Origin of the sequence: Streptococcus cristatus (assembly GCF_003943465.1) — a bacterium.
Taxonomy (GTDB): Bacteria; Bacillota; Bacilli; order Lactobacillales; family Streptococcaceae; genus Streptococcus; species Streptococcus cristatus_C.
Genome location: NZ_RJPR01000003.1, coordinates 1 through 115343 on the forward strand (window position 1 = coordinate 1; position 115343 = coordinate 115343).

The window sequence follows — 115343 nt, forward strand, 5'->3', positions numbered from 1 at the left end:
TAGTTCTAGTTCAGTGGTAGAACACCACCTTGCCAAGGTGGGGGTCGCGGGTTCGAATCCCGTCGTTCGCTTTGAGGCCGGGGTGGCGGAACTGGCAGACGCACAGGACTTAAAATCCTGCGATTGGTAACGATCGTACCGGTTCGATTCCGGTCCTCGGCATAGCGGATATGCGACAGGGCACCCTTAGCTCAACTGGATAGAGTACCTGACTACGAATCAGGCGGTTAGAGGTTCGACTCCTCTAGGGTGCATGAAGGGAGACGAGGTCATATGACTCCGTTTTTACTTATGATCGGGAAGTAGCTCAGCTTGGTAGAGTACTTGGTTTGGGACCAAGGTGTCGCAGGTTCGAATCCTGTCTTCCCGATATGCTAATTCATAGAAGACAACGGCTGTATGCTGTTGTTTTTTATATTTTATGGATTCTGGTTTTTTGCTTTTCCATAATGTCTCTATAATTTATAAGTTTTCGTAAATTAGACAGTATCCATATAGGATGTGGTCTTTTTACTTTTTGATTAAAGTATTTGGCTTACTTCATATTTTTTGCTATTTATGCGTGCCTATTGCTTTGATTGAATTTTCACCTGATTTTTTGTATACTAATATGTGGATAATCATTTATTGATGGGAGATTTTTATATGTTAAAGCAAGATTGGCTCGAATATTTTGAAGCTGTGAATGGTCGTTCAGCAACGGATGCAGAAATTGCTCAAGCTTTGCTGGCTGGTGAATTTGTGGAACCTGAGCTGACAAGTACGAATCAAGTTGGAAGTGAAACTGGCTCAATCATATCAGACTCTGTTCCAGCACAAGGAGGAGCTTCAAACGGTGAATATTATGCTCAGCCGCAAAATAGTTTTCAGGAACAGAATGGGCAAGGATCGTTCTCTCAGCCAACTGGGCAGCAATATCAAGAGCTTCCTCAGCAACAGCCTAACCAAAATCATTTTGCTAATCAAACACAATCGTTTGCTCAGCAGGACTATCCTTATCAACAGCCAAATGGTGGGCAACCTAACCAGTTTGTTAGTCAGCCTCAATCTTCTGGTTCGCAAGGCTTTAATCAGCAAGCTTATCAAAATAATCCGCAAGGCCAGTTCAATACGCAGAATTTCCAGCAAGGTCCACAGGCCTACTATAGTCAGCAACAGCCGGCGCAACCAAGTGAATTTTCTAAAACAATGAAAGGTTTCTGGGCCTGGCTTGTTTCTGCTTGGAAGTCGCCAACTTCAGAAGTTGAAAGTAGCAAATTAAATGGCTATCTTTCTCTAGGATTGACTGTTTTCTTTGCAGCTATCGTGGTGAATTATAACTTTTATAATATTATTTCTTCGGTGAGTTTTGGCTTTTATAGTGGTCCGACTTTTGACTTTAGACTTTTCTTAGTCTCACTGATAGCGGCTGCTCTCGTTCTTTTCTCCATTATTTTAGGAGGCTTTGCTGTAAAACGCATGGTCTATAAGGATGGAAGCTTTAGCTTTAATAAGGCATTTGACTGGTATGGCAGACTCTATGCGATTATCTTACCTTTTGTGGCTCTTTCTGCTTTATTTAGCTTACTTGGGATTATGTCTGTTTCCCTCTTCCTAGCATGGATTGGCTTAGTGTTAATTGGGGTCGGTGCAACCTTTGCTTTGATTTATTCAAAATCTAGCACGTCAATGGATCCTTTTTATAAATATTTACTGGCAATTATTGTCAATGGTGTGATTACATTTATCTTTACTTTCATCGCTTTCTCATTACTGATGAGTCTTATGATGATGTAAAGTTCTGGGAGGTGATTTATGGCAACGAAAGAAAAATGGGTTGAGCTTTTTGAGCAAGTCATTGGTAGAAAGCCAAGCGCAGATGAGTTTTTAGAAGGAAAACGTTTTGACTTTGATCCCAGAAAGATTATTTCTATTGCGGCTCCAGCAGGACAAAGTAACGATGGGCCAGCTGAAGAGAAGCAAAGCTCGGTGACTCATGAACAAAATTTGGGGCAAGAGGAGCCAGCTGTAGAGTTTCTCAAAGAAGAATCTGTTGAGGCTTATCCTAAAGAAGAAAAGCAAGAGATTTCAGAATCGGATCAATACCAAGAGCAACGGGAGAATTGGCTGCAAGCTTTCGAGACGAATATTGGTAGAAAGCCGACTAAAGAGGAATTTTTAGAAGCACGAAATCAAGGTTTTCTTAATCTACCTATTCGCTCTGAATTACTGGAATCGGAATTACCACAGAAAGCAATAAAAAAAGCAGAAAAAAGAATGTCGAAGAAGAAAGTCATGCTGATTGCTTTTCCTCTTATTCTACTTTCTGTTTTAGTGGCAGCCTTTCTTTATTTGAGCTCGGTGACAGGTGTGAAAGTTGTTACGGATGATTTTGCAAAAGCGGTTACTAAAAAGGATTATGATGGAATCGCAAACCTACTTTCTTCTAACTCAGATAAGTGGACACGTGCAGACGCGAGGGCTTTGGTCGAGCACTTAGAGAGTCAAGAAATCAATATTGAGACCGAGTTGGACAACATTGCTAAGTCAAAGGGAAAATCAGCCTATATTGATGACAATCAGAATAAACTTTTAGGTGTAACTGAAAAAAGCAAGAAATTTGGGATTTTTCAGGAATATCAAATAGTGGCCTATCCAGTAGAGGTGAAGGTTAACACGAACTTAGAAAATGCGAGCATCAAAGCTGGCGATAAAAAAAGCATTCTGTTAAATAAGAATGCTGAAACGAATATTGGCAAATATCATTTTATCAAGCAGGAATTTACCCTGAAAGGTAAGACGGAAGTTGGAGAGATTGAGAGTAAGATTCAGCTTGATTTAGCCACTGCTAAGAATAATGAAATTAAATTGGATCTTAAGTCTGAAAAGAAACGATTGAAAGTTACTATGCCAGCAGAAGCTTCAAATGCAACAGACCTTAAAATTGTTGTAAATGGCAAGGAAATTGGTAGTAGCTTGGAAACAGATATTCAAGTTGTACCGCATCAAGAACTGGAAGTTTATGCTAAGTTTATTGTTGCTGGTAACACTTTTGTAACCAACAAGGAGAGCATTGTTGTCAAAGGAGACACGCTTGATGTTGCTTTATCTTTACCTAAAGAAGTGACAGATAAGATCAAAGAAAAGGACGAAGAAGCTAAAAAGGTAGAAGCTAACAAGGCAAAAATCACCAATTTCCTTAGTGAATATCGCACGGCTGTTTTCAGATCGGTCTCTAATCGTTCTAATTATTATGCTCAATATTATGACACTTCTAGTCCAGCATACAAAGAGATGGTTGAGTGGACTACAGGTGGTGGTGTCAAGAAGGCGAAAATTGATTATTACGATCCAGGAGCTTTGGATATCCGTGAAGTGAGAGAGGAGAACGGCTCCTATATTGTGACGACTTATGAAGACTATACAGTTCACTATATTGATAGTACTCCAAATAGTGTCAATAGAAAAAATAAAACTTACTATTTGAAGCCGACCGGAAATTCCTTTGCAATCTACAATATTGAAGTTTCAGAAAGTTAGTGGAATACAATGAAATATAATAAACTTATTTTTCTAGCAATGGCAGTCTTGCTTTTAAGTGCTTGCTCAGCAGCCAAAGACAAGACTGTAAGTAATACAAACAAGCAGGCAAGTAGCTCAAATGTATCTGTTGAAAAAAAAGAGGCTGAAAAAGATCGGTCATCTAGCCAAGATACAAGGAGTGAATCGGATGGTACGGAGTCTAAGAAGGAGCAGAAACAGGACGTAACTGTTGATAAAAATGTTTCTTACAACGGAAGCTACTATAGCGTTCAAGGTAAATATGACGAAATAGTCATCGCCAATAAACACTATCCATTATCAGCTGACTACAATCCAGGTGAGAATCCGACTGCTAAAGCAGAACTACTTAAGTTAATCGCAGATATGCAGTCCAAAGGTTATCCTATCAGCAACCAATATAGTGGCTTTCGTAGTTATCAAACTCAGGTCGGCCTTTATCAAAGTTATGTGAATCGAGATGGACTAGCTGCGGCTGATCGCTATTCGGCAAGACCAGGCTATAGCGAGCACCAAACTGGTTTAGCATTTGATCTGATTGATAGTAGCGGCAATCTGGTTGAAGAAGCTGGAGCTAGTCAGTGGCTCTTGGACAATGCCTATAAATATGGTTTTGTAGTACGCTATCCTGTTGGCAAGGAGGGGTCTACTGGCTATGTGCCTGAAAGTTGGCATCTACGCTATGTAGGAAAAGAGGCCAAGGAAATTTCCGAATCTGGTCTCACACTGGAAGAGTATTATCATTTTACAGGTGGTAATTATGTCCAGTAAAATCTAATTGCAGACTCAGCATCTACCTTATTCTCAAAAGTTAGAAGCTACATATCTCACTTTAAAAGTGGAGTTGAGCTGCTGGATGATTAGAAAAATGCATAGTAAAACCAGTCCTCGTTTTTTGGGGACTGGTTTTTTGTTTTGTTGACACTAAGACCTAACTCATAAGATGAGCAGAGCTCGAGTTGACTTTTTCCTATTCTTTTATAATTTCAATCTTTTCGATTTTAATATCTGTTTTGGGTTTATCTTTATCGCCAGTTTCTGTGGCAGCAATTTTATCTACTACGTCCATGCCTTCAATGACTTGACCAAAGACGGTATAACCGCCGTCAAGGCTTGGATTTCCGCCGTTTTTGTAAGCTTCAATGATTTTAGCAGGGAAAGTATCGGTCGGTAATTGTTTGGATAAGTCTTTCTTGCTTTGGTTGATGAAAAATTGACTGCCGTTGGTGTCTTTTCCAGCATTGGCCATGGCTAGTGCGCCGCGCAAGTTGTAGAGGTAAGGAGAATATTCATTCTTGAAGCCATTTCCTGAGTCAATAGACTCATTCTTGCCTTTCCAAATGGATTCGCCACCTGTGCCATCTCCTTTAGGATCGCCGGTCTGAATCATGAAGTCATTGATAACGCGGTGGAAAATCACCCCGTTATAATAGCCTTCCTTTGCATGTGTCAGAAAATTTTCGACAGCTAAAGGAGCGTATTTAGGAAACAGCTTGAGGCGAATGTCTCCTTGTGTTGTGATAATCTTGACTTCAGCCTCATCTTCGGCAACTTCTGTAGATAGTTGTGGGAAGTTGGCATTTTCATTGGTCATGGCATCCTTGTATTGTTCACGGAGTTTTTGAACTTCAGCTGCCTCAGAGCTGGTATCGGTAGCAGAAGACTGCTTAGGAGCGCTGGAGGACTTGGTAGTAGAATCTTCTTTAGTGGAGCAGCCTGTCAGAGCAAGTGCAGATAAAAGACTAAAAAGAATGATTTTTTTCATAAATAACCTTTCTATGCATAAGTTTATGAACTATTGCTATTTTACTATAAGTGCTTTAGTTTTTCAAACTTTCCTGCGTCAGAAATTCCAAGAGCAGGGATTTGAGGCTTTCTGGACGCAAATTGTGGTTGTAAAGTTCTTGCAAGCTGACCCATTCGGGCTGGTAAATGTTTTGGGGACCACTGCGCTCGAGCTCCTCGCCCTGCATGAGTGGAGTCTCATCCGTACTTAGACTGGTGTAAAAATAATACTCCTCTTCTCCCTGATTGTTAAAGGAAAAAGCTGTGTGCAGCTGGTCAGCAGAAAAGTTAAGATTGACTTCTTCTTTCATTTCCCGTAAGGCGGTTTCTAAAGGTCCTTCTCCAAGTTTGATAGTCCCACCGGGAATTACCAAATACTCTTGTCCATTCTTCCAGCGGTGAATCAGCAAAATCTTGTCTAAGAAAGGATTGTAGACAATCACACCTGCTCGCATACTCTTCTCCTTTCTGCTGTTTTCTTCTAAATAGTCTAGCAAAAATAGATAAAGATTACCAATCTGAGCTATAGAAACACTTTCTTGAAATTTCCGCTTTCTATAAAAATATATATGCTAGAATGAATGTTATACTTCAGAAATGGAGCACTTGTGCCTATAAATTTTAAGGAAGCTATCTTGTTCATCTGGTTTTATAACGGTCTTTCTAATAGATGTTCTTTTAGTAGGCCCCTTGGTAAAAGAACTGGTCTTTCGTTTTTTGAAAGATCATCATAAGCGCTGACAAAATATTAGGGCGCATCCTTGTAAATGGAACGTTATTTGNGAGCTTGGGGAGCAAATTTTGTAATGGCTGTTTCCCTTAACATTCTCTTGGTTGGTTCGTTCTCGAGTTTTATACTAGGGTATGTCCAGAAACTTTTCTCGAGTGAAGAAAGGATCGGAAATTTTGAGGACGATGATGAACCTTCGAAAATTATTTTAGGGAAAATTATGGTAGAATAAGATAAGAATCGTTCGTTTAATCTAACAAAAACTTGTAATGTAGTTGAAGGGAGTTTGATTATGGCAAGACGTTTAACAAAAAGTGCTGATGATAAAATCATTGCAGGAGTTTGCTCCGGGCTAGCTCGGTATTTTAATATAGATCCGGTCATTATCCGTGTTATCTGGGGAGTTTCCTTTTTTGCTTATGGGATTGGACTTCTTCCCTACCTCATTTTCTGGGTGATTTTGCCAGAAGAATAAGGCAGAAACTAGTTGCAAAAGGCAGCTAGTTTTCTGTTTAGAAGATCTTAAAATATGGTATAATGAAATTTATGGCAAATAAGAAAAATACAAAAAACAGTCGAACTACGAGACGGCCGACAAAAGCGGAATTAGAAAGACAAAAAGCGATTCGACGGATGATAGTCACCTTTGTTTTGGCTATCGCTTTATTGTTTGCTGCTTTGAAGCTGGGGGCTTTTGGAGTCACCATTTATAACTTAATTCGGGTTCTGGTAGGGAGTCTGGCTTATGTGGCGATTCTAGCTGCCTTGTTTTATCTCTTTTTCTTTAAGTGGCTGCACAAACATGAGGGGAAGATTTCGGGCTTTATCAGCTTTTTCTTAGGACTCAGCTTAATTTTTCAAGCCTATTTTGTTCATGTTTTGCATTTGAAAGGGCAGGTTTTATCCACAACGCTTACGCGAGTCTTGACAGATTTGTTGGCCTTTAAAGTGTCCTCATTTGCTGGTGGTGGGCTGATTGGGGCGGCTCTTTATGCTCCGATTTCTTTTCTTTTTTCAAATATCGGCTCCTATTTCATTGGCCTGCTCCTGATTTTGCTGGGGGCCCTGCTCATGAGTCCATGGTCGCTTTATGATCTTGCTGAGAAATTTAGCGTGACTTTCCAAAACTGGAGAGAAAAAGAGGAGGAAAAACGTCAGCTTCGTTTCCTTGAGCGGGAGGAGAAAGCCGCACAGGCAGCTATGCAAGCCATTGAGGTAGAGCAGGCAGAAACTGAAGTGGATCCTCAAACGGGAGAGATTTTAGATGATGAGGATTTGTCTTACTCGCCTATGGACTTTGATGAGGCGGACTATGCTGAAGAGGGGGAGTATGATCCCCATGAGCCCCTGGACTTTGGCCGAGAAGAGGAAATAGAAGAAGCAGAGGCGGACGTAGAGGTAGATTTTACGACCAAAGAAAGTCTAGACTATAAATTACCGACCATCAATCTCTTTGCGCCTGACAAGCCCAAAAATCAGTCCAAGGAAAAGAGGATTGTCCGAGAGAATATCAAGATTTTGGAAGAAACCTTTGCTAGCTTTGGAATTAAGGTTACTGTCGAGCGGGCTGAAATTGGACCTTCTGTTACCAAGTACGAGGTCAAGCCAGCTGTCGGCGTTCGGGTCAATCGGATTTCCAATCTGGCTGATGACCTGGCTTTAGCCTTAGCTGCTAAGGATGTTCGGATTGAGGCGCCGATTCCTGGAAAATCCCTGGTCGGGATTGAGGTACCTAACTCTGAAATTGCGACCGTGACTTTCCGAGAACTCTGGGAACAGTCGAAAACGGATGCCAGCAAGCTCCTAGAAATCCCACTTGGGAAGGCTGTCAACGGCTCTGTCCGTTCTTTTGACTTGGCTAAGATGCCTCACCTCTTGGTGGCGGGCTCTACTGGTTCTGGTAAATCTGTGGCCGTCAACGGCATTATCGCCAGCATTCTCATGAAAGCCAGACCGGATGAAGTCAAGTTTATGATGGTGGATCCTAAGATGGTGGAGCTGTCTGTTTATAATGACATTCCCCACTTGCTTATCCCAGTCGTAACAAATCCTCGCAAGGCCAGCCGCGCCCTGCAGAAGGTTGTAGACGAAATGGAAAATCGCTATGAACTCTTTTCCAAGGTCGGTGCTCGTAACATTGCTGGCTATAATGCCAAGGTAGCCGAGTACAATGCTCAATCTGAGTACAAGCAGGTGCCCCTGCCTTTAATCGTCGTCATCGTGGACGAGCTGGCTGACCTCATGATGGTGGCCAGCAAGGAAGTGGAAGACGCTATTATACGTCTGGGACAAAAAGCGCGTGCGGCTGGGATTCACATGATTCTGGCTACCCAGCGGCCATCTGTAGATGTTATCTCGGGTCTGATTAAGGCCAATGTACCCTCTCGGATTGCCTTTGCTGTGTCCAGCGGGACAGACAGCCGGACTATTCTAGATGAAAATGGAGCGGAAAAGCTATTGGGGCGTGGTGATATGCTCTTTAAGCCGATTGATGAAAACCACCCAGTCCGTTTGCAGGGCTCCTTCATCTCAGATGAGGACGTGGAGCGCATCGTAGCTTTTGTCAAGAATCAAGCAGAAGCTGATTATGACGATAGTTTTGATCCAGGCGAAGTATCTGAAAGTGATTTGGATACTGGCGGGGGCGATGATGAAGGCGATCCTCTCTTTGAGGAAGCCAAGGCCTTGGTCATTGAGACACAGAAAGCTAGCGCTTCGATGATCCAGCGGCGACTCTCGGTCGGCTTTAATCGGGCCACTCGTCTCATGGAAGAATTGGAAGCAGCAGGCGTTATCGGACCAGCCGAAGGAACGAAGCCGAGAAAAGTGTTGCAGACAAGTTAAACATTTTCCCGAGCAGTTGGTTAACAAGAATAATATCCTGTAAAAGCAAATCTGCCAGCAGTTAGCCGGCAGATTTTCTCTACTGAAGAATGAAAGGAAAAAGTTATGAAACTAGATAGCATTCACCATATTGCGATTATTGGCCATGATTATGACAAGACTAAGGATTTTTATGTGGAAAAGCTGGGCTTTGACATGCTGGATGAGCACCATCGACCCGACAAGCAGGACATTCTCTTTAATGTCCGCAAAGGAAATCTGACGCTGGAAATTTTCATCAAGGAAGAAGCTCCCAAGCGGCCAGCCCTTCCTGCACCAGAGCATACTGGGTTGCGGCATCTGGCTTTCCGAGTGACAAATGTCGAAGAAATGCTAGTGGAGTTTGACCGATTGGAGATTCCCCATACCGAGCTGCGCTATGACGACTTTGACGGCCGTAAGATGGCTTTCTTCTTTGATCCGGATGGCCTACCTCTAGAGATTCATGAATAAAACTAGGAGAATCGGAGGGCTTTGTTTCTCAACAGAAGAATGACTCATAAGATTTGCATATGAAAACCCATCGGCTTTGCCCGATGGGTTGTGTTTTACATTTATAAAAAGAGAGCGATGACCATGGCTAGGTACATAAAGAAGATCAAGATAAAACCAGCCCGCCAGAAAAATTTAAAGAACTTGGGATAGTAGAAACTCCGTTTTTTCCTAAGAAAATAAGTTGTGATGGCGATAGCTAGGCCAGACAATACTAATAATAGGTGGGGTAAAAGACTGTGGTAGAAGGCCTTGTCTGAAATGATATACAACTCTATAGCAAAAAAAGGGAAAGCCAAATCTGCAAAATTCAAGCCAAATTTTCTTAGCCTGAAGACCTTCACCGCGATAATCGATAAGATGAGTGTTAAAAAGATAAATAATACAGAAGCAATTTTTAATAATACCATGTAACCATTTTACCATAAAAATGAGAAAATATAAGAATTTTTCTTGCATTTTGAAAAGATTAGTGTATAATAGAAAAGTATGCAAAAAGCATACTTGTGGGAGGTAAAAATCTCTAATTACCGCCAAAACCACAAAGGAGGATTTAAAAATGGCTAAAAAAGTCGAAAAACTTGTAAAATTGCAAATCCCTGCTGGTAAAGCTACTCCAGCTCCACCGGTTGGACCTGCTCTTGGTCAAGCTGGTATCAACATCATGGGATTCACAAAAGAGTTCAACGCTCGTACAGCTGACCAAGCTGGTATGATCATTCCAGTTGTTATCTCAGTATACGAAGACAAATCATTTACTTTCGTGACTAAGACACCACCAGCTGCTGTTCTTTTGAAAAAAGCTGCAGGTGTTGAAAAAGGATCAGGTACACCTAACAAAACGAAAGTTGCTACAGTTACTCGTGCACAAGTACAAGAAATTGCAGAAACTAAGATGCCAGATTTGAACGCAGCAAACATTGAGTCTGCAATGCGTATGATCGAAGGTACTGCTCGTTCTATGGGATTCACTGTTGTTGACTAATCAATAACACCCCCAATATAACCCGCAAGACTTCATCATTTCGAGGAGTGACGTGGGAGATGAAAATCGATTGAACCACTTACAAGGAGAATAGAAAATGGCTAAAAAAAGCAAACAACTTCGTGCTGCTCTTGAGAAAATCGACAGCACAAAAGCATACAGTGTAGAAGAAGCTGTAGCACTTGCAAAAGAAACTAACTTTGCAAAATTTGACGCAACTGTAGAAGTTGCTTACAACTTGAACATCGACGTTAAAAAAGCTGACCAACAAATCCGTGGCGCAATGGTATTGCCAAACGGTACTGGTAAAACTTCACGCGTTCTTGTTTTTGCACGTGGTGCAAAAGCTGAAGAGGCAAAAGCTGCTGGTGCAGACTTTGTTGGTGAAGATGACCTTGTTGCGAAAATCAACGACGGTTGGTTGGACTTCGATGTAGTTATCGCTACACCTGACATGATGGCTCTTGTTGGACGTCTTGGACGTGTCCTTGGACCACGTAACTTGATGCCAAACCCTAAAACTGGTACTGTAACAATGGATGTTGCTAAAGCAGTTGAAGAGTCTAAAGGTGGTAAGATCACTTACCGTGCTGACCGTGCTGGTAACGTTCAAGCAATCATCGGTAAAGTATCATTTGAAGCTGAAAAATTGGTTGAAAACTTCAAAGCTTTCAACGAAACAATCCAAAAAGCAAAACCAGCTACAGCTAAGGGAACTTACGTAACAAACTTGACAATCACAACTACTCAAGGTGTTGGTATCAAGGTTGACGTGAACTCACTTTAAGAATTGAACTTGAGCTACCTATGGGTAGCTCTTTTTTTGGACAAAATATACTGAAGACGGTTACAAAAAATGTAAAAACATGGTATAATTTTATGGAGCAATTTATTTTATATTCAAAGGAGATGAATGATGAAAAAAGATCAGAACCAGCTGACTTGGCTGATGGTGTCCCTGATTGCCTTTAATATGGTTTGGGGTCTGGGAAATGTGGTCAACAACTACTCTCAACAAGGGATTTCAGTCGTTGTTTCTTGGATTCTTATCCTGGCTATTTACTTTATTCCCTATGCCCTCATCGTGGGGCAGCTAGGCTCGACTTTTAAGGAGAGCGGAGGCGGTGTCAGTGACTGGGTGGAGAAAACCTCTACCAAGCGCTTGGCTTATTTTGCGGCTTGGACTTACTGGGTGGTGCATATTCCCTACTTGGCTCAAAAGCCACAGGGAGTTCTGATTCCTTTAGGATGGGCTATCCAAGGAAATGGCGATTTTTTGAGCAGTCTTGATATTCACTGGATTGTTATTCTTAGTTTGCTGATTTTCGGTGCCTTTCTCTACTTATCCACCAAGGGGCTGTCTACACTTAAAGTGATTGGGGGCTTGGCTGGAAGTGCGATGCTGATTATGTCCTTCCTCTTTGTTCTCTTAGCGGTCGGTGCGCCTTTTATCAAGCCGGATATGCAGTTCGCAACGGCTAATATGGACAAGCTTAGTACTTACATTCCTAATTTTGATTTTTCATACTTTACGACTATCTCGCTCTTAGTCTTTGCAGTCGGTGGGGCTGAGAAAATTTCGCCTTACGTTAACCAAACTCGCAATCCAGCCAAGGAATTTCCAAAGGGCATGATTATCATGGCTATCATGGTTGGTGCATCTGCTATTCTAGGCTCTCTAGCCATGGGTATGCTCTTTGACGGTAGCAATATTCCTGAAGATTTGATGCGCAACGGTGCTTATCAAGCCTTCCAAATGCTGGGTAATTACTGGGGTGTAGGTAATGTACTGGTAGTCATCTATGCCCTGACTAATATGGTCGGACAGATTGCGGCCTTGGCCTTCTCAATTGACGCGCCTCTACAAATCTTGCTCAATAATGCCGATGAGGAATTTGTTCCAAGCTGGCTACGCAAGCGGACATCAAAAGGTGTACTGATTAACGGTTATATCCTGACAGGGATTTTGGTAAGCTTCCTGATTGTCCTACCAATCTTTGGAATCAAGGAAATTGACGGTCTGGTTAAATGGATGACCAATCTTAACTCTATTGTTATGCCAATGCGTTATCTTTGGGTATTCGTGGCTTATATGTTGCTCAATAAAGCTTGGAAGAAATACAAGGATGCGGAATATAAACTTACTAAAAATCCAAAATTTGGCTTTATCATCGGAGCTTGGTGCTTCCTTTTCACAGCTTTTGCTTGTATTTTAGGTATGGTTCCCAAAGTAGATTATGCAGTTGATCCAGCTGGTTGGCGCTTCTCTCTGATGACAAATATCTTGACACCGATTGTCTTGATTAGTTTAGGCGTCATCTTGCCTCTATTGGCTAAACGGGAGAAGAGACAGTCACTTAAATAGTAGTGACGATCGCCTCTATCGCTAAATTGATAAAGTTTTCAGTCCTATCTTATGATAGGGCTGTTTTTTAGGAAAAAATCCTTTCACAGGAATTAAAAATGATAAGGCAAGCATTTCTTCTGGGGGACTTTCATAAGAGATGATACTTATATCGACGGTTAAGGTTGGATGATTATTTTGAAGGTTCAGCTCAGCCCTCTATCGCAAAGCTACAATTTTTCTCAAGAAAATATCCTTCTCCTTTTGTGAAATACCTATAATTGTGGTAAAATAAGTGGAATAAATATTATTAAAAACAAAGAGGTATTATCATGTCTAAGATTCTAGTATTTGGTCACCAAAATCCAGACTCAGATGCCATCGGGTCATCTGTAGCCTTTGCTTATCTTGCAAAGACAGCTTACGGTTTGGATACAGAAGCAGTAGCTCTTGGGACTCCAAATGAAGAAACAGCTTTTGTATTGAACTATTTTGGTGTAGAAGCACCCCGCGTGATCACATCTGCTAAAGCGGAAGGTGCAGAGCAAGTTATCTTGACTGACCACAACGAATTCCAACAATCTGTTTCAGATATTGCTGAAGTGGAAGTTTATGGCGTAGTGGACCACCACCGTGTAGCTAACTTTGAAACTGCAAGCCCACTTTACATGCGTTTGGAACCTGTTGGGTCAGCGTCTTCTATCGTCTATCGTATGTTTAAAGAACACGGTGTGGCAGTTCCTAAAGAGCTTGCTGGTTTGATGTTATCTGGTTTGATTTCAGATACACTTCTCTTGAAATCTCCAACGACACACCCAAGTGATAAGGATATTGCTCCTGAGTTGGCTGAGTTAGCAGGTGTGAACTTGGAAGAATACGGTCTCGCTATGCTGAAGGCTGGTACAAACTTGGCAAGCAAGTCTGCAGAAGAATTGATTGACATTGATGCTAAGACTTTTGAATTGAACGGAAACAATGTCCGTGTAGCACAAGTCAACACTGTAGATATTGCTGAAGTTTTAGAACGCCAAGCAGAAATCGAGGCAGCAATGCAAGCGGCTATTGCAGCAAATGGTTATTCTGACTTTGTTTTGATGATTACAGACATCGTAAACTCAAACTCAGAAATCCTTGCAATTGGCGCAAACATGGACAAGGTCGAAGCAGCCTTTAACTTCAAACTTGAAAATAACCATGCCTTCTTGGCTGGTGCCGTTTCGCGTAAGAAACAAGTGGTGCCTCAGTTGACTGAAAGCTTTAACGCTTAATTTCCTGAGTGGCAACTCAAAATAGGAAACACTGGTTTTCCGCACATGTAAAGGAGTTTCGACTCCTTTTTTGATAGACGAGAGAAATGAAGATTCAAGATTTACAAAATGGTGATCTATTGTTTACAGTTGGGAAATCCGAGATGGCAGCAGCGATTCGGACAGCAACGGGCTCCTATAGCCATGTGGGTATCTTTTTTGATGGTGAGATTTACCATGCAACTCAGGAAAAGGGAGTGGCCCATCAGCCCTTGAGCCAGCTTTTGGAGGAAGGGGACATGTATCATGTCTTTGCTTATCCTGAGATAGATGCGGCCAGCGTCTTTAAAGAAGCTAAGTCCCATCTTGGAAAGCCTTATAATGTTAGTTTTTATGCTGAGAGCGAGGGATTTTACTGCTCGGAATATATTGCTCAGATTTTGCCAATTTTTGAGACCATTCCCATGCAGTTTGCTGATGATGAAAATGTGGTTTCTGCGTTTTGGCAGGCTTATTATGAGGACTTGGGCTTAGCAGTACCCGTAGGGCAGCCTGGAACCAATCCCAGTCAGTTGGCTCAATCAGCCAAGCTCATTTTTAAAGGAGAGCTCCATGATTAAAATTATCAATCCGACTCGGCTGACACGACAGCCCTTATTTGAAAAACTAATCAATTATCTGGATCAGCATAATGATGTGATTTTGAGAGAAATCAAACGTGAGTTTGCGGGCTTTCCCAATCTAGATCGCTTCATGGAGGAATGCATCAAGGCGGGCTATATTCGGCGGGAAAATAAGCGCTATTATCAGCAGGTTCCGCTTTTGGAGAATCTTGAAAATCTATCTTTGAATCAGGAAATCTTTATTCGAGATGATAGTCCGATCTATCTGGAATTGTTGAATTTGAGCTTTGAGACTCAGCTTGCTAATCAGACTAATGCGGCTATTCTGCTGGAAAAGACCGATTTTCAGAGAGATAAACTGACCTTGTCCAATTATTTTTATAAAATGCAGCGACAGTATCCGCTGTCTGAGGAGCAGAAGCCCCTTTACGCTATCTTGGGAGATGTGAATCCAGAGTATGCCCTCAAGTATATGACGACTTTCCTCCTCAAGTATGTCCGTAAGGATGAGCTCCTGCAGAAGCGCCGAGATATTTTTGTCGATAGTCTGGTGATTCTAGGTTACATTCGTCAGAATGAGGCTGGCAAGTATGAGTTGAAGGCGAGCTTTGACAAGGAACGCCTAGTGTTCCAATTGGACTGATAGTTTTTAGAATGAGGGAAAAATTAGACAGACCCACCTGTCATTTTGCCATATTCTGTGCTATAGTAGTATATAGAATTTGGGAAAGGAATTAGAATGACAATGTTAAAAAAAATCTATCCCGAGCAACCACTGGAGAACCTTAGGTGGTTCGATATGCTGATTTTAGCAATTATTATGTTTGGCCAATTTATTTATTCCTCAACAATAAATTGGCTTACGATGTCCAGCTCTGTGGGGCAAGCCATCGTGCCTAGGCCAGAGGATGAAAATTTTGCCTTGCTGAGCAATTTGAAATTGCAAGTTTTCCTGCTGGTGTTGGCTCTGCTCTATTTGGGAATTCGTCATTATGATTTCAAACAGCTGAAACTACGCTTGTCTTGGTCTATTCTTTGGGCGCCCTTGATTTTTGCGGTTGTTGGTCTGACTTCTGATGTGATAGCAGCTTTAGTCGGTTCCTATAATTATTTTGACTTAGAAATCTTGCAGCATATCGACTGGACCTTTGTCGAAGTTTGTCGCAAACTAGCTGCGCTGGGACCTGTCGTTATTCTTTATTCTCTCTTCAATGGTGTTTATGAGGAATTCTTTTTCTTAGGCTTGCTCACATCGGTGAAAGAAGAGAGCAAATGGTGGGTTTTAGGCTTTTCAACGCTGGTTCGCTTTTCTGTCCATACCTATCAAGGGCTAGTTTCTGCTTTTCTGATTGGCGTGGTCTTCGGTCTGTTCTATTATTTCTTTTATAAATACAAGGTTAAAAACTTGCTGCCTTTCTTTTTGGCTCATGCCTTTGCGGATATGGTAGGCAGCAGCTTGCTCTATGTCTTAGTGATGTGGAATGGATAATAAAAAGGGCTCGAAAGCCCTTTTTATATGTATTTTTCTGCCAGTGCATAATCACCGGGATAAGGAACCTTTTGGTCATTGATGATTTGGTAGGCATCTGCTCCCTTACCAGCAAGGATGACTGCATCGCCTTTAGCATTGGTTAGGCTGAGGGCTTTTTTGATAGCTTCTTCGCGGTCAGCAATCATATCCACTTCAAAGGAGATGTAGCTAGCAATTTCTTTTGCGATAGCAATCGGATCTTCACGATTTGGATCATCTGCTGTTAAAATGACTTTTATTTCAGGGTGTTGGTTGAGTAGGAGACCAAAGTCCTTGCGTCGACTTTCTCCCTTATTGCCAGTGGCTCCTAGCACAAGTACCGTCTGTCCTTTTTGATGCTCTTGTACGACGGACAGCAACTTAGCCAAACTGTCGCCATTGTGGGCATAGTCCACGAAAACCTTGGCACCGTTTGACTGGGTCAAGACCTCCATGCGTCCCGGAACTCGTGTCTGAGCAATACCAGCTTGAATATCTTCCATAGAAGCTCCGAGTCGTAGGCAGGCTAGACCAGCAGCAATGGCATTTTCTTGATTGAAGCGACCAATCAGCTGGATATCGTAGGAACCAGCCAACTTCCCTTGCGCTTCAAAAGAGAAGGCTTGCGATTGCTGGATGCTATTGGCGGAGTCTGCTCCATAGAAGTCGTGGTCATAGTTGGCCACTTGCTCAGCCACAACTTGAAAGTGATCCATGCCACTATTGACGACAACAGCTCGGCTATTGTCCATCAGGAGTCGTTTGTGGTAGAAGTAGTCTTCAAAAGTTGGATGCTCAATCGGGCCGATATGGTCAGGGCTGATATTGAGGAAGACCCCCACATCAAAAGTTAGGCCGTAGACTCTCTTTTTAAGATAGGCTTGGCTGGAGACTTCCATGATGAGATGGGTTCGACCATTGGCTACAGCTTGAGCCATCATCTCAAAGAGGTCTAAGCTTTCAGGAGTGGTCAGGGTTGATTTAAAGAAAGTTTTGCCGTCCAGAGTGGTATTCATAGTAGAAAGCAAGGCTGGTTTGTGGCTTTGTTTTAAAATATTAAAAGCGAAATAAGCCGATGTGGTCTTGCCCTTGGTACCAGTGAAGGCCAATAGTTTAAGTTTTTGCTCTGGGTGACCGTAAAATTCCATAGCAATGAGGCTCATGGCTTGTTTAATATCATTGACCAGAAGCACTGGAATGCCGACTTCGAGGTCAGTCTCACTCAGGTAAAACTCTAGTCCAGCTGCTACAGCCTTCTCTAAAAATTCCCGCTTGAAATGCTCGCCCTTGACAAAAAAGAGGGTTCTATTATCTGCCTTGCGACTATCATAGCTAATTTTGTCAAAGGTTAAGCCCTGATAGTTGAAGTAGTAGTCTCCATCAGCGATGATTTCACGAAAATTTTGGTCTTTTTTTAAAATATCTAGTATTGTTTCAATTTTTATCATATCTCTATTGTAAACCGAAAGACTATGTTTTACAAGAGGCAAGGAAAAGTTTATAATAAAAGAAGAACAAATAGAAGAGGTTTTCTATGAGCCAAGAAACAACAAGCCAGCAGCAGAAAATGCTAAGAGGGACTGCCTGGCTGACTGCTAGTAATTTTATCAGCCGCCTTCTTGGGGCTGTTTATATCATCCCTTGGTATATCTGGATGGGCCAGCACGGAGCAGAGGCCAATGGTCTTTTTACCATGGGCTACAATATCTATGCTTGGTTCCTTTTGGTTTCCACAGCGGGAGTGCCGGTGGCTGTGGCCAAGCAGGTTGCCAAGTATAATACCATTGACAAGGAGGAACACAGCTTTGCTCTCATCCGAGAGTTCCTCAAGTTCATGCTGGTATTGGGATTGATCTTTGCAGTCATCATGTACTTGATGGCACCGGTTTTTGCCTCAATGTCTGGTGGCGGGGCTGACTTGATTCCAGTCATGCAGAGTTTGTCTTGGGCCGTGCTCATTTTTCCGTCTATGAGTGTCATTCGGGGATTTTTCCAAGGATTTAATAATCTGAAACCGTATGCGATTAGCCAGATTTCGGAGCAGGTTATTCGGGTTATCTGGATGCTACTGACGGCTTATTTCATTATGAAAATCGGTTCAGGTGACTATGTTGAAGCTGTGACCCAGTCTACCTTTGCCGCCTTTGTCGGGATGCTGGCAAGTATGCTCGTCTTACTTTTCTATCTAGCAAAAACGGGTATGCTGCGCTCTATCCTGAGAAAGCCTAAAAAATCTGCGGGAATTAGTGGCCGTTCTCTCCTCTGGGATACGATACGAGAAGCCATTCCCTTCATCATTACAGGCTCAGCTATTCAGCTTTTCCAGATTATTGACCAGGCGACCTTTATCAACATTATGACCCAGATTAGCGATTATACGAAATCAGAGCTCCTAGTGCAATTCGCCTATTTCTCAGCTAATCCGAATAAAATCACCATGATTTTAATTGCGGTGGCAACTTCTATCGGTGGTGTCGGGATTCCTCTCTTGACTGAAAATTATGTCAAGGGTGACTTTCGCTCGGCTGCTCGCCTAGTGCAAGATAATCTTAGTATGTTGCTCTTCTTTATCTTTCCGTCAACAGTGGGAGCAGTTCTGGTGGCTAGTCCGCTCTATACCGTTTTCTATGGTAAGCCAGATAGTCTAGCACTGGGGCTCTTCATCTGCGCTATGTTGCAGACGATCATTCTCAGCACCTATACAGTTCTCGCTCCGATGATTCAAGCTCTGTTCCAAAATAAGAAGGCCATTCTCTACTTCTTTTATGGAGTTCTTGTCAAGCTTAGTCTGCAGGTGCCGATGATCAATCTCTTCCATGCTTATGGTCCCTTGATTTCAACGACTGTCGGCCTTTTACTGCCAATCTTCTTCATGTTTAGAGAAATTCGCAAGGTTGTTGGTTTGAATCCTAAGAATCTCTTGAAGCGCCTGCTGTTGAGTATGATTCTCACAATTGCCATGGTGATCTTGGTTCTGCTTGTCGAGTATCTACTAAGCTTCATCTTCCAGCCAACTAATCGGATGTACAGCTTTATCTATGTCGCTGCCGTTGGAGGAGTCGGAATGCTCGTCTATATCGTACTGTCTCTCAAAGTTCGGCTCATAGACCGTTTTATCGGACAAAAGGCAGATAGTTTACGCCAACGATTAAGAATGAAATAAGAAACGAAGAGTTGTTCAGCGACTCTTTTTTTGGATTGTTACTCTATAGTTTCAGACTATAGCTAGCTCTTGAAAAGAAAAAAGCTCAAGACTTTCTTAAGATGTTACAATAGAAAGGTAGAATATTTTAAAAAAAGAGGAACGGTTAAATGGAGAGAGAACGGAAATTAAATACCTTGTTGGCTCAAGCGGGAGTGAAAACAGATACAACAACGGGTTCCTTAACAACCCCCTTGCATTTTTCAACGACTTATCAGCATCCAGAGTTTGGCCAGTCCACAGGTTATGACTATACTCGAACCAAGAATCCAACGCGGGCTAGCTTGGAAGAGACTCTAGCTGCTATCGAAAGTGCAGATTATGCCCTAGCGACTAGCTCTGGTATGTCGGCTATTGTGCTGGCCTTTAGTGCCTTTCCAGTCGGCAGTAAGGTTTTGGCTGTTCGAGATCTTTATGGTGGCTCTTTCCGCTGGTTTGCTCAGGTCGAAGCGGAAGGACGCTTTGCCTTTACCTATGCCAATACAGAAGAAGAACTACTCAATAATCTGACAGAGGATATAGATATTGTCTATATCGAGACACCGACCAATCCTCTCATGGTAGAGTTTGACATTGCCCGCATTTCCCAAGCGGCTCATGAGCGAGGAGCAGCTGTCATTGTGGACAATACCTTCTACAGTCCGATTTACCAAAGACCGCTGGAGGATGGAGCCGACCTTGTCCTACACTCTGCGACCAAGTATCTGGGCGGGCACAATGATGTCTTGGCTGGAGCTGTCATGACCAATGATACTGCCATCTATGACAAGCTTTTCTATAATCTCAATACAACTGGAGCAGTCCTGTCTCCATTTGACAGCTATCTGCTTTTGCGTGGTCTCAAGACCTTGGCTCTCCGCATGGAGCGCTCTACTCAGAATGCGCAAGAAGTAGTTGCATTTCTGAAGTCATCTCCTGCAGTAAAAGAAGTTCTCTATCCAGGTAAGGGCGGCATGATTTCCTTTAAAGTTGTCGATGAAAGCAAGATTCCTCATCTCTTAAATAGCCTGAAAGTCTTTACCTTTGCAGAAAGTTTAGGTGGAGTAGAGAGTTTGATTACCTATCCGACAACCCAGACTCATGCAGACATTCCTGCTGAAGTGCGTCATTCCTATGGCTTGACTGATGATTTGCTGCGCCTGTCAATTGGGATCGAAGATAGTCGAGATTTGGTAGACGATTTACAAGCAGCCTTGGAGGACTAATATGGGAAGTTATAACTTTGAAACAGCGCCCAATCGGATTGGTCAGCATACTTATAAATGGAAAGAGGCGGAGAAAGACAGTCAAGTCCTGTCAGCCTGGATTGCGGACATGGATTTTGAAGTCTTGCCTGAAATCAAGCAAACAGTGCATGATTACGCTGATCAGTTAGTCTATGGCTATACCTATGCTAGTGAGGAGTTGATCAATACCGTTCTATCTTGGGAGCGGGATGAGCATGGCTATACCTTTGACAAGGAGGCATTGGTCTTTATCGAGGGAGTTGTCCCTGCTATTTCGACGGCTATCCAAGCCTTTACCAAGGAAGGTGATGCCGTTCTAATCAACACTCCTGTATACCCTCCTTTTGCCCGCAGTGTCAAGCTTAATAATCGTCGGTTGATTACTAATTCCTTAATAGAACAGGACGGTCTTTTTCAGATTGACTTTGAACAGCTGGAGCGGGACATCGTAGACAATGAAGTCAAGATTTACGTGCTTTGCAATCCGCACAATCCTGGCGGTCGAGTTTGGGAAGAGGACGTTTTAGAGAAAATTGGCCGTCTCTGCCAAAAGTACGACGTTCTCGTGGTTTCAGATGAGATTCACCAAGACTTGACGCTGTTTGGACATAAACACCAGTCTTTCAATACTGTTTCACCTGACTTTAAGGACTTTAGCCTGATTCTAGCCAGTGCGACTAAAACTTTTAATATTGCTGGAACTAAAAATTCCTATGCTGTGATTGAGAATCCTAGCTTGCGACAAAAGTTTCAAAAGCGCCAACTGGCCAATAATCAGCATGAAATTTCGGGTCTTGGTTTTCTAGCGACAGAAGCTGCCTATCGCTATGGCAAAGCTTGGTTGACTGAGCTCAAGGCTGTCTTAGAAGAAAATATTGATTTTGTTGTCAATTATTTTGCTAAGGAAGCGCCACGTCTGCGGGTCATGAAGCCTCAAGGGACTTATCTGGTTTGGCTGGACTTTTCAGATTATGGACTGACAGATGATCAGCTCTTCCACTTGCTTCGAGAAGAGGCTAAGGTTGTCCTGAATCGGGGAAGTGATTTTGGCCAAGAAGGCAAAGGGCATGCCCGTCTCAATACAGCTGCGCCGAAGACTATGATCAAAGAGATTTGTCGACGGATTGCGGAAGTTTTACCAAAATAAAATAAAAATAGCTCTCTTTATTGACAATCTTTCTAAAGAGGAGTATAGTAATAGTGTCAATCGGTAGGTGAGGCTACCATAAGGATACGGATGACTACCGCAAAGCAGTGGAGACACTACTCGTTGGTCAACAGTCCTGATCGCAAAGGTCAAGACTAAGCTCATTTCATCGCCTTATGGAGTTAAAGCTTGAACGGTGAATGCTTGTTTTATCTGTGTTTAAAACAATGAAGCGAATAACCTGACATGCAAACAACCCTGCTGAGAAATTGGTAGGGTCTTCTTTTTGCTGAAAATATTTCAAGAGTACAAATAGTTGATTGCCTGCCTCTTAAGAAAAAGAAGGAGGAATAGTAATGAAATTATGGTATTCTAGTACCAGTCCTTTTGCGCGTAAAGTCTATGCTATAATTTTACACCATCATTTAGAGGAGCAAGTGGATATTCAGAAAGTTCAGGTGGCTTTCGACAAAAATTCACCGCATAATCAAGATAATCCTTTGGGTAGAATTCCTGCTTTTCAAGCTTCCAATGGAGAATGGTTGTATGGTAGTGATTTAATTTCCCAATATTTAGACGAGCTAGGTCAGGAAACTCCGCTTTTTCCTAATGGAATGGAGAAGTGGCACGTTTTAAACATACTGTCCGTTGCTGAAGGAATTTTGGAAAACACAATGCCGATGGTTGCGGAAAAAATTTTTCATGAAAAAGAGCATTGGTGGAAAGACAGACATCAGCAAATTGAAGAGAGAAATGTCCGGAGTTTGGCCTTATTAGAGAAACTGGCTACTGAGCAGGGACTTTCTTTAAATATTGCAACAATCCAAGTAGTTGCTCTTGTAGATTGGTGGAATTTACGTGAAGAAGTCATTGGATTTTCTTTGAGAGACAATTTTCCCAACTTGCAAGAATGGACCCAGAAGATGAATGCTACTTTTGATGTCTTGCAGGCATCTTGGGATTATTAACTGCTTTTATAAACTAAGAAAGGAGAAGTACGATGCAAATTGACGATCATCCGGAACCGCACATACACAGCCAATCGCTGATTTGTGTCGTTCTGTCCTCATAAAGTGATTGGTCCCTGTGTATGAAATTTATCAATCATACATAAAGGAGAAACCAATGAAAACAGTAAAAGAAAGATTAGTTGCTGCTTTGCAACTTCCTGTAAAAGAAACTTTGGCATTTTACAAGAGTTCCTTTCGGGGCCTGACAGAAGAGCAGGTCGAAGAAAATCGTGACATCTATGGTGAAAATGTCATCACAAAGGGTCAGGAAGACTCTATTTTTAAGAAAATTTACGAATCCATCATTAACCCCTTTACAGTCATCTTATTGGTGATTGCTCTCGTGTCTTTAGTGACTAATGTTTGGCTAGCTAAGCCTGGTGAGGAAGATCCGACGACTTCCATCATTATAGTTGTTCTGGTGCTGATTTCTGGAGGCATTCGTTTTGTTCAGGAATTGCGGAGCGACCGCGCTGCTAGCAATCTGTCTCGGCTGATTGTCAACACGGCTACGGTTATCCGTGAAGGAGCAGAGCAGGAACTGCCGATTGATGAGCTTGTTGTAGGAGATATCATCAAACTTAGTGCCGGAGACATGATTCCCGCAGATGTCTTGCTGCTGGACTCACGTGATTTCTTTGTTCAGCAGTCCGGCCTGACAGGGGAAAGTGATGCAGTAGAAAAGATCTGTTTGACCAAGGCGGATGGGCAAAATCTCGATAGCCTTTTAGAAACAGAATCGCTGGCTTTTATGGGAACCAACGTTATTTCCGGAAGAGCTACGGCTCTGGTGCTGGTGGTTGGTGATGAGACCATGATGGGAGCCATTGAGCAGACGCTTAATACCTATGATGAGCCGACCTCTTTTGAGCGCGAGATGAATAGCATTTCCTGGCTCTTGATTCGTCTGATGCTGGTCATGGTGCCAGTTGTGTTCTTCATCAACGGTCTGACAGACGGCGACTGGTTGGAAGCAGGTGTCTTTGCCCTCAGCGTTGGGGTTGGCCTGACTCCAGAAATGCTGCCCATGATTATCACAGCGAGCTTGGCTAAAGGTTCTATTATTATGGCTCAGGAAAAGGTTGTGATTAAGAAGCTGAACGCTATTCAGGACCTAGGAGCTATCGATATCCTCTGTACAGATAAGACGGGCACACTGACCCAAGACGAGATTGTATTGGAATACCCGCTGGATATTCATGGTGATTTGGACTTGGCAGTGCTCCGTCGGGCTTTTCTCAATTCCTATTATCAAACAGGCCTTAAAAATCTCATGGATCGGGCCATTATCAACCGAACGGAGAAAGAAGCCGAAAAGCATGAGATTGTTCGTGACTTAGACCAAACCTTTAAGAAAATTGATGAGCTGCCCTTTGATTTTGAGCGTCGTCGTATGAGCGTCATCGTCAAGGATGATGAAAATGTCATCAGCATGGTAACCAAGGGGGCCTTGGAAGAAATGCTAGCTATCTCTAGCTATGTAGAGTATAAAAATCGTATTACAGAACTGACTGAGGAGATTCGTCAGGAAATCCTTGCGGAAGTGGCTCAACTTAATGAGCAAGGGCTGCGCGTACTTGGTGTTAGCTACAAGTCAGACCTAGAAGAAGATTATGAGTATGAAGTGAAGGATGAGTCCGATATGATTTTGACGGGCTATCTGGCCTTTCTAGATCCACCTAAGTCATCCGCAGCTCCAGCTATTGAAACTTTGGCTGAATACGGTGTTGCCACTAAGATTTTGACGGGCGATAATGATAAGGTAACCCAAGCAGTCTGTGAAAAGGTTGGGTTAGATGTAGACAATATCTTGCTAGGTGTAGAGGTAGATGCTCTATCTAATGAGGAATTGAGTCAGGCAGTGGAGAACACGACAGTTTTTGCTAAGCTCTCACCTGATCAAAAAGCACGGATTATCCTTCAACTCAAAGCCAATGGCCACAAGGTTGGCTACATGGGTGATGGTATCAATGATGCGCCTTCTATGAAAGTAGCAGATGTGGGTATTTCTGTTGATACAGCTGTGGATATAGCCAAGGAAACGGCAGATGTCATTTTGCTGGACAAGGATCTCATGGTTCTGGAGAAAGGGCTGGTAGAAGGTCGCAAGGTCTATGCCAACATGACCAAGTATATCAAGATGACGGTCAGTTCCAACTTTGGGAATATCTTTTCTCTCCTTTTTGCCAGCATTTTTCTGCCTTTTCTGCCTATGGCACCAGTTCATTTGATTGTCCTCAATCTAGTTTATGATTTGTCTTGTATCGCTCTGCCATTTGATAATGTAGATAGTGAATTTCTTAAGAAGCCTCATATCTGGTCAGCTAGTTCCATTACCCGTTTTATGGCTTGGATTGGACCGATTTCATCCGTTTTTGATGTTTTGACCTATCTGGTGCTCTACTTTATTATCGTTCCTATGATCACAGGAGGCAACTATCAAGCTGGTACTGAACAGGCAGTGACCTTTATCACTCTTTTCCAAACAGGCTGGTTTATTGAGTCTATGTGGACCCAGACCATGGTCATCTACATGTTGCGCTCACCTAAGCTGCCATTTGTGCAAAGTCGTCCCGCTTTGTCTGTCATTGTGACGACCATGGCGGCAGCGCTCTTTGTTACTTCCTTGCCATACAGCCTCTTTGCGTCAGTTCTGAAGACTGCCCCGCTAAATGGGACCTATTTCCTTTTCCTTTTCTTGATCATCGTGCTTTATATGGTTAGCGTAACCCTTGTGAAAGGCCTTTATATCAAGCGTTACAAGGAATGGCTGTAATAGAAGTGCTAGCAGATGTTTAAGAATAATAAAAAAGATTGGAAAACTTTCCAATCTTTTTTATTATTCTTTATCAGGTTGCCATTGCCAGCTTGCTCCAAATTGGGCGAGTAACTCGAAGGAGGCTTCTGGTCCCATAGATCCGACAGGATATTCATGGAGTGGCACTTGATTTTGGCTCCAGAGTTCTTCAATGCGATCGATGAGCTCCCAGCTGGCTTTTACTTCATCCCAATGACTGAAATTAGTTGAGTCGTTATTGAGGACATCAAAAATTAATTTTTCATAAGGGTCTGGAGAGGCTCCTGACGCTGTGGCATCTGTCCGATAATCCAATGAGATCGGAGCTAGATTAAAGAGTTCTCCAACTTCCTTGCCATTGAGGCTGAGTGAAATCCCCTCAGTTGGCTGGATATAGATGGTTAGGACATTTGGTTTGAGAGGCTCACCAAAGATGGAGTCCATTTGCTTGAAGACGATATTGACATGGGTGCCTTTTTTGGTGAGGCGCTTCCCTGTTCGGAAGAAGAAAGGAACGTCACGGAAGCGGTCGCTATCAATGAAGAAAGCACCAGAGGCAAAGGTCTCAGTAGTAGACTCAGGATTGACATTTGGTTCGCTACGGTAAGAAATATATTTTCTACCATTGATTTTGCCAGACTTATACTGGCCGCGAATGAAGAAACGTTTCAAATCTTCTTTGCTTGGCTGAACGAGGCGCTCAAATACCTTGGCCTTTTCTGCTCGGATATCGTCTTTGGTAAAGCTTTTTGGCTTATCCATGGCTAATAAGGAGAGGAGTTGCAAGGTATGGTTTTGCACCATATCACGGAGGGCACCGGATTGATCATAGTAGCCACCGCGTTCTTCAACTCCCAACTTTTCAGCAAAGGTAATCTGTACATTATCAATGTATTGGCGGTTCCAGACATTTTCAAACAGCAGATTAGCAAAGCGGATGGCAAAAATCTTTTGAATCATTTCCTTGCCCAGATAGTGGTCGATACGGAAAATCTGTTCCTCGTCAAAGGTTGCCAGTAGATCTTCGTTAAGTTTGCTGGCAGTTGCCAAATCTGTCCCAAAAGGTTTTTCGACAATCAGGCGTTCAAATCCTTTTCCATCAACGATTTGCTCAGACTTGAGATGCTTAGCAATGGTTCCGAAAAATTGTGGCGCCATAGAAAGGAAGAAGAGTTTATTATTTTCTGCCTGGTATTGATCGTTGAGCTTATTTTGTAGCTTGCGCAATTCGATATAATGCTCGGTATCTTGCACATCATGGCTTTGATAAAAAAAGTGGCTGGCGAACTCTTGAGCTTGCTCGGCACTGTCGGCTAAGTCTGAGATTGACTCGACAACGACCGACTCGAAATATTCCTTGCTCCAAGGTCTGCGGGCAGTTCCGATAACGGCAAAATGTTTCGAAAGATTGCCAGATTTATAAAGTCGAAAGAGGGAAGGATAAAGTTTTCTTTGAGCCAAGTCTCCGCTGGCACCGAAAATTGTAATAATAACTTTTGAAGACATGATACTTATTACCTATCTAAATGTGATTGTCTCTATTTTATCACAATTTTCAGAAAAATTGTATTTGAAAAATCTGGATTTGACCAAAGAAAATATCCCGAGGGAAAGTCGGGATAGAAATTTAGGCTTCTTTCTTCTGATGAATTGCTCGAAACAGAAAATAGTAGAAAATAAAGTTGCCTATTGCGAGAAGGAGCAGGAGGCTGAATACATTGTGGACGCCGCTTGTCGTATCGGGTGCTTGGTTGAGCAGGACGGCCGCAATTGCTGTTCCCAAGGCACCAGCAAAGGTTTGTGCTAGTTGAAAGAGGGCAGTTACATCCGCTGTCTTTTCTCTGCTGACTTGAGAAGCGGATAAAGCCATAGTATTATTGAAGGCCATATTACGCCCTAGAGTAAAGAGGATATAAAAACCTAAGATTAGAGGCAGATTGAGCCAGCTTGTAAAGAAGCTAAAGACAATCATGACCAGAAAGACTAGGGAATTGCCGCCTAGTAGAGACATCTTTGGGCCTTTGCTATCGTACAATTTTCCCAGAAAAGGCGACATAAAAGCTCCGATCATGGTTCCGGGAAGCAGTGAAAATCCAGCTTGAGCGGTGGAGACATTCTTGACCAGTACGAGAAAGTTGGGAATGAGAAAGTTGCTGGATAGGTTGGAGAATTGGAAGATTAAAAAGGGTAGAATTCCAAAGAAAATTGTTGGTTCTTTCAAGATACGGATGTCCAGAAAGGGGTGTTGAACTGTCAGACTCCGCCAGATGAAAAAGGCAAAGGAAAGGAGGAAAATAACTAGATAGAGCCAATTGATACTATCGCCACCTTCTAAACTGGAGATGGTCATTAGAGAAAAGGAAAGAGCCGTTGCGAGCGAGAGAAAGCCCAGCACATCAAAGGGCCGCTTGCTTTTGCTAGCCGAATTTTTCAAGTTAACATAAGCCAGTAAAAAAGAGAAAATGGGAACTGGCATGATAAAGCTGTAAATCATATGCCAGTCGAAGGAGCCAATCATGAATCCTCCGTAGGTCGGTCCGATGGCTGGTGCTATGCTGATGACTAGGCCGCTCAGCCCCATATAAAACCCGATTTTCTGCCGAGGGACCCGCTCCACGATGAGATTAAACATAAGTGGAATGGCAATCCCAGTCGCTCCGCCCTGAAGGATCCGCCCCAGCATAAGGAAAGTAAAGTCTGAGGCAATCATAGAAAGCAGATTTCCAAGGGTAAAGATGGAAAGCGAGGTAAAGAGGATACGGCGTTCCGTCCAGTTGTGGGACAGAGTTGCGCCTAAAGTTATGGTAATAGCGGCAGCCAGTAGATAGCCAGTGGTAATCCATTGTAGTACCCCTAGGCTCAGGCCAAAGACCTGACTCAGGTGGGGAAAGGTCACATTCATACTAGTCTCTGAAAGAATTCCAGCAAAGGTGATTAAGGCTACAGCTAGAATAGAAAGCAAATCTCGTTTCCTTACTTTTTCTTGATTCATAAAAAGAACTCCTTTTCAAATGAGATAGTATTATTGTAGCATGATTTTCCAAGATAAGAGAGAAAAAATTAGAGAGCGAGCTTCATCAAGTCTCTTCTAATTTAGAAAAGTCGGTCAGAGCAACTGAGTAAAGGGTAGAGAATGGCAGATAAAAGAAACACCCATGAAAATGGATTTTCATAGGTGCTTGGCTCTAAAAGACTCGATAAACGTAAGGATTGTCCGGTTTTTCTACCTTATCAAAGCTTTCAACTTCTAGAGTTGGAAGGCTTTGTCCCAGACTTTTATGGTAGTGCATGGTAAGTTTCCCCTTGGCATGAATCCAGGTATTATTCTCGAAATACTGGGTATTTCCAGTCGTCAAGAGGCCATAGACACCCGAGTCAGCAATACAGTGGATGATGCCGAAGCGAAAGAGAAATTGACTCTTCTGGTCGCTGGGGTCATTGTAGACAAAGCCAGTGAACTCCAGCGTCTTGCCCACAAACTCGTCGGGATAATCATAGATGACCTCCATGACCTCCATGTAGTTCTCAGTTGTGACCTGAATGGTATCTTGCTTGACATATTTCTTGACGGCTGCCCGCATTTCTTTTTCGTAAGCCCCTTTGGTAAAGTAGGTGCTGGTGTCCGGCTTTAGGTATTGGCTGGTTGTGCCTTCGTCCTGCTGAACGGCTGCAGAAGTTCCCTCAGCCAGTGGAAAATGAAATCCTTTAGCCGAAACGGTTGTCGAATCCAAGGTAACAGTTGGAAAGAAAATTCCTACAAAAAGCGGAATGATAAGGAGAAGCACGCTGCCTAACTTGGCCCAGCGAGTGCTTAAATGACTGTGAACCTCCATCTTCTTCATCCAGATAATGAGCTGCACGACTGCCAAGACAAAAGACAGAATCATAGACAAGTATGCCAGATAGGAATAGTGGAGATTGATATATTGGTTGAGCTTGCCTGTCAGCTGCAGATACATGGTAATCTCAAAGTAGCCGACTAAGATTAGAAATCGAATCATAGCACTACCCCCACAAGCCAAGAGTAAAGAAAGACGACGATGGTAACTAGGCTGATAAATTGCCAGATAAAGCGTGTCTTAAAGTAGTTTTTCATCATCAGCAGATTCTTGACATCTAGCATAGGCCCAATGACCAAGAAAGCTAAGACTGGCGCTAAGCCGAAGCTAGCGATCAAGGAGCTTCCGATGAAAGCATCAGCTTCGCTGCACAGTGAGAGCAGGAAGGACAGCAGCATGAGTAGGAGAATAGCGACAGCTGGTGTCGAGCTGATAGAGGTCAGGATTCTGGTTGGAACATAGACTTGTACTATGCTGGCAAAGAGACAGCCAAAGACCAGATAGCGGCCTGTATCGAAAAATTCGTCAATGGCCTGTACAAAGACCTGAAATAGCTTTTGTCCTTTGCTGAGGTGAGAAAAATCATGCTCATGAACCGCTTTGCGATTTTCTTTCTGGATATTGCTATCTGCAAAGAAGCCCAGAAAAATCCCTAAAAGAATAGCCACGACCATAGAACCTAGAGCACGAAGCAGAGCCATTCGGAAGGAATTGCCAAAGGCTGAGTAGGTCGCAAAGAGAACGATAGGGTTGATGACTGGAGCCGTTACCAGAAAAGGCACAGCCGTGTAACTGGGAACTTTCTTTTCCAGAAATCGGTTTATAATAGGAACGATTCCGCACTCGCAAGAAGGGAAGACAACACCGATTAAACTTCCAAAGAAAATCCGAGCCCATTTGTTCTTGGGCAGAAAGTGATAAACCCTGTCCGGCGTGACATACACCTCGATAAAGCCAGAAATGATACTTCCAATCAAAACAAATGGCAGGGCTTCAATGATAATGGAGAGAAAGATGGCACCAGCCTGTAAGACGCTGGAAGGAAGATTTGAAAAGAAACTCATGCTTTTTTAGCCTTGTCTTCAGCTTCTTTTTTCTTTTTGCCATCTGGAAATTCGACTTTTTCAAGCTTGGGCAGAGTGGCAAATTCCTCGAACATCTTGTCTAAATCGTCTGTTTTAGTAAATTTAACAGCCATAAAAGCACCTCATTTCTAAAATAATAATTCTATTATACTACCAAACGAAAAAAAATGATATTTTCAGCCATGATTGAGCTGAGGCAGCGGATTCATCCAGCAAGAAAAAGATGGATTAAACTAGTCTTTATAGATTGTTCAGCTTCATATTATGATATAATAGAAGCGTTATGGAAAATACTAATATTGAAAAAATTGCCCAGAAATTGGGCCTTAAAGAAAGCCAAGTATCACAGGTCCTAGATCTGACCGCTGAAGGAAATACGATTCCTTTTATTGCTCGTTACCGTAAGGAAATGACGGGAAATCTGGATGAGGTTGAGATTAAGGCGATCATTGACTTAGATAAGAGCATGACTGCCTTGGCAGAGCGTAAAGCAACGGTCTTAGCTAAGATTGAGGAGCAGGGCAAACTAACGGATGCGCTGCGCTCTGAGATTGAGGCTGCTGAAAAGCTGGCTGATGTGGAAGAACTGTATCTGCCTTATAAGGAGAAGCGTCGTACCAAGGCTACTATTGCGCGTGAAGCAGGTCTCTTTCCTTTGGCCCGCCTCATCCTACAGGATGCGGCTAATCTGCAGGAAGAGGCTGAGAAACTGACTAGTGAAGCCTTTCCGACAGCAGAAGCTGCTCTAGCTGGAGCTGTGGATATTCTGACTGAGGCGATTTCTGAAGACACTAAGCTACGGGCTTGGACCTACCATGAGATGCAGACCAATTCTTCTATCGTATCCAGTCTCAAAGACGGTGATTTGGATGAAAAGCAGGTCTTCCAGATTTATTATGATTTTTCTGAAAAAGTAGCGACTATGCAAGGCTACCGTACCTTGGCTCTTAATCGTGGTGAGAAGCTAGGTGTTCTCAAGGTTGGTTTTGAGCACAATCTCGAGAAGATCCTGCGCTTCTTTGAAGTACGTTTCAAGGTGAAAAATGCCTATATTATCGAAGCTGTCCAGCAAGCAGTCAAAAAGAAAATCATTCCAGCCATGGAGCGCCGTATTCGGACCGAGCTGACTGAGGTGGCTGAGGATGGAGCGATTCAGCTCTTCTCAGATAACCTCCGCCATCTCCTCCTGATTGCTCCTCTCAAAGGTCGCGTAGTACTGGGCTTTGACCCAGCTTTCCGGACAGGGGCTAAGCTGGCTGTTGTGGATGCAACAGGTAAGATGCTGACGACTCATGTTATTTATCCCGTTCCACCAGCAAAGCCAGCTCAGATTGAAGCATCTAAGAAGGAGCTGTCAGAGCTGATTGAGCAGTTTGGCGTGGAAATCATTGCCATAGGAAATGGAACGGCCAGCCGAGAAAGCGAAGCCTTTGTAGCAGAAGTTTTGAAATCCCATCCAGATGTCAGCTATGTTATCGTCAATGAGAGCGGAGCATCTGTCTACTCCGCTAGTGAACTGGCTCGTCATGAGTTTCCAGATTTGACTGTTGAAAAGCGCTCAGCTATTTCCATTGCTCGCCGTCTACAGGATCCTTTGGCAGAGTTGGTTAAGATTGATCCTAAGTCCATCGGAGTTGGTCAGTACCAGCATGATGTTAGCCAAAAAAAGCTGTCTGAAAGTCTGGACTTTGTCGTGGATACTGTGGTCAACCAAGTCGGGGTCAATATCAACACCGCTAGTCCTGCCCTGCTGGCCCATGTAGCTGGTCTTAATAAAACGATTTCAGAAAATATTGTTAAGTACCGGGAAACAGAAGGCTTGATTCGGTCTCGCGAGGCCATCAAGAAAGTGCCGCGTCTGGGTGCAAAAGCCTTTGAACAGGCAGCCGGCTTCCTGCGTATTCCCGAAAGTGATAACTTGCTAGACAATACAGGCGTTCACCCAGAGTCTTATAAGGCGGTGGAGGAGCTCTTTAAGCGTCTGGAAATCAGCAGTTTGGATGAAGCAGCACAAGCCAAATTAAAGGCTGTTCAGGTTGCTAGTTTGGCTGCAGAGCTAGGCTTGGGAGAAGAAACCCTCAAAGATATTATTGCAGATCTGCTCAAGCCTGGCCGTGATTTGCGTGATTCCTTTGACGCGCCAGTGCTACGGCAGGATGTCTTGGATATTAAGGACCTACGCATCGGTCAAAAGCTGGAAGGTGTCGTCCGCAATGTCGTCGATTTCGGAGCTTTTGTGGATATCGGTATCCATGAAGACGGACTTATCCATATTTCTAAGATCAGTAAAAACTTTATTAAGCATCCAAGTCAAGTCCTGTCTGTTGGCGATTTGGTTACTGTCTGGGTGGATAAGCTAGATGTGGAGCGGGAGAAGGTCAATCTCTCTCTGATAGCGCCAAATGAATCTAACTAACTACGTTAAGCAGGTGTCGCTAGAAGATTTTGGCTGGGAATTTCACCACCAAGCTTATTGGAACAAACGTCTCCGGACGACTGGCGGACGCTTCTTTCCCAAAGACGGACATCTAGATTTCAATCCGAAAATTTATGAAATTTTTGGCCTGGAGACCTTCCGAAAAATTGTCCGCCATGAGTTAGCTCATTATCACCTCTATTATCAGGGTAAAGGTTACCGCCATGGAGATAGAGATTTTAAAGACCTCCTTAAGCAAGTTGACGGTCTGCGCTACGCTCCATCATTGTCCGACTCGCAATCCTTTCTCATCTATGAATGTCTGAGCTGCGGAGCACTTATCCGTCGCAGACGAAGAGTCAATCTTCAAAAATACCGTTGCGGTCGTTGTAGAGGAAAACTGTCCTTCCTACAAGAGAAAACGAACAGAGGGTAAGCGAACTAAAAACGAATAGATGCAGAATCAGCCTTCGGGCTGATTTTTTTGTTCTCCCGCTATGATAGAATGAAGGAAAGAATGAGAGTTGAGGTCATCATCATGAAAACTAAGTTTTATAAATTAAGAAGAAACCGAGTGATTTCAGGGGGTTTGTCGGGACTAGCTGATAAATTCAATTTTGATCTTGGCTTGTTACGCTTTTTATTCATCATTTTTACAGTTTCCAATTTTGGCTTAGGCATTTTGATTTATATTTTGCTGGCTGTCGTGATGCCTTATAAGGAAGACGTGGAAGCGGAAATGTATGGAACCGGCCCTCGTAAAATGAAAGATGCCGAGCCAATCAATGACAATGACGGCTGGTTTTGGTAAAATAACAAATATAAAATTCGGGAGTATGCCCGAATTTTTGCTGGATGTAGAAGAAAGATAGAAGTTCCAGGAGATATTTTCCATCAGGCTTCTAACATTCAAATTGATACTTTAAGTGTTCCTATCCCAGATTGTTATTTTGAAGGACGGTATTCGTAGTTATTTTATATAGTTTATGCTACATAGACTTGAGATTTGCCTAGCTTCAGATATCCAAAAAAATAGAAAAGGCTGGTTCAACTGGTCGCTTTAAAGATTAGAAAGAGATTTAAATGAAACAATTTTCTTTACCATTATATATTTTGAAATTTTTCCTCTATTTAATTATTAGTTTGATCCTACATATGTTCCTTGTTTTTACGGCTGCTATATTAGTAGGAGGGTATAAGAGTTTGATTGTTATAATCATTGGTACAGCAGCTTTTCCCTTTGGTCTATGGAATTTCTTCTTTTTCCTTAAGGTCTTATCTCCAGTGCAAAGCTCAAAGCTTTTAGTAGGACTTTTGTCTATCTTATTTCTGCCAGTTCTGACTCTCATATTTTGGGGTTTTATTGGAGGTTTCCAAAGAATTATAAGCTCTCTTCCTAACAGCCTATTTTCTATTTTTGGTATGTTAGTTTCAAATACAATCGTTTACTCTCTGGCTCATTTACTTAATTTTTACAACTATAAGAAGAAAGCTATTTATGAAGGTGAAGTAGATTAAATATTGCAAGTTCTACTTGAAATGACTTATTTATCCAAGGAGGAAATATGACAGAGGTTTGGAATGCCTATGACTTGAATCGAAATCAGCTCCCGCATCTCCTAGTTCGAGGAGAAAACATTCCTGAAGGGCAGTTTCATCTTTGTGTCAATGTCTTGGTTCGTCACCAAGATGGTGATATTCTCTTTATGCGGCGGTCAGCAAATAAAAGTCTCTATCCTGGCTATTATGAGTTCGGAGCGGGAGGTAGTGTGCTGGCAGGAGAGGATAGTCAGACAGCCGCTCTGCGGGAATTGAAAGAAGAAACAGGCTTGCTTCCCGACAGTATCAGACTGTTGGAGCAGGTGTGCTCTGTCGAAGACCAGTGCCACTTTGACTTCTATGAAGCGGTGGTATCTGGGGACAAGAGCCAAGTTCGCTATCAGGCAGGCGAAACCGATGCCCATCTCTGGCTACCTCTAAGTGAAATACAAGCCTTTATCGAGAGCCATCCTTGCTTTCAAAATCAGAAAAAAATTCTCCAAAGATGGATTGGCTAGTTATTTTGACTGGCCTTTTTGTTGGCTGGTAGACATTTTCACAAGACTCTAAGGAAAAATCCTGCTTAATTTCCAATCTTAAAAACTCTTTTAGGGTAAAAATTTGCTATAATAGAGAAAGATAAATTTGAAGGGAGCAGGGAATGTCTGTAAAGGTCAAAGATTTGATTGAAAAAGTCCGTTTACGCATCGTTTACGGCAGTGATGACCTCTTAGAAAAGGAGATTTCGACATCGGATATTTCGCGGCCGGGTCTTGAAATGACCGGCTATTTTGACTACTACACGCCAGAACGGATTCAGCTGATTGGGATGAAGGAGTGGTCTTATCTGATGAAGATGACATCCCACAACCGTCATCAAGTCCTTCTGAAAATGTTTCAACCAGAAACGCCAGTTGTCATTGTGGCGCGTGATCTGGAGATTCCTGAAGAAATGCGGCGAGCAGCCGAAGAAAAGCAAATCGCGATTCTTACCAGCCGCACATCAACCAGCCGTTTATCAGGGGAAATTTCTAGTTTCCTTGACTCACGTTTGGCGGTCAGAACCAGTGTTCATGGCGTATTGATGGACATCTACGGAATGGGCGTGCTGATTCAAGGGGACAGTGGTATTGGTAAAAGTGAAACTGGTCTTGAGTTAGTTAAGCGGGGGCATCGTTTAGTGGCGGATGACCGGGTTGATATCTTTGCCAAGGATGAAATGACTCTCTGGGGAGAGCCTGCTGAGATTCTTCGCCATCTCTTGGAAATTCGCGGTGTCGGCATTATCGATGTGATGAGCCTTTACGGAGCTAGTGCGGTTAAGGATTCTTCACAGGTACAGATTGCCGTCTATCTGGAAAATTATGATACCAATAAGACCTTTGACCGTCTGGGTAATAATGCAGAAGAACTGGAAGTTTCTGGCGTCAGAATTCCTCGGATTCGTATCCCAGTTAAGACAGGACGCAATATCTCTGTAGTGATTGAGGCCGCAGCCATGAACTATCGAGCTAAGGAAATGGGCTTTGATGCCACCAAGATTTTTGAAGAACGACTGACTAATCTGATTAGCCAGAATGAGGTGAAAGATGCTTGATCCAGTAGCTTTTTCAGTCGGTCCCTTTAGTATTCGTTGGTATGCGATTTGCATTGTCACTGGCTTGATTTTAGCCGTCTACTTGGCTATGAAGGAAGCGCCACGCAAGAAGATGATTCCAGATGATATTCTTGACTTCATTCTGATTGCCTTTCCCTTGGCCATCCTTGGAGCGCGACTTTACTATGTGATTTTTGAATGGTCTTATTATGGCAAGCATTCTCTGATTGAGATTTTTCAGATTTGGAATGGTGGTTTAGCCATTTACGGTGGTTTGATCACTGGAGCCCTTGTCCTCTATTTCTTTTCTCAGAGAAGGCTGATCAATCCTATTGATTTCTTGGATATTGCAGCGCCTAGTGTCTTGATCGCTCAGAGCATCGGCCGTTGGGGCAATTTCTTTAACCAAGAAGCCTATGGAGCGGTGGTCAAAAATCTTAATTATCTGCCGTCCTTCATCCGTAACAATATGTACATAGATGGTGCTTATCGCCAGCCAACCTTTTTGTACGAATCCCTTTGGAATTTACTTGGCTTTGGGCTACTGCTAATCTTACGACGCCGGTCTAAATTCTTCCGTCAGGGAGAATTGGCAGCCTTTTACCTGATTTGGTACGGCTTTGGCCGGATGATTATCGAGGGTATGCGGACCGATAGCCTCATGTTCTTGGGTGTGCGTGTATCTCAGTGGCTGTCTGCAGCTCTGATTTTACTAGGCATCGGCATTATGATTTACCAAAGAAAAAAACAAGCCCCCTATTATCAAGAATGAGAGGAGAATATTATGCTTGAAATTGCTTATACTTTAGTTGCTGTCGCTTTGATTGTCTTTCTAATCTACATGACCCTCACCGTCAAAACTCTCGGTGATAAGGCTGCAAAAATGCTGGATGAGACAGAAAATACGATCAAAGTGTTGACTTCTGATGTTAATGTCACCCTACATCAAACCAATGATTTGATTGCCAAAGTCAATGTTTTGACAGATGATATCAACCACAAAGTAGCAACGATTGATCCGCTTTTCAATGCGGTGGCAGACCTATCCGAATCAGTATCTGATTTAAACGATCAGGCGCGTGTTTTAGGAAAAAAGGCAGTCGCAGCAGGAAGTACGACAGCTAAAACAACAGCAGGTCTAACGGCCCTTCGTTTGTTTACAAAATTATTCAAAAAATAAGAAAGTAGGTTTACTATGGGAAAAATTTCATCACTTTTATTAGGTGCTGTGTCTGGTGCAGCTGCAGCGTACTTTCTAACCAGCAAAAAAGGTAAAGAAATCACTGAAAAAGTTCAAGACTTTGTCGTCGACTATCGTGAAGATCCAGATAAGACTCACGAAGCCGTTGTCCAATCAGTAAAGGACTTTTCAGATCAGGCTGTTAAGGCCATCAACCAAACCAAGGAAAAGGTTGAAAATGGCGAAATCACAGCAGAAACAGTATTGGAGTCTGTTAAGGATACGACCAAGTCAGTTGTGGACTATTCACAGGATAAATTCCAAGAAATCAAAGAAAAGTTTGAAAAAGAAGAGGAAATTCTTGAAGAAGAAATTTCTGATATCGTGGTGGAAGAAGGAGAAAAAGCCCCTTCAGAAGAAATTATCATTGATTTAGAAGATAAGTAAATTCAAACTAGATATACGAGATGAGGCTGGGACAAAAGAGTCCAAGCCTCATTTTTTGTTCGAATTGGAGCTTTGCTGTAGTGGTATAGGAAGCAAAAATTACTACTATTTAGTTTCTCCTCGGCCAACTTGATTTTTGGCAAAGAAAGCGTTATCATATAAATAAAAGGGGATGTTGGTATGAAAAATCTAAAAGTACTTGCCTTGCTTGGTTTATGCTGCTGCTTACTAGCCTGTTCTCGGCAGAAAGCTTCAGAGTCCCCTCAGTCTAGAAGTTCTGACTCTTCTTCTAAGGCTTCGAGCACGAGTCAAGCCCGCTCGAAAACAGCTAGCAGTAGTCAATCTAGTGCAAATCAATCTAGCCCTAGTCAGAGTTCGACTTCTGCGGAGTCGGAAAGCTCTAGTCAGACCAGTGAAAAGGTCAGAGAGGAGGAGACACAGCCTTCTAGTAAAGAAACGCCTTCTCCAATCCGAAAACGCCTGGAAGTTCCCATGCAGATCCAGCGAGCTTGGAATACTTGCGCACCGACCTCTGTCAGTATGATTCTAGCTTACAGGGGCGTTCAGGCTAGTCAGGAAGAATTGGCACGAGCGATGGGCACTGATGAGACCTTCGGTACCCATAATGTCAATGCAATCCGTGTCTTAAATCAATATTTATTTGGTTATGCGGAAGTGCCAGCAGGTCAAGCGGGCTATCATCTTGCTACAGTGACTAGTAGCGCCTCGAATTCGGAAGATATGCGTCTTTTTAAAGAGCGCCTGCGCAAGAATATTGATGATGGCTATCCGCTCTACTATACGATTGATAATGCCTCCATCTACCCAGGTCACAAGGGTGAACACAATGTTGTGGGGACAGGCTATGAATTATCAGCAGATGGCAGTGATGTCCTTGCAGTTTATTACATTGATCCGTCCTACACCGTTCAGGATCCAGTCTATGGAGGGCTAAAAAAGGTAACTCCAGAAGAATTATTGGCAGCTATGTGTGTTTGTCAGGAACCAAATTACGCTTGGTAAAGAAAAGAAAAACGAGATCTTTGGATCTCGTTTGATTTAATTCGTAGATAATTAATGTCTCTTTCTTCGAACAGTGCGATATCCTTGAATAATCATAAGACTTAGGACAATAGCAAGTGAGAAAGATAGAAAAGTGCTCATTTTTGCAGACAAAAAAATAAAGCTAAAAAAGACTGTCAAAATACAGAATAAAGCGATATTTATAAAGAAAAATAGCTCACGTAATTGTGATGCTGATTCTGCTTGGGGCAGGTATTCTTGATAGGATATTTCCTTAGTTTGTTCTGTCGAATCATGCAGGGGCGCTGATTCAAACTGTTTAAAATCTCTTACAGCCATTGTCTCTCTCCTAGTAGTACCTTATCATTCTATCATGTTTCTATGATTAGATATATTACAAGATAGTTACAAAACGAATAAAATCGAATTAAGAAATCATAATTCCTAATTTTTTGGTATAATAATGATATGAAAAAGATAATTATTACAGCAACAGCTGAAAGTATAGAACAAGTTCAAGCCTTATTGGAATTAGGAGTAGATCGTATTTATGTCGGTGAGGAAAACTACGGTCTTCGTTTACCACATAACTTCACTTATGACGAATTAAATCGTATCTCACAAATAGTTCATCAGGCAGGAAAAGAAATGACCGTTGCCGTTAATGCTTTGATGCATCAGGACATGATGGACCAGATCAAGCCTTATTTGGATTTTCTTCAGGAGATTGAAGTGGACTATATCACCGTTGGGGATGCAGGTGTATTCTACGTCTTGCAGCGGGATGGTTATAAGTTGAAAACGATTTATGATGCTTCGACCATGGTTACCAGCAGCCGCCAGATTAATTTTTGGGGCAAGAATGCTGGGGTATCAGAAGCTGTTTTGGCGCGGGAAATTCCATCGGCAGAACTCTTTAAAATGCCGGAAATCCTTGAAATTCCAGCAGAAGTCCTAGTTTATGGTGCGAGCGTTATCCACCACTCTAAACGTCCGATTTTGCAAAATTATTATAACTTTACACACATCGATGATGAAAAATCAAGAGAGAGGGATCTCTTTCTTGCGGAACCGAGCGATCCTCAGAGCCATTATTCAATCTTTGAGGACAAGCATGGGACTCACATTTTTGCCAATAATGACTTGGACTTGATGACCAAGTTGACAGAATTGGTTGACCACGGCTTTACTCATTGGAAATTGGAAGGTCTCTATACTCCTGGTCAGAATTTTGTTGAGATTGCTAAGCTCTTTGTTCAGGCAAGAGATCTGATTGAAAAAGGTGAATTTAGCCATGACCAAGCTTTCTTGCTAGATGAGCTGCTTCACAAATTGCATCCGAAGAATCGTTTCCTTGATACAGGATTCTATGATTACGACCCAGACATGGTGAAATAGACAGGATTTTGTTGCCTTTAGCTAAGTGGGCATCACCAAAAAGCTATTTGCTCACCAGAAACGTTTTAAGAAAAGGCACAGATTACTCTGTGCCTTTTTGAGTTTTCAGCTATAAAAGTGGAGTGCTGGTTATGATTTCCAATAATCATAATTGTAGGTAGTTAGGATCATTTGAGTAATTTCTTCAGGCTCTTCCTGAGCTCCGCCAGCTATCCAAAGAGAAATAATCCCCTCGACACTGGATAGGAAGATTTCCAAGGCGTATTTCTGAGGGATCTGAAAGTTCTCCTCCAAAAAACGCTGGGTAGCAGCTTTTTGCTTATCACTCAGAATGATACTGGTTATGAACTCTCGAATGGCCCCGCGAAAGTCAATATAATGGCTTCTGGTCAGGGCATTGATCAGACGTTCATTAGCACTCAGTATATGAAATTTGGCTATCATGAACTGTTTGGAATACTCGCCTTCTTCTTCAAAAAGACTATAACTATAAAGTTGAGAAATGATGTCGCTTTTGAGGCTATCAATCATCTGATATTTATCTTGGTAGTGGAGATAGAAGGTGCCGCGATTAATCCCTGCCCGTTTGCAGAGCTTGCTGATGGAGATAGTATCAAACCTTTCCTCTGATAGTAGCTGAATCAGGGCTTCTTTGATGTCTTCCTTGGTACTAGTTTTCCGTTTCTGGACCATTTTTTCTTCCTTTTTGCTTAAATCAACACTTTGTTGATTTTTGATTATTGCTTTTTGTCTAAGCTCATTATATAATATCTGTGATTTAGAATCAACACCTTGTTGATTTAAGGAAACGAGCTTTGAAAAGGAGAGAAGCGACATGGCTTATATTGAAATGAAACATAGCTTTAAACGTTATCAGGTAGGTGACACAGAAATTGTTGCCAATCATGATATTTCTTTTGAGATTGAAAAGGGGGAACTGGTCATTATCCTGGGTGCTTCTGGTGCTGGTAAGTCTACGGTGCTCAATATCCTCGGCGGTATGGATAGCAATGATGAGGGAGACATTCTGATAGACAGCCAGAATATTGCTGACTACAATTCCCACCAGCTGACGGACTATCGTCGCAATGATGTGGGCTTCGTCTTTCAGTTTTACAATTTGGTGCCCAACCTGACGGCTAAGGAAAATGTCGAATTGGCTTCGGAGATTGTCAAGGATGCTCAAGATCCAGTGGCCGTTCTAACTGCGGTTGGTATGGAAAATCGCCTTAATAATTTTCCAGCGCAGTTGTCAGGTGGGGAGCAGCAGCGGGTCTCTATTGCTCGGGCGGTGGCAAAAAATCCCAAAATTTTGCTCTGCGACGAACCGACAGGAGCTCTGGACTACAATACCGGCAAGCAAGTGCTGCAAATCTTACAGGACATGTCTCGCAATCAAGGAGCGACGGTGATTATCGTGACCCACAATGCTGCCTTAGCTCCCATTGCTGATCGGGTCATTCGCATGCATGACGCGAGAGTCAAGAGTGTTACAGTGAATGAAGAGCCACAGGATATAAGTACATTGGAGTATTGATATGAAGAGAAAGATTTATTGGAAAGATATTCTACGCTCCTTCACTAGCTCTAAAGGCCGTTTCCTATCTATTTTAATCCTCATGATGCTGGGTTCTCTAGCTCTCGTGGGACTCAAGGTCGCTCCTCCCAATATGCGCAGAACAGCAACAGATTACTTGAAAGAGCAGCGAACCATGGACTTGGCCGTTATGGCGGATTATGGATTGGATGCGGAGGATCAGAAAGAGCTGGCAGATATCAAAGGAGCGGATATCGAATTTGGCTATCTGACAGATGTCACCGTGGACGAGGAGGCCCTCCGAGTATTCTCAGATACCAAGGATATTTCAAACTTTCAAGTGGTCTCAGGCCGTCTACCTAAGAAAGAGCAAGAGATTGCTCTGGCTAGCTTTTGGTCTAAGAAGTACAAGCTCGGCCAGGAGATTGATCTGACCGAAAAAGCAGGCAGTCGGTCAGTTTTAAAAAACAAGACCTATAAGGTCGTGGGATTTATCAACTCGGCAGAGCTCTGGTCTGATAGAAATCTGGGCAATGCGACTAGTGGCAGCGGGGCTTTATCAGCCTATGCTGTAGTCAGCCCCAAGGCCTTTGATACAGATGTTTACAGTATTGCCCGCCTGCGCTATCATGATTTAGAAAAGCTGGCTCCTTTTTCAGCAAGCTATCAGGAGCGTTTGGAGCAACACCAGGCAGCTTTGGACAAGAGCCTGGAAGATAACGGAGTAGCTCGCTTTAAGCGATTAGAGGCAGATGCCAAAAGCACCATTCAGAAGGGCCAAGATAAGATTTCTCAGGCTGAGAGCGAACTGACCCAAGGTAAAAAACAGTTAGAGCAAGCTCAGAGTCAGCTAGATCAGCAAAAAAGCCAGCTAGCAGCAGCCCAAGCCGCTTCTATCCTCTCTCCTGCACAGCTCAGCCAGAGTCAACAGCAGATTCAGGAAGCTGAGTCCCAGCTCAATCAGAAAAAAGCAGAGCTAGCTCAGGCGGAAAAAGACTTATCAGCTAGCAAGGACAAGCTAGCTGACGTTAAGGCAAACCTTAGTCGTTTGAAAGAGCCGGCCTATCATAGCTATGACCGCAAGTCTCTGCCAGGTGGGAATGGCTATCATATGTATAAAAACTCCATGAATAGTATTGCGTTGATTGGTAATATTTTCCCAGTGGTGCTCTATTTGGTGGCAGCTATAGTGACCTTTACCACCATGACTCGCTTTGTCGATGAGGAGCGAACAAATGCAGGTGTCTTCAAGGCTCTAGGATATCATAGCCGAGATATCATTCGCAAGTTTGCTCTTTACGGTTTGGTGGCGGGGAGTCTAGGTACCCTCATAGGGATTCTGCTGGGACATTATTTCTTGTCGGGGGTGATTTCTTCTATTATTACCAGAGGGATGGTGCTTTCTTCCCCGCATGCATATTTTTATGTTTCCTATAGTTTACTGGCCCTTGGACTTTCCCTTCTATCCAGTGTTCTCCCTGCCTATTTGGTGGCGAGACGGGAGCTAACAGAAGAAGCAGCTCATCTGCTTTTGCCCAAGCCACCAGTCAAAGGCTCCAAGATTTTCTTGGAAAGACTGCCCTTTATCTGGCGACGTCTTAGCTTTACTCAGAAGGTCACAGCACGCAATATCTTTCGCTATAAGCAGCGAATGTTTATGACTATCTTTGGTGTGGCGGGTTCTGTTGCCCTGCTCTTTGCCGGCCTAGGACTCCAATCTTCTATTGGTGGTATTCCAAAACGTCAGTTTGAGGAGATTCTGCGATACGACTTGATTGTTGCTTTCAATCCTGGGGAAAATCAAGCCGAACAAGATAAGCTGAAAAAGATGCTGGCAGATGACTCGATTGCTGATTATCAGGAGATCTATAGTGAAATCTTGACAGAGAAATACAAAGGGAAAAAAGAGACAGAATCAGTCACTTTAATGGTTACGGACAAGGAAAATTTTGAACCGTTCATCTCGTTAGAAAGTCCTGACAGCCGACAGAAGCTGTCCCTGAATGACGGTGTAGTTGTTTCGGATAAATTGGCTCGTATAGCTGGAGTTAGCCCCGGTGGCAGTATAGAGCTGGGTGGCAAGCCTGTCAAGCTCGCAGCAGTCAATGAGAATCATTTTGGCCATTTTGCCTTTATGAAGGCGACTGACTACCAGAAGATTTACGGCAAAAAGCCCGAGAAAAACGCTTATCTAGTGCGACTCAAGAACCCTTCTAGTAAGAATATTGTAGACAAGGCCAATGAATTTATGAGCCTCAAGTCTGTCAAGAGTGTCTCGCAAAATGCTAGCATGGTGAAGCAGTTCAATGTTTTAGCTAATTCTCTTAATAATACGATGATGATTTTAGTGCTGATTTCCATTCTTTTAGCAGTCGTCATTCTCTACAATCTGACCAATATCAATGTAGCTGAGCGGATTCGCGAGCTGTCCACTATCAAGGTTTTGGGATTCCATAATAAGGAAGTGACCCTCTATATCTATCGAGAGACCATTATTCTGTCAGTGATTGGGATGGCAGTTGGGCTTCTAGGCGGTTTCTTCCTGCATCGTTTTTTGATTGAGAAGGTTGCGCCTAGCATTATCAGCTTAAACCCTCAAGTAAGTCCCTCAGTCTATCTGTTTCCTCTAACTGCGGTGACTCTTATCCTGACCTTGCTTGGCTTCTTTGTCAACTACCGCCTCAGACGGGTGGATATGCTGGAATCACTCAAATCTGTTGATTAATTAAAAAACAAAGCTTTCACTCACTTGATGGGTGGAAGTTTTTTTGAACTTTGATATAATATTCCTTGTAAAGAAAGAGAAAGACACACGATGACACGAAAAATTGCCTTATTATCCGATGTGCATGGAAATAGCACAGCCTTGGAAGCAGTACTGGCGGATGCGAGAAGCCAGCAGGTGACAGACTATTGGTTTTTGGGTGATTTGCTCCTGCCAGGAACCGGTCGCAGGAATATCCTAGATAGGATGGAGCAGCTGCCCATCAGCCTCCAGGTCAGGGGGAATTGGGAAGACAGTCTCTGGCATGCTTTGCATCAAAAGCTGGATTTGGCTCGTCCCAGCCATCTCTACCTGACCCGGCTCTGCCATTTTGTCCTAGAAGAAATCAAGCCCGAAGAGATTGACCGTATGCAGGAACTTCCTCTACAGGTCTTGACAGAAGTAGAGGGATTGAAGATTGCGGTCAGCCACCATCTGCCAGATAAGAATTGGGGACGGGAGCTGATTCATATTGGCGAGCAGAGCGATTTCGACCGCCTTTTTGAGGGGAATGACTGCGCTGTCGCTGTTTATGGTCATATTCACCAACAGTTTCTCCGTTATGGGACTAAGGGCCAGCTGATTATCAATCCCGGCTCCATTGGTCAGCCATTCTTTCTTGATTCAGCTTTGCGTCAGGACTTGCGAGCCCAGTATGCCATTTTAGAGATAGATGAGACGGGTCTGGCTGATGTCGACCTTCGGCGCGTGGCTTATGATGTGGAGCAGGAGCTGAGATTGGCTCGGGAGCTCCACTTGCCTTATTATGAGATTTATCGAGAAAGTTTGGTCAATGGTATCCACCATACCCACAATCACGACCTGCTACGGAAAATCAGTGAGCAGGAAGGCTATGCAGATGAGATTGCAGCTTTCTTAAAGTCCAGTCGTAACTCTTGAAGTTACACCGTTTTTGATATATAATAGTGAGAGAAGATGATGAGGGAGGAGAAAAAATGCAGATTTCTAGCCGTTTCACCATTGCCACCCATATGCTGATTGTTCTGGCTTTGGAGGGGAAAAAACGAAAACTGACAAGTGATATCCTTGCTGGCAGTGTCGGCGTCAATCCAGTTATTATTCGCAAGACCCTGTCCCAGCTCAAGAATGCCGGGATGATTACCGTTGCTCGTGGGACTGGAGGAGCAGAGATTGCCAAAGATTTGAAAGACATTAGCCTGTTGGACGTCTATAGTGCGGTTGAATGTTTAGGCAAGAGCGGCCAGCTCTTTAGCTTTCATGACAAGCCCAATCCAGACTGTCCTATCGGCAAGAACATTCACAATGTCTTAGACGATCGCTTGGCAGCTATTCAAGCAGCCATGGAAGCTGAATTGGCTCAGACCAGCCTTGACGAGGTCGTCGCAGCAACCGAAAAAGAAATTAAAGAACAATCTGTTTCCTAGTGAGCAGGTTGTTTTTTGTTAAGAATTTTGCAAGATGTAATTGTTGACATTACATTAAAACCTGCTATACTAATAGATGTAATAAAAACAATTACAATCCGAATAATCTTTCGGAGCAAATGGAGATGTGGAAAACCACATCAAGAAACGTATTTCTGTTTTGGAGAAATAAAAAAAGATGGAGCAGACGAACTGCTGAAATTTAAAATTAAAGAGAGGAGAAAGTATATGACTTTTGAATATGAAAGCAAGATTTATCTAGGAGAGGTGGCACTTTATGTGGCCGATTTAGCCAGACAAAAGGACTTTTATCAGCGCGTTTTAGGGCTGGAACTTTTGGAAGAGCAGGACGGTCAGGTGGCTTTGGGCAGGGATGGACAAGTGTTGGTGAGGCTTTTAGCGACCAGTGACCGGCAGTCTGTTAAGTCGGCTTACGGTCTTTATCATCTGGCACTTTTGCTTCCAAGTCGTCAAGCTTTGGCGGATATTCTTAAGCATTTATCAGAAAATAAAGTTCCTATGGTTGGAGGGGCAGACCACGGTTATAGTGAAGCCATTTATCTGAAGGATCCAGAAGGCAATGGCATTGAGCTTTATCGGGACAAGCCTCAGGCTGATTGGGATATTCGAGAAGATGGCCGCATTATCGGAGTGACGGAAGCGCTTGCGGCTCAAGAAATCTATGAACAAGGTCAGGGAATCCAGCCGTTTAGTATTGCGGAAGGCACTCGTATGGGCCATGTCCATCTGTCTGTGAAAAATAGCAGAGCAGCCAGTCATTTTTACCAAAAACTTCTAGACTTGGAGGATAAATTTTCTGTACCTTCTGCTAGCTGGTTGGCATCCGGAAAATATCATCATCATTTAGCCGTCAATGAGTGGGGAGGTTCTCACTTGAATCATCGCCAACCGAAGCAACTGGGACTAGCCTATTTTGAAGCGCAAGTAGAAGGGAAAGAAGACCTAGTAGCTATTTATGAAAATGCTCAGGTCTTACAAGCGCCAGTCCGATGGATTAGCTCCCAAGAGCTAGAAGTCACAGACCCAGATGGAATTGTGGCAAAAGTTAAGACAAGAGTGGTATAATAAAGCATATCAAGAAGTTAAAGAAAGAAAAAATATGTACAAGACTTATTATGCATCACCGATTGGTCAGATTCTCATCTTGACGGACGCAAATGCCTTGTTGGGACTTTGGCTGGAGGGCCAGAAATATTTTGGAGCAGGCTACGATTTGGAGCAAGCGCAGCAGGAGGAGACAGAAATCAGCCGACGCGTCTCTGCTTGGCTGGATGACTATTTTAAGGGAGAAAATCCTGCAATAAATGAAATTCCATTAGCACCCCAAGTAACTGAGTTCAGAAGCAAGGTTCTGACAGTACTGCAGAAGATTCCTTACGGTCAGACGGCTACCTATTCAGATATTTTGCGGGAATTGCGGGCTGAGTATGGAAAAATTGGCTCTGCTAGAGCAGTTGGTGGCGCCATCGGTCACAATCCCATTTCCCTTCTGATTCCTTGTCATCGGATTGTCGGAAGCGACGGCAAATTGACCGGCTATGCCGGTGGCCTTGATAAAAAAGCCTTCCTGTTGAAACTAGAGGCGGGGGAGAAGACAACAGGATAAATAAAACTATTGATAAGCTAAAAAAGCACCAATCGGTGCTTTTTCTAGTTTCTTAGTCAAAATACAGCAAGTCCTTGCTAGTCTCAGTGAAGAGTTCAAAACCATTCTTAGTGACATAGCCGCAGTCCTCGATGCGGACGCCGACCTTGCCAGGGATGTAAATACCAGGCTCGACAGAGAAGCACATGCCTTCCTCGATGACCATGTCGTTGCCCTCCATGATGGATGGAAATTCGTGGACGTCCATACCGATACCGTGGCCGAGACGGTGGTTGAAATACTCGCCATAACCAGCTTTTTCGATGACTTCACGGGCAGCGCGGTCTACTTCATGAGCTGTGACACCTGGTTTGATAAAATCAAGTGCAGCTTGTTGGGCTTCCAGAGTCAGATAGTAGATATCTTTTTTGAACTGATCTGGCTGGCCGACAGCGACAGTCCGTGTCATATCGCTGGCATAGCCATTGACCATGCAGCCCAAGTCAAAGAGGAGGAGGGCGTTGTTTTCGATTTTATTGGCACCGGGAATGCCGTGCGGATTGGCTGCGTTATTGCCTGTCAGAACCATGGTTTCAAAGCTCATTTCATAGCCTTCACGCTTGATGGCGAAGTCGATTTGAGCGATGATGTCTGTTTCAGTATTTTCTAGTGAAATATTGTCAAAACCGATATTGACAGCCTTGTCAGCATATTGGCCGGCTACTAGCATTTTCTGGATTTCATCAGCAGACTTAATCAGGCGCAAGCGGTTAATGTAAGGAGTCAGATTGACAAATTCAGCCCCATTAAAAACAGTACGCAGGCCGTGATACTTAGTTAAAATCAGATTATCAAACTCGACCGCTACTTGTTTGAAGGCTTGAGATGGTAGAGAAGCTTTGATTTTTTCCCAAGGGTTTTCAGAATCGACATAGCCTACAACCTGAAAGTCTACGGTAGAAGAAGCACGCTCAACTTCCAGTGCTGGTACGAAAAGGAGTGGCTCATGGTCAGTGTAGACGAATAGGAACATCTGGCGTTCATGTGGATCGCTGTAAAAGCCTGTTAGGTAATGGATGGTTACAGGATCGGAGATTACAGCCACATCCTGCTTTTCATTTTCAAGATAAGTGATGATTTGATTGATTTTTGTCATAGTTCAACCTTCTTTCTATGCCTCTATTTTTGCAGAAAAAGTGAAAAAAATCAAGGATTTTAGTGAGGATTCCTCATCCTTGACTGAGATTTTTGGTAGAAAGAGAGTTGAGTTGAAATTTCTATAAGAATGTTGGAATATAGTGTACGAAAATAGTATTTTTTAAGGAAAATTTGATATAATAGTGCTTATGGAGCGGTAGGACAGATACAAAAACAATAGATGTCTAAGCTTAAAAATTGTATAGATATGAAGGTAAAAAATGAAAAAAATATTAGTTGTAGATGACGAGAAGCCAATCTCGGACATTATAAAGTTTAACATGGCTAAGGAAGGCTATGAAGTACTGACAGCCTTTGATGGTAAGGAAGCTCTAGAAATGTTTGAAGCAGAGCAGCCGGATATTTTGATTCTGGATTTGATGTTGCCAGAAGTGGACGGACTGGATGTTGCTCGGACCATTCGCAAGACAAGCAATGTGCCGATTATTGTACTTTCGGCCAAAGATAGCGAGTTCGATAAGGTAATCGGTCTGGAAATCGGAGCAGATGACTATGTGACCAAGCCCTTTTCAAATCGTGAATTGCTGGCTCGGGTCAAGGCCTTGTTGCGCCGTTCTGAACTGATCCCAGATAGTCATGTGGACGAGAGCAGTCAAAAGGAACTGTTTATTGGGGATTTGCAGATTCTTCCAGATGCTTTTGTGGTGAAAAAACACGGGAAAGAATTGGAATTAACCCATCGTGAATTTGAGCTCTTGCACCATTTGGCGACTCATGTTGGTCAGGTCATGACGCGTGAGCACTTGCTGGAAACCGTCTGGGGCTATGATTACTTTGGAGATGTGCGGACAGTCGATGTGACCATTCGCCGTCTGCGTGAAAAAATCGAAGATACTCCAAGCCGTCCGGAGTATATCCTGACTCGCCGCGGTGTCGGTTATTACATAAGAAATAATGATTGAAACGCTAAAAGAATTCGTACTTTCTCCTGACTTTGTCTTTTCACTGATTGTTGTCGGCTTTATCATCGTCGTGGCTCTTTTGCTATTGGAAAATCGACGAGATACTCAAAAGCTGGTGCAGTTAAACCAAAAGATCAAGGGATTGATTGCAGGAGATTATTCAGAAGTTTTAGATATGCAGGGCAGTCCTGAAATCACGGACATGACCAATTCCATCAATGATCTCTCTGAAGTCATCCGCCTGACGCATGAAAATTTGGAGCAAGAAACCAAGCGTCTATCCAGTATCTTGTCTTATATGACGGATGGGGTGCTTGCGACCAATCGTCGAGGGCAGATTATTACCATCAATGACATGGCAACCAAGCAATTGGGCGTCAAACGTGATGATGTCCTTAATACCAGTATTTTAGATTTGCTGGATATTGCTGATGAGTACGATCTACGCGAATTGATTACCAAGGTTCCAGAATTGACCATTGATTCTCAAGATGAAAATGGTGAATATGTAAGCCTGCGGGTTCGATTTGCCTTGATCAGACGGGAGTCAGGTTTTATATCAGGGCTGGTAGCAGTGCTACATGATACAACGGAGCAGGACAAGGAAGAACGGGAGCGTCGGCTTTTCGTTTCCAATGTTAGCCATGAATTGCGGACGCCTCTAACCAGTGTAAAATCCTATCTGGAAGCCTTGGATGATGGTGCTCTGTCAGAGCCTGTTGCACCGGAATTTGTCAAGGTTTCACTAACCGAGACAAACCGAATGATGCGGATGGTGACGGACTTACTTAGCTTATCGCGGATTGATAATAATACCAGTCATCTGGACGTTGAGCTGACCAATTTTACGGCCTTTATTACCTATATCCTCAACCGTTTTGATAAGATTAAAAATCAGGATGAGATCAAAAAATATGAGATTATCAGGGATTATTCAATTACGCCGATTTGGGTAGAGATTGATACGGATAAGATGACCCAGGTGATTGATAATATCATGAACAATGCCATCAAGTATTCACCTGATGGTGGGACGATTACGGTTTCTGTGAGAACAACAGATGTTCAGTTGATTCTTTCAATTTCGGATGAAGGTTTGGGCATTCCCAAGCAGGATCTGCCAAAGATTTTTGATCGTTTCTATCGGGTGGATAAGGCCCGCAGTCGAGCCCAGGGAGGAACGGGCTTGGGTCTGGCTATTGCTAAAGAAATTATCAAGCAGCATCATGGCTTTATCTGGGCTAAGAGCGAGTACGGAAAGGGTTCTACCTTTACCATTGTTCTTCCATATGATAACGATGCTGTCCGTGTAGATGACTGGGAAAATGAAGAGAATGTAGAAAGTGAACATGACTAAGGGATTTCAATATAGTATTCTGGCATCAGGCTCGAGTGGCAATTGCTTTTATCTGGAAACAGACCAAAAACGCCTACTCGTCGATGCTGGTTTATCAGGGAAAAAGATTACGAGCCTTTTAAGTGAAATTGATCGCAAACCAGAAGATTTAGATGCTATTTTGGTCACCCATGAGCACAAGGATCACATCCATGGTGTAGGGGTTTTGGCGCGTAAATACAATCTAGATATTTATGCCAACGAAGCAACCTGGCGAGCGATGGAAAAGGACTTGGGCAAGCTAGATGCCAGTCAGAAGCATATCTTTGAAATGGGGAAGATGAAGACTTTTGGCGATTTAGATGTCGAAAGTTTTGGAGTTAGCCACGATGCGGCTGCTCCTCAGTTTTACCGCTTTATGAAGGATGACAAGAGCTTTGTCATGCTGACGGATACGGGCTATGTCAGCGATCGCATGGCTGGAGTCATTGAGAATGCGGATGCTTATTTGATTGAGAGCAATCATGATATTGAGATTCTCCGGAGCGGTGCCTACCCGTGGAGCTTGAAACAGCGCATCCTATCTGACTTGGGGCACTTATCCAATGAAGATGGTGCGGAAACCATGATTCGCACACTTGGCAATCGCACCAAGCGCATCTATCTGGGGCATCTGAGCAAGGAAAATAATATCAAGGAGCTGGCTCATATGACCATGGTCAATCAACTGGCTCAAGCTGACTTGCCAGTGGGTCATGATTTCCAAGTCTTTGATACTTCTCCCGACACTGCAACGCCTTTGGTAAATATCTAATCATCAGTCACTCAGAAAGAGAGTGGGACAGAAATCGGTAATTCGTTAGAATTCGATTTCGTCGTCCCACCTCCGCACAGTTGAGTAGGGCTGTAAAAGCTGATGAAATCAGCGTAGTAGAGCCCACTCAACCACTGCGTCTTGCTCGACAATCCAAAGACAATTGAGAGGCTAGGACTTTTGTCCCAGCCTCTTTTTTAGGATTGACAAGAATTATTTTTTATGGGAAACTAGTTTTATATTTTTTAGCTTGTTTTTTATACTAGAAAGGAAGCCAAAGAATGACCATGAAAACGTACGTGAGGAAACCAAATGCGCTTGATTTATTTTGTGATTGCCTGTCTATCTTTAGCTCTAGGAGTGCTGGGGATTTTTCTGCCCCTTCTTCCTACGACTCCTTTTTTACTTTTGTCTATTGCTTGCTTTTCGCGCAGTTCCAAGCGGATTGAGAATTGGCTTTATCACACCAAGCTATATCAGACCTATGTTGCAGATTTTCGGGAGACAGGTTCGATTGCTAAGGAGCGCAAGAAAAAGATTATTGTGTCCATCTATATCTTGATGGGAATTTCTATTGCGTTAGCTCCGATAATTTGGGTGAAAATTTTCTTGTTCGCCCTGACAATCTTTATTACCTATTATCTTTTCAAGGTCATCCCAGATAAGGAATAGACCGGGAAATACGCTAAGAAGGCAAGTAAACAAGTGCGTTGGCACTTGTTTTTTGGTATAATGGTAGATAGTTCACAAAGAACATCATTTTAGAAAGGATGGATTGGACTCATGCTCTGCCTTGGCTTAGCATGAAAAAGAAATTATGGAACAATTAAAAGATGCACTGCTGGAGCAGTTTGGACTGGTGTTTGAAGACAGTAGTCTGCTAGAGACCGCTTTTACTCATACCAGCTATGCCAATGAGCACCGCCTCTTAAAAATTTCACACAATGAACGCCTGGAATTTTTAGGAGACGCTGTTCTGCAGCTGATTATTTCTGAGTATTTATATAAAAAATACCCCAAAAAACCAGAAGGAGATTTGTCAAAACTACGCTCTATGATTGTCCGAGAGGAGAGTTTGGCTGGCTTTGCACGGGACTGTCAGTTTGACCAATTTATCAAGCTGGGTCGCGGTGAGGAAAAGTCAGGAGGCCGCAATCGCGATACGATTCTGGGTGACTTATTTGAGGCCTTTTTGGGTGCCCTTCTTTTGGATAAGGATGTGGAGACTGTCAAGGATTTTATTTATCAAGTCATGATTCCCAAGGTGGAAGCAGGTGACTTTGAGCAGGTGACAGACTATAAGACCAAGCTGCAAGAACTCCTTCAGGTTAATGGCGATGTGGAGATTGTCTATCAGGTTACAGATGAGACGGGACCAGCCCATGCTAAGAACTTTGCTGTGGCTGTGTTGATCAATGGTCAAAAAGCAGGTCAGGGACAAGGCCGTTCTAAGAAATTGGCTGAGCAGGAAGCTGCCAAGGATGCATTTGAAAAGGAAAGTCACTAATGTTTTTAAAGGAAATTGAAATTCAGGGCTTCAAGTCATTTGCAGACAAGACAAAGGTGGTTTTTGACCAAGGGGTGACTGCTGTTGTTGGTCCCAATGGCTCAGGAAAGTCCAACATTACGGAGAGCCTGCGCTGGGCTCTGGGTGAGTCGAGCGTTAAGAGTCTGCGGGGCGGTAAGATGCCCGATGTCATCTTTGCAGGGACGGAGAACCGCAAGCCCCTCAACTATGCATCGGTCGTTGTGGTTTTGGATAATCAGGACCAGTTTATCAAGCAAGCAGGTAAGGAAATTCGTGTCGAGCGCCATATCTACCGCAGTGGTGATAGCGAGTACAAGATTGACGGCAAAAAGGTCCGTCTCCGCGATGTCCATGACCTTTTCATGGATACAGGGCTGGGACGGGATTCTTTCTCCATCATTTCCCAAGGGAAGGTAGAGGAAATCTTTAACAGCAAACCAGAAGAGCGTCGGGCTATTTTTGAAGAAGCGGCTGGAGTGCTCAAATATAAGACCCGCCGCAAGGAAACGGAAAGCAAGCTGGCGCAGACTCAAGACAATCTTGATCGCTTGGAAGACATTATCTACGAGCTGGATAGTCAAGTCAAGCCACTGGAAAAGCAGGCTGAGACGGCCAAGCGCTTTTTAGAACTGGATCATGAGCGTCAGGAACTCTATTTAGATGTCTTGGTGGCTCAGATTAAGGCGAATAAAACTGATTTGACGGCGGCAGAAGCTGATTTGGAGAGTATCAAGCAGGAACTAGCGGCCTATTATACGAAACGGGATGAATTGGAGCGTGAAAACCAAGAGATTAAGGTTAAACGTCAGGAAGTGAATCAAAAACTGTCTGACGATCAGACCAGTCTTTTAGAGTTGACGCGTTTGATCAGTGATTTGGAACGCCAGATAGACTTAGCTAAGTTGGAATCGAGTCAGGCGGCTAGCAGCCGTTTGGAAAATGAAGAACGCTTGGCTGGACTGAGAGAAAAAAGCCAGCAGTTGACGGCTGATATTTCCTCCAAGGAAGCTCATCTGGCTGATTTAGCAGTCCAGTTGACTGAAAATCAAGAGGCCATGAGCCAGTTGGAAGCAGAGTTGGCGGACTTTTCAGATGACCCAGATCAGCTGATTGAAAATCTGCGGGATCGTTACGTCAAGCTCATGCAAGAAGAAGCGGACTTGTCCAATGACTTGACCTCGCTCGAAAATCGACTGGAGAATGAGCGTAGCCAAGCTGCCAGCAAACAGGCAGAGTTTAGCAAACTGCAGGCTGATTTAAAAGCTGGTCGGGCAGAAGAAGCGGCTCGACAGGCAGAATTAGAAGAAGCTCAGACTGCCCTCAGAGCCTTGCTAGATCAGTATCAGGAGCAGCAGGGGCAGGTCGAGAAGTTGGCGACTGCTTATCAAAATGAGCAGACCAGCATGTTTGCCCTGCTGGATGATTTGAAAAATAAAAAAGCTCGTGCAGCCAGTTTAGAAGCTATCCTTAAAAATCACAGCAATTTTTATGCAGGTGTAAAAAGCGTTCTGCAGGAGGCTGATCGTCTGGGTGGTATTGTCGGGGCAGTCAGCGAGAAATTGAGCTTCGATCCTCATTACCAGACTGCTTTGGAAATTGCGCTGGGGGCAAGCAGCCAGCATATCATCGTTGAGGACGAGGGGGCAGCGACCAGAGCCATTGATTTTCTTAAGAAAAATCGGGCTGGTCGGGCTACTTTCCTGCCTCTGACGACCATTAAGACTCGTCAACTCCCCGAGCAAAATCAATCTCGAATTGAGGCCAGCCCGGGCTTCCTAGGTTTGGCTTCAGAGCTGGTGACCTATGAGCCAGGTTTGGACAATATTTTCCAAAACCTGCTGGGAACAACCGCAATCTTTGATACGATTGAGCATGCGCGTGCAGCTGCTCGTCAGGTTCGTTACCAAGTCAGAATTGTAACGCTGGACGGAACGGAACTGCGCACAGGCGGCTCTTACGCCGGAGGAGCCAATCGTAATAATAACACAATCTTTATCAAGCCTGAACTGGACAGCCTGCTTGGAGAAATGGAGCAGCAGTCCCAGAAGCTGAAAGCTCAGGAGCGGCAAGTCGAAAGCTTGCAGTCTCAGCTATCAGAGGCCAAGCAAGCCTTGGAAGCTATCAAGTCTGAGGGTGAGCAAGCCCGCTTGACGGAGCAAAGAGTCAAGTTGGCCTACGAACAGGTTGCGGAGCGGGTTGCAGAACTCAGCCAGCTGGAACAATTGCAGGAGCAAGATTTGGCTAGCCAGTCTGAGTCTGGAGGACTGGCTGAAAAGAAAAAATTGGAAGAGCGGCTGTCGGCTATTGAGACTGCAAAAACAGGCATTACTGCAGAAATTGAGCAGGTCAAGTCTAATAAAAACGCTGTTCAGGATCGCTTCGATCAGCTATCGGCTAACTTGTCTGAACTGAAATTGAAGAGCACGGAGCTGACTTCTAGCCAGCGCTTTGAGAAGAATGATTTGTCGCGTTTGCTAGAGGAGAAGGCTGCTCTGGACAAGGAAGTCGCTACTTTGCAGCTTTTGATAGAGCAAAAAGAAGAAGCGGTCAGCCAGAAGGTGGATATTTCCGTCTTGGAAGAACAGCTAAAGACTGCCCAAGAGAAAAAGACAGACTTGGATCAGAACCTCATCCGACTCAAATTTGAGCTGGATGACTTAGAGGGGCAGTCTGAGGATATTCTAGGGCATTTAGACCAAGCACGTCAGCAAAATGAAAGTTTGATTCGCCGTCAGGCCAAGGCAGAGGCAGAAAAAGAGAAATTTTCAGATGTCTTGCGTCGTCTGCTGACCAATCTGACAGATAATTACCAGATCAGCTTTGAAGAGGCTGATCAAAGAGCGCGTTCTTTGGAGAATCTTGCAGCTGCGGAAGCTCAAGTCAAAGACTTAGAAAAGGCTATTCGTGCTTTGGGACCGGTCAATTTGGATGCAGTAGAGCAGTTTGAAGAAGTCAGCAACCGACTGAATTTCCTCAATAGTCAGCGGGACGATGTCCTCTCGGCCAAAAATCTTCTCTTGGAAACCATTGAAGAGATGAATGACGAGGTCAAGGAACGTTTCCAAACAACCTTTGAAGCCATTCGTGAAAGTTTCAAGCTGACCTTTAGCCAGATGTTTGGCGGCGGTTCAGCTGATCTCATCTTGACAGAAGGCGACCTGCTGACAGCTGGAGTAGAGATTTCAGTTCAGCCTCCAGGCAAGAAAATCCAATCCCTCAATCTCATGAGCGGTGGAGAAAAAGCCCTATCAGCCTTGGCCCTTCTCTTCTCTATCATCCGCGTCAAGACTATTCCTTTTGTCATCTTGGATGAAGTTGAGGCAGCTCTGGATGAGGCTAATGTTAAGCGCTTTGGAGATTATCTCAACCGCTTTGACAAAGAAAGCCAGTTTATCGTTGTGACCCACCGCAAGGGAACTATGTCTGCAGCAGACTCTATCTATGGAGTGACCATGCAGGAGTCAGGAGTTTCCAAGATTGTGTCGGTCAAGTTAAAAGATTTAGAAAGTTTATAGTATGAGCATAAAATTAGTAGCAACAGATATGGACGGTACTTTTTTAGATGACAAGGGCCAGTTTGATATGGAACGGCTCAAGCACCTGCTAGCTCAGTTTCGAGAAAAGGGCATCTACTTTGCTGTTGCCAGCGGTCGAGGAATTCTTTCTCTTGAAAAGCTCTTTCATGAAGTTCGAGATGATATCATCTTTATCGCGGAAAATGGCAGTCTTGTAGAGTTCCAAGGAAAAGAGCTATACGAAGCAACCATGCCAAGAGAATTTTATCTTAAGGTATTTGACAAACTCAAGGAGTCGCCCTTTGTCAATATCAATGAGTTGCTCCTGACAGGGAAAAAAGGCTGTTATGTCCTAGATACAGTAGATCCGACCTATCTTTCTTTCAGCGCTAATTATAATGAAAATATCCAAAAGGTTGCTGATTTTAGTGAGATTACAGACGAGATTTTCAAATTCACGACCAATTTCAGCGAAGAAACAGTGGCCGACGGCGAAGCCTGGGTCAATGAAAATGTCGCAGGTGTCAAGGCGATGACAACAGGCTATAAGTCGATTGATATTGTGCTGGACTATGTGGATAAAGGTGTGGCTCTTGTCGAGCTGGCTAAGAAGCTAGGCCTAGAGATGGATCAGGTCATGGCTTTTGGTGATAACCTCAATGACCTACATATGATGCAGGTGGTGGGGCACCCGATTGCACCGGAAAATGCGCGGCCGGAAATTTTGGCAGTTGCGAAAGAAGTGATTGGCCACCATGCGGCCCAATCTGTTATGACTTACATGGAGGGCTTGTAATGGCTGATATTAAATTGATTGCTTTAGATTTGGATGGGACGCTTTTGACCACGGATAAAAAGATTTCTGAAGGGAATCTGGCAGCGCTCAAAGCGGCTCAACAGCAGGGTGTCAAAGTTGTATTGACCACAGGGCGTCCACTTAAGGCTATGGAATTTTTCCTGCATGAACTGGGCACCGATGGTCAGGTAGATGAATACACCATTACCTTTAATGGTGGTCTGGTTCAGCGCAATACAGGCGAAATTTTGGATAAAACAGTTTTTGCCTACGATGATGTAGCTAGAATTTATGAAGAGACTGAGAAATTGGGTCTGCCTCTGGATGCGATTGATGGTGGCTTGGTTTATCAGATTCAATCAGACCAAGCATCGCTCTATGCGGAGTTTAATCCGGCTCTGAACTTTGAATCCATTGCCTTTGAGGATCTTTCTAGCCAGATTACCTACAATAAATGCGTTACAGCCTTTGCTCAGGAACCCTTGGATGCAGCCATTCCTCACATTTCGCCAGAACTTTTTGATCAGTATGAGATTTTCAAATCACGGGAAATGCTGCTGGAATGGTCACCGAAAAATGTCCACAAGGCGACTGGTTTGGAGAAACTGATTGCCCACTTGGGAATTGATAAAAGCCAAGTTATGGCTTGCGGTGACGAAGCCAATGATTTGTCAATGATTGCTTGGGCTGGTATGGGCGTTGCCATGCAAAATGCCGTGCCAGAAGTCAAGGAAGTCGCAGAAGTTGTCACTCCGATGACCAATGATGAAGATGCAGTTGCTTGGGCAATTCGGAAATATGTATTGAAGGAGAACTAAAGAATGGGATTATTTGACCGTCTTTTTGGACGTAAAAAAGAGGAACTTGAAGAAAAGCCCCAGTTAGATGAACAGGCAGAGGAGAGTTATCAGACTACAGAGATTGAAGTTCCATCTGAGACAGACTTCCAGCCCCTTGCTGCTTCTAGTGAAGAAACAGCGGAAACTCCGGTAGTAGAATCTGTGCCAGAAGAGAATACAGAGCCTGCAGTTTCAGCAATTTCTGAGCAGGAATTGGCCCCAACTAGCCAGCAAGCTGACTTATCTCAACCAGTGCCTGAAGATCAGGAAAGTCCTGAGCAAGTTTTGGCTGAGGCAGAAGAGCAGTCTGAAACTTCAGCAAATCAAGCTTTGGAAAGTAGTAGCGAATCAGAAGCGGCGACCGAAAGCAGAGATTATTACCAAGAATTGCAGGAGCGTTTGGCTGCAGCGAGAGAGCAAATTAACCACGAATCAGAGCAAGAAGTATCTAGTGAGCAGGAAGCAAGCACTTCCTCACAAGTAGACTCGACCGAGCATGAAGAAGAGGCGACGGAAGAGCTGGCTCAAGTAGAGAGTGGGACTCCCAGAGAAACAGCTGAAAGTTCTAATGAATACCAAGAAGAGAGTGTCCAAGACAAGTATGACCGCAGTCTCAAAAAGACGCGGACTGGCTTTGGTGCTCGCCTCAATGCCTTCTTTGCTAATTTCCGCTCAGTAGACGAAGATTTCTTTGAAGACTTGGAAGAATTGCTGATTACCAGTGATGTCGGTGTGCAGGTAGCTTCCAATCTAACTGAGGACTTGCGCTATGAAGCTCGTCTGGAAAATGCTAAGAAACCAGAAGCCTTGCGCCAACTCATCATTGAAAAATTGGTCGATATCTATGAGAAAGACGGCCGTTTCAATGAAAAAATCAATCTGCAAAAAGACTTGACCGTCATGCTATTCGTCGGTGTAAATGGAGTAGGGAAGACGACCTCAATAGGCAAATTGGCCTATAAATACAAGCAAGAAGGTAAAAAAGTGATGCTGGTGGCAGCAGATACCTTTCGGGCTGGAGCCGTTGCCCAGTTGGCTGAGTGGGGGCGTCGAGTAGACGTGCCTGTCGTGACTGGTCCAGAAAAGAGCGATCCAGCCAGTGTCGTGTTTGACGGTTTAGAAAGAGCCAAGGCTGAAAATGTCGATATTCTCATGATTGACACGGCTGGTCGCCTGCAAAATAAAGACAATCTCATGGCAGAGCTGGAAAAAATCGGTCGTATTATCAAGCGGGTAGATCCAGCAGCGCCGCACGAAACCTTTCTAGCTTTGGATGCCTCTACGGGTCAAAATGCGCTGGTTCAGGCCAAGGAATTTTCAAAAATTACGCCTGTGACAGGTATTGTCCTGACTAAGATTGACGGAACTGCGCGCGGTGGTGTTGTTCTTGCCATTCGTCAGGAATTGGATGTTCCAGTGAAACTGATTGGTTTTGGCGAGAAAATTGACGATATCGGCGAGTTTAATTCTGAGAACTTTATGAGAGGCCTCTTAGAAGGTTTGGTGTAATAGTCTATCTGATGGTGATTTGATAAAGCCTAAATTGAAATCAAACTCTTCTATCAAAAAGTAACTAAAATGGATGAAAAGGTTTGCTTGTTGCAAGCCTTTTTTCTTCTTTTTTGATATAATAAGAAGAATAAAATGAAAGAAGGAAATCCAATCATGGGAAAACTTGAAGTTATCGCTCATCCGCTCATTCAGCATAAATTGTCTATCTTGCGTCGTACAGATACCTCTACTAAAGCTTTTCGTGAATTAGTAGATGAAATCGCAATGCTGATGGGATACGAAGTTTTGCGCGATTTACCACTTGAAGATGTAGAAATTGAAACACCAATTACGAAAACAGTTCAAAAGCAGATTGCAGGGAAAAAATTGGCTATTGTCCCAATCTTGCGGGCTGGTATCGGTATGGTGGATGGTCTCCTGAGCTTGGTTCCTGCTGCTAAAGTCGGCCACATCGGAATGTACCGTGATGAAGAAACCCTGAAGCCCGTTGAATATTTGGTGAAATTGCCAGAAGACATTGATCAACGTCAAATCTTTGTTGTCGATCCAATGTTGGCTACAGGTGGTTCTGCTATCTTGGCTGTGGATTCTCTGAAGAAACGTGGCGCAAGCAACATCACCTTTGTCTGCTTAGTGTCTGCTCCCGAAGGTGTCAAAGCCTTGCAGGATGCTCATCCTGATGTTGATATTTTCACCGCTGCCCTTGATGATCATCTTAATGAACATGGCTACATCGTTCCAGGTCTCGGAGATGCTGGTGACCGCCTCTTTGGTACAAAATAATAGCTAGAAGTTACAAAAAGGAAAGTTCTGCCAAACCGGTGGATTTGTGCTTTCTAAACCAAAGATAATCTCAGCGCTGCTTTCTGTCATCCGACAGAAAAGCAAATATTTGACCTTTTTTGACCAAAAAGATATAATAATGAATAGATCGAATGAAGGAGAAAATATTCATGATTCCTGTAGTTATTGAACAAACCAGTCGTGGTGAGCGTTCTTATGACATTTACTCACGCCTTTTAAAAGACCGTATTATCATGCTGACAGGTCCTGTTGAGGACAATATGGCTAATTCTGTTATTGCGCAATTGCTTTTCCTAGATGCACAAGACAGCACCAAGGACATCTATCTTTATGTTAATACTCCGGGTGGCTCTGTGTCAGCGGGATTGGCGATTGTGGATACCATGAACTTCATCAAGTCTGATGTGCAGACAATTGTCATGGGAATGGCAGCCAGCATGGGAACCATCATTGCATCTAGCGGAGCTAAAGGCAAACGTTTCATGCTTCCAAATGCAGAGTATATGATCCACCAGCCAATGGGTGGTACTGGTGGCGGTACTCAACAAACAGATATGGCTATTGCAGCAGAGCATTTGCTCAAGACTCGTAAGACCTTGGAACAAATTCTTGCTGATAATTCTGGTAAATCGGTTGAGCAAATTCACGCAGATGCTGAACGTGATTACTGGATGAGTGCCCAAGAAACTTTAGAATATGGTTTCATCGATGAAATCATGGCTAATAATAATCTTAGCTAGTTTTCATTTATAACTACGAAAAAATGCCCCATTTGCGGGCTTTTTTTGATATAATCAATAGAGTACAAATGACCAGAAAGGATTGTCATGTTTAAAAAAGAGGAACGAATGGGCTTTATCATTCATCTATACTATAATCGAGATGCAAAGAAGCTGGCTCATGTTGGAGATATTATTTATCATTCTAAAAAACACCGTTATTTGCAGCTTTATGTGGCAAAAGATCAGGCAGATTCTCTGAAGGAGAGCCTGTCAAAAGAGTCCTATATCAAAAAAATCCAGACTTGCGAGATCCAAAATTTGGATACGGATTTTGTTGGAAGTTTATTTAGAAACCAAGAAAACGCTATTATTTAAAAAAATGGCTTGTTTGGGTTGACAATTGTCAGATAATTCGGTATATTCTTACTATATCATTTGCAAACATAGCAAAAAACAAAATAGAGGAGATTATTCATGAAGAAAAAATTTGCACTTTCGCTTGTAGCTTTTGCTAGTGCTGCGCTTCTAGCAGCCTGTGGGGAAGTTTCTACAAACAACTCATCTGCTACTGGAACAGAAATCGGTAAAACACTTAAGTTCGGTTTCAACTTTGAAGAAACTGGAGCTGTAGCAGCTTACGGTACTGCAGAACAACACGGTGCTCAACTTGCTGTTGATGAAATCAACGCAGCTGGTGGTGTAGACGGCAAGAAAATCGAAGTAACTGATAAAGACAACAAATCAGAAACTGCAGAAGCCGCAACTATTACTACAAGCTTGGTAACTCAAGACAAAGTGAATACAATCATTGGTCCTGCAACTTCAGGTGCCGTAGCTGCCGCAATTGCAAATGCTGGTAAAGCAGGCGTTCCTTTGGTAACACCAAGTGCAACACAAGATGATTTGACAAATAAACAAGATTATTTGTATCGTGCAACCTTTACTGATGGTTACCAAGGTAAAATCATTTCTAAATATGTAACTGATACTTTGAAAGCTAAAAAAGTTGTTCTCTACTATGATAATTCAAGTGATTATGCAAAAGGAATGGCAGAAGCTTTCAAGAAAGAATACAAGGGTGAAATCGTTGCGACAGAAACTTTCGCTTCTGGTGACTCAGACTTCCAAGCTGCTTTGACAAAAATCAAAGGTAAAGACTTTGATGCACTGATTGTGCCAGGTTATTACACAGAAGCTGGTAAGTTGGTGAACCAAGCGCGTGGTTTGGGAATTAACCAAACAATCGTTGGACCTGATGGATTTAGCGATGCCAAGTTCGTTGAGCAAGCAACTCCAGCAGCAGCAACTAATGTTTATTATGTATCTGGTTTCTCAACTTCAGGTGACATGACAGATAAAGCGAAGAAATTCGTTGCAGCTTACAAAGCTAAATATAACGAAGAACCTTCAATGTTTGCAGCCCTTTCATATGACGCAGTTTATATGGCAGCAGAAGCATCTAAGGGTGCAAAAACATCTGTAGATATTAAATATAACCTTGCTAAGTTAAAAGACTTTGAAGGAGTTACTGGATCTATTACCATCGATAAAGATCACAATCCTGTGAAGACAGCCTTGATGATTGGTTTGAAAGATGGTAAAGTAGAAACTGTTGAAACAGTTAAACCTGAATAAAGGGTCTGAGGCTGGGGACAAACCCAGTCTTTGACTTGTTTCTTACTTGCTTATGATGTTTGAGTAGAGACGGCAAGACAAGGCTTCGTCTGAGATTGTTGTTTCTGCTCTTATTTTATATTAGAAAGAGTGGTGTGGAATGCTCGAACAATTTCTTCAGCAATTGGCTAATGGATTGATTTTGGGGAGTGTTTATGCGCTTCTGGCCTTGGGTTATACCATGGTTTATGGAATTATCAAACTGATTAATTTCGCGCATGGAGACATTTATATGATTGGTGCTTTTATGGGATATTACCTGATTAACACCCTTCACCTAAACTTCTTTGTAGCCCTTATTTTATCTATGGTTGGAACAGCGATCCTTGGTGTAGTGATTGAGTTCTTAGCCTATCGTCCTTTGCGCAATTCAACGCGGATTGCAGCTTTAATCACAGCAATTGGGGTTTCTTTCCTCTTGGAGTACGGGATGGTCTTCTTTGTAGGTGCCAATACTCGTTCCTTCCCTCAAGTGATTAAAACAGTGCGTTATACGCTTGGGCCAATTTCGATTTCCAATATTCAACTGATGATTTTAGGAATTTCTATTTTACTCATGGTTGGTTTGCAGTTTATTGTGCAAAAGACGAAAATGGGTAAAGCCATGCGGGCTGTTTCCGTGGATAGCGATGCTGCCCAGCTGATGGGGATTAATGTCAATCGTACGATCAGTTTTACTTTTGCCTTGGGTTCAGCCTTGGCAGGAGCAGCAGGGGTACTGATTGCTCTTTACTACAACTCACTTGAGCCACTGATGGGAATGACACCAGGTATCAAGTCCTTCGTTGCGGCAGTTTTGGGAGGAATTGGTATCATCCCAGGGGCAGCTTTGGGTGGTTTTGTAATCGGTCTCTTGGAAACTTTTGCAACAGCAGTTGAACTGTCAGATTTCCGTGATGCGATTGTGTATGCGATCTTAATTATCATTCTATTGGTTCGCCCAGCTGGTATTCTAGGTAAAAATGTGAAAGAGAAGGTGTAATGTATGAAAAATAATTTAAAAGTAAATGCGTTATGGCTTGCTCTGATCCTCTTTGGCTATCTATTGATGACAGTGCTTGCTAACACAGGTATTCTCAATCCTTTCTATCTGCAAATCTTTGAGCAGATTGGGATTAATATTATCTTGGCTGTTGGCCTCAATCTTATCGTTGGTTTTTCTGGGCAATTCTCGCTTGGGCATGCTGGCTTTATGGCCATTGGTGCCTATGCAGTAGCTATTATGGGCTCTAAATCTCCAAACTATGCTACTTTCTTTATTGCTATGTTGGTTGGCGCTATGATTGCAGGTGCAGTAGCTCTGCTTGTTGGTATCCCGACCCTGCGCTTAAAGGGAGACTATTTGGCAATTGCGACGCTGGGTGTTTCTGAAATTATCCGGATTCTGATTGTCAATGGAGGTGACTTGACTAATGGTGCGGCAGGTATCCTATCCATTCCTAACTTTACCTCTTGGCAGTTGGTTTATGTCTTTGTCGTAATTACAACTATTTTGACTCTTAACTTCCTCCGCAGTCCTATCGGACGTAGCACCTTGTCTGTTCGCGAGGACGAGATTGCGGCAGAGTCTGTCGGTGTCAATACAACAAAAATTAAAGTCATTGCTTTCGTTTTTGGGGCTATTACAGCTTCTATTGCAGGTTCTTTGCAGGCTGGATTTGTTGGCTCTGTTGTACCAAAAGACTATTCCTTTATCAATACAATCAATGTCTTGATTATCGTTGTTTTTGGTGGTCTTGGATCAATGACTGGAGCAATCGTTGCGGCAGTAGTATTGGGTATTCTCAATATGCTTTTACAAGATATCTCAAGCGTTCGGATGATTGTTTATTCGCTTGCCCTAATCTTGGTGATGATTTTCCGTCCAGGCGGCTTGCTTGGTACTTGGGAATTTAGCTTGGCTAAGCTCTTTAAAAAGAATAAGGAGGTCAAAGAATAATGGCACTTCTTGATGTGAAAAAATTAACCAAAAATTTTGGAGGACTAACAGCTGTTAGTGACGTGACTCTGGAATTGAACGAAGGGGAACTGGTCGGTCTTATCGGGCCTAACGGTGCTGGAAAAACAACTCTTTTCAACCTTTTGACAGGTGTTTATGAACCGAGTGAGGGAACGGTTACTTTGGATGGCCATTTGCTGAATGGCAAAACACCTTACAAAATTGCAACTCTGGGTCTCAGCCGGACTTTCCAAAATATCCGCCTTTTTAAAGATTTGACTGTGTTGGACAATGTATTGATTGCTTTCGGTAATCATCATAAACCTCATGTGTTGGCTTCTTTCTTCCGTCTTCCAGCATTTTATAAAAATGAAGAGGAATTGAAAGCAAAAGCTCTGGAATTGCTGGCTATTTTTGACTTGGATAAGGAAGCAGAAACCTTGGCTAAAAATTTGGCTTATGGTCAACAGCGTCGTCTGGAGATTGTCCGAGCGCTTGCCACAGAGCCAAAGATTCTCTTCTTGGATGAGCCAGCTGCTGGGATGAATCCACAGGAAACAGCTGAGCTGACTGCTCTGATCCGTCGGATTAAAAATGAATTTAACATTACCATCATGCTGATTGAGCATGATATGAGTCTGGTTATGGAAGTAACTGAGCGCATCTACGTACTAGAATACGGTCGCTTGATTGCCCACGGCACACCAGATGAGATTAAGAATGACAAACGCGTTATTGAAGCTTATCTAGGAGGTGAAGCCTAATGTCCATGCTCAAAGTTGAAAATCTATCTGTCCACTATGGCATGATTCAGGCTGTCCGTGATGTCAGCTTTGAAGTCAACGAAGGAGAGGTTGTTTCCCTTATCGGTGCCAATGGTGCTGGTAAAACGACCATCCTCCGCACGATCTCTGGTTTGGTTCGCCCAAGTGCTGGGAAGATTGAATTTTTAGGTAATGAAATTCAAAAAGTGCCTGCTCAAAAGATTGTGGCTGCGGGGCTTTCACAGGTTCCAGAAGGGCGCCATATTTTCCCAGGTTTGACTGTCTTGGAAAACCTGGAAATGGGAGCTTTTCTTAAGAAAAATCGTGAAGAAAACCAAGCAAATCTCAAAAAGGTCTTCTCTCGTTTCCCACGCTTGGAAGAGCGTAAAAACCAAGATGCTGCAACTCTTTCAGGTGGTGAGCAGCAGATGTTGGCTATGGGTCGAGCGCTCATGTCTACTCCTAAGCTCTTGCTCTTGGATGAGCCATCAATGGGGCTGGCGCCGATTTTCATTCAAGAAATCTTTGATATCATTCAAGATATCCAAAAGCAGGGGACAACTGTGCTTTTGATTGAGCAAAATGCCAATAAAGCATTGTCTATCGCAGACCGTGGTTATGTTCTTGAAACTGGAAAAATCGTTCTGTCCGGAACAGGCCAAGAACTTCTTACTTCTGACGAAGTCCGCAAAGCATATCTAGGTGGCTAAAAATGTCTGGGAGACATTTTTAGGTTGTTGATAGAAAGTTACGGTAGTAACTTAACATTTTGAAAAGGTCCAGTGAACCTTTTTAAGTTACAGATAAAGAAAATAGAGTTTTCGTCAAGATCTGGGAGATTGTTTCAGGTTGCAGATGGGAACTCGCGGCAGCGAGTTTTCGCTTATTAAGGTCCAATGGACCTTTTTTGTTTTCAAGATAAATTTATTTGTTTGGATAAGCCGATAGCCGTTTTTGGTTACAACCAAAGAGTTGCATTGGAAACTGTACGTTTTTTAAAATTCGCTGGGCCCTTTTTAGATGAGGCTAGAGTTTCGTGGTATAGTTTTCTTTGGTGGAAGTTTCCATTTTTTAAGTGCTGTGCTAGTAAGCGATGTAACAGTTCCAAACGGCCACTTCTCTGAATCTATTTCTTCATTTTAAGCATCGAGCGAAAATATGGTAAAATATGGGTGAAGAAAAATTGTTCGGGTCTAAATAAAGATTGGAAATTTCGGAAATAATTTGTCAAAGTATAGGATTTGCTTATTGGTGGTAACTGGCGAGATGGAGAGTAATCTTAGCTTTTGATTGTGAAGTGAAGAAAGAAGCTGTTTTCTGTTCGTCTCTACACAATTCTCTTACGCAACTAGAATTCAATAAAGATATGCTTATCAGGGATAGAAAATGGCAGTCGAATTTCTTTGCTTGATGTGCTAGAGCGGGTAATATTGGTTTTTGAAAACATTTAAATAATTATAGAGGATCAAAGATGAAACTAGTCAGTGACAGGCTTTTGAAAAAGGTTGTTATAAATCGATTGCCAGACAGCCATAAAGGCGACTATGGTCGCCTGCTCTTGATTGGCGGGACCTATCCCTATGGTGGAGCTATTATCATGGCTGCCTTGGCCGCAGTAAGGAGCGGAGCTGGTTTGGTGACTGTTGCAACTGAACGGGAAAATATTCCTGCCCTCCATGCCCATCTGCCAGAGGCTATGGCCTTTGATTTGCAGGAGCGAGAGCGATTAATGGAGCAGATCCGCAAGGCTACTGTTATTTTAATCGGACCGGGTTTGGCTGAAAATTCTTTAGAGAAATCGGTGCTACAGCTGGTTTTACAGCTTGTAAACAAGCAACAAATCTTGATTATGGATGGGGGCGCTATCTCGCTTTTTGCCAAGCAAGCTCTGCCTTTTCCAAAGTCCCAGACAATTTTTACCCCTCACCAGAAAGAATGGGAAAGTTTGTCTGGCTTGCCCATCGAGTCGCAGGACGAAAAATCTAGCCAAAAGGCTGTTGACCAATTTCCTAAGGGAACTCTAGTTGTACAGAAAAGGAATGGAACACGAGTTTTTCAGAGTGGGGAAAAGGATATTTATCAGCTGCAGGTTGGTGGTCCCTATCAAGCCACTGGCGGTATGGGAGATACCTTGGCAGGGATGATTGCTGGCTTTGCAGGTCAATTTCAGCAGGCTTCACTTCTTGAAAGAGTAACAGCTGCGACCTACTTGCATTCAGCCATAGCGGATGAATTAGCCAAAGAGGTTTATGTGGTATTACCGACAGAACTGAGTCAACAAATTTCGACTTGGATGAAAAATTTTAGTCAATAAATCTTGGGAGGCCTGGAAAAATCCGAGTCTCTTTTTGTGGATTAGGAAATCTTGTCTTAGTTAGGAAAAGTCTAAGATTCATCAACTTTCTCACATGATTACTTTTTTAATTTATAGACAAAAGTTAATACGATAGAAAACTTTTTTGTGCTATAATAAAAATAAAGTATGAGAGTTAAAAGTATAAAATCTAGTAGAAAAGGATAAATGAGGAAAGTGGCATGTCAGAGCTAAAAGTAGCAATTGGGAAAAAAATTCGAGAACTGCGGGAACAACGTAAAATGACAAGGGAATTGCTGTGTGAAGATGAGACTCGTTTGACAGTCAGACAGCTTGCTCGGATCGAGGCAGGCGATTCGATTCCTAGTTTACTAACCTTAGAATTCATTGCGCAGCAGTTGCACATCGAAATGTATCAAATTATCAAAGAAAGTTCCAAGTGATAGTGATTTTATGATGAAAATCAGGAACTTGGAATCACTGACTTCCACCATTTTTTGGTATAATAAAAGTTACGCAAATACTAGAAAATAGAAAGGGAGCGACATGCCGGATTATTTATCGGTTTCGACTTTGACCCGTTATCTGAAGATGAAGTTTGACCGTGATCCTTATTTGGAACGGGTTTATCTGACAGGTCAGGTCTCTAATTTTCGCAAGCGCCCCAATCACCAGTATTTTTCCATCAAGGATGAGAAGGCAGTTATTCAGGCGACTATTTGGTCAGGTGTTTATAAAAAGCTTGGTTTTGAACTAGAAGAGGGCATGAAGGTCAATGTCATCGGCCGTGTGCAGCTCTATGAGCCAAGTGGGTCTTATTCGATTGTCATTGAAAAGGCTGAGCCAGACGGCATTGGCGCCTTGGCTGTTCAGTTCGAGCAGCTCAAGAAAAAACTGGGAGAAGAAGGTCTTTTCCAAGATAAGTTTAAACAGCCCTTACCTCAATTTCCTAAGAAAATTGGGGTGGTGACCAGTCCTAGCGGGGCTGTCATCCGAGATATCATCACGACAGTCAGTCGCCGTTTCCCAGGCGTGGACATCCTGCTTTATCCGACCAAGGTTCAGGGAGAGGGAGCTGCCGCTGAGGTGGCGGCTAATATCCGTCGAGCCAATGAGCGAGAAGATTTGGATGTTTTGATTATTGGCCGAGGTGGCGGGTCCATCGAGGATCTTTGGGCTTTTAATGAGGAAATCGTCGTGCGAGCCATATTTGAGTCTCAGATTCCGATTATTTCCAGTGTGGGGCATGAAACGGACACGACTCTGGCTGACTTTGTGGCAGACCGACGAGCAGCAACTCCCACAGCAGCAGCTGAATTGGCGACACCAGTCACCAAGCTGGATCTTCTGGGGCATTTAAGCCAGCAGCAAAATCGTCTGTCCAATGCAGCCTCCAACCGTCTTTCCTACCAGCGAGAACGCTTGCATAAATTGGCTTCCTCTGTTATTTTTCGGCAGCCAGAGCGACTTTATGATGGTTATCTGCAAAAGCTAGACCAGCTTAATCTGCGTTTAAAGCAAAAAATTTGCGAATATTATAGTGAAGAAGTCCAGCAGGTCAAGATTCTCCAGCATCGCTTGGAGTCTTTGTCACCTCTGCGGCAGGTGCAGCGCTATCAGGAGCAGCTTCACCAGCAAGAACGCTTGTTGCGTAGCAATATGGCAGTGATCTATGACCATAAGGTGGCTGAAGCCAAGCGCCTATCAGATGCGCTACTCATGCTGGACACCAGTCGAATCGTGGCGCGGGGCTACGCTATTATCCAAAAAAATGAAACAGTAATCGAGTCCAGTCAGGATATCAAGGAGAAGGATCAGCTGACCATTCTCATGCGGGATGGTCAGGTCCAAGTTGAGGTAAAAGATGTCAAAAGACAAGAAATTTGAAGAAAATTTAGCTGATTTGGAGGCTATTGTCCAGAAGCTGGAAAATGGGGATGTGGCCTTGGAAGAGGCCATCGCTGAATTCCAGAAGGGCATGCAGTTGTCTAAAGACTTGCAAAAGACGCTAGATCAGGCAGAAAAGACCTTGGTCAAGGTCATGCAGGCTGATGGCACGGAAACGGATATGGAATGACAAGAGAGAATAAAATCAGGCAAATTGGCCTGACGATTCAAGATTTTTATCAAAACAAGGAAGTGTCATCAGATTTGACTGAGATCATTCTCTATTCTATCGAGGCTGGTGGTAAGCGGATTCGTCCTCTCTTGCTTTTGGAGTTGCTGGAGTGCTTTGGTCTGGAATTAACTCCCGCCCATTTTCAGGTGGCAGCAGCTCTGGAGATGATTCACACTGGCAGCCTGATCCATGATGATTTGCCAGCTATGGATAATGATGACTACCGCCGTGGGCGTCTGACCAGCCACAAGAAATTCGGGGAGGATATGGCCATTTTGGCGGGGGATTCCCTCTTTTTGGATCCTTATGGTTTGGTGGCAATGGCAGAGCTACCTAGTCAGGTCAAGGTGGAGCTGATAGCAGAGCTGTCTTTGGCGGCTGGATCCTTTGGTATGGTAGCTGGGCAGGTTTTGGATATGCAGGGAGAAGGCCGCAAGTTGACCATGGACCAGCTCCAGACCATCCATGCCAATAAGACAGGTAAGCTCTTGGCCTATCCTTTTGTAGCGGCGGGGATCATTGCTCAGACTGGTCAATCCGTCCTAGGGAAGCTACGTCAAGTGGGAGAACTCTTGGGCTTGGCTTTTCAGGTGCGGGATGATATTTTAGATGTGACAGCCAGTTTTGAGCAGATTGGTAAGACACCGCAGAAGGATTTGGCGGCTGAGAAATCGACCTATCCAGCTTTACTAGGTTTGGATGGAGCCAGAGCCTTTTTCGATGAAACGCTGAAACAAGCAAAAAGCCTGCTGGAGCAATTAGAAAAAGAAAGTGATTTTTCAGCTAAAGAAATTCAAAAAATAATAGAAAGTTTGAGACTGGATGGCTAAGGAAAGAGTGGATGTATTGGCCTATCGACAAGGGCTCTTTGAGACTCGAGAACAGGCCAAGCGTGGAGTGATGGCTGGTCTGGTCGTGTCACTTGCGAATGGAGAGCGCTTTGATAAGCCAGGTGAAAAAATCGATGATGCAACAGAGCTCAAGCTCAAGGGAGAAAAGCTCAAGTATGTCAGTCGGGGCGGCCTAAAATTAGAAAAGGCTTTGCAAGTGTTTGGCCTTTCGGTGGCAGACCGAGTAGCCTTGGATATTGGCGCTTCGACTGGGGGCTTTACCGATGTCATGTTGCAGGCGGGAGCTCAGTTGGTCTATGCTGTTGATGTTGGCACCAACCAGTTAGCCTGGAAACTCCGCCAAGACGAACGGGTTGTCAGCATGGAGCAGTTCAATTTTCGCTATGCCGAGCCAGCTGATTTCGACTTTCGGCCCAGCTTTGCCAGCATTGACGTCAGCTTTATCTCGCTCAGCCTGATTTTGCCGGCCCTCTATCATATTTTAGAGGAGGAAGGTCAGGTCGTGGCTTTGATTAAGCCTCAGTTCGAGGCTGGCCGCGAGCAGATTGGCAAGAAGGGGATTATCAAGGACAAGAAAGTTCATTTGGCGGTGCTGGAAACCGTGACAACCTTTATGCTGGAAGCAGGTTTTTCAGTTAAAGGTTTGGATTTTTCTCCGATTCAGGGCGGGCATGGAAATGTTGAGTTTCTAGCCTTTCTGGAGAAAAGCGAGCAGCCGAAAAATGACTTGGAGCAAGACTTAGTCGCTGTCGTAGAGGCGGCCCACAAGGAATTTAAAGATGAAGAAGAAAGATAGATTAGAGAAAATCAGACGATTTGTCAGCGAATTTGAGATTGGCACCCAAGAGGAAATTGTGGAACATCTCAGGGAGTCTGGTATCACAGCGACACAGGCAACGGTTTCACGAGACATCAAGGAGCTAGGGATTGTAAAAATCCCTTTCAAAGATAATACCTATATCTATGAGCTTCCCAAAACAGCTGGAAATAGTCTGAAGTTGGCTGAAAATAATATTTTGGCCTGTCAAAATCTAGGAAATATGCTCAATCTCAATCTGGTGCCAGGGAGTGCAGCGGTGGTCAAACGCCACCTGAGTAAAGAATTTGCTGAGGAAATTTTCAGTATCATTGCGGATAATGACAGTATTTTAGTCGTTGCAGTGAGTGAAAGTGCAGCCCAAAAAGTCACGGCTGAAATCAATAATTGGTAGGAAAGTCTATGTTATTAGAAATTTCGATTAAAAATTTTGCCATTATTGAGGAGATTTCCCTTAATTTTGAGCAAGGTATGACGGTTTTGACCGGGGAAACCGGAGCCGGCAAGTCTATTATTATTGACGCGATGAATATGATGCTGGGTAGCCGCGCTACGACGGATGTTATTCGTCATGGAGCGCCTAAAGCTGAGATAGAGGGACTTTTTTCGCTGGAAAATAGCAGGGCTTTGCGAGAGATTTTTGAGGAGCAGGGCTGGGAGCTGACCGATGAGCTGATTATCCGTCGAGAAATTCTGCAAAACGGCCGCAGTGTCAGTCGTATCAATGGTCAGATGGTGAATCTGTCTGTTCTAAAGGCTGTCGGCCAGCATTTGGTGGATATCCATGGTCAGCATGATCAGGAAGAGTTAATGAGACCCCAGCTTCATATAGCCATGCTAGATGAGTTTGGCTCGGCAGACTTTTTAAATCTTAAAGGCCGCTATCAGGAGACTTTTGACCGCTATCGAAGCCTGCGAAAGCAAGTCCTGACTTTGCAGAAAAATCAGCAGGAGCATAAGGCTAGGATTGAGATGCTGGAGTTTCAGATGGCGGAGATTGAGAGCGCATCCCTTAAAAGTGGTGAAGACACTGCTCTACATCAGGAGCGAGACCGCTTGCTCAACCACAAGCTCATTGCGGATACGCTGACCAATGCCTATACCATGCTGGATAATGAAGATTTTTCTAGTCTGACCAATGTCCGCTCAGCGATGAATGACCTTGAGTCTATCGAGGATTACGATCCAGCCTACAAGGAGCTTTCAGGCGGCTTGTCAGAGGCTTACTATGTCTTAGAGGATGTCAGCAAGCGCCTAGAGGATATTTTAGATGGACTGGACTTTGACGGAGATCGGCTGTTGCAGGTGGAGAGCCGCTTAGACTTGATTAACAGCATCACGCGTAAATACGGCGGCCAAGTAGATGATGTGCTGGAATACTTTGCGCAGATTTCCAAAGAATACAGCCTTTTAACTGGAAGTAACTTGTCCTCAGAGGATATGGACCGAGAGCTGAAGGCCTTGGAGAGAGAGCTGGTAGAGCTGGCCCAGGAGCTGAGTCAAGCTCGTCACGGCCTAGCAGCCCAGCTGGAAGCAGAAATCAAGCAGGAGCTGCAGGATCTCTACATGGAAAAGGCACGCTTTAAAGTGCAGTTCACTAAGGGCAAGTTCAACCGTGAAGGAAATGAGCAAGTAGAGTTTTACATCTCAGCCAATCCGGGAGAGGATTTCAAACCTTTGGTGAAGGTTGCCTCTGGCGGCGAACTCTCCCGTCTTATGTTGGCGATCAAATCGGCCTTTTCTCGTAAGGAAGGCAAGACCAGTATTGTTTTTGACGAAGTGGATACGGGCGTTTCTGGCCGTGTAGCTCAAGCCATCGCTCAGAAGATTTACAAGATTGGCTCCAACAGCCAAGTCTTGGCTATTTCCCATCTGCCGCAGGTTATTGCGATTGCCGATTATCAGTTCTTTATTGAGAAGATTTCGGATGAGAATTCGACCGTCTCAACGGTTCGCCTGCTGACGGCTGACGAGCGTGTTCAGGAAGTCGCTAAGATGCTGGCTGGCGAAGATGTGACGGAGGCTGCTTTGACGCAGGCTAGAGAATTATTAAAGAAATAAACAAGCGAGGCTGAGACACTAGTGTTTCGGTCTCCTTTAGAAAGTGGCGACTATGAGAGAATATTTTGTAATCGGTGATGTCCATGGTAAGGCAGGCATGCTTGATGAATTGCTCCAGCATTGGGACGGTCGTAGCCAACTAGTCTTTCTAGGCGACTTGATAGATCGTGGCGAGGACAGCCGGGCAGTTTTGGAGCGGGTCAAGGACCTAGTGGACCAAGAAGGAGCTGTCTGTCTTTCTGGCAATCATGAGTATATGTTTCTGACTTGGCTGGACAATCCTGAGAAGTCCTATGACCACTACCGACGCAACGGCGGTGACACGACGATCAATTCGCTTCTAGGCCGACCACTCAATGCTCCTGTAGACGGGGTGGCGGATGCGGAAGGTGTCAAGGCGGCGGTAGCAGATTTAGTCGACTTTATTCGTCAGATGCCTTTTCTATTGGAGACGGAACAGTACATTTTTGTCCATGCTGGCCTTGATTTGGAGCTGAAAGACTGGCGGGAGACCAGTGATTATCAAAAAGTTTGGATTCGCGCTCCTTTTCACGAAGGCAGCAATCAGACTGGCAAAAGGATTGTCTTTGGCCATACACCGACATTTTATCTCTTGCATGAAGCGCCGGGAACTGACCAGCTCTGGATGACTGAGGATGGCAAGATTGGCATGGATGGCGGAGCTGTTTATGGCGGAGTCCTCCACGGAGTTCTCTTTGGCCATAATGGCATCATAGAGCAGTATGCCATAAAAAATGATGGTTTTGCTGCGGAGGATTGAGAAGGTATCTACAAATACCAAAATAGTTTAACTTACTAGCGTCTCGAATATTCCCTGCCAATAGAAAGAAATCAAAAAGATTGAAGAAGCGTAGCCTAGCTATCTTTTTCAATTTTTTTGTTTGGATGAGATAATTTTTGCTGAAAAAAATAGGCCAATGCATATAGTTATATAGGTTAAATTTCCTATCCTATAAGTAATCATAAACCCTTAAATAATAATTCAAAATATATGCAATTCCTCTTCTTTATGCTATAATAGTTATCGAAAAAGCAAAAAGGAGGAAAAGATGTTTTTTCAGGATAGAAAGATAAAGTATTCAATCCGCAAATTATCAGTTGCTACTGTATCACTTGCGATTGGATTTTTGTTTGCACCCGCAGCGATTGGAGCGGGTCAAGTAGCCCATGCGGATGAGCTTGTGGCTACAGCTCAAGTAGAAAATAAGTCAGAAAATCAAGTCTCGGTGGGAACTTCTGAACCAGCGAAAACAGAAACTCAAGAGACTGTCTCAGTAACGCCTTCTGCACCCGTGCAAGTAGAAAGTAAAGAGGCTATCACAACAACAGTTCCTGCGCCAGCACAGACAGAAACGCAAGGGGATAACCAAGCCTCATTGAAATCTGCTACACCTGCTGCGACAGAGACAAGTCAAGAAGCGAAAGATTCGACTGCTTTTAAAAATGCTCAGCCAGCTACAGGCACAAGCCAGCCAGCTGCAGCCACTGCTCAACCTGCTTCAGCAAATGCAAGTCTAAACAAGAGCGCTTTAGAGAACTACCTCAAAAACTTGCGCAGCAAGGACTTTTCAAGTAAGACAGACGATAGTCTAGAAATCTTGAATGGCGTAATGACGGCTGCTGATGGTGTGCTTCAAACTGCAACAAAGCAAGAAGAAATTGATAAAGTTTATCGCAATCTAGTGACTTTTGTTAATTCTGGTCTTCGTGATAAAAATCCGAAGTTCATCCCAGATCAGGATAAAACTCCTCGCTCAGCACTTTATGAGTTTGAAAGTGCTACACCAGGAAAAACAACTCCGCTTACTCTGAACTACTTGAAGCCAGAAGACACAAAAATCTACAAAAAGGGCGATAAAGTAAAGGCCATCCAGCCAACTGAAACAACTTATGTAGAGTATGATGGAAGTGGTAGATGGACCTTTAAGGGCTATGACCATGATAGTCAGGTGATTGACAAAGATGATGTTTTCTTCACAGGTAAGTGGGAATATACACCAACACCATACAAGGCTACCTATAGAGCAGTTAATGGCTCACCTGGGAAAACTCCGCCATCTTATGTTGCAAATTGGAGCCCAGAAGATAAAAGAAGATTTGCTGAGGGTGAAGTAGTAAAAGCACAAGAATTTCACTATGTTTTTTATACTTCAGAAGAATATCCTAACCGAAAAGGCTATTGGGCTTTGACTGGCTTTGATGCTCCAAGTAAAGTGGCAAACAATGGCGATGTAGAGTTCGTAGGAACTTGGAAATACTTTGAGGATGTCACTGTATCCTACAAACCTATGAACCAGCACGATTTTGAGAATTTTTATCATTTACCAAGTAGTCCTAAGACCTCACGTGACGAATATAGATTACCTCTTCCTAAGGAGATAAAAGATCTAGAAAGTAAGCTATACGATTACAAGCTTACTTTCAATCAGTTTGATGAACGCCATGAGTATTTACCTAAAGATATACTGGATACGCGAGCAGCCTTGCTTCGCTACGATGAAGTTCAAGGTGTCTACAAACCCTTTTATGATGCGGAAAATGAAGGAAATTGGACCTTTGAGGAAGATGTAGTAGATTTAACCTTCAGTCGTGAACTAGAGCGGGCGGCTACATATGGGGAAATACCAAAAGTTACAATACCATTGATGTTTAAATTTACACCAGTTCCTCGGAAACCGACTTATGAGTTTGTCAGTGGAACGGCTGGCAAAGAACTACCTGCTGAGATTAATAATCTGAAGCCTGTTTATATGGATGAGTGGGCGTATGCAGATAGAAAGAAATACCCGAAAGGAAAGGATATAGTTCAGTCTGTTAGACCAATTCAAGAAACCTATGAAGATAAGGACAAGAAGGGGACTTGGCACTTTAAAGGCTACGATTTTACTAAAAAACCAGTGAGCGACTGGGAGCACGATGGATGGAATCTCAAGTTCACAGGTACTTGGACATTTGAAGAGAAAAAGTACCCAGAAAACTATGAGTATGTCAGCAAAGACCCTAGCCTAGCTCTACCAGATGGACTTAGAACCTTCCCGCCAATCAGCACAGAGACATATGTTGATGGTGCTACTGTTCAGGCAAAAAAACCTGAGAAGACGACTTACATGGACTTTGAGAATAAAGGTACTTGGAAATTTGAAGGCTATGACAAGGATGAAAAGGTAGTCAATAAAGCTGGCGTCCTCTTTACAGGTAGCTGGTCCTTCACTCCACACAGAGATAAGACAGTTTCCTTTGACTTTGTGAGTGATACTCCAGGGAAGACCATTCCTGATGATTTGAAGGCCCAAATCCCTGCTCCTATCACGACTTCTCCATCAGATTATTCTGCCAATGTCTTTAATGAAATTCAATATCTCAGTTCATACGTCGATAATGAAAATGATGGTACATGGGTTGCTCAGCAGATTCCTCAGCGAAAGGAGGAAGTTGAGAAACCAGCTGACGATGAGGATTCTACCTACACGGTTCATTGGAAATTTTTACCGACCAAGCATAGTGTTTACTATGACTTCTATACAGATTCAAAAGATGATTCTGGTCAAACGATCTATCCGCCATCAACTTTGTATAATCTAATCACTTACGAAAGAGAATTTGTCAAGGGTGAAAAAGCTCGCGTTAAAATGCCATCTAAAACAAGATTTGAGGATCCTGATGGCAGAGGAACTTGGGTCTTTGATGACTACTATGAAGATGATAATACGACTATTTCTCCACGTGTGAAAACAGTCGAGGCAGGAGACGTTATCTTTAGAGGGAAATGGATTTTGGTTCCTACCAATCAGTCTGATACGATCTATAGGGTAGAGTATAAATTTACTAACTCGACTCCTGCTTATCCTCTTCCAAATAAGATTCGCGAGATGCTTCCAGCTGGCACTGATTTCGTTGGACGAGCTGACGATTACAAAGATGCAAGCAAACTCGACATATCTACAGTAACTGTTCCGACAGGTACATGGACCTTCCATGGTTTTGATGCGGATAAATACGGAAAAGCTATTGCAGGTACAAAAGTGAAGACCATCACAGGATCTTGGAGCTTTACGCCAAATGGTATAGACTATCAGTTCCAATCAACTAATCCTGATTTTGTATTACCAGATCATATCACCAAGTTGACTCCGAAAAACCCAATTGATTATAAGATGGGCGGTCTGTTCCTTACAGAAGTAGACGCTGAACAACCAAGTGAAACGACTTATGTTGATACAGCAAACAAGGTAACTTGGACATTTGCAGGATACGATAAAGAAAAAATCGTTGTAGCAAAAGGCAGACAGACTTTCCTTGGAAGCTGGGTGCCTACTCCAAATCCAGAATATGTATTCAAATCTTCTGACGCACGTGTTCCATTGCCACAAAGTATTTTGGGAATGCTTCCAAATGATGAGGCTTCTTATAAGGTTGGTGACACCATTGTAGCCAAACAACCTGCTAAAGAATCAGTAGTTGAAGAAGAAAAAGACTATGTCTGGACCTTCAAAGGTTACGATCAGAAGAATGCGACCTATAATGGCAAGCGCGTGACATTTACAGGTATCTGGGAAGCAACGCCTAGACCGCATCATGTAAGCTATACTTTTGAAAGCGAAACGGCTGGTGTTGATTTGCCTGAATTTATCCAGAAGAAAGCACCAAAAGACAGCTCAACTTACTTCAATGGGACGAGAGTTTTTGCAGAAGAGCCGACAACAAAGACTCACAAAGATGATGTGAATGATGGTACCTGGACTTTCGCTGGTTATGATGCCAAAAGTAAGATTGTGAAAAAAGCTGATTTGACTTTCACAGGTAAGTGGGCCTTTGAAGCCAACAAGTACCAAGCTACTTATCGCTTCGAGAGTGCAACAGCAGGTAAGCAACTTCCAGCAGCCATCACATCATTGACCCCAAGCGACAGTGCAACCTATGAGAATGGTAATACTGTTTCCGCTCAACAACCATCTCAAACCACTTACACAGATAGTGTGAACGACGGCACATGGACCTTCAAGGGCTATGACGCAGCTAGCGCCGTTGTCAACAAGGCTAATGTAGAGTTTATAGGAAAATGGACCTTCGAAGCCAACAAGTACCAAGCTACTTATCGCTTCGAGAGCGCAACGGCAGGTAAACAACTTCCAGCAGCCATCGCAGCATTGACTCCAAGCGACAGTGCAAGATATGTGAATGGTACCTCTGTTTCCGCTCAACAACCATCACAAATCACTTACACCGATACTGTGAATGATGGCACCTGGACCTTCAAGGGCTATGACGAAGACAATGCAGTCGTGAACAAGGCTAATGTTGAGTTTGTAGGAAAATGGGCCTTTGAAGCCAACAAGTATCAAGCTACTTATCGCTTCGAGAGCGCCACAGCAGGTAAGGCTCTTCCAGCAGCCATCGCAGCATTGACTCCAAGCGACAGTGCAAGATATGTGAATGGTACCTCTGTTTCCGCTCAACAACCATCACAAACCACATACACAGATACTGTGAACGATGGCATCTGGACCTTCAAGGGTTATGACGCAGCTAGCGCCGTTGTCAACAAGGCCGATGTAGAGTTTGTAGGTAAGTGGGCCTTCGAAGCCAAGAAGTACCAAGCTACTTATCGCTTCGAGAGTGCTACAGCAGATAAAGCTCTTCCAGCGGCTATCACATCCTTGATTCCAAGCGACAGTGCAAAATATGTGAATGGTGCTTCTGTTTCAGCTCAACAACCATCCCAAACCACTTACACAGATACAGTGAATGATGGCACCTGGACCTTCAAGGGTTACGATGCAGACAATGCAGTCGTGAACAAGGCTAATGTTGAGTTTGTAGGAAAATGGGCATTTGAAGCCAAGAAGTACCAAGCAACTTATCGCTTTGAAAGTGCGACAGCCGGCAAAGCTCTTCCAGCGGCTATCACATCCTTGACTCCAAGCGACAGTGCGACTTATGTGAATGGTGTTGCAGTTTCAGCTCAACAACCAGCGAAAACTACCTACACAGACACTGTAAACGACGGTACATGGACGTTTAAGGGTTACGATTCAGACAATGCAGTCGTGAACAAGGCTAATGTAGAGTTTGTAGGTAAGTGGGCCTTTGAAGCCAATAAGTATCAAGCTACTTATCGCTTCGAGAGTGCGACAGCAGGTCAAGCTCTTCCAGCAGCCATCGCCGCATTGACTCCAAGCGACAGTGCAACATATGAGAATGGTAATACTGTTTCCGCTCAGCAACCATCTCAAACCACCTACACAGACCCAGTGAACGACGGCACATGGACCTTCAAGGGCTATGACGCAGCTAGCGCCGTTGTCAACAAGGCTAATGTAGAGTTTATAGGAAAATGGACCTTCGAAGCCAACAAGTATCAAGCTACTTACCGCTTCGAGAGCGCAACGGCAGGTAAACAACTTCCAGCAGCGATCGCCGCATTGACTCCAAGCGACAGTGCAACATATGTGGATGGTGCCTCTGTTTCCGCTCATCAACCAGCGCAAGCGACCTACACAGACACAGTGAACGATGGCACATGGACCTTCAAGGGTTATGATGCAGCTAGCGCCGTTGTCAACAAGGCCGAAGTTGAGTTTGTAGGAAAATGGGCCTTTGAAGCTAATAAGTACCAAGCAAGTTACCGCTTCGAGAGCGCCACAGCAGGTCAAGCACTTCCAGCAGCCATCGCCGCATTGACTCCAAGCGACAGTGCAAGATATGTGAATGGTGCCTCTGTTTCAGCTCAACAACCATCCCAAACCACATACACAGATACTGTGAACGATGGTACATGGACCTTCAAGGGCTATGACGCAGCTAATGCAGTCGTGAACAAGTCAAATGTTGAGTTTGTAGGAAAATGGGAGTTTGAAGCTAATAAGTACCAAGCAAGTTACCGCTTCGAGAGCGCCACAGCAGGTCAGGCTCTTCCAGCAGCCATCGCCGCATTGACCCCAAGCGACAGTGCAACATATGTGAATGGTGCCTCTGTTTCAGCTAAGCAACCAGCTCAAACCACCTACACAGACACAGTGAACGACGGCACCTGGACCTTCAAGGGCTATGACGCAGCTAGCGCCGTTGTCAACAAGTCAAATGTAGAGTTTGTAGGAAAATGGGCCTTTGAAGCTAACAAGTACCAAGCAAGTTACCGCTTCGAGAGCGCAACAGCAGGTCAAGCGCTTCCAGCAACCATCGCAGCATTGACTCCAAGCGACAGTGCAACATATGAAAATGGCAATACTGTTTCTGCTCAGCAACCATCCCAAACCACTTACGCCGATACTGTGAACGACGGCACCTGGACCTTCAAGGGCTATGATGCAGCTAGCGCCGTTGTTAACAAGGCTGATGTAGAGTTTGTAGGAAAATGGGCCTTTGAAGCCAACAAGTACCAAGCTACTTATCGCTTCGAGAGCGCCACAGCAGGTAAGCAACTTCCAGCAGCCATCGCCGCATTGACTCCAAGCGACAGTGCAACATATGTGAATGGTAATTCTGTTTCAGCTCAACAACCAGCGCAAGCGACCTACACAGACACAGTGAACGACGGCACCTGGACCTTCAAGGGCTATGACGCAGCTAGCGCCGTTGTCAACAAGTCAAATGTAGAGTTTGTAGGAAAATGGGCCTTTGAAGCTAACAAGTACCAAGCAAGTTACCGCTTCGAGAGCGCAACAGCAGGTCAAGCGCTTCCAGCAACCATCGCAGCATTGACTCCAAGCGACAGTGCAAGATATGTGAATGGTGCCTCTGTTTCCGCTCAGCAACCAGCGCAAGCGACCTACACAGACACAGTGAACGATGGCACCTGGACCTTCAAGGGTTACGATGCAGACAATGCAGTCGTGAACAAGGCCAATGTAGAGTTTGTTGGTAAGTGGGCCTTTGAAGCCAACAAGTACCAAGCTACATACAGCTTCGAGAGCGCAACGGCAGGTAAACAACTTCCAGCAGCCATCGCAGCATTGACTCCAAGCGACAGTGCAACATATGTGAATGGTGCTTCTGTTTCCGCTCAACAACCATCACAAACCACTTACACAGATAGTGTGAACGACGGCACATGGACCTTCAAGGGCTATGACGCAGCTAGCGCCGTTGTCAACAAGGCTAATGTAGGGTTTGTAGGTAAGTGGGCCTTTGAAGCCAACAAGTACCAAGCTACTTATCGCTTCGAGAGCGCAACGGCAGGTAAACAACTTCCAGCAGCCATCGCAGCATTGACTCCAAGCGACAGTGCAACATATGAAAATGGCAATACTGTTTCCGCTAAGCAACCAGCGCAAACTACTTACACAGATAGTGTGAACGACGGCACATGGACCTTCAAGGGCTATGATGAAGCTAGCGCCGTTGTCAACAAGGCCGATGTAGAGTTTGTAGGTAAATGGACCTTTGAAGCTAAGCAAGCTCCTAGTCCGCAGCCGCAACCGGAACCAGCACCGCAACCGGAACCAGCACCGCAACCGGAACCAGCACCGCAGCCGGAACCAGCACCGCAGCCGAAACCAGAACCTCAACCACAACCGGAACCAGCGCCACAACCGCAACCAGTTCCGAAGCCACAACCACAGCCAAGTCCAGTTCCACCAGTGACTCCAGAAGTGAAGCCAGATCAAGAGACTGATTCAGCTAATAAAGCTCAAACGGATCAGCTAGTGAAACCTGAAAGCAAACCTGTTTCAAATGATAAGCCAGCTGTTCCAACTCCAGCCGGAGATAGGGCCAAACAAGCTACCTTACCAAATACAGGTAGCACTGCTCCAGTTTCAATCGTGGGAGTAACGACCAGTGCTATTCTTTCGGGTCTAGGATTCATGATTCTTGGTCACAAGCGCAAAGATGATGAGGCTTAAAAGGGCATCTCTTTGTGTAAGCTTTGGCTAGTGCCTTAATCAAATCATTAAGAGTCTTCTAAGTAGTGTTTGACTTAGAAGGCTCTTATTTTTCTGAGATTTATGGATTAAGCTAAGATTGATTCACAAAAACTTAGGATTTTTTGGTATAATAGACTCAATAACAGGATAAAAGTAGGGAAAATATGACAAAAATTAAAATTGTGACAGACTCTTCGATTACGATTGAGCCTGAACTAGCAAAAGATTTGAATATTACAATAGTTCCTTTGACAGTCATGATTGACGGTGTAGTCTACTCGGATTCCAATTTGAAGGAAGGAGAATTCCTTCAGTTGATGAAGTCTAGTAAAAATCTACCCAAGACCAGCCAGCCACCAGTTGGGGTATTTGCTGAGGTTTTCGAAGATTTATCAGCGGAAGATGTCCAAATTATCTCGATTCACATGTCTCATGCTTTATCTGGCACCGTAGAGGCAGCTCGTCAGGGAGCTACCTTGGCCAAGGCTGATGTAACGGTTGTCGATAGTTCTTTCACGGACCAAGCGATGAAGTTCCAAGTCGTTGAGGCTGCTAAAATGGCAAAAGCCGGAGCGACTTTGGAGGAGATTTTAGAAAAACTTGAGGAAGTCAAAGCCAAGACGGAGCTATACATCGGCGTATCAACCTTAGAAAATTTAGTCAAAGGTGGTCGTATCGGCCGTGTGACCGGTCTGATTAGCTCGCTTTTAAATATTCGTGTCGTCATGCAGATGACAAATCATACCTTGACTCCTATTGTCAAAGGCCGGGGCGCTAAAACCTTTAAGAAATGGCTGGATGACTTGAAAGAGTCTCTGAAAGAGAAGGAAATTGAAGAAATCGGAATTTCCTATGCGGGTGGACCAGAATTTGCTAATCAAATGAAGGAAGAGCTGCAGGAATTTGTTGAAAAACCAATCTCTGTCTTAGAAACAGGTTCGATCATCCAAACTCACACTGGAGAAAATGCATGGGCCGTTCTAGTTCGCTATAAATAAGGTAAATTATTTGTAAAATGTCTGCTTAAGACTTGACCTAGACGCTTTTTTTAGATATGATAATATCTGTTAGGGTTATTAACCCAGAAAAAAATTGGAGGATTTGTTAAATGGCTAACAAACAAGATTTGATCGCAAAAGTGGCAGAAGCTACAGAATTGACTAAAAAAGATTCAGCAGCAGCAGTTGACGCTGTATTTGCAGCAGTTACAGAATACCTTTCAAAAGGTGAAAAAGTTCAATTGATCGGTTTTGGTAACTTTGAAGTTCGTGAGCGTGCAGCACGTAAAGGTCGCAACCCACAAACTGGTAAAGAAATCACAATCGCAGCTTCTAAAGTTCCAGCTTTCAAAGCAGGTAAAGCTCTTAAAGACGCTGTAAAATAAGACAAAGATCAAAAGCCTACTGTATCAGCTTCCTAGCTTGTGCAGTAGGTTTTTTCTTATGTTTTGGCATAACATCAATCATCTGAACTTTCTAGAAGACATAGTATTTGTTTGTTAGAGAAGGCAGCAAAAATCAGGATGCTCCTCTTGCTCAACTTAGAATATGATATAATGTAGCTAAGAAATGGGGGTAACTATGTATTTTAAAAGAATAATAACCTTTTTAACCATGCTTGCAGCTGTCATGGCTTTGACAGCTTGCTATTATCCAAGGAAAAGGGTTCCTAGGTCTGAAGCCTCTTCTGTCCAAAAGGTGAAAATACCAAAGAAATCAGGATCGACGAAGGCTACAGGCTCCAGTCAGCAAGAAAAATCAAAGAGCAGTCAGACCTCATCATCTAGTTCTCCAGCTTCTGAGAGCAAGGCGACAAGTTCGCAAGATGAAGTAACGGATGGCTTGCCTCAAGATGCACAGTCTGCCAATACAGACAAGATCTATGCAACAGGCAATGCCAAGGTCTCTTATCGCTCTTTTGAAGGAGGATTTAGTGCTCAAACGCCTGATTTCAAAGGCTATACAGAGGAGCAAGTCAAAAAGGTTCTTGGCGAGCCAGAGGCCGTCATAAAGGATCCGAATTATATTAAGGACACTTTTAAAGCTCAGGAGTTAGAAAATATAAAAGAGCTCTATCGAGGTCAGCATGTGACGGGAGAGCAGGCAAAGGCTTTCTATGTAACAGCGGCGGATATTGCTCAGGCAGCTAGCTTGAACCAAGACTATCAGTTGGAGAGTGACTTTATTTTATATAGCTATAAGCAACATAAAATTAATCTGATTTTCTCTAAAGGAGAGTTGTATTATATGACTCCCAATCCTGATTATCTTTATTTTAAATAATCTTAGAAAATTCTTGCGCTAGTTTACTAGGCTTGCTATAATAGCTAAAACGAAATGAGAAGGAGCAAGGATGAAAGCTTATACAAATGTCAATCTGGTGACCTGTGACAGCGCATTTCATGTTTATCGGGAAGGTTTGCTTGTGGTTGAGGATGAACGCATTGCCTACTGTGGTCCCTATGACGAGGCTTGGCTAGAACAGTGCAGTGAGTTGGTGGATTATGAAGGTGCTTGGATCATGCCGGGGCTGGTCAACTGCCATACGCACTCGGCCATGACCTTGCTGCGTGGGATTCGTGACGATAGCAATCTGCATGAATGGCTGGAGGACTATATCTGGCCAGCAGAAAGTCAATTCACAGCGGATCTAACGACCCAGGCTGTTCAGCTGGCTTTGGCTGAAATGCTGCAGTCAGGAACAACGACTTTTAATGATATGTATAATCCTCAGGGAGTGGATATTGACCGGATTTATCAGACTGTCCGGCAGTCTAGTATGCGTTGCTATTTCTCACCGACCCTATTTAGCTCAGCAGCTGAAACAGCAGCAGAGACTCTGGCTCGTACACGGGCGATTATTGAGAAAATCCGCTCCTACAATGATGAAGATTTTCAGGTCATGGTGGCGCCTCATTCGCCTTATGCCTGTGACGAAGAGCTACTTAAGGGCAGTCTTGAGCTAGCGCGTGAGCTGGATTTGAAGCTTCATATCCATGTGGCGGAGACACAGGATGAAAATAAAATCATACTGGAGCGCTATGGTAAACGGCCTTTGGCTTTCTTGAAAGAGCTTGGCTACTTGGAGCGGCCAGCCATTTTTGCTCACGGGGTTGAGCTCAATCCGTCAGAGATTGCAGATTTAGCGGCATCTCCAGTCAGCATCGCCCACAATCCTATCAGCAACCTCAAGCTAGCTTCCGGTGTAGCTCCAGTGACGGATTTACTAGCCGCTGGGGTGACTGTTGGCTTAGCGACGGACTCTGTCGCTTCCAATAATAATCTAGACATGTTTGAAGAAGGTCGGACAGCAGCCCTCCTCCAGAAAATGCGGGCAGGTGATGCGACTCAGTTTACGATCGAGCAGGTTTTGAAGGCTTTGACCATTGAAGGAGCCAAGGCGCTGGGATTGGATAACAAAATTGGCAGTCTGGAAGCGGGCAAGCAAGCCGATTTCATTGCCATTCAGCCTAAGGGACGACTTCACCTTTATCCTTTGGAAAATATGCTGTCGCACCTAGTGTACGCAGTAAAGGGCAGCGATGTTCAGGATGTCTACATTGCAGGGCAGCAGGTCGTTCGAGATGGTCAAGTGCTGACCGTTGATCTAGAATCGTTCCGTTAGAAAGAAAAGCCGAGTTTGTCTCGGCTTTTATGTTGGTCAGGAGAGCTCTTTTCAATTTTTGCTGGCTAATAGTTTCTTTGTCAAAGAAAAACTCTGGGTTACCCCAGAGTTAGAATTAATTTTAAGCTTTCTTTAATTTAGAAATATAGAATAATTGTAGGACGATACCAAGGAGTGCCATACCAATAACGATGTAGAAAGCCATTGAATAGTCTCCCTTGTTTGCTTGAGCAAGTCGAGCTCCTAACTGTGGTCCGGCAATAGCTGCAACACCATAGGCCGTGAACATCCAGCCGTAGTTTGTGCCGACATTGGCCACGCCCCAATTTTCGGCTGTGATACCTGGGAAAGATCCAAGGAAGCCACCGAAGGACAGGGCAACAAGCATGACGCCTAAGATTGCAAGGATGCTTCCTTCCCCTTTAAATAGGGCGGTCAGTGCCAAGCCACCAGCGACAGCGCCAAACATGGCGATTACAGTAGGGTAGCGGCCGATTTTGTCCGATACAGCTCCCCAGAAGATTCGTCCAAAAGTATTGGCGATAGAAACCAGCATAACGAATAGAGTTGCTTCTCCAACTAGTTTATATTGGTCGGAGATAGACGCTGCTGAACCGATAATCATCATACCACCAGTAGCACCTAAAATGTAGATGAGCCACAGCAACCAGAAGTTGCCTTCGCGTAGCATTTCTTTGTGAGTTTTTCCTGTCGGTGCAGAACTTCCTGATGCTGGAGTAGCCGCTGGAGCTTTTTCCATGACAAGAGAAGAGCAGCAGATAACGACAAGTAGGGCAATTCCCAGAACTTTAAATGTAGAATAAACGCCCATTGAAGCGATGAGAGTTTTGGCAAGTGGTCCGATGATTAGTGGTCCAAGACCAAAGCCAGCTGCGGTTAAACCACCCGCGAGACCTTTTTTATCAGGGAACCATTTGGTAGCGACAGAAGTTGAAGCGCCATAGGCTGAACCGATACCGAGACCAAGGACAATCCCGTAGGTCAAGTAGAGTACAGGAAGAGAAGTTGCAAATCCTGTAGCAAACATACCCGCACCAAAGAGAATGCCTCCTAGAAAGACAAATTTCTTAGGGCCTAATGAATCGACTTTAGGTCCGAAAATAATCATGCCGATTGGCACCATTGCAAAAGAGATACTGAAGGCTAGAGAGGTTTGAGCTTGCACCCATCCTTGGCTAGCATTGGCTTCCAGTAGCGCTTTTTGAAAAACAGACCAGGCGTATCCAGCACCTAAAGAAAGGTTGGTTAAGATAGCTGCTGCTAAAATGAACCAGCGATTTGGTGTTTTTTTCATAATGATATCCTCATTTATATATTTTTTCTAAAAAGTGATAGAAAACCAGCCGTACCCAAATAGTTGTCCTGCATGTTTCCTGCAAGGCAGGTAAAATAGCAGAAGTTTGGTTACAGAATTTCTTACGATAAAACCGATATATCAAAATTAAGCGCTTACATATTTGTTAACATCTCTATCATATCGTGCTTTGAGGCAAAAATCTACTTAATTAAAATGAATAGGTCTATTAGGCAGATTAATATTTTTCCTTATTTACAATCATTCTTAATAGAAAATCTATGTTTGTCATGATATAATGGAAATAAGCTAGAAATGAATGTGGATGGAGTATAGAGAAGATGCATGAAGAGTATGAAAAGAATTACCATGAAGTAATTGAACATCTGAGGCTGAAAGGTGTTCGAATCACAGAGACGAGAAAGGCTGTGATTGCTTTTATCATCAGCAGTCATGACCACCCTAGTGCAGAGATGATTTACCAAGCCCTCTTGCCTGAATTTCCCAATATGAGCTTGGCGACTGTTTATAACAACCTAAAAGTGTTGATTGATGAAGGCTTTGTCTCTGAGCTCAAAGTCCGAAATGATACGACGACCTATTATGATTTTATGGGGCATCAACACCTCAATGTCATTTGTGAAAAATATGGTCGAATTGCAGATATGGACTTGGATTTGCCAGACGTTCAGCAGGAAGCAGCAGAGCAGACCGGTTATCAAATCACCAAGAGTCAGATGGTCGTTTATGGCATTTGTCCAGAGTGCGCCCAGCAAAAACAAGCAGCTAGCTAGAAGTCTTGAGTGAGAATTAATTTTTTCAAAAGTCTGAGCAAGTGGAAAATTTCACAAATATCTCACTGAGACTAGATTTTTGAGAGAAAATTTTGTAAAATAGAATAGATAAACGGGGCGAACCCCGGAAAATAAAAGGAGAATCCATCTAATGGTAAAATTGGTTTTTGCTCGCCATGGTGAGTCTGAATGGAACAAAGCTAACCTCTTCACTGGTTGGGCTGATGTAGATCTTTCTGAAAAAGGTACACAACAAGCAATCGACGCTGGTAAATTGATCAAAGAAGCAGGTATCGAATTTGACCAAGCTTATACTTCAGTTTTGAAACGTGCGATTAAAACAACAAACTTGGCGCTTGAAGCAGCTGATCAACTCTGGGTTCCAGTTGAAAAATCATGGCGCTTGAACGAACGTCACTACGGTGGTTTGACTGGTAAAAACAAGGCTGAAGCAGCTGAACAATTTGGTGATGAGCAAGTTCACATCTGGCGTCGTTCATACGATGTATTGCCTCCAAACATGGACCGTGATGATGAGCACTCAGCTCACACTGACCGTCGTTACGCTTCACTTGACGACTCAGTTATCCCAGATGCTGAAAACTTGAAAGTAACTTTGGAACGTGCCCTTCCATTCTGGGAAGATAAAATCGCTCCAGTACTTAAAGATGGTAAAAACGTATTCGTAGGAGCTCACGGTAACTCAATCCGTGCCCTTGTAAAACACATCAAACAATTGTCAGATGACGAAATCATGGACGTGGAAATCCCTAACTTCCCACCATTGGTATTCGAATTCGACGAAAAATTGAACGTAGTTGCTGAATACTACCTTGGAAAATAATTGATGATGAAGCTCTGCTTAGCAGGGCTTTTTCTCATTATTGGAGAAAAATTCTTTTTCGATCCTTTTAGATTTCCATGCTTCATTGCTGGGGAAATGTGGTAAAATAAAAGATAGATTTTTACGAGAATGAGAGAAGAAATGTCTAAGAGGAAATTTGATAGTCATTCTATCACAGGCAGACTCTACCTTCTATTTGGAATTGTCGGAGTCTTATTTTTAGTGCTGATCGCTCGTCTGGGCTATATGCAGGTCGTCAATCAAGAATTTTATACAGATAAATTAGCTAAAGCAAGTAAAACAAAGATTAAATCGAGTTCTGTTCGTGGGCAGATCTATGACGCTTCGGGCAAGCCCTTGGTGGAGAACACAACCAAGCAAGTGGTGACCTTTACGCGAGATAATAAACTGACAGCAGAAGAAATCCGTGAAACGGCACAAAAGTTACTGCAATATGTGTCAGTGTCGGATCTAAAGGTGACCGAGCGCCAAGAAGTTGACTATTATCTGGCGGATAATAAAGTTTACCGAGAAGTGGTTGAAAAATTACCCAAGGAAGAAAAATTTGATACAGATGGCAATCGTTTGCCTGAAGCCAAGATCTATAAGGCAGCAGCGGAGAGTATTGCTCCAAGCCAGCTAGGCTATACGGATGAGGAAAAGAAGATCATTGCTCTATTTAGCCAGATGAATGCCGTTCCAAACTTTTCAACAGGGACGATTCAGACGGATGATTTGACGACGGAGCAGGTCGCTACGATTGCGTCCATCGGCAAAGAGCTTCCGGGTATTAGTATTTCAACCAGCTGGAACCGGAAAGTTTTGGAAACATCGTTGGCTTCAATTGTTGGTCAAATTTCAACCGAAAAAACAGGTCTGCCAGCCGAGGAAGCAGATGACTATGTCAAGAAGGGCTATTCTCTGAATGACCGAGTGGGAATTTCTTATTTGGAAAAAGAGTATGAGTCTGTTTTACAAGGAAAACGAGCAGAAAAAGAAATTCGGCTGGACAAAAATGGCAACATGGAGAGCGTTGAGACCATTTCCGAGGGAAGCAAAGGGAACAACCTGAAGCTAACCGTAGATCTGACCTTTCAGCAGGGTGTTGAGGATATTCTTAGAAATGCCTTTAATATGGAGCTAGCCAAGGGCAACGCCACCTATTCAGAAGGTGTCTATGCCGTGGCTATGGATCCCAATACGGGGTCAATCTTGGCCCTGGCTGGTGTCAAGCACGATCTGGAAACAGGCGATATCTCAGCGGATGCGCTGGGTACCATTACAAATGTTTTCGTTCCAGGTTCTGTCGTCAAGGCGGCTACCTTAACCGCTGGTTGGCAGTACGGAGCTATTTCTGGGAATCAATCCTTGGTCGATCAGCCGATTCTTTTTGCGGGTTCTACTCCCATCAATTCTTGGTTTACGGCCTATGGTTCACGTTCTATTACGGCGGTGGAGGCTCTGGAATACTCGTCTAATACCTATATGGTTCAGGTGGCCCTAAATATGCTGGGAACTCCGTATAGCCCAAATATGGCCTTAGGAACCAACAACGTTGATGCTTCAATGAAAAAGCTCCGTTCGACTTTTGCAGAATATGGTCTAGGGGCTGAGACAGGGATTGATTTACCGACAGAATCAACAGGCTACATTTCCCAAAACTTCACAGTTAGCAATTATATTACGGATGCTTTTGGTCAGTTTGATAACTACACCCCACTTCAGTTGGCTCAATATGCGTCGACGGTAGCCAATAACGGCAAACGGGTAGCTCCGCATCTGGTTGAAGGCATTTACGCCAACAACGACCAAGGTGGACTGGGAGACTTGATTGAGAAGAAGAAAACAAAAGAATTAAATCAGGTCAATATTTCTGAGGAAAATATGGCTCTGATAAAACAAGGTTTCTATCAGGTGGTCAATGGATGGAGTGGCTTTACAACTGGACGGACGATTGCGCAGGGCGCTATGGTTTCAATCAGTGCCAAAACGGGGACTGCCGAAACCTTTGTCAACGGTGGTACATCTGCTATCAACACCAATGTTGTATCCTATGCACCAAGCGATAATCCTAAAATAGCTGTAGCCGTGGTCTTTCCGCACAATACTGACCTTTCCTCAACGGTCAGCCACAGTATTACCCGTGATATTATCAACCTTTATAATCAACAGCACCCTATGAATTAGAAAGGAAAAGCAGTAAAATTTGCTGATTATTTTATTGCTCAACGATTACCATTATGCTTTATCCAACCCCTATCGCTAAATTGATTGATAGCTTTTCCAAACTGCCGGGTATCGGCATCAAGACAGCTACTCGTCTGGCCTTTTATACCATCGGGATGAGTGACGATGATGTCAATGAGTTCGCCAAAAATCTATTAGCTGCTAAACGCGAGCTGACCTACTGCTCTATCTGTGGCAATCTGACGGACGATGATCCTTGTGCTATATGTACGGATCAAACGCGCGATCAGACTGTGATTCTGATCGTTGAGGATAGTCGCGATGTGTCTGCTATGGAAAATATCCAAGAATACCACGGTCTTTATCATGTTCTCCACGGCCTCATCTCCCCTATGAACGGTGTAGGACCAGATGACATCAACCTCAAGAGTCTCCTGACTCGCTTGATGGACAGCCAAGTGACGGAAGTGATTGTAGCTACCAATGCAACGGCTGACGGAGAAGCGACTTCTATGTATATTTCTCGAGTGCTTAAGCCTGCTGGTATCAAGGTGACTCGATTGGCCCGCGGACTGGCTGTCGGCGCTGATATCGAATACGCAGACGAAGTGACCCTGCTCCGAGCCATTGAAAATCGGACAGAATTGTAAGATGAAAGAAAGATTTCCTGCTGAAAAACAGCTTTGGAAGTCTTTTTTCTATTCAAAAATGCGGGGAAATATGGTATACTGAAACAGTCTAAAAAGAAGATGGGGCAACCCAAAATGAACTTATAGCTAGAAATGTTAGGATAAGATAATGGTCAAACAAACCTTGATTTTACTATATGGTGGCCGCAGCGCTGAGCGAGAAGTTTCAGTCTTGTCGGCTGAGAGTGTCATGCGAGCTATCAATTATGACAAATTTTCTGTCAAGACTTATTTCATCACAAAAGCTGGCGATTTTATCAAGACGCAGGAATTTACAGAAAAGCCGGCTGCAGATGAAAAGCTCATGACCAATGCAACGGTTGATCTTTCACAGCAAGTCAAACCGAGTGATATTTATGAGGAAAATGCAGTTGTCTTTCCTGTCCTTCATGGACCGATGGGCGAGGATGGCTCTATTCAAGGCTTTCTTGAAGTGCTGCGCCTTCCTTATGTGGGCTGCAATATCTTGTCTTCCAGTGTTGCCATGGACAAAATCACCACCAAACGTATTCTGGAATCTGCTGGAATCCCACAGGTTCCTTATGTAGCGGTGATTGAGGGTGAAAATCTTGAAGAAAAAATTGCCGAAATCGAAGAAAAATTGACGTATCCGATTTTTACCAAACCATCTAATATGGGCTCTAGTGTCGGTATTTCTAAGTCTGAGAATCAAGAGGAGCTGCGAGCGGCATTGGATTTGGCCTTCAAGTACGACAGCCGTGTCTTGGTTGAGCAGGGAGTCAATGCGCGTGAGATTGAGGTTGGTCTCTTAGGAAATTATGACGTTAAGAGCACCTTGCCGGGCGAAGTAGTCAAAGATGTGGCTTTCTACGACTATGAAGCCAAGTATATTGACAATAAGATTACCATGGATATCCCTGCAAAAATCTCAGACGAGGTTATTTCAGTCATGCGTACCAATGCTGAGACAGCCTTTCGTGCCTTGGGCGGACAGGGATTGGCTCGCTGTGATTTCTTCTACACCGAAGAGGGGGACATTTTCCTCAATGAGCTCAACACCATGCCTGGCTTTACTCAATGGTCTATGTATCCCTTGCTTTGGGAAAATATGGGACTGCCTTATTCCGAGTTGATTGAGAAATTGGTAAATCTAGCTGAAGAGGCCTTTGCTCAGAGAGAAGCGCATCTTTTATAAATATGATATAATAGAGGGACTGAGATGACAGACTGAATGTTTAGTATTTAGTTTGGCCTCACTCCCTTCTTTTTTGGGAAAAAGCGGAAAAATGAGTTAAAAACATGAAATTATATTTATATGAAATAGCAGAAGTCTTGGCTGCCAAAAATGATGTCAGTCAGTTTAAAAATGTAACTTTTAGAAATGCTGAATTTGACAGCCGTTTGATTAAGGCGGGAGATCTTTTTATCCCGCTTAAGGGCGCGCGTGATGGCCATGACTTTATCGCGACAGCCTTCGCTCAGGGAGCTGCAGCTACCTTGTCTGAGCGTCCAGTAGCAGAAGGACCCTATGTCTTGGTCGATGATGTGCTAGCAGCCTTTCAAGCTTTGGCTCAATACTATCTGGAAAAGACAGGTGTAGATGTGCTCGCTGTGACAGGCTCCAATGGGAAGACTACAACCAAGGATATGCTGGCTCAGCTATTGGCTACTAGCTACAAAACCTATAAGACCCAAGGCAACTATAATAATGAAATCGGTCTGCCCTACACGGTGCTCCACATGCCGGACGACACAGAAAAGCTAGTTTTGGAAATGGGACAGGACCACTTAGGAGATATCCATCTTCTATCTGAAATTGCCAAGCCAAAAACTGGCATTGTGACCTTGATTGGCGAAGCTCACTTAGAATTTTTCGGAAGCCGTACGGAGATTGCTAAAGGAAAGATGCAAATTGCAGATGGCATGAAGGAAGGCGGCTTGCTCTTGGCTCCAGCAGACAAGATTGTCAATGACTTTCTGCCAGATCAGCAAAAAGTAGTCCGCTTTGGTCCTGATGCAGATATTTGCTTGACCCGTCTAGAAGAGCGCAAAGACAGCTTGACCTTTGAAGCGAATTTTCTGGAGCAGGCGATTGACTTGCCTGTGACTGGCAAATACAATGCGACCAACGCCATGATTGCGTCTTACGTAGCCTTGCAGGAGGGTGTCAGTGAGTCGGCGATTCGTCAGGCTTTTGCCCAGCTGGAATTGACCCGCAATCGAACCGAGTGGAAGAAGGCGGCTAATGGGGCCGATATCCTGTCAGATGTTTACAATGCCAATCCAACAGCTATGCGCTTGATTCTTGAAACCTTCTCAGCTATTCCAGATAGTCAGGGTGGCCGCAAGGCTGCAGTCTTGGCGGATATGAAAGAGCTGGGTGCTGACTCCAAGCTCATGCACGGAGCTATGATTACCAGTCTCAATCCAGAGATTATCACCGATCTTTTCCTCTATGGAGAGGACATGGAAGCCCTCTACGTCTATGCTCGGGAAATCTACCCACCAAATCGGGTGCATTATTTTGTCAAAAATGCTGACAAAGATCAGTTTGAAGATTTGACTAAGACTGTTAAGAATTGGTTGCAATCCTCCGACCAAATCTTGCTCAAGGGTAGTAATTCGATGAAGTTGGATAAACTAGTGGAGGTCTTGGAGCATGGGGACAAGTGATACAGCTTTAATTTTGCAACGACTGTTGGCTATAACGGATACAGGCTTGTCTTTTGCTGCCAGTGACTTTGATCGAGAACGCTATGCGGATATCAGAGACAATCTGAATCAGCTGCTCAGCGAGACCAGTCATCTGGAACCGGATGAGCTATCTGACTTGCTCCGTCCGACAGATTATTATGCGACTCCTTTGGTCGATGTCCGAGCTTTTATCGTTCAGCAGGGCAAGATTTGTCTAGTACGAGGACAGCAAGAGGAGACATGGGCTCTGCCGGGTGGTTTCTGCGAAGTAGGTTTATCTCCCAAAGAAAATATAGTAAAAGAAATTCTGGAAGAAACGGGATTTCAAGCTAGCGTAGTACGCTTGCTGGCTGTCTTTGATAGCAATAAATTCCAGCCACAAAGTAAGCAGTATGTCAAACTTGTGTTTGAATGTCAGCTGAAAGAAGGAGATTTTCAGCCAAATTTAGAAATCGCTGAGCTGAGTTTCTTTGCCCCACAGGATTTGCCTCTTCTATCCGAGAAAAGGATAACAAAAGAGCAGATGCAACTTCTATGGGATATTTATCAGAATCAGCAAGAACAATATATAGACTAGATTGAAGTTGATGCTGATTGGATGCTTATATCCAATAGACTAGATAATCTAGCTCAATCTGTCCAGAGTTATAAGGGCCAGAAGCTATTACCTCTAGAAAGTTGAAAAACTTTTTGAGAAAAATTAAGGACTTTGCTAGGAAGAGCAAGCCCAGTGTCCTTAAAAAATATTTATTAGGATNAAAATTTTAAAGATGAATTTACTAGNTTTTTTTACTAGTCANAAAACAGAACCGCCTGTGATGACGCCTTTTGCTTATATTCTGCTCATGATGAGCCTAGTGTCCGTCATCTATGTTGCTAGTCGTTTTTTTGAGCGAAAGAAAGTACAGGCTTTTTTTAGAGTTGCCCAAATCGTGCAATTAGTCTCTTTGTATGGCTGGTACTTGGTTATTCAGGAGCCTTTGTCGGAGAGTCTCCCCTTGTACCATTGCCGAGTGGCGATGTTTGCTGTCTTGCTACTGCCAGATAAAGTAGCCTATAAGCAATATTTCGCCTTATTGGGAGTATTTGGACCGATTTGCGCCATTGTCTATCCGATTTTGGATCCCTATCCATTTCCGCATATCACGCTATTTTCATTTTTCATCGGTCATTTAGCCCTGTTAGGCAATTCGATTATCTACCTGATGAAGCATTATGATAGACTTAATCTGTCCTATCGTCGTATCATAGAAATCACCTTTGGCTTAGACTTCCTCATCTTGCTTGGAAATATTGCATTCGGGGGCAACTACGGTTTCTTAAAGGATCCGCCTCTGGTAGGAGATCATGGTATGCTTGGGAATTATATGATCGTGTCTGTGGTCTTAGCGACGGCCTTGCTTCTATTTTCTTACTTGTTCAAAGAAATGAAGGAAAGACAGGCAGAGCGATTGATCCAATAAAGATTGGAAGAGGAAATGATTTCTTTAGCAACTAGGAGAATTCTGCCTAGATTTTCAATCTGACTGCGAGTTTGAACATACAGATTTTAAAAGTAGAAAGGAAACAGGATGCATCATTTTTTGACTACCAACCAAACTGAACCACCCTTTGTTTCAGCTTTGGCCTACTCTTTGATGATGGCATTGCTTTTGCTGTCTATCTACGCATCGATAAAATACCATAAGAATCCTAGCTTTGTAAAAAGCATGAAAATTCTTCAATTGTGCCAACTGGCAATTCTTTATAGCTGGTATGTGGGTTTTCAGCTACCTCTGGCAAATAGTCTGCCTTTGTACCATTGCCGTTTGGCCATGTTTGCGGTGGTCTTTCTGCCAGATAAATGGCCTAGCAAGCAGTATTTCGCTCTTCTAGGAGCCAGCGGAGCAGTCTTTGCCCTTGGCTATCCAGTCTTTGATCCTTATGATTTCCCGCATATTACCAGCTTTTCTTTCCTGATTGGTCACTATGCCCTCTTGGTTAATTCCCTGATTTATCTGATGAATCACTACGATAAGACCCAACTCAAGAAATATACGATTGTCCTCTATACTTTTGTGCTTGATGCCTTTCTTGTCGGTGTCAATCAAGTGACGGGTGGAAATTACGGTCTGCTAAAAAGCCCGCCTTTTATCAGTCAGCACAATCTTTTAGTAAAATATCTAGCTGTGTCGATTATTTTGTCCGCTACCTTGCTTCTTTTTGATGAAATATTTAAGAAACGCTGGAAAAAGCAGCTAGAAATTGTTTAATATTGCATTTTATAGCTCCTGTCAAGTTTAGTTGGCAGGGGTTTTCTTAAATTTGATTTTAATCTTACTCTTTGCAATTTTCCTCTTTAGCAGTGTCATTGTCGAATTTTAAGACAAATTAGCAAAATGTAAAGAATAGAACCGCTGGCAAGAGCGATTTTTATGTTCTTCAGATAATTGAAAAAAAGCGCTAAATCCGCTATAATAGGTAGGTTGAAAGGATTAGAATATTCCAATGTAAAATATAAAAATACTGACATTCACCATTATCCTAAAATGAAAGAAAGAGAAGAAAATGACTTTACAAGAAGAAATTAAGAAACGACGCACCTTTGCCATTATTTCCCACCCAGACGCGGGGAAAACAACCATTACTGAACAGCTGCTCTACTTTGGGGGCGAAATTCGTGAGGCTGGTACAGTCAAGGGGAAAAAGACTGGTAACTTTGCCAAGTCTGACTGGATGGATATCGAGAAACAACGTGGGATTTCGGTCACTTCATCTGTTATGCAATTTGACTACGACGGCAAACGCGTCAATATCCTAGACACACCAGGGCACGAGGACTTCTCAGAAGATACCTATCGGACCTTGATGGCGGTTGATGCTGCGGTCATGGTCGTGGACTCTGCCAAGGGTATCGAGGCCCAAACCAAGAAATTGTTTGAGGTTGTGAAACACCGTGGAATCCCTGTCTTTACCTTTATGAACAAGCTGGACCGTGATGGACGTGAGCCACTAGACCTCTTGCAAGAATTGGAAGAAGTCTTGGGTATCGCCAGCTACCCTATGAACTGGCCAATCGGGATGGGGAAAGCCTTTGAGGGTCTCTATGACCTCTATAACCAACGCTTGGAGCTCTATAAAGGGGACGAGCGTTTTGCTAGTCTGGAAGATGGAGACAAACTTTTTGGCAGCAATCCATTTTATGAACAAGTTAAGGATGATATTGAACTTCTAAATGAAGCTGGAAATGAGTTTTCAGAGGAAGCTATTCTTGCTGGAGAACTGACTCCGGTCTTCTTCGGTTCAGCCTTGACTAACTTTGGGGTGCAAACCTTCCTTGAGACTTTCCTCAAATTTGCCCCAGAACCACATGGCCACAAGAAAACAGATGGCGAAATTGTGGATCCTTATGACAAGGATTTCTCAGGATTCGTCTTTAAAATCCAAGCCAACATGGACCCTCGTCACCGTGACCGTATTGCCTTTGTCCGTATCGTATCAGGTGAATTCGAGCGTGGAATGAGTGTCAATCTGCCTCGTACTGGTAAGGGTGCCAAACTATCTAATGTGACTCAGTTTATGGCGGAAAGTCGTGAGAATGTGACCAATGCCGTGGCAGGTGATATTATTGGGGTTTATGATACAGGTACTTATCAGGTTGGAGACACTTTGACGGTTGGAAAAAACAAGTTTGAGTTTGAACCACTGCCAACCTTTACACCTGAGATTTTCATGAAAGTTTCTGCTAAGAACGTCATGAAACAAAAATCCTTCCACAAGGGAATCGAGCAGTTGGTGCAAGAAGGAGCTATTCAGCTTTATACTAACTACCAAACTGGCGAGTACATGCTAGGGGCTGTGGGACAACTCCAGTTTGAAGTCTTTAAGCATCGTATGGAAAATGAATACAATGCGGAAGTGGTCATGAATCCTATGGGGAAAAAGACAGTTCGTTGGATCAAGCCGGAAGACCTAGACGAGCGTATGTCTTCAAGTCGAAATATCTTGGCCAAAGACCGCTTTGACCAACCAGTTTTCCTCTTTGAAAACGACTTTGCCCTCCGTTGGTTTGCGGATAAGTATCCAGATGTAGAGTTAGAAGAGAAGATGTGATTCAGTACTACCAATTGGAACTAAACTTCCTAATTGGTGGACGCTAGCCGCTATTTGGCGGACTAGCTAGCTGCCTCACTAACTACGTTTGGCAAATGAAATCGATTTGCCAAACTCCGTGTCGTAGTATAAAAGTCGGTAACCGCTATGGCGGCTTACCTAAACGCATCACTAGGAAAGTAAGCGTAGTGCCTAACTGCCTTACAACTTATCGGTGAACAATAATCGTTTCCGCATCTTCGTGTCGTAGCTAGTGACTTGATTTAGCTAACTTCTTTACAAGCTATATTTAAAAGATGATATTGACTTGCTAGCTTTCTTGTCAGGACCTAGGAGCTTTGCCTATGAGGCTAAGAGTGGACATTAGGTATGAGCTATCAGACAATCATTCTAGATCCCAGAAAGGAGTTCTATGTTTCTGGAAAGAAAACTAAAAGACCAATCTGTCTGGATCAACATTGACTCAGATGATGTTAAAAAGAATGGACAGATTTATCAGGATTATAATATCGACCTTGAAACTATCGAATATGCGCTGGATAAGAACGAGCGGGCTCACATGGGCTACAATCGTGAGAATGGGACGGTTCTTTTTATCTATAATGTCCTGAATTTAGCGACAGAGAAGGACTACTATGAGACTATTCCGATGACTTTCGTGGTACAGCAGGATCGTCTCATCACCATCAGCAATCAAGACAATGCCTATGTGGTTGATATCATGAAGGCTTACACGGAGCACCATGAGCCCGTGTCAGTCTATAAGTTTCTTTTTGCTAGTCTAGAGTTGATCTCCAATTCCTACTATCCGGTCATTGAGCAGATGGACAAGCGCAAGGATGAGCTTAACAGACTTTTGCGTCAAAAGACCACCAAAAAGCACCTGTTTGCCCTCTCGGACTTAGAAACCTCCATGGTCTACCTAGTAGCGGCATCCAAGCAAAATAGTATACTTTTAGAGCACATCAAGAGCCATGCTGTTTATCGTGGGTTTGATGAACTAGAGACCGAGCAATTTGAAGATGCCATGATTGAGGCACGTCAGCTGGTTTCAATGACGGATTTGATTGCTCAGGTTCTTAGCCAGCTTTCGGGCTCCTACAATAACATCCTGAACAACAATCTGAATGATAATTTGACTGTCTTGACCATCATTTCAGTTCTTCTGGCAGTCCTAGCAGTTATCACCGGCTTCTTTGGTATGAATGTTCCCCTGCCTTTGTCAGATGATAAAAATGCTTGGCTTTATATTATCATCATTAGCTTTGTTCTCTGGACTCTTCTGACCAAGCTCCTCAACTGGGTGGTCAATAAAGAGCGATGAATAAAATACATTGAATGAATGAGGTTTTCGAGCCTCATTTTTTGTGGTATTAGCTGGAGCGGGTTTCTTATTCTATTTATGAAAAATAGAGAGAAAATTTCTTGTATAGTAGGACAAAAAGATGAAAAACTGCTTTCAAAGTAGTATAATAATCTTAGTATTATAATAGGAGGTTTCATATGCTTCATGTAGAAAAACTAGAAAAAAGTTTTGGGCAAAAGCAAGTCTTGTTCGGCATTGATTTTGAAGCCCAGCCGGGGCATATCCTTGGTTTAATTGGGAAAAACGGTGCTGGGAAAACAACGATTTTTCACAGTATTTTGCGCTTCCTAGACTATAGTGGAGAGATTCATTTCGAAGGGCAGTCTATTGAGCAGGAGACCTATAGCAGGATTGGCTATCTGCCTGAGGAAAGAAGCCTGATGCCCAAGCTGACGGTTTTTGAGCAAGTGCGCTATCTGGCAAATCTAAAGGGTGTGCCGACAGCTGTTGTCAAAGAAAAACTGCCCCAGTGGATGGAAAAGCTTCAGGTCAAGGGGAAATTAACCGACAAAATCAAGAGCTTGTCTAAGGGGAACCAGCAAAAGGTTCAGCTGATTATCACGCTCCTGCATGAGCCAGACTTGATTATTTTAGATGAGCCTTTCAGCGGTCTGGATCCCGTCAATACTGAAATCCTGAAAGAAGTCATTATTGAAGAGAAAAAGCGCGGAGCGACGATTATCTTCTCGGATCATGTTATGACAAATGTGGAAGAGCTGTGCGATGATGTCTTGATGATTCGTGACGGGCAAGTGGTCCTCAATGGGGATGTGCAGGCAGTTCGCAACCAATATGGCAAGACTCGTCTTTTCGTCTCAAGTGACTTGTCTCAGGCTGAATTAGAAGCCTTGCCCCATGTCGTCAAGGTGACGCCGACCAAGCAAGGAATCTGGAAATTGATTCTAGATGATGAAACAGCTGGTCCTGAATTGTTTGATCGCTTGACTCAGGGAAGCTATGTGGTAACTTTTGACCAGCAGGCACCGACAATTGATGAAATTTTCAAATTAGAATCAGGGGTGGAAGTATGAAACAAATGTTAATCGTAATCAAAGAAACCTACCTGCGTCATGTCAAGTCTTGGAGTTTTGTCTTTATGGTCTTGTCTCCTTTTCTCTTTCTTGGGCTGAGCTTGGGGATCGGTTATCTTCAGGGAAGTTCTATGGCTTCCTCTCAAAAGGTAGCAGTACTGACCCAGCTTGATTCTGTCAGAGAAGTGTTAAGAGCTGAAGATCAGCTGAGTTTTCAGTATAAAGATGAAGCTGCAGCCAAGCAGGCTGTAAAAGATAAGAAAATCGCAGGCTATCTGACGGTTGAGGAAAAAGGCGGACAGCTCTCTGCCACCTACTATGCAGAAACCAGCATGAACGCTGCAACGAAAATGGTTTTGTCCAATTCCCTTATCCAGGTCCAGCAGGCTTTAAACCTGGCTCAGGCCAATTTATCAGCTGAGCAGAGTCAGATTCTTGCGCGGACAGTCCAGTTTGAAGAAAAAATCGATGAAAATAAAGAGGGCAAGAAGATGGTTCAGACCTTTGCTGCAATGGGGCTGGGCTTACTGCTCTATATGATTCTGATTACTTATGCTAGCGTTACTGCCCAAGATGTGGCCAGTGAAAAAGGCACTAAAATCATGGAAGTTATCTTCTCCAGTATTAAGGCGACCGATTATTTCTATGCCCGTATGATTGGGATTTTTGCAGTTATTCTTAGCCATCTGGGCATTTATGTGCTTGGTGGACTGGCGGCCTTTCTCTTTGCGGACAGCATTCCTCTTGTATCCCAAGTCTTGAAGAGCAATCCAGCCATTCAGCAGTATATCGGAGAAGCTGTTTCTTTGAATACCCTAGCTTTTGTAGCAGTTAGTATCTTTATGTATGTTGTCTTATCAGCTTTTCTTGGTTCAATGGTGGCACGAGCAGAAGATACAGGAAAAGTCCTTTCGCCCGTTATCATGCTGATTTTAGTTGGCTTTATGGGAGTTTCTTCGATAGGGGCAGCAGGAGACAATGTGATTTTGAAGGTTGGTTCTTACCTTCCTTTCATCTCAACCTTTTTCATGCCTTTCCGAGCTATCAATGGTTATGCGACCAGCTTGGAAGCTTGGATTTCTCTAGGAATTACAGCTGCTTTTGCGGTGATGATGACCGTTTTCATTGCACGAATCTACTCCAGCCTTGTCTTGCAGACAGATGATTTGGGAGCTTGGAAGACCTTCAAACGTGCTTTAAAATATAAATAAATCACAACTTCACTGGAGTCATCTGGTGGAGTTTTCTTTTTGTATTTTAATTTAATATTTTGAATAATAGGGCTAGGTAAAAAGTGGAATTTATGGTAAAATAGTACAGATAAAACAAGGAGTGGAAAAATGGTAGAACCTAAATATAAGCGTATTTTGATTAAACTATCTGGAGAAGCTTTGGCTGGCGAAAAAGGTGTAGGGATCAACATCGCCACTGTCCAAAAGATGGCTGAAGAAATCAAGGAAGTCCATGAACTGGGCATTCAAATTGCCTTGGTTATCGGTGGTGGTAATCTTTGGCGAGGCGAGCCAGCAGCAGAAGCAGGTATGGATCGCGTTCAAGCGGACTATACTGGCATGTTGGGAACAGTCATGAATGCACTTGTAATGGCAGATTCCTTGCAGCAAGTGGGCGTTGACACCCGCGTTCAGACAGCGATTGCGATGCAGCAGGTGGCTGAGCCTTATATTCGTGGACGTGCTCTTCGTCATTTGGAAAAAGGTCGGATTGTTATTTTCGGTGCTGGTATTGGTTCACCATATTTCTCAACAGATACGACAGCTGCTCTGCGGGCTGCGGAAATTGAGGCGGACGCTATCCTCATGGCTAAAAATGGTGTGGATGGGGTCTACAATGCCGATCCAAACAAGGATAAAACAGCTGTGAAGTTTGATGAATTGACCCACCGTGACGTCATCAACAAAGGTTTGCGCATCATGGACTCGACTGCTTCTACCCTTTCTATGGACAATGATATTGACCTAGTAGTCTTCAATATGAATGAACCTGGCAATATCAAACGAGTGGTCTTTGGCGAGCAAATCGGGACAACTGTCTCAAATAATTTATAAAAATCAGGAGAAAAGAAAATGGCAAATGCAATTGTAGAAAAAGCAAAAGAAAGAATGACCCATTCGCACCAAAGTTTGGCGCGTGAATTTGGTAGCATCCGTGCAGGCCGCGCTAATGCTAGCCTTTTGGATCGTATCCATGTGGAATACTATGGAGTAGAGACACCGCTTAACCAACTTTCTTCTATCACGATTCCAGAAGCGCGTGTGCTTTTGGTGACACCTTTTGATAAGTCTTCTATCAAGGATATCGAGCGTGCCATCAATGCCTCTGACTTAGGTATCACACCATCTAGCGACGGATCTGTCATTCGTTTGGTTATTCCAGCTCTGACAGAGGAAACTCGTCGTGAATTGGCTAAAGAAGTGAAAAAAGTCGGTGAAAATGCTAAGATTGCGATTCGTAACATCCGTCGCGACGCTATGGACGAAGCTAAGAAACAGGAAAAGGCTAAAGAAATCACTGAAGATGAATTGAAGGTTCTTGAAAAGGATATCCAAAAAGTCACTGATGATGCAGTGAAGCATATCGATGATATGACAGCGACTAAAGAAAAAGAACTTCTAGAAGTTTAATATTTTATCAGAATCAAAACTCAGTTGGCCTTTGCTGACTGAGTTGTTTTAACATAAAAATCCTTGCGATTAGAAGAAGCAAGGTAGAAGTAGGACTATATGAACACAAATCTTGCTAGCTTCATCGTGGGGATTATCACGGATGAAAACGATCGTTTTTACTTTGTCCAGAAGGACGGACAAACTTATGCCCTTTCTAAAGAAGAGGGACCGCATGAGCTCGGTCAGTCTGTCAAGGGCTTTGCCTACAGCGATATGAAGCAGAAACTTCGCCTGACAACTCTTGAGGTTACAGCGACCCAAGATCAGTTTGGCTGGGGAACAGTGACGGAGGTTCGCAAGGATCTGGGGGTCTTTGTCGATACGGGTCTGCCAGATAAGCAAATCGTGGTGTCACTGGATATTTTGCCAGAAATCAAGGAACTTTGGCCTAAGAAAGGCGACCGCCTCTATATTCGTCTCAGTGTGGACAAGAAAGACCGCATTTGGGGACAGCTGGCCTATCAGGAGGACTTCCAGCGCTTGGCTCGTCCTGCCTACAATAACATGCAGAACCAAAATTGGCCAGCCATTGTTTATCGGCTCAAGCTTTCTGGCACCTTCGTCTATCTGCCAGAGAATAATATGCTGGGCTTTATCCATCCGAGCGAGCGCTATGCAGAGCCACGTCTGGGGCAGGTCTTGGACGCACGGGTAATTGGCTTCCGTGAAGTAGACCGCACCCTTAACCTCTCCCTTAAGCCTCGCTCCTTTGAAATGCTGGAAAACGATGCTCAGATGATCTTGACATATCTGGAGAGCAACGGTGGCTTCATGACTTTGAATGATAAATCTTCACCAGACGATATCAAGGCCACTTTTGGTATTTCCAAAGGCCAGTTTAAAAAAGCCCTGGGCGGTCTCATGAAAGCTGGTAAAATCAAGCAGGACCCGACTGGAACGGAGTTGATTTAAATGAGAAAATCTTTTTACAGCTGGCTGATGACGGAGCGCAATCCTAAAAGTAATAAGCCCAAAGCTATTTTGGCGGATTTGGCTTTTCAGGATACGGCCTTTCCCAAGCATACGGACGATTTTGATGAGGTCAGCCGTTTTCTAGAGGAGCATGCAAATTTTTCCTTTAACTTGGGCGAGTTTGATGCGATTTGGGAAGAATATCAGGCCCATTGAGTGGATAATGGCTAGGTATAGTCATTTTCTCCTTGCTTTGATATAATAAAGGTAATTCATTCAAAAATATTAAAATAGAGAGGTTCTTTGTTTGCAGGAACATTCAGTAGAATTAAAATTGGGTCATCCAGATGATGCCTTTCATCTCTTTGGCTCTAATGAACGCCATCTGCGCCTGATGGAGCAAGAATTGCAGGTCACCATCCATGCCCGAACCGAGATTGTGCAGATTTTGGGTACGGAGGCTGCCTGCGAGGAGACTCGACAGGTCATTCAGGCTCTCTTGGTATTGGTCAATCGTGGCATGACAATTGGCACACCCGATGTTGTAACAGCCATTACCATGGTCAAAAATGACGAGATTGATAAGTTTGTAGCTCTTTACGAAGAAGAGATTATCAAGGACAGCTATGGCAAGCCGATTCGGGTCAAGACACTTGGCCAGAAAATCTATGTGGACAGCGTTAAAAATCATGATATCGTCTTTGGGATTGGACCAGCTGGAACAGGGAAGACTTTTCTGGCGGTGACCTTGGCGGTGACTGCTCTCAAGCGTGGGCAAGTCAAACGAATCATCTTGACAAGGCCAGCGGTAGAAGCTGGTGAGAGTTTGGGCTTTCTGCCTGGTGACCTTAAGGAAAAGGTGGATCCTTATCTGCGTCCAGTCTATGATGCCTTGTATCAGATTTTGGGCAAGGACCAGACGACACGCCTCATGGAGAGAGAAATCATTGAGATTGCACCCCTGGCCTATATGCGGGGGCGGACGCTGGATGATGCCTTTGTCATTCTGGATGAAGCTCAGAATACCACCATCATGCAGATGAAGATGTTTCTGACACGTCTCGGCTTCCAGTCCAAGATGATTGTCAATGGAGATATCAGCCAGATTGACCTGCCTCGTAATGTCAAATCTGGCCTCATTGACGCTCAAGAGAAATTGAAGAATATCTCCCAGATTGACTTTGTCCATTTCTCAGCCAAGGATGTGGTTCGCCATCCAGTGGTGGCGCAGATTATCCGTGCCTATGAACCGCCAGCTCCTAAGAAAGAGGATCGTGAAGTAGCTGAGGACGAAAGCGCTAGCTGATGATAATTGATAAAAAACGACTAACTTGCTCATCAAGTTAGTCGTTTTCTAGAGTCTGCAAATTATTTGGTTAAACCATAGTTGTAATCATCATCTTGCATGGCTTCAACTTCACCAAGAAGGTAACCATTTCCGACCTGAGAGAAGAAGTCGTGGTTAGATGTTCCTGTTGAGATCCCGTTCATTACGATAGGATTGACATCATCAGCTGAATCTGGGAAGAGTGGATCTTGTCCCAGGTTCATGAGGGCCTTGTTGGCATTGTAACGAAGGAAGGTTTTGACTTCCTCAGTCCAGCCCACACCGTCATAGAGGCTTTCCGTATAGCCTTCTTCGTTCTCGTAGAGGGTGTAGAGCAGGTCGTACATCCATTCTTTGAGTTTCTCTTGCTCTTCTTCAGGCAATTCATTGAAACCAAGTTGGAATTTATAGCCGATGTAGGTTCCGTGAACAGATTCATCACGGATGATCAGTTTGATGATTTCCGCAACGTTAGCTAGTTTGTTGTTACCGAGATAGTAGAGGGGTGTAAAAAAACCTGAGTAGAAGAGGAAGGTTTCAAGGAAAACGCTGGCAACTTTCTTTTCTAGTGGGCTACCATTGAGATAGATTTCATTGATAATTTCTGCTTTTCTTTGTAGGTATGGGTTTGTGTTGGTCCATTCAAAGATTTCTTCGATTTCAGCCTTGGTATTCAAGGTCGAAAAGATAGAAGAGTAAGATTTTGCGTGGACGGATTCCATGAATTGGATATTGTTGAAGACGGCTTCTTCGTGGGCAGTACGGACGTCCTTGCGTAGGGCATCTACACCAGATTCAGACTGGAGAGTATCCAGCAGGGTCAATCCTCCGAAGACTTTGCCGACCAAGTCTTTTTCCTTGTTGGACAATTTTCTCCAGTCATCCAGGTCATTAGACAAGGGAATCCGTGTATCGAGCCAGAATTGCTCCGTCAGCTTTTCCCAAGTTGATTTGTCGATGACATCTTCGATAGCATTCCAGTTTATGGCTTTATAGTATGTTTCCATGATAATCTCGCTTTAAACTTCTAATACTTGCTTATGTCGCCAATGAAATAATTTCCTTGGCGACATTGCGATAAGTGTTTTTTATACTTTATTTTGTTGAATTTAAATGGTGTAATTTGTAAATTGTTACTTACTAGATCACACAGCTTTCACATTGGTTAGCGCCTACTTCGCCGCCATCATCAGTGAAGGTGCGGACGTAGTAGATGGACTTGATGCCCTTGTTGAAGGCGTAGTTACGCAGGATAGAAAGGTCGCGGGTTGTTTGCTTGCTTTCTTTTTTCCACTCGTAGAGGCCTTTAGGAATATCGCTGCGCATAAAGAGAGTCAGTGAAAGTCCTTGGTCCACGTGCTCAGTTGCAGCTGCGTAGACATCGATAACCTTGCGCATATCCATGTCGTAGGCAGAAGTATAGTAAGGGATAGTCTCCGTTGACAAACCTGCCGCAGGGTAGTAAATCTTACCGATTTTCTTTTCCTGACGTTCCTCGATCCGCTGGGTAATTGGGTGAATTGAAGCAGAAACATCGTTGATGTAGCTGATAGAACCATTTGGTGCAACAGCTAGGCGGTTTTGGTGGTAGAGACCGTCCGCTTTTACCTTGTCACGAAGTTCAGCCCAGTCAGCAGCGGTTGGGATAAAGATATCTTTGAAAAGTTCCTTCACACGGTCAGACTTAGGTACAAATTCACCCGTCAGGTACTTGTCAAAGTAAGTTCCGTTAGCATAGTCAGATTTTTCAAAATTATGGAAGGTCACACCGCGCTCGCGAGCGATGTTGTTAGACTCAACCAAGGTCCAGTAGTTCATGAGCATAAAGTAGATGCTGGTGAACTCGACAGCTTCCGCTGATCCATAATCAATCAACTGCTGAGCCAAGTAGCTGTGCAGTCCCATAGCTCCCAGACCAAAGGTATGCGCCAGACTGTTACCATTGTCAATAGAAGGCACAGCTGTGATGTGTGAGCTGTCAGTGACAAAGGTCAAGGCGCGTGTCATGGTTCGGATGGATTTTCCGAAGTCAGGCGAAGTCATCATGTTGACAACATTGGTAGAGCCTAAGTTACATGACACATCTGTTCCCAAGTGGAGATACTCTTGCGCATCATTCAAGAGGCTAGGCTCTTGAACTTGCAGGATTTCTGAGCAAAGGTTACTCATGATGATTTTGCCGTCGATTGGATTGGCACGGTTAGCTGTATCGATATTCACGACATAAGGATAGCCAGACTCTTGTTGCAGTTTAGAAATTTCTGTTTCCAAATCACGGGCCTTGATCTTAGTCTTGGTGATCTTAGGATTGGCAACTAGCTCATCGTATTTCTCTGTGATATCGATATAGGCAAATGGTACACCGTATTCACGTTCGATTGAGTAAGGGCTGAAGAGATACATATCTTCATTCTTACGCGCCAATTCATAGAACTTATCTGGAATGACAACACCGAGTGAGAGGGTTTTAACCCGAACTTTTTCGTCAGCATTTTCTTTTTTGGTAGAAAGGAAGGCGATGATATCTGGGTGGAAGACATTGAGGTAAACAACCCCAGCTCCCTGACGTTGGCCCAGCTGGTTAGAGTATGAGAAGCTATCTTCAAACAGTTTCATAACAGGCACAACGCCAGATGCAGCTCCTTCATAACCCTTGATAGGCGCTCCAGCTTCTCGTAGATTGCTAAGGGAAATACCGACCCCGCCACCGATACGAGAGAGTTGCAGGGCTGAGTTGATGGAGCGACCGATGGAGTTCATGTCATCTGTTACTTGGATGAGGAAACAAGACACCAATTCACCACGACGAGCACGACCAGCATTGAGGAAGCTTGGTGTAGCTGGTTGGTAGCGCTGGTGGATGATTTCATTTGCGATATCTTTGGCAATGGCTTCATCTCCGTTGGCAAAGTAGAGGGCATTAAAGAGCACCCGATCTTCCATACTTTCCAGATAGTATTCACCATCATTTGTCTTCAGTGCATACTGGTTGTAAAACTTATAAGCTGCCATGAAAGATTTGAACTTGAAATCTTGAGCATGGATAAAAGCTGCTAATTCTTCAATATATTCAGGAGAATAGAGTTGGATAAATTCTTTTTCCAAGTAGTTCTCTTCGATTAAGTATTGAATTTTTTCAGTAATAGAAGCAAACTTCATCGTGTTTGGTTCAACATTTTCTTTAAAGAAGGCTTCCAAAGCTTCCTTGTCTTTGTGAAGCATGATTTGCCCATTGACTGGACGGTTGATTTCGTTATTTAGACGGAAGTAAGTCACATCTTCTAAGTGTTTGAGTCCCATAATTTTCCTTTTTCTAAAATGTCTTTTGCTTTTACAAAATAAACGGCTCCTACGAATGATAGGAGCGGCAACAAAGCTCTAAATACTGGTGAGATTATGATAATTTTTTAAGTTTACCAGGCTGGAAACCAGAAAATGCTTCAGTTGGCGTTTGAATAACAGGCGCTGCATTGAAACCGAGGCTTTTAACATGGTCGATGTATTCTGGTTGCTCATCAAGGTTGATTTCGCGATATTCCACATTGTTGGTATCAAGAAAACGCTTGGTCATCTTGCATTGAACACAGTCGTTTTTAGAGTAAATAGTTACCATTAGATGATTCCTCTATACTTTCATTTTCTTAAATTTAAATCTGAAACTAGTATATCTAAAAGCGAATTCGATGTCAACAGTTTTGAACTAAATATTGTATGATATTTTCTTATAGCAACCATTGAGATACAATATATAGTATGTAAAACATCGAAATAAAGAGAAATAACCACAAGGAGTAACAGCGCTTACTGTACTTTAAGCGAAGCTAGACCAAGAAGAATTCATTATAAGGAAGAAAGCCTTGAAACTATTTCGGAAAGAGAGGGAGTTGACGATTGAATCTACTATTTTAAAACAGAATTCATTTTCAAAGTCTAACGAAATATTTTGTAAGCGGGCTATAAAATTCTTGAAAAAGATTTCAAAAAGTGATATAATATCAACTTGTAAGGGTTATCACTTTAACTCAAAAAGAATTATTTTAAAGGAGAGTCTAACTATGGCTTCTAAAGATTTCCACATTGTGGCAGAAACAGGTATTCACGCGCGTCCAGCAACATTGTTGGTACAAACAGCTAGCAAATTTGCTTCAGATATCACTCTTGAGTACAAAGGTAAATCAGTAAACCTTAAATCAATCATGGGTGTTATGAGTCTTGGTGTTGGCCAAGGTGCTGACGTTACAATCTCAGCTGAAGGTGCAGACGCGGATGATGCTATCGCTGCTATCTCAGAAACAATGGAAAAAGAAGGATTGGCATAAGAAAATGACAGAAATGCTTAAAGGAATTGCAGCATCTGACGGTGTTGCTGTTGCTAAGGCATATCTATTAGTTCAACCGGATTTGTCATTTGAGACTGTTTCAGTCGATGATACGAATGCAGAAGAGGCTCGTTTGGATGCAGCTCTTGAAGCTTCACAGAACGAGCTTTCTGTTATCCGTGAGAAAGCAGTAGATAGCCTTGGTGAAGAAGCGGCTCAAGTATTTGACGCTCACTTAATGGTACTCGCTGACCCTGAAATGGTTGGTCAAATCAAAGAAACGATCCGTACTAAGAAAGTAAATGCGGAAGCTGGTCTGAAAGAAGTTACAGACATGTTTATCGCTATTTTTGAAGGTATGGAAGACAATCCATACATGCAAGAACGTGCGGCAGACATTCGTGATGTGACGAAACGTGTTTTGGCAAACCTTTTGGGCAAGAAATTACCAAATCCAGCTTCTATCAATGAAGAATCAGTTGTTATTGCACATGACTTGACTCCTTCTGATACAGCTCAATTAGACAAGAAATTTGTTAAAGCTTTTGTAACTAATATCGGTGGACGTACAAGCCACTCTGCAATCATGGCGCGTACGCTTGAAATCGCAGCGGTATTGGGAACAAACAATATCACTGAACTCGTTAAAGACGGCGATATCATTGCAGCAAATGGTATCACTGGTGAAGTAATCATCAACCCAACTGAAGAGCAGGCAGCAGCATTCAAGGCAGCTGGTGAAGCTTATGCGAAGCAAAAAGCTGAATGGGCTCTCTTGAAAGATGCTCAAACAGTGACTGCCGATGGCAAACACTTTGAACTCGCAGCTAACATTGGTACACCAAAAGACGTTGAAGGTGTCAATGCAAATGGTGCTGAAGCCGTAGGTCTTTACCGTACAGAATTCCTTTACATGGATTCACAAGACTTCCCAACAGAAGACGAGCAATACGAAGCTTACAAGGCTGTCTTGGAAGGTATGAACGGCAAGCCAGTGGTTGTCCGTACGATGGACATCGGTGGAGATAAGGAGCTTCCTTACTTCGATATGCCGCATGAAATGAACCCATTCCTTGGTTTCCGTGCATTGCGTATCTCTATCTCTGAAACTGGTGACGCCATGTTCCGTACACAAATCCGCGCTCTCTTGCGTGCTTCTGTACATGGACAATTGCGTATCATGTTCCCGATGGTTGCCCTCTTGACAGAATTCCGTAAAGCTAAAGCAGTTTACGAAGAAGAAAAAGCGAAATTGCAAGCTGAAGGAGTTGCTGTAGCGGACAATATCCAAGTGGGGATCATGATTGAAATTCCAGCGGCAGCAATGTTGGCGGATCAATTTGCCAAAGAAGTTGACTTCTTCTCTATCGGTACTAACGACTTGATCCAATACACAATGGCAGCTGACCGTATGAACGAACAAGTTTCATACCTCTACCAACCATACAATCCATCTATCCTGCGCTTGATCAACAACGTTATCAAGGCAGCTCATGCTGAAGGCAAATGGGCAGGTATGTGTGGAGAAATGGCCGGTGACCAAACAGCTGTGCCGCTTCTTGTCGGAATGGGCTTGGATGAATTCTCTATGAGTGCCACTTCTGTCCTTCGGACTCGTAGCCTTATGAAGAAATTGGATACGAAGAAGATGGAAGAACTTGCACAACGCGCATTGACTGAATGTGCAACGATGGAAGAAGTTCTTGAACTTGAAAAAGAATATCTTGACTTCGATTAATCTGAAAATTAAGATCAGGAAATTTTCCTGGTCTTTTTTGTTTTCTTCAGCGTCATAGTAGACCTAGTGTAGAAAGTGAGACTCGATGAAAAATCGAGAAATATGGAGAGTTCATATAAACAAAAGAAAATGATTTGTGAAATTTGTGAAAAATTTCCTTAAATTTATAAAATTTAGTTGAAATTTTCAGAAAATTTGATAAAATGATACTTAATAACATTTTTGGGGGGACACGTGACACAATATAAGAACTATATAAATGGAGAGTGGAGAGCTTCTGAAAATGAAATCACCATCTCATCTCCTATCAATAATGAGATTTTAGGAACTGTGCCTGCCATGAGTCAGGCAGAGGTGGATTATGCGATGGCGAGCGCTCGGGCGGCTTTACCAGCTTGGCGCGCCCTTTCAGCAGTCGAACGTGCAGCTTATCTGCATAAGGCCGCGGATATTTTGGAGCGCGATCAGGAGAAGATTGGCGAAATCCTTGCAAAAGAGGTTGCCAAGAGTATTAAAGCGGCGATTGGAGAAGTTGTTCGGACAGCAGACTTGATTCGCTATGCGGCCGAAGAGGGAATTCGTATTCACGGTCAGGTCATGGAAGGGGGCGGCTTTGAAGCTGCCAGCAAGAAAAAATTGGCTATGGTTCGTCGTGAGCCTGTAGGAGTTGTCTTGGCTATTGCGCCATTTAACTACCCAGTCAACCTGTCTGGTTCTAAGATTGCTCCTGCCCTTATCGGCGGAAATGTTGTGATGTTTAAGCCACCTACACAAGGTTCAATTTCTGGTCTGCTCTTGGCTCAGGCTTTTTCTGAGGCTGGTCTGCCTGCTGGTGTTTTCAATACTATCACTGGCCGCGGTTCAGAAATCGGGGACTACATCATTGAGCATAAGGAAGTGAACTACATTAACTTTACCGGCTCCACTCCAATCGGTGAACGCATCGGTAAGTTGGCTGGTATGCGTCCCATTATGTTAGAATTGGGTGGTAAGGATGCTGCAGTCGTGCTGGAAGATGCCGACTTGGAGCATGCAGCTAAGCAGATTGTTGGCGGGGCATACAGTTACTCCGGTCAGCGCTGTACGGCTATTAAACGTGTCATTGTCATGGAGAGCGTAGCAGATAAATTAGCGGCGCTGATTAAGGCAGAGGTAGAGAAACTAACGGTTGGTGATCCCTTTGATAATGCGGATATTACACCAGTCATTGATCATGCATCAGCAGATTTCATCTGGGGCTTGATTGAAGATGCTCAAGAAAAGGGAGCGTCAGCCTTGACAGAAATCAAACGTGAAGCAAATCTCATCTGGCCTGCCTTGTTTGACCATGTGACACTAGATATGAAATTAGCTTGGGAAGAGCCATTTGGTCCTGTTCTTCCGATTATTCGTGTGACTTCCGTTGAAGAGGCTATCCAGATCTGTAACCAGTCAGAATTTGGTCTTCAATCTTCAGTCTTTACAAATGATTTCCCGAAAGCATTTGAAATTGCTGAGAAACTGGAAGTGGGTACTGTACACATCAATAATAAGACCCAACGTGGTCCAGATAACTTCCCATTCCTTGGTGTTAAGGGATCTGGAGCCGGAGTGCAAGGGATTCGTTACAGTATCGAAGCGATGACACAAGTGAAATCCATCGTGTTTGATGTGAAATAATGAGAAAGGCGGCTTTGTGCGGCCTTTTTTCTTACCTTTATGAACTTGTAATTCTAACAAGTGTTCGAACAATATAAAAATAAGTAGGCGTTCATATTTTTGATTGCTTATCATTTTAAAATGTAAATTTACATATTGGTCTAGATAAATTATTTTAGGAATCCTAGTACAGGGATTGATTTTTAAGTACAGATATTAGCCTCAAACTCTTTGAAATCAGTATTTTATCAGATATTTTCCACAAGAACCTTGATATAGCAACTCATTCTTGTAAAGAAATTGGGCTTTTGAAATTTTTGAGATAGTTTTTGGAAATTTACTTGAAAAATATAAGAAAATGGGGTAAAATAGAAACATAGAAAACGCTTACAAATAGAAAGGTGACTAAATGGACAAAAAAGAAGCATTAAGAACCTTTACAACAGGTGAAAACTTTCATTTGCAGCATTATTTGGGAGTGCATCAGGATGTGGTGAATGGCAAGGCTGGCTACACTTTTAGAGTTTGGGCTCCAAATGCGCAGAATGTGCATCTGATTGGAGATTTCACCAATTGGTATGGAGAGCAGATTCCTATGACTCGCAATGAAGGCGGTGTCTGGGAAGTCTTCACGGATTTGCCTAAGGAAGGAGATATTTACAAGTACAATATCAAACGCAGTAGTGGTCAGGAAATCTTGAAAATTGATCCGCTGGCTATCTATTTGGAAGAGCGCCCAGGTACGGGAGCCATTGTTCGGACTATTCCAGAGAAGAAGTGGCAAGATGGACTTTGGCTGGCTCGGAGAAAGCGTTGGGGCTTTTTCTCAAGACCGGTCAATATATATGAAGTGCATGCTGGATCTTGGAAACGCAATCCTGACGGCAGTCCATATTCTATGGCTCAGCTTAAGGAGGAGTTGATTCCTTATCTGGTCGAAATGAACTATACACACGTTGAGTTCATGCCGCTCATGGCCCATCCTTTGGGACTCAGCTGGGGCTACCAGCTCATGGGCTACTTTGCCTTTGAACATACTTATGGAACACCAGAGGAATTTCAGGACTTTGTCGAAGAATGTCACTTGAATAATATTGGTGTCATTGTGGACTGGGTTCCAGGTCACTTTACCATCAATGACGATGCCTTGGCCTACTATGATGGAACACCAACCTTTGAGTACCAGGATCATGACCGAGCTCACAACTATGGTTGGGGTGCCTTGAATTTTGACTTGGGAAAAAATGAGGTGCAATCCTTCTTGATCTCTAGTATCAAGTTCTGGATTGATTTCTACCATCTAGATGGGGTTCGTGTGGATGCGGTTAGCAACATGCTCTATCTGGACTACGATAGTGGT

Annotated in this window: 104 protein-coding genes, 4 tRNA genes and 1 riboswitch (1 of these 109 running past the window's edge); of the genes, 92 read left to right on the forward strand and 16 right to left on the reverse strand. The window is 43.5% G+C overall.

All coding sequences use genetic code 11. The features are described 5' to 3' along the window. The first annotated feature begins 7 nt into the window (after positions 1-7). From D8793_RS04490 to ldcB, 7 genes are all read left to right on the forward strand, one after another. Positions 8-68 (forward strand) — tRNA-Gly (locus tag D8793_RS04490). An 8-nt stretch (positions 69-76) separates the two neighbouring features. After that, a tRNA-Leu gene (locus tag D8793_RS04495) sits at positions 77-162 on the forward strand. 18 nt (positions 163-180) lie between these two features. Then, a tRNA-Arg gene (locus D8793_RS04500) sits at positions 181-254 on the forward strand. A 42-nt stretch (positions 255-296) separates the two neighbouring features. Beyond that, a tRNA-Pro gene (locus D8793_RS04505) sits at positions 297-370 on the forward strand. Between the two features lie 275 nt (positions 371-645). After that, a complete protein-coding gene (locus D8793_RS04510; RefSeq protein WP_125370938.1) occupies positions 646-1776 on the forward strand; it encodes a DUF6574 domain-containing protein in 1131 nt (376 codons plus the stop codon). A gap of 18 nt (positions 1777-1794) precedes the next feature. Beyond that, complete coding sequence (locus D8793_RS04515; RefSeq protein WP_125370939.1) at positions 1795-3519, forward strand: TcaA second domain-containing protein; 1725 nt, start codon at positions 1795-1797, stop codon at positions 3517-3519. 9 nt (positions 3520-3528) lie between these two features. Further along, positions 3529-4311: an LD-carboxypeptidase LdcB/DacB gene (gene ldcB / locus D8793_RS04520; protein WP_125370940.1), complete on the forward strand. Its 783-nt coding sequence runs from the start codon at positions 3529-3531 to the stop codon at positions 4309-4311. 199 nt (positions 4312-4510) lie between these two features. On the opposite strand, the gene D8793_RS04525 is transcribed toward ldcB, so the two are convergent. Both D8793_RS04525 and D8793_RS04530 read right to left on the reverse strand, forming a co-directional pair. After that, positions 4511-5305 (reverse strand): peptidylprolyl isomerase, encoded by a 795-nt coding sequence (locus D8793_RS04525; protein WP_125370941.1) that lies wholly within the window; start codon positions 5303-5305, stop codon positions 4511-4513. A gap of 55 nt (positions 5306-5360) precedes the next feature. Beyond that, a complete protein-coding gene (locus tag D8793_RS04530; RefSeq protein WP_125370942.1) occupies positions 5361-5780 on the reverse strand; it encodes an NUDIX hydrolase in 420 nt (139 codons plus the stop codon). Positions 5781-6347: 567 nt separating this feature from the next. On the opposite strand from D8793_RS04530, the gene D8793_RS04535 reads away from it, so the two are divergent. From D8793_RS04535 to gloA2, 3 genes are all read left to right on the forward strand, one after another. Continuing rightward, positions 6348-6530 carry a PspC domain-containing protein gene (locus tag D8793_RS04535; protein WP_125370943.1) on the forward strand — a complete coding sequence of 61 codons (183 nt, stop codon included), beginning with the start codon at positions 6348-6350 and terminating at the stop codon, positions 6528-6530. 71 nt (positions 6531-6601) lie between these two features. Then, a complete protein-coding gene (locus tag D8793_RS04540; RefSeq protein ID WP_125370944.1) occupies positions 6602-8899 on the forward strand; it encodes a DNA translocase FtsK in 2298 nt (765 codons plus the stop codon). Between the two features lie 105 nt (positions 8900-9004). Continuing rightward, positions 9005-9391: an SMU1112c/YaeR family gloxylase I-like metalloprotein gene (gloA2, locus tag D8793_RS04545; protein ID WP_125370945.1), complete on the forward strand. Its 387-nt coding sequence runs from the start codon at positions 9005-9007 to the stop codon at positions 9389-9391. Between the two features lie 101 nt (positions 9392-9492). On the opposite strand, the gene D8793_RS04550 is transcribed toward gloA2, so the two are convergent. Then, the gene (locus D8793_RS04550) at positions 9493-9840 is read right to left on the reverse strand and encodes a DUF3397 family protein (RefSeq protein ID WP_125370946.1); all 348 of its coding nucleotides are present in this window, start codon (positions 9838-9840) and stop codon (positions 9493-9495) included. Between the two features lie 149 nt (positions 9841-9989). Here D8793_RS04550 and rplK point away from each other — a divergent pair, with 149 nt between their 5' ends. From rplK to D8793_RS04585, 7 genes are all read left to right on the forward strand, one after another. Beyond that, positions 9990-10415 carry a 50S ribosomal protein L11 gene (rplK, locus tag D8793_RS04555; RefSeq protein WP_001085808.1) on the forward strand — a complete coding sequence of 142 codons (426 nt, stop codon included), beginning with the start codon at positions 9990-9992 and terminating at the stop codon, positions 10413-10415. Between the two features lie 97 nt (positions 10416-10512). Beyond that, positions 10513-11202 carry a 50S ribosomal protein L1 gene (gene rplA, locus D8793_RS04560; RefSeq protein ID WP_001085675.1) on the forward strand — a complete coding sequence of 230 codons (690 nt, stop codon included), beginning with the start codon at positions 10513-10515 and terminating at the stop codon, positions 11200-11202. A gap of 129 nt (positions 11203-11331) precedes the next feature. Beyond that, positions 11332-12780 carry an APC family permease gene (locus D8793_RS04565; protein WP_061910139.1) on the forward strand — a complete coding sequence of 483 codons (1449 nt, stop codon included), beginning with the start codon at positions 11332-11334 and terminating at the stop codon, positions 12778-12780. Positions 12781-13091: 311 nt separating this feature from the next. Beyond that, the gene (locus D8793_RS04570) at positions 13092-14027 is read left to right on the forward strand and encodes a manganese-dependent inorganic pyrophosphatase (protein WP_062004654.1); all 936 of its coding nucleotides are present in this window, start codon (positions 13092-13094) and stop codon (positions 14025-14027) included. A gap of 86 nt (positions 14028-14113) precedes the next feature. Beyond that, positions 14114-14626 (forward strand): YiiX/YebB-like N1pC/P60 family cysteine hydrolase, encoded by a 513-nt coding sequence (locus D8793_RS04575; protein ID WP_125370947.1) that lies wholly within the window; start codon positions 14114-14116, stop codon positions 14624-14626. After that, the gene (locus tag D8793_RS04580; protein WP_125370948.1) at positions 14619-15272 is read left to right on the forward strand and encodes a DUF1803 domain-containing protein; all 654 of its coding nucleotides are present in this window, start codon (positions 14619-14621) and stop codon (positions 15270-15272) included. Before D8793_RS04575 ends, D8793_RS04580 begins: the two co-directional genes overlap by 8 nt. A gap of 96 nt (positions 15273-15368) precedes the next feature. Next, a complete protein-coding gene (locus tag D8793_RS04585) occupies positions 15369-16118 on the forward strand; it encodes a CPBP family intramembrane glutamic endopeptidase (protein ID WP_125370949.1) in 750 nt (249 codons plus the stop codon). A gap of 23 nt (positions 16119-16141) precedes the next feature. On the opposite strand, the gene D8793_RS04590 is transcribed toward D8793_RS04585, so the two are convergent. Next, positions 16142-17587, reverse strand: coding sequence for a UDP-N-acetylmuramoyl-L-alanyl-D-glutamate--L-lysine ligase (locus D8793_RS04590; RefSeq protein ID WP_125370950.1), 1446 nt, complete (start codon positions 17585-17587; stop codon positions 16142-16144). An 86-nt stretch (positions 17588-17673) separates the two neighbouring features. On the opposite strand from D8793_RS04590, the gene D8793_RS04595 reads away from it, so the two are divergent. From D8793_RS04595 to mgtA, 5 genes are all read left to right on the forward strand, one after another. Beyond that, the gene (locus tag D8793_RS04595) at positions 17674-19302 is read left to right on the forward strand and encodes a putative polysaccharide biosynthesis protein (protein WP_061423211.1); all 1629 of its coding nucleotides are present in this window, start codon (positions 17674-17676) and stop codon (positions 19300-19302) included. 149 nt (positions 19303-19451) lie between these two features. Beyond that, positions 19452-20546: a cystathionine gamma-synthase gene (locus D8793_RS04600; RefSeq protein ID WP_125370951.1), complete on the forward strand. Its 1095-nt coding sequence runs from the start codon at positions 19452-19454 to the stop codon at positions 20544-20546. Position 20547: 1 nt separating this feature from the next. After that, on the forward strand, positions 20548-21714 hold the full coding sequence (locus tag D8793_RS04605) for a MalY/PatB family protein (RefSeq protein WP_125370952.1): 1167 nt from the start codon (positions 20548-20550) through the stop codon (positions 21712-21714). 52 nt (positions 21715-21766) lie between these two features. Then, positions 21767-21922, forward strand: a riboswitch (M-box (ykoK) riboswitch). Positions 21923-22070: 148 nt separating this feature from the next. Then, positions 22071-22682 (forward strand): glutathione S-transferase family protein, encoded by a 612-nt coding sequence (locus D8793_RS04610; protein WP_125370953.1) that lies wholly within the window; start codon positions 22071-22073, stop codon positions 22680-22682. Positions 22683-22839: 157 nt separating this feature from the next. Beyond that, on the forward strand, positions 22840-25500 hold the full coding sequence (mgtA, locus tag D8793_RS04615; RefSeq protein WP_125370954.1) for a magnesium-translocating P-type ATPase: 2661 nt from the start codon (positions 22840-22842) through the stop codon (positions 25498-25500). A 63-nt stretch (positions 25501-25563) separates the two neighbouring features. Here mgtA and zwf read toward each other — a convergent pair whose 3' ends face one another. From zwf to D8793_RS04640, 5 genes are all read right to left on the reverse strand, one after another. Then, positions 25564-27027, reverse strand: coding sequence for a glucose-6-phosphate dehydrogenase (gene zwf, locus D8793_RS04620; RefSeq protein WP_125370955.1), 1464 nt, complete (start codon positions 27025-27027; stop codon positions 25564-25566). Between the two features lie 121 nt (positions 27028-27148). After that, on the reverse strand, positions 27149-28513 hold the full coding sequence (locus D8793_RS04625; RefSeq protein WP_125370956.1) for an MFS transporter: 1365 nt from the start codon (positions 28511-28513) through the stop codon (positions 27149-27151). Between the two features lie 193 nt (positions 28514-28706). Beyond that, entirely contained in the window at positions 28707-29522 is an 816-nt protein-coding gene (locus D8793_RS04630) for a TIGR03943 family putative permease subunit (RefSeq protein WP_125370957.1), read from the reverse strand. Further along, positions 29519-30424 carry a permease gene (locus D8793_RS04635; RefSeq protein ID WP_125370958.1) on the reverse strand — a complete coding sequence of 302 codons (906 nt, stop codon included), beginning with the start codon at positions 30422-30424 and terminating at the stop codon, positions 29519-29521. Before D8793_RS04635 ends, D8793_RS04630 begins: the two co-directional genes overlap by 4 nt. Continuing rightward, positions 30421-30558, reverse strand: coding sequence for an SPJ_0845 family protein (locus tag D8793_RS04640; RefSeq protein ID WP_015605220.1), 138 nt, complete (start codon positions 30556-30558; stop codon positions 30421-30423). Before D8793_RS04640 ends, D8793_RS04635 begins: the two co-directional genes overlap by 4 nt. A 170-nt stretch (positions 30559-30728) precedes the next feature. On the opposite strand from D8793_RS04640, the gene D8793_RS04645 reads away from it, so the two are divergent. From D8793_RS04645 to D8793_RS04690, 10 genes are all read left to right on the forward strand, one after another. Then, on the forward strand, positions 30729-32861 hold the full coding sequence (locus tag D8793_RS04645; RefSeq protein ID WP_125370959.1) for a Tex family protein: 2133 nt from the start codon (positions 30729-30731) through the stop codon (positions 32859-32861). Next, a complete protein-coding gene (locus D8793_RS04650) occupies positions 32848-33297 on the forward strand; it encodes a SprT family protein (protein WP_125370960.1) in 450 nt (149 codons plus the stop codon). Before D8793_RS04645 ends, D8793_RS04650 begins: the two co-directional genes overlap by 14 nt. 102 nt (positions 33298-33399) lie before the next feature. Continuing rightward, entirely contained in the window at positions 33400-33672 is a 273-nt protein-coding gene (locus D8793_RS04655; protein WP_312023593.1) for a PspC domain-containing protein, read from the forward strand. Between the two features lie 272 nt (positions 33673-33944). Next, the gene (locus D8793_RS04660; protein WP_125370962.1) at positions 33945-34379 is read left to right on the forward strand and encodes a preprotein translocase; all 435 of its coding nucleotides are present in this window, start codon (positions 33945-33947) and stop codon (positions 34377-34379) included. Between the two features lie 47 nt (positions 34380-34426). After that, on the forward strand, positions 34427-34918 hold the full coding sequence (locus D8793_RS04665) for an NUDIX hydrolase (RefSeq protein ID WP_125370963.1): 492 nt from the start codon (positions 34427-34429) through the stop codon (positions 34916-34918). Positions 34919-35061: 143 nt separating this feature from the next. Further along, positions 35062-35997 carry an HPr(Ser) kinase/phosphatase gene (gene hprK / locus D8793_RS04670; RefSeq protein WP_048792079.1) on the forward strand — a complete coding sequence of 312 codons (936 nt, stop codon included), beginning with the start codon at positions 35062-35064 and terminating at the stop codon, positions 35995-35997. After that, a complete protein-coding gene (gene lgt / locus D8793_RS04675; protein WP_125370964.1) occupies positions 35990-36769 on the forward strand; it encodes a prolipoprotein diacylglyceryl transferase in 780 nt (259 codons plus the stop codon). Before hprK ends, lgt begins: the two co-directional genes overlap by 8 nt. Before the next feature lie 12 nt (positions 36770-36781). Beyond that, the gene (locus D8793_RS04680; RefSeq protein WP_061910099.1) at positions 36782-37177 is read left to right on the forward strand and encodes a DUF948 domain-containing protein; all 396 of its coding nucleotides are present in this window, start codon (positions 36782-36784) and stop codon (positions 37175-37177) included. A 15-nt stretch (positions 37178-37192) separates the two neighbouring features. Continuing rightward, positions 37193-37624 carry a YtxH domain-containing protein gene (locus tag D8793_RS04685; protein ID WP_005589465.1) on the forward strand — a complete coding sequence of 144 codons (432 nt, stop codon included), beginning with the start codon at positions 37193-37195 and terminating at the stop codon, positions 37622-37624. Positions 37625-37804: 180 nt separating this feature from the next. After that, positions 37805-38647, forward strand: coding sequence for a C39 family peptidase (locus D8793_RS04690; RefSeq protein WP_125370966.1), 843 nt, complete (start codon positions 37805-37807; stop codon positions 38645-38647). A gap of 51 nt (positions 38648-38698) precedes the next feature. Here the strand turns inward: D8793_RS04690 and D8793_RS04695 are convergent, their stop codons facing one another. Then, on the reverse strand, positions 38699-38986 hold the full coding sequence (locus tag D8793_RS04695) for a DUF3270 family protein (RefSeq protein ID WP_061423195.1): 288 nt from the start codon (positions 38984-38986) through the stop codon (positions 38699-38701). Positions 38987-39115: 129 nt separating this feature from the next. On the opposite strand from D8793_RS04695, the gene D8793_RS04700 reads away from it, so the two are divergent. Beyond that, positions 39116-40045: a peptidase U32 family protein gene (locus D8793_RS04700; protein WP_125370967.1), complete on the forward strand. Its 930-nt coding sequence runs from the start codon at positions 39116-39118 to the stop codon at positions 40043-40045. A gap of 129 nt (positions 40046-40174) precedes the next feature. Here D8793_RS04700 and D8793_RS04705 read toward each other — a convergent pair whose 3' ends face one another. Continuing rightward, positions 40175-40738, reverse strand: a complete 564-nt coding sequence (locus D8793_RS04705; RefSeq protein ID WP_125370968.1) for a TetR/AcrR family transcriptional regulator — start codon at positions 40736-40738, stop codon at positions 40175-40177. A 142-nt stretch (positions 40739-40880) separates the two neighbouring features. Between D8793_RS04705 and D8793_RS04710 the strand changes: the two genes are divergently transcribed. From D8793_RS04710 to D8793_RS04735, 6 genes are all read left to right on the forward strand, one after another. Then, positions 40881-41582 carry an ABC transporter ATP-binding protein gene (locus D8793_RS04710; protein ID WP_125370969.1) on the forward strand — a complete coding sequence of 234 codons (702 nt, stop codon included), beginning with the start codon at positions 40881-40883 and terminating at the stop codon, positions 41580-41582. Position 41583: 1 nt separating this feature from the next. Next, entirely contained in the window at positions 41584-44307 is a 2724-nt protein-coding gene (locus D8793_RS04715) for an ABC transporter permease (protein WP_125370970.1), read from the forward strand. Between the two features lie 90 nt (positions 44308-44397). Continuing rightward, on the forward strand, positions 44398-45246 hold the full coding sequence (locus tag D8793_RS04720) for a metallophosphoesterase family protein (RefSeq protein ID WP_125370971.1): 849 nt from the start codon (positions 44398-44400) through the stop codon (positions 45244-45246). Positions 45247-45302: 56 nt separating this feature from the next. Continuing rightward, positions 45303-45752: an Rrf2 family transcriptional regulator gene (locus tag D8793_RS04725; RefSeq protein ID WP_048763305.1), complete on the forward strand. Its 450-nt coding sequence runs from the start codon at positions 45303-45305 to the stop codon at positions 45750-45752. A gap of 228 nt (positions 45753-45980) precedes the next feature. Beyond that, entirely contained in the window at positions 45981-46838 is an 858-nt protein-coding gene (locus tag D8793_RS04730; RefSeq protein ID WP_048792068.1) for a VOC family protein, read from the forward strand. Positions 46839-46872: 34 nt separating this feature from the next. Continuing rightward, the gene (locus D8793_RS04735) at positions 46873-47379 is read left to right on the forward strand and encodes a methylated-DNA--[protein]-cysteine S-methyltransferase (RefSeq protein WP_048792067.1); all 507 of its coding nucleotides are present in this window, start codon (positions 46873-46875) and stop codon (positions 47377-47379) included. Between the two features lie 52 nt (positions 47380-47431). Here D8793_RS04735 and D8793_RS04740 read toward each other — a convergent pair whose 3' ends face one another. Then, positions 47432-48514 carry a M24 family metallopeptidase gene (locus D8793_RS04740; RefSeq protein WP_048792066.1) on the reverse strand — a complete coding sequence of 361 codons (1083 nt, stop codon included), beginning with the start codon at positions 48512-48514 and terminating at the stop codon, positions 47432-47434. 262 nt (positions 48515-48776) lie between these two features. Between D8793_RS04740 and yycF the strand changes: the two genes are divergently transcribed. The 31 genes from yycF (at position 48777) to D8793_RS04905 (ending at position 86392) form a co-directional block, all read left to right on the forward strand. Next, positions 48777-49478: a response regulator YycF gene (gene yycF / locus D8793_RS04745; RefSeq protein WP_048792065.1), complete on the forward strand. Its 702-nt coding sequence runs from the start codon at positions 48777-48779 to the stop codon at positions 49476-49478. Further along, positions 49471-50835, forward strand: coding sequence for a cell wall metabolism sensor histidine kinase VicK (gene vicK / locus D8793_RS04750; protein WP_125370972.1), 1365 nt, complete (start codon positions 49471-49473; stop codon positions 50833-50835). The genes yycF and vicK overlap by 8 nt, the downstream gene beginning before the upstream one ends. Further along, entirely contained in the window at positions 50828-51628 is an 801-nt protein-coding gene (walJ, locus tag D8793_RS04755) for an exodeoxyribonuclease WalJ (RefSeq protein WP_125370973.1), read from the forward strand. The genes vicK and walJ overlap by 8 nt, the downstream gene beginning before the upstream one ends. A 312-nt stretch (positions 51629-51940) precedes the next feature. Then, entirely contained in the window at positions 51941-52300 is a 360-nt protein-coding gene (locus tag D8793_RS04765; protein ID WP_015605195.1) for a YbaN family protein, read from the forward strand. A gap of 145 nt (positions 52301-52445) precedes the next feature. Then, complete coding sequence (gene rnc / locus D8793_RS04770; RefSeq protein ID WP_045501072.1) at positions 52446-53135, forward strand: ribonuclease III; 690 nt, start codon at positions 52446-52448, stop codon at positions 53133-53135. Further along, complete coding sequence (gene smc / locus D8793_RS04775) at positions 53135-56671, forward strand: chromosome segregation protein SMC (protein ID WP_125370974.1); 3537 nt, start codon at positions 53135-53137, stop codon at positions 56669-56671. The genes rnc and smc overlap by 1 nt, the downstream gene beginning before the upstream one ends. Position 56672: 1 nt before the next feature. Beyond that, on the forward strand, positions 56673-57467 hold the full coding sequence (locus D8793_RS04780) for a Cof-type HAD-IIB family hydrolase (RefSeq protein ID WP_125370975.1): 795 nt from the start codon (positions 56673-56675) through the stop codon (positions 57465-57467). Then, on the forward strand, positions 57467-58285 hold the full coding sequence (locus D8793_RS04785) for a Cof-type HAD-IIB family hydrolase (RefSeq protein WP_125370976.1): 819 nt from the start codon (positions 57467-57469) through the stop codon (positions 58283-58285). The genes D8793_RS04780 and D8793_RS04785 overlap by 1 nt, the downstream gene beginning before the upstream one ends. Positions 58286-58288: 3 nt before the next feature. Next, positions 58289-59815 carry a signal recognition particle-docking protein FtsY gene (gene ftsY, locus D8793_RS04790; protein WP_125370977.1) on the forward strand — a complete coding sequence of 509 codons (1527 nt, stop codon included), beginning with the start codon at positions 58289-58291 and terminating at the stop codon, positions 59813-59815. Positions 59816-59971: 156 nt separating this feature from the next. Beyond that, positions 59972-60601 carry a uracil phosphoribosyltransferase gene (gene upp / locus D8793_RS04800; RefSeq protein ID WP_015605186.1) on the forward strand — a complete coding sequence of 210 codons (630 nt, stop codon included), beginning with the start codon at positions 59972-59974 and terminating at the stop codon, positions 60599-60601. A 170-nt stretch (positions 60602-60771) separates the two neighbouring features. Then, entirely contained in the window at positions 60772-61362 is a 591-nt protein-coding gene (locus D8793_RS04805) for an ATP-dependent Clp protease proteolytic subunit (protein WP_015605185.1), read from the forward strand. Between the two features lie 87 nt (positions 61363-61449). Next, on the forward strand, positions 61450-61719 hold the full coding sequence (locus tag D8793_RS04810) for a DUF2129 domain-containing protein (RefSeq protein ID WP_061911464.1): 270 nt from the start codon (positions 61450-61452) through the stop codon (positions 61717-61719). A 99-nt stretch (positions 61720-61818) separates the two neighbouring features. Further along, on the forward strand, positions 61819-62979 hold the full coding sequence (locus D8793_RS04815) for an ABC transporter substrate-binding protein (protein WP_125370979.1): 1161 nt from the start codon (positions 61819-61821) through the stop codon (positions 62977-62979). A gap of 139 nt (positions 62980-63118) precedes the next feature. Continuing rightward, positions 63119-64000, forward strand: coding sequence for a branched-chain amino acid ABC transporter permease (locus D8793_RS04820; protein ID WP_125370980.1), 882 nt, complete (start codon positions 63119-63121; stop codon positions 63998-64000). Between the two features lie 3 nt (positions 64001-64003). Next, positions 64004-64957: a branched-chain amino acid ABC transporter permease gene (locus D8793_RS04825; protein ID WP_125370981.1), complete on the forward strand. Its 954-nt coding sequence runs from the start codon at positions 64004-64006 to the stop codon at positions 64955-64957. Next, positions 64957-65721: an ABC transporter ATP-binding protein gene (locus D8793_RS04830; protein WP_005589509.1), complete on the forward strand. Its 765-nt coding sequence runs from the start codon at positions 64957-64959 to the stop codon at positions 65719-65721. The genes D8793_RS04825 and D8793_RS04830 overlap by 1 nt, the downstream gene beginning before the upstream one ends. Continuing rightward, entirely contained in the window at positions 65721-66431 is a 711-nt protein-coding gene (locus D8793_RS04835) for an ABC transporter ATP-binding protein (RefSeq protein WP_125370982.1), read from the forward strand. Before D8793_RS04830 ends, D8793_RS04835 begins: the two co-directional genes overlap by 1 nt. Positions 66432-67192: 761 nt before the next feature. Beyond that, positions 67193-68035, forward strand: a complete 843-nt coding sequence (locus D8793_RS04840; RefSeq protein ID WP_125370983.1) for an NAD(P)H-hydrate dehydratase — start codon at positions 67193-67195, stop codon at positions 68033-68035. Positions 68036-68256: 221 nt separating this feature from the next. Next, positions 68257-68478 (forward strand): helix-turn-helix domain-containing protein, encoded by a 222-nt coding sequence (locus tag D8793_RS04845; RefSeq protein ID WP_125370984.1) that lies wholly within the window; start codon positions 68257-68259, stop codon positions 68476-68478. Between the two features lie 103 nt (positions 68479-68581). Beyond that, complete coding sequence (gene xseA / locus D8793_RS04850) at positions 68582-69922, forward strand: exodeoxyribonuclease VII large subunit (protein WP_125370985.1); 1341 nt, start codon at positions 68582-68584, stop codon at positions 69920-69922. After that, positions 69900-70112 (forward strand): exodeoxyribonuclease VII small subunit, encoded by a 213-nt coding sequence (locus tag D8793_RS04855; protein ID WP_005589516.1) that lies wholly within the window; start codon positions 69900-69902, stop codon positions 70110-70112. The genes xseA and D8793_RS04855 overlap by 23 nt, the downstream gene beginning before the upstream one ends. After that, on the forward strand, positions 70109-70984 hold the full coding sequence (locus D8793_RS04860) for a polyprenyl synthetase family protein (protein WP_125370986.1): 876 nt from the start codon (positions 70109-70111) through the stop codon (positions 70982-70984). The genes D8793_RS04855 and D8793_RS04860 overlap by 4 nt, the downstream gene beginning before the upstream one ends. Beyond that, positions 70977-71801: a TlyA family RNA methyltransferase gene (locus D8793_RS04865; protein WP_125370987.1), complete on the forward strand. Its 825-nt coding sequence runs from the start codon at positions 70977-70979 to the stop codon at positions 71799-71801. The genes D8793_RS04860 and D8793_RS04865 overlap by 8 nt, the downstream gene beginning before the upstream one ends. Continuing rightward, positions 71785-72216: an arginine repressor gene (locus D8793_RS04870; protein ID WP_125370988.1), complete on the forward strand. Its 432-nt coding sequence runs from the start codon at positions 71785-71787 to the stop codon at positions 72214-72216. Before D8793_RS04865 ends, D8793_RS04870 begins: the two co-directional genes overlap by 17 nt. Positions 72217-72224: 8 nt before the next feature. Then, complete coding sequence (gene recN, locus D8793_RS04875; RefSeq protein WP_125370989.1) at positions 72225-73883, forward strand: DNA repair protein RecN; 1659 nt, start codon at positions 72225-72227, stop codon at positions 73881-73883. A gap of 52 nt (positions 73884-73935) precedes the next feature. After that, entirely contained in the window at positions 73936-74664 is a 729-nt protein-coding gene (locus tag D8793_RS04880) for a metallophosphoesterase (protein WP_125370990.1), read from the forward strand. A gap of 289 nt (positions 74665-74953) precedes the next feature. Further along, entirely contained in the window at positions 74954-82747 is a 7794-nt protein-coding gene (locus D8793_RS04885; RefSeq protein ID WP_125370991.1) for an SHIRT domain-containing protein, read from the forward strand. A 185-nt stretch (positions 82748-82932) separates the two neighbouring features. Further along, complete coding sequence (fakB, locus tag D8793_RS04890) at positions 82933-83766, forward strand: fatty acid kinase binding subunit FakB (RefSeq protein WP_125370992.1); 834 nt, start codon at positions 82933-82935, stop codon at positions 83764-83766. A 110-nt stretch (positions 83767-83876) separates the two neighbouring features. Then, positions 83877-84152, forward strand: a complete 276-nt coding sequence (hbs, locus tag D8793_RS04895) for a non-specific DNA-binding protein Hbs (RefSeq protein ID WP_005589527.1) — start codon at positions 83877-83879, stop codon at positions 84150-84152. A gap of 196 nt (positions 84153-84348) precedes the next feature. Beyond that, the gene (locus tag D8793_RS04900) at positions 84349-85050 is read left to right on the forward strand and encodes a DUF4947 domain-containing protein (RefSeq protein WP_125370993.1); all 702 of its coding nucleotides are present in this window, start codon (positions 84349-84351) and stop codon (positions 85048-85050) included. 70 nt (positions 85051-85120) lie between these two features. Continuing rightward, on the forward strand, positions 85121-86392 hold the full coding sequence (locus D8793_RS04905) for a TRZ/ATZ family protein (RefSeq protein ID WP_125370994.1): 1272 nt from the start codon (positions 85121-85123) through the stop codon (positions 86390-86392). Between the two features lie 121 nt (positions 86393-86513). Here D8793_RS04905 and D8793_RS04910 read toward each other — a convergent pair whose 3' ends face one another. Further along, a complete protein-coding gene (locus tag D8793_RS04910; protein ID WP_125370995.1) occupies positions 86514-87707 on the reverse strand; it encodes an L-lactate MFS transporter in 1194 nt (397 codons plus the stop codon). A gap of 341 nt (positions 87708-88048) precedes the next feature. On the opposite strand from D8793_RS04910, the gene D8793_RS04915 reads away from it, so the two are divergent. From D8793_RS04915 to D8793_RS05000, 18 genes are all read left to right on the forward strand, one after another. Further along, positions 88049-88501: a Fur family transcriptional regulator gene (locus D8793_RS04915; protein WP_125370996.1), complete on the forward strand. Its 453-nt coding sequence runs from the start codon at positions 88049-88051 to the stop codon at positions 88499-88501. 151 nt (positions 88502-88652) lie between these two features. Beyond that, positions 88653-89345 carry a phosphoglycerate mutase gene (locus D8793_RS04920; protein ID WP_125370997.1) on the forward strand — a complete coding sequence of 231 codons (693 nt, stop codon included), beginning with the start codon at positions 88653-88655 and terminating at the stop codon, positions 89343-89345. A gap of 129 nt (positions 89346-89474) precedes the next feature. Continuing rightward, positions 89475-91532, forward strand: a complete 2058-nt coding sequence (gene pbp2b / locus D8793_RS04925) for a penicillin-binding protein PBP2B (RefSeq protein WP_125370998.1) — start codon at positions 89475-89477, stop codon at positions 91530-91532. A 53-nt stretch (positions 91533-91585) separates the two neighbouring features. Then, complete coding sequence (gene recR, locus D8793_RS04930; RefSeq protein WP_045496451.1) at positions 91586-92182, forward strand: recombination mediator RecR; 597 nt, start codon at positions 91586-91588, stop codon at positions 92180-92182. Between the two features lie 148 nt (positions 92183-92330). After that, positions 92331-93377 carry a D-alanine--D-alanine ligase gene (locus tag D8793_RS04935; RefSeq protein ID WP_125370999.1) on the forward strand — a complete coding sequence of 349 codons (1047 nt, stop codon included), beginning with the start codon at positions 92331-92333 and terminating at the stop codon, positions 93375-93377. A 104-nt stretch (positions 93378-93481) separates the two neighbouring features. Beyond that, positions 93482-94855: a UDP-N-acetylmuramoyl-tripeptide--D-alanyl-D-alanine ligase gene (locus D8793_RS04940; protein ID WP_125371000.1), complete on the forward strand. Its 1374-nt coding sequence runs from the start codon at positions 93482-93484 to the stop codon at positions 94853-94855. Next, entirely contained in the window at positions 94842-95453 is a 612-nt protein-coding gene (locus D8793_RS04945; RefSeq protein WP_125371001.1) for an NUDIX hydrolase N-terminal domain-containing protein, read from the forward strand. The genes D8793_RS04940 and D8793_RS04945 overlap by 14 nt, the downstream gene beginning before the upstream one ends. A gap of 193 nt (positions 95454-95646) precedes the next feature. After that, positions 95647-96339, forward strand: a complete 693-nt coding sequence (locus D8793_RS04950) for a YwaF family protein (RefSeq protein WP_125386874.1) — start codon at positions 95647-95649, stop codon at positions 96337-96339. A gap of 108 nt (positions 96340-96447) precedes the next feature. Next, complete coding sequence (locus D8793_RS04955; protein WP_125371003.1) at positions 96448-97128, forward strand: YwaF family protein; 681 nt, start codon at positions 96448-96450, stop codon at positions 97126-97128. A gap of 295 nt (positions 97129-97423) precedes the next feature. Continuing rightward, the gene (locus tag D8793_RS04960) at positions 97424-98968 is read left to right on the forward strand and encodes a peptide chain release factor 3 (protein WP_125371004.1); all 1545 of its coding nucleotides are present in this window, start codon (positions 97424-97426) and stop codon (positions 98966-98968) included. 412 nt (positions 98969-99380) lie between these two features. Next, positions 99381-100292 (forward strand): magnesium transporter CorA family protein, encoded by a 912-nt coding sequence (locus D8793_RS04965; protein ID WP_125371005.1) that lies wholly within the window; start codon positions 99381-99383, stop codon positions 100290-100292. A gap of 179 nt (positions 100293-100471) precedes the next feature. Continuing rightward, positions 100472-101365, forward strand: a complete 894-nt coding sequence (locus D8793_RS04970) for an ABC transporter ATP-binding protein (RefSeq protein WP_125371006.1) — start codon at positions 100472-100474, stop codon at positions 101363-101365. After that, positions 101362-102576: an ABC transporter permease gene (locus D8793_RS04975; protein ID WP_125371007.1), complete on the forward strand. Its 1215-nt coding sequence runs from the start codon at positions 101362-101364 to the stop codon at positions 102574-102576. Before D8793_RS04970 ends, D8793_RS04975 begins: the two co-directional genes overlap by 4 nt. A gap of 129 nt (positions 102577-102705) precedes the next feature. Beyond that, positions 102706-103431: a UMP kinase gene (gene pyrH, locus D8793_RS04980; protein WP_005589574.1), complete on the forward strand. Its 726-nt coding sequence runs from the start codon at positions 102706-102708 to the stop codon at positions 103429-103431. A gap of 18 nt (positions 103432-103449) precedes the next feature. Next, positions 103450-104007 carry a ribosome recycling factor gene (gene frr, locus D8793_RS04985; RefSeq protein WP_005589576.1) on the forward strand — a complete coding sequence of 186 codons (558 nt, stop codon included), beginning with the start codon at positions 103450-103452 and terminating at the stop codon, positions 104005-104007. 99 nt (positions 104008-104106) lie between these two features. Further along, a complete protein-coding gene (gene cvfB / locus D8793_RS04990; protein ID WP_125371008.1) occupies positions 104107-104961 on the forward strand; it encodes an RNA-binding virulence regulatory protein CvfB in 855 nt (284 codons plus the stop codon). Beyond that, positions 104962-105177 carry a YozE family protein gene (locus tag D8793_RS04995; RefSeq protein ID WP_005589581.1) on the forward strand — a complete coding sequence of 72 codons (216 nt, stop codon included), beginning with the start codon at positions 104962-104964 and terminating at the stop codon, positions 105175-105177. It begins immediately after the preceding gene. A gap of 91 nt (positions 105178-105268) precedes the next feature. Continuing rightward, positions 105269-106267, forward strand: a complete 999-nt coding sequence (locus D8793_RS05000; protein ID WP_125371009.1) for a PhoH family protein — start codon at positions 105269-105271, stop codon at positions 106265-106267. 62 nt (positions 106268-106329) lie between these two features. Here the strand turns inward: D8793_RS05000 and nrdF are convergent, their stop codons facing one another. The 3 genes from nrdF to nrdH all read right to left on the reverse strand — a co-directional run bounded on the left by nrdF (position 106330) and on the right by nrdH (position 109901). Next, positions 106330-107295 carry a class 1b ribonucleoside-diphosphate reductase subunit beta gene (gene nrdF, locus D8793_RS05005; RefSeq protein WP_125371010.1) on the reverse strand — a complete coding sequence of 322 codons (966 nt, stop codon included), beginning with the start codon at positions 107293-107295 and terminating at the stop codon, positions 106330-106332. Positions 107296-107428: 133 nt separating this feature from the next. After that, a complete protein-coding gene (gene nrdE, locus D8793_RS05010) occupies positions 107429-109588 on the reverse strand; it encodes a class 1b ribonucleoside-diphosphate reductase subunit alpha (RefSeq protein ID WP_125371011.1) in 2160 nt (719 codons plus the stop codon). Between the two features lie 94 nt (positions 109589-109682). Then, positions 109683-109901 carry a glutaredoxin-like protein NrdH gene (gene nrdH, locus D8793_RS05015; RefSeq protein WP_005589588.1) on the reverse strand — a complete coding sequence of 73 codons (219 nt, stop codon included), beginning with the start codon at positions 109899-109901 and terminating at the stop codon, positions 109683-109685. Positions 109902-110343: 442 nt separating this feature from the next. On the opposite strand from nrdH, the gene D8793_RS05020 reads away from it, so the two are divergent. The 4 genes from D8793_RS05020 to glgB all read left to right on the forward strand — a co-directional run. After that, a complete protein-coding gene (locus tag D8793_RS05020; protein ID WP_005589589.1) occupies positions 110344-110607 on the forward strand; it encodes a phosphocarrier protein HPr in 264 nt (87 codons plus the stop codon). A 4-nt stretch (positions 110608-110611) separates the two neighbouring features. Then, entirely contained in the window at positions 110612-112345 is a 1734-nt protein-coding gene (gene ptsP / locus D8793_RS05025; RefSeq protein WP_061910896.1) for a phosphoenolpyruvate--protein phosphotransferase, read from the forward strand. 234 nt (positions 112346-112579) lie between these two features. Continuing rightward, positions 112580-114004, forward strand: a complete 1425-nt coding sequence (locus tag D8793_RS05030) for an NADP-dependent glyceraldehyde-3-phosphate dehydrogenase (protein ID WP_125371012.1) — start codon at positions 112580-112582, stop codon at positions 114002-114004. Positions 114005-114392: 388 nt separating this feature from the next. Beyond that, positions 114393-115343, forward strand: partial view of a 1,4-alpha-glucan branching protein GlgB gene (gene glgB, locus D8793_RS05035; protein WP_125371013.1) — the start only. It continues 963 nt past the right edge of the window; 951 of the gene's 1914 nt are visible here — the first part of the coding sequence; it begins with the start codon at positions 114393-114395; its stop codon lies beyond the right edge, outside the window.

Coding starts and splice junctions, on each gene's coding strand:
- D8793_RS04510 (WP_125370938.1), top strand. CDS start 646: ATGTTAAAGCAAGATTGGCTCGAATATTTTGAAGCTGTGAATGGTCGT.
- D8793_RS04515 (WP_125370939.1), top strand. CDS start 1,795: ATGGCAACGAAAGAAAAATGGGTTGAGCTTTTTGAGCAAGTCATTGGT.
- ldcB (WP_125370940.1), top strand. CDS start 3,529: ATGAAATATAATAAACTTATTTTTCTAGCAATGGCAGTCTTGCTTTTA.
- D8793_RS04525 (WP_125370941.1), bottom strand. CDS start 5,305: ATGAAAAAAATCATTCTTTTTAGTCTTTTATCTGCACTTGCTCTGACA.
- D8793_RS04530 (WP_125370942.1), bottom strand. CDS start 5,780: ATGCGAGCAGGTGTGATTGTCTACAATCCTTTCTTAGACAAGATTTTG.
- D8793_RS04535 (WP_125370943.1), top strand. CDS start 6,348: ATGGCAAGACGTTTAACAAAAAGTGCTGATGATAAAATCATTGCAGGA.
- D8793_RS04540 (WP_125370944.1), top strand. CDS start 6,602: ATGGCAAATAAGAAAAATACAAAAAACAGTCGAACTACGAGACGGCCG.
- gloA2 (WP_125370945.1), top strand. CDS start 9,005: ATGAAACTAGATAGCATTCACCATATTGCGATTATTGGCCATGATTAT.
- D8793_RS04550 (WP_125370946.1), bottom strand. CDS start 9,840: ATGGTATTATTAAAAATTGCTTCTGTATTATTTATCTTTTTAACACTC.
- rplK (WP_001085808.1), top strand. CDS start 9,990: ATGGCTAAAAAAGTCGAAAAACTTGTAAAATTGCAAATCCCTGCTGGT.
- rplA (WP_001085675.1), top strand. CDS start 10,513: ATGGCTAAAAAAAGCAAACAACTTCGTGCTGCTCTTGAGAAAATCGAC.
- D8793_RS04565 (WP_061910139.1), top strand. CDS start 11,332: ATGAAAAAAGATCAGAACCAGCTGACTTGGCTGATGGTGTCCCTGATT.
- D8793_RS04570 (WP_062004654.1), top strand. CDS start 13,092: ATGTCTAAGATTCTAGTATTTGGTCACCAAAATCCAGACTCAGATGCC.
- D8793_RS04575 (WP_125370947.1), top strand. CDS start 14,114: ATGAAGATTCAAGATTTACAAAATGGTGATCTATTGTTTACAGTTGGG.
- D8793_RS04580 (WP_125370948.1), top strand. CDS start 14,619: ATGATTAAAATTATCAATCCGACTCGGCTGACACGACAGCCCTTATTT.
- D8793_RS04585 (WP_125370949.1), top strand. CDS start 15,369: ATGACAATGTTAAAAAAAATCTATCCCGAGCAACCACTGGAGAACCTT.
- D8793_RS04590 (WP_125370950.1), bottom strand. CDS start 17,587: ATGATAAAAATTGAAACAATACTAGATATTTTAAAAAAAGACCAAAAT.
- D8793_RS04595 (WP_061423211.1), top strand. CDS start 17,674: ATGAGCCAAGAAACAACAAGCCAGCAGCAGAAAATGCTAAGAGGGACT.
- D8793_RS04600 (WP_125370951.1), top strand. CDS start 19,452: ATGGAGAGAGAACGGAAATTAAATACCTTGTTGGCTCAAGCGGGAGTG.
- D8793_RS04605 (WP_125370952.1), top strand. CDS start 20,548: ATGGGAAGTTATAACTTTGAAACAGCGCCCAATCGGATTGGTCAGCAT.
- D8793_RS04610 (WP_125370953.1), top strand. CDS start 22,071: ATGAAATTATGGTATTCTAGTACCAGTCCTTTTGCGCGTAAAGTCTAT.
- mgtA (WP_125370954.1), top strand. CDS start 22,840: ATGAAAACAGTAAAAGAAAGATTAGTTGCTGCTTTGCAACTTCCTGTA.
- zwf (WP_125370955.1), bottom strand. CDS start 27,027: ATGTCTTCAAAAGTTATTATTACAATTTTCGGTGCCAGCGGAGACTTG.
- D8793_RS04625 (WP_125370956.1), bottom strand. CDS start 28,513: ATGAATCAAGAAAAAGTAAGGAAACGAGATTTGCTTTCTATTCTAGCT.
- D8793_RS04630 (WP_125370957.1), bottom strand. CDS start 29,522: ATGATTCGATTTCTAATCTTAGTCGGCTACTTTGAGATTACCATGTAT.
- D8793_RS04635 (WP_125370958.1), bottom strand. CDS start 30,424: ATGAGTTTCTTTTCAAATCTTCCTTCCAGCGTCTTACAGGCTGGTGCC.
- D8793_RS04640 (WP_015605220.1), bottom strand. CDS start 30,558: ATGGCTGTTAAATTTACTAAAACAGACGATTTAGACAAGATGTTCGAG.
- D8793_RS04645 (WP_125370959.1), top strand. CDS start 30,729: ATGGAAAATACTAATATTGAAAAAATTGCCCAGAAATTGGGCCTTAAA.
- D8793_RS04650 (WP_125370960.1), top strand. CDS start 32,848: ATGAATCTAACTAACTACGTTAAGCAGGTGTCGCTAGAAGATTTTGGC.
- D8793_RS04655 (WP_312023593.1), top strand. CDS start 33,400: ATGAAAACTAAGTTTTATAAATTAAGAAGAAACCGAGTGATTTCAGGG.
- D8793_RS04660 (WP_125370962.1), top strand. CDS start 33,945: ATGAAACAATTTTCTTTACCATTATATATTTTGAAATTTTTCCTCTAT.
- D8793_RS04665 (WP_125370963.1), top strand. CDS start 34,427: ATGACAGAGGTTTGGAATGCCTATGACTTGAATCGAAATCAGCTCCCG.
- hprK (WP_048792079.1), top strand. CDS start 35,062: ATGTCTGTAAAGGTCAAAGATTTGATTGAAAAAGTCCGTTTACGCATC.
- lgt (WP_125370964.1), top strand. CDS start 35,990: ATGCTTGATCCAGTAGCTTTTTCAGTCGGTCCCTTTAGTATTCGTTGG.
- D8793_RS04680 (WP_061910099.1), top strand. CDS start 36,782: ATGCTTGAAATTGCTTATACTTTAGTTGCTGTCGCTTTGATTGTCTTT.
- D8793_RS04685 (WP_005589465.1), top strand. CDS start 37,193: ATGGGAAAAATTTCATCACTTTTATTAGGTGCTGTGTCTGGTGCAGCT.
- D8793_RS04690 (WP_125370966.1), top strand. CDS start 37,805: ATGAAAAATCTAAAAGTACTTGCCTTGCTTGGTTTATGCTGCTGCTTA.
- D8793_RS04695 (WP_061423195.1), bottom strand. CDS start 38,986: ATGGCTGTAAGAGATTTTAAACAGTTTGAATCAGCGCCCCTGCATGAT.
- D8793_RS04700 (WP_125370967.1), top strand. CDS start 39,116: ATGAAAAAGATAATTATTACAGCAACAGCTGAAAGTATAGAACAAGTT.
- D8793_RS04705 (WP_125370968.1), bottom strand. CDS start 40,738: ATGGTCCAGAAACGGAAAACTAGTACCAAGGAAGACATCAAAGAAGCC.
- D8793_RS04710 (WP_125370969.1), top strand. CDS start 40,881: ATGGCTTATATTGAAATGAAACATAGCTTTAAACGTTATCAGGTAGGT.
- D8793_RS04715 (WP_125370970.1), top strand. CDS start 41,584: ATGAAGAGAAAGATTTATTGGAAAGATATTCTACGCTCCTTCACTAGC.
- D8793_RS04720 (WP_125370971.1), top strand. CDS start 44,398: ATGACACGAAAAATTGCCTTATTATCCGATGTGCATGGAAATAGCACA.
- D8793_RS04725 (WP_048763305.1), top strand. CDS start 45,303: ATGCAGATTTCTAGCCGTTTCACCATTGCCACCCATATGCTGATTGTT.
- D8793_RS04730 (WP_048792068.1), top strand. CDS start 45,981: ATGACTTTTGAATATGAAAGCAAGATTTATCTAGGAGAGGTGGCACTT.
- D8793_RS04735 (WP_048792067.1), top strand. CDS start 46,873: ATGTACAAGACTTATTATGCATCACCGATTGGTCAGATTCTCATCTTG.
- D8793_RS04740 (WP_048792066.1), bottom strand. CDS start 48,514: ATGACAAAAATCAATCAAATCATCACTTATCTTGAAAATGAAAAGCAG.
- yycF (WP_048792065.1), top strand. CDS start 48,777: ATGAAAAAAATATTAGTTGTAGATGACGAGAAGCCAATCTCGGACATT.
- vicK (WP_125370972.1), top strand. CDS start 49,471: ATGATTGAAACGCTAAAAGAATTCGTACTTTCTCCTGACTTTGTCTTT.
- walJ (WP_125370973.1), top strand. CDS start 50,828: ATGACTAAGGGATTTCAATATAGTATTCTGGCATCAGGCTCGAGTGGC.
- D8793_RS04765 (WP_015605195.1), top strand. CDS start 51,941: ATGCGCTTGATTTATTTTGTGATTGCCTGTCTATCTTTAGCTCTAGGA.
- rnc (WP_045501072.1), top strand. CDS start 52,446: ATGGAACAATTAAAAGATGCACTGCTGGAGCAGTTTGGACTGGTGTTT.
- smc (WP_125370974.1), top strand. CDS start 53,135: ATGTTTTTAAAGGAAATTGAAATTCAGGGCTTCAAGTCATTTGCAGAC.
- D8793_RS04780 (WP_125370975.1), top strand. CDS start 56,673: ATGAGCATAAAATTAGTAGCAACAGATATGGACGGTACTTTTTTAGAT.
- D8793_RS04785 (WP_125370976.1), top strand. CDS start 57,467: ATGGCTGATATTAAATTGATTGCTTTAGATTTGGATGGGACGCTTTTG.
- ftsY (WP_125370977.1), top strand. CDS start 58,289: ATGGGATTATTTGACCGTCTTTTTGGACGTAAAAAAGAGGAACTTGAA.
- upp (WP_015605186.1), top strand. CDS start 59,972: ATGGGAAAACTTGAAGTTATCGCTCATCCGCTCATTCAGCATAAATTG.
- D8793_RS04805 (WP_015605185.1), top strand. CDS start 60,772: ATGATTCCTGTAGTTATTGAACAAACCAGTCGTGGTGAGCGTTCTTAT.
- D8793_RS04810 (WP_061911464.1), top strand. CDS start 61,450: ATGTTTAAAAAAGAGGAACGAATGGGCTTTATCATTCATCTATACTAT.
- D8793_RS04815 (WP_125370979.1), top strand. CDS start 61,819: ATGAAGAAAAAATTTGCACTTTCGCTTGTAGCTTTTGCTAGTGCTGCG.
- D8793_RS04820 (WP_125370980.1), top strand. CDS start 63,119: ATGCTCGAACAATTTCTTCAGCAATTGGCTAATGGATTGATTTTGGGG.
- D8793_RS04825 (WP_125370981.1), top strand. CDS start 64,004: ATGAAAAATAATTTAAAAGTAAATGCGTTATGGCTTGCTCTGATCCTC.
- D8793_RS04830 (WP_005589509.1), top strand. CDS start 64,957: ATGGCACTTCTTGATGTGAAAAAATTAACCAAAAATTTTGGAGGACTA.
- D8793_RS04835 (WP_125370982.1), top strand. CDS start 65,721: ATGTCCATGCTCAAAGTTGAAAATCTATCTGTCCACTATGGCATGATT.
- D8793_RS04840 (WP_125370983.1), top strand. CDS start 67,193: ATGAAACTAGTCAGTGACAGGCTTTTGAAAAAGGTTGTTATAAATCGA.
- D8793_RS04845 (WP_125370984.1), top strand. CDS start 68,257: ATGTCAGAGCTAAAAGTAGCAATTGGGAAAAAAATTCGAGAACTGCGG.
- xseA (WP_125370985.1), top strand. CDS start 68,582: ATGCCGGATTATTTATCGGTTTCGACTTTGACCCGTTATCTGAAGATG.
- D8793_RS04855 (WP_005589516.1), top strand. CDS start 69,900: ATGTCAAAAGACAAGAAATTTGAAGAAAATTTAGCTGATTTGGAGGCT.
- D8793_RS04860 (WP_125370986.1), top strand. CDS start 70,109: ATGACAAGAGAGAATAAAATCAGGCAAATTGGCCTGACGATTCAAGAT.
- D8793_RS04865 (WP_125370987.1), top strand. CDS start 70,977: ATGGCTAAGGAAAGAGTGGATGTATTGGCCTATCGACAAGGGCTCTTT.
- D8793_RS04870 (WP_125370988.1), top strand. CDS start 71,785: ATGAAGAAGAAAGATAGATTAGAGAAAATCAGACGATTTGTCAGCGAA.
- recN (WP_125370989.1), top strand. CDS start 72,225: ATGTTATTAGAAATTTCGATTAAAAATTTTGCCATTATTGAGGAGATT.
- D8793_RS04880 (WP_125370990.1), top strand. CDS start 73,936: ATGAGAGAATATTTTGTAATCGGTGATGTCCATGGTAAGGCAGGCATG.
- D8793_RS04885 (WP_125370991.1), top strand. CDS start 74,954: ATGTTTTTTCAGGATAGAAAGATAAAGTATTCAATCCGCAAATTATCA.
- fakB (WP_125370992.1), top strand. CDS start 82,933: ATGACAAAAATTAAAATTGTGACAGACTCTTCGATTACGATTGAGCCT.
- hbs (WP_005589527.1), top strand. CDS start 83,877: ATGGCTAACAAACAAGATTTGATCGCAAAAGTGGCAGAAGCTACAGAA.
- D8793_RS04900 (WP_125370993.1), top strand. CDS start 84,349: ATGTATTTTAAAAGAATAATAACCTTTTTAACCATGCTTGCAGCTGTC.
- D8793_RS04905 (WP_125370994.1), top strand. CDS start 85,121: ATGAAAGCTTATACAAATGTCAATCTGGTGACCTGTGACAGCGCATTT.
- D8793_RS04910 (WP_125370995.1), bottom strand. CDS start 87,707: ATGAAAAAAACACCAAATCGCTGGTTCATTTTAGCAGCAGCTATCTTA.
- D8793_RS04915 (WP_125370996.1), top strand. CDS start 88,049: ATGCATGAAGAGTATGAAAAGAATTACCATGAAGTAATTGAACATCTG.
- D8793_RS04920 (WP_125370997.1), top strand. CDS start 88,653: ATGGTAAAATTGGTTTTTGCTCGCCATGGTGAGTCTGAATGGAACAAA.
- pbp2b (WP_125370998.1), top strand. CDS start 89,475: ATGAGAGAAGAAATGTCTAAGAGGAAATTTGATAGTCATTCTATCACA.
- recR (WP_045496451.1), top strand. CDS start 91,586: ATGCTTTATCCAACCCCTATCGCTAAATTGATTGATAGCTTTTCCAAA.
- D8793_RS04935 (WP_125370999.1), top strand. CDS start 92,331: ATGGTCAAACAAACCTTGATTTTACTATATGGTGGCCGCAGCGCTGAG.
- D8793_RS04940 (WP_125371000.1), top strand. CDS start 93,482: ATGAAATTATATTTATATGAAATAGCAGAAGTCTTGGCTGCCAAAAAT.
- D8793_RS04945 (WP_125371001.1), top strand. CDS start 94,842: ATGGGGACAAGTGATACAGCTTTAATTTTGCAACGACTGTTGGCTATA.
- D8793_RS04955 (WP_125371003.1), top strand. CDS start 96,448: ATGCATCATTTTTTGACTACCAACCAAACTGAACCACCCTTTGTTTCA.
- D8793_RS04960 (WP_125371004.1), top strand. CDS start 97,424: ATGACTTTACAAGAAGAAATTAAGAAACGACGCACCTTTGCCATTATT.
- D8793_RS04965 (WP_125371005.1), top strand. CDS start 99,381: ATGTTTCTGGAAAGAAAACTAAAAGACCAATCTGTCTGGATCAACATT.
- D8793_RS04970 (WP_125371006.1), top strand. CDS start 100,472: ATGCTTCATGTAGAAAAACTAGAAAAAAGTTTTGGGCAAAAGCAAGTC.
- D8793_RS04975 (WP_125371007.1), top strand. CDS start 101,362: ATGAAACAAATGTTAATCGTAATCAAAGAAACCTACCTGCGTCATGTC.
- pyrH (WP_005589574.1), top strand. CDS start 102,706: ATGGTAGAACCTAAATATAAGCGTATTTTGATTAAACTATCTGGAGAA.
- frr (WP_005589576.1), top strand. CDS start 103,450: ATGGCAAATGCAATTGTAGAAAAAGCAAAAGAAAGAATGACCCATTCG.
- cvfB (WP_125371008.1), top strand. CDS start 104,107: ATGAACACAAATCTTGCTAGCTTCATCGTGGGGATTATCACGGATGAA.
- D8793_RS04995 (WP_005589581.1), top strand. CDS start 104,962: ATGAGAAAATCTTTTTACAGCTGGCTGATGACGGAGCGCAATCCTAAA.
- nrdF (WP_125371010.1), bottom strand. CDS start 107,295: ATGGAAACATACTATAAAGCCATAAACTGGAATGCTATCGAAGATGTC.
- nrdE (WP_125371011.1), bottom strand. CDS start 109,588: ATGGGACTCAAACACTTAGAAGATGTGACTTACTTCCGTCTAAATAAC.
- nrdH (WP_005589588.1), bottom strand. CDS start 109,901: ATGGTAACTATTTACTCTAAAAACGACTGTGTTCAATGCAAGATGACC.
- D8793_RS05020 (WP_005589589.1), top strand. CDS start 110,344: ATGGCTTCTAAAGATTTCCACATTGTGGCAGAAACAGGTATTCACGCG.
- ptsP (WP_061910896.1), top strand. CDS start 110,612: ATGACAGAAATGCTTAAAGGAATTGCAGCATCTGACGGTGTTGCTGTT.